Here is a 115,343-nt window from a genome sequence, read left to right on the forward strand (position 1 = left end):
TTCTTCATGCGGCTCAACTGCGTTTTACTCATCCTGGCAGTGAAGAGGTGATGATAGTGAAAGCCCCATTAGATCCTGTTTTGACCCAGACATTAGATAAGTTGATAAAAATATGAAGCAATATGAGCTAGTCATATTTGATTGGGATGGCACCTTAATGGACTCTGTAGGCAAAATTGTTGCCTGCATGCAGCAAACAGCCAAAGTGCTTGAATTTCCCACTCCATCAGAAGTTGCAGTACGCAATATTATCGGATTGTCGATGCAGGAGGCGTTAAATACCTTGTATCCTGATGGGAATGAAAGTGTTTATCGTCAGATGATTCAGGTGTATCGTCAGCAGTATCTTGAACTTGATACCACTCCAAGCCCACTTTTTGATGGGGCTGAATTACTTTTAAAGCAGCTAAATCAGATAGGTTATCAGCTAGCGGTTGCTACGGGTAAAGCCAGAGTTGGTTTAGATCGTGTGCTCAATGAAACAGGGTTAGGTCAGCAGTTTATCGCGAGCCGCTGCGCCGATGAAGCTGTGAGTAAACCCCATCCTGAGATGATTAACCAACTATTAAATCAACTCAATGTGAAGCCCGCAAAAGCGTTAATGATAGGGGATTCAGTGCACGATATTAATATGGCTAATAATGCTGGAATCGATGCTGTGGGAGTTAACTATGGCGCCCATGGAGAGAGTCAGTTGCTGACATCGAACCCAAAGAGCATTATCAGTTCGCCACTGGAACTACTCGGTTTTCTGGGGCACTAATTGAAGATGTGGCCCATCAAGATGAAAGGCTAGCACATGCTAGCCTTTTTTGTTTTCTATCTAGAGTTGGTGGCTTTATTGTGAAGGCGTTTGCCTGATAAAGCCTGTTGCCATTGAGACTAAACCTAGTCTTTCATTTCGTTTGTTTCTGTACATATCTTTATCGGCTTTACTGATGATGGCCGATAGTTCCATTGTTGCATCGTTAACTAAACAGTGGCCGATACTCGCTGATAACGGCAGACTTTGCCCTTCAATGTCGATATCGATAAAGAGTTGACTATTAAGTCTGTCACACAGATCTTCGAGTTGAAGCTGGTAGTGCTCATAAGTGTTACCGTGCGGGAAGCTTGCTAACACAATGAACTCATCACCACCGATCCGCGCAACTATTTCACTATCAATTGTAGTGTCTTGTATCTTTGAAGCGACATACCTCAGTACCTTGTCTCCTTGATGGTGACCATAGCGGTCGTTGATCTGTTGAAAGCCATCAAGATCAATATAAAGTACGGCGAGTTGTAATTTTGCTTGCTCCTGCTCTCTTAATTTGCCCTCCATCACTTCAAACAGAGCCCGGCGATTTAACATCCCTGTTAGCGGATCATGATTAGCTAATTGCTGTATTTTCTCATTTGCAGCATGCATATCGGTTATGTTGTGAGCAGAGACAATCACACCGACAATGTTTCCCTTCTCATTGAAGTAGGGGTTATGAAGTATGTTCATATATTGAGGCGCAGTATGGGGGGGATGGATCCAAATGCGTGTCTGTACGGTTTCCCCTTTCAAGGTTCGGTCTAGTAAAGGTTTTAATACATCGTTGAAAACCACTTTTCCATGGACCTGTTCGACGCTTTTACCGACAATCTCTTGGGAAGATTTGTTAAATAAACTTTCATAGCCTTTAGAAACTACATGGTAGGTATATGAGTCATCGACAAAAGACATCAAGTGTTCTGTGACTGCAATCATCTGCTTATGCAGAGCGAGCTCACGGGAGATAAGTAGACGTTTATATTCAACGCCGATCCTTTGAGCCAATAATCTGAAAAACTCTTTTGATTTCATGGTCTCAGTTTGTGGGAGGGGATCCATGACCAAAATATGGCCTATAGGGTGACCTCCATCATCCAAAATTAACTCTGCTTGGTAACTGTTGGCGCCCAGATCTTTAATCAACTGGAAGTTTGGAAATTTAGTTTGCAGATCTTTGGCAAACAGTAGGTGAGTGTCTGGGTATTTCTGTCGGTAAATGAGTTCACAAGGTGAGCCCTCTAAATCGAACTCAAATCCAGGCACAGTGTGTTTTAGATCGCAAAAAGCCACCACTTCAGCTTTGCCTGCCACTTCTGATGGCCTGCCAAAGGCAGCCCAACGGCATTGAGTTACAAGAGCAAGTGCTTTTAGCGCACGTTGAAAAAAACGTTCGTCAGTACAGGGGGCTGCGAGTAGTGCTAAAGCTTCTTCAATATCTGTCATCGACCATTCCCAAAATAGCAGTGTTCAGACATCCGTGTCCAAAGAGGTTTAATAGGTATTTTTGATTGGAAGTGGGGCGTTATAATGTCGAGTCTTTCGCCCCTTGTAATATATTGTAGTTACAAATTGAGGAAACGCAGTTTTTGTGACTGAATTTAGTGTTTTTATTTGCGAATAGTGAGTTTTTAGTCTACTAAATTCTGTGAAAGCACTTGGTAGCCCTGCTTTGAGAGCATATCGATAAGGGTGATTAGAGGTAAACCGACAAGGGTGTTGGGGTCTTTTCCCTCTAATTGCGTAAAGAGTGCAATGCCAAGACCTTCACATTTAAAGCTTCCTGCACAGAAGTACGGCTGCTCTGTTTGGAGGTAATACTCAATTTGTGCTTGGGTCAGCTCCCTAAAATGCACTTTAAAGGTTTCTATACGGGTGTCACTTAGCCCAGTATTGATATTGTGTAGTGACAGACCAGTATAAAAAGTGATGATCTGATTGGAGGCTTGTGTGAGTTGTTCCACCGCTTTTTCATGGGTTAAAGGCTTACCTACAATGCTCCCATTTATGACTGCAACTTGATCTGAACCGATCACTAATCCTTGAGAAAGGCCTGCAGCGCCTTTTAAGGCTTTGCTTTGAGCAAGACGCATAACCAGCGCATCGGGGGCTTCGCCCTCTTTAGGTGTTTCATCAATATCGGGCGAACAGGTATCGAAGGGGATGTTTAGCTTCGTTAGCAGTTGTTGCCTAAAAGGGGAGGTAGATGCAAGGATTAACCGAGATGACATAATAAAACTCCAAATAGATTATTGCAGCAAAAGAGCAAAACATAGTTAGTTATATCGTTTATCTTCAGCTGATTTATGGGGAAGTTTACTGTTTTTTGATGATGGAAATCCCACACTTTTTATTTATCTAAGAGAAAAAAGTTCGTTCGCTTCTATTTTAAGCGTGCGTGACTTGAGTAAATCTTCGAGCTTGGGTAAAATTTCTAATCCATTAATTTATGTTTTTAGAGTTCAAAAATGTGGTAAATGACTCTTCTTATAGCAAGAAGGCGAATTTTCCTTTGACTCTAAGGATTTCAAACTATAATATGCGCGCCTTATGCAAACAGTAAAGATACCGGTTTCAATTGATCCAATACGCGCTGCTGCGAGTCAGCTTTCTTATGAAGGTACGATTCCTGGTAAGCAGTTAAAGCGATTAAATGAGTTAAGTGCCGGCGACTGTTCCGATGTGGCAGTGTCGTTTGAATGTGGCGTAGATATACAGGGGATAGTCTACCTTAAAGGGAAGGCTGTGACGGAGCTCACTCTGAATTGTCAACGTTGCATGACACTATATACCACAAAGGTTACGGTCGACTTCAATTTCACTCCCTGTGGGAATGAAGCTGAAATCGATGAGCTCCCGGATGCGTATGACCCTATTGAGTGTAATGAAATAGGCGAAGTTCGTCTGCATCAATTGATTGAAGATGAATTGATAATCGCTATGCCCCTTATACCGATGCACGCTGACGAAAGTTGTGGCAAAGGCGATAAAGACATAGTTGTAGGCGAGATTGAACCTTCTCAAGAGGAGCGTCCAAATCCGTTTGCAGTGTTAGAAAAACTGAAGAGCAAGTAACCTAGGAGACAGGTAAAATGGCTGTACAACAGAATAAAAAATCTCGTTCAAAGCGTGGAATGCGCCGTTCACACGATTCATTGAGCACTGCTCAATTGTCTGTGGATGCAACGAGTGGTGAACTTCACCGTCGTCACAACGTGACTGCGGATGGTTTTTACCGCGGCGTAAAGGTTATTAACAAGTAATTGTTGATACTTTTATGACAGATCTGACGCTTGCGTTAGATGTGATGGGGGGCGATTACGGCCCCCGCGTCACAGTGCCTGCAACTTTGCAGGCACTTCATTTATATCCCTCTCTACATGTTGTCCTTGTTGGCAACCAGCCTGAAATAGAGCATTTTCTTACTAAGGCTGAATCCAGTATTCGTCAAAGAATTGAGATCCTTCATACGACTGAAGTCGTCAGTATGTCAGATCGTCCTGTCCATGCACTTAGAAATAGAAAGCAGAGCTCAATGCGCTTGGCTATTGAACTGGTGCGTGACGGTAAAGCTCAAGCTTGCTTAAGTGCAGGAAATACTGGTGCACTAATGGCAATAGCTAAAGTGCTACTTAAGACATTACCCGGTATTGATAGACCTGCTTTGGTAAGCTGTTTACCAGCGGTTAATCAAAAGCCTGTGTACTTACTTGATCTTGGGGCTAATGTCTCTTGTTGCAGCGAAACGCTATTCCAGTTTGCTGTGATGGGCTCTGTGCTTAGTGAAGCTGTCGATAAGAATGAGCAACCTAAAGTTGCACTTTTAAACGTTGGCATCGAAGAGATTAAAGGTAACGATCAAGTTCAACAGGCAGGGCAACTGTTACAACAAAGTCCGCAAATTAACTATGTGGGCTTTATTGAAGGTAATGATCTTTACTCTGGCAATGTTGATGTCATTGTCTGTGATGGTTTTGTTGGTAATATCACATTGAAAACCTCTGAAGGAATCGCAAAATTGTTGGTCAATCAGTTGGAAAAAGGACTGACCAAAGGTTTTTTTGTGCGATTAATGGCCAAACTAATCGCTCCCCGCATAAATTCTGTTCTTAAACAGATGAACCCCGACCACTACAATGGTGCAAGTTTGATAGGATTGCGCGGAATTGTAGTAAAAAGTCATGGCAGTGCCGATGAATCTGCGTATTTGCAAGCGATAACCCTTGCAGTGACAGAGGCGCAACGTAGACTCCCAAAGATGATTGAAGAACGTCTTGAGTCGATTCTTTTAGATATTAATAACTGATACCTCCTTAATATGCATACAAAAATTCTTGGAACTGGTAGTTATTTACCAGCACAAGTGCGTAGCAATCAGGATCTGGAACAGATGGTTGAAACCAGTGACCAGTGGATTGTTGAACGCACAGGTATCTCTGAGCGCCGTATTGCCGCTTCCGATGAGTCTGTATCGACCATGGGATTTGAAGCTGCGAAGAAAGCCCTTGAGATGGCAGGCATCGAGGCAAGTGAACTCGATATGATCGTGTGCGGAACGACGAGTGCAAGTAATGCATTTCCGGCCGCAGCGTGTGAGATTCAAGCTATGTTGGGTGTCCATACGATCCCAGCTTTTGATATCGCAGCAGCTTGCTCAGGTTTTGTTTATGCACTCTCGATTGCAGACCAGTATGTCAAATCTGGTATGGCTAAAAAGGTGCTAGTGATAGGCGCAGACGTGTTATCACGTCTTTGTGAGCCAGAAGATCGCGGCACTATTATATTATTTGGTGATGGTGCTGGTGCGGCTGTAATTGGCGCCTCAGATGAGCCAGGTATTCTGTCTACTCATATTTATGCCGACGGTAGACAAGGCGATCTGCTGAAATGTTCATTCCCTCCCAGAGCCGGTGAATCATCTGCTGCGGTTGGTTATATGACCATGAAAGGCAATGATGTATTTAAGGTTGCGGTAACACAACTCTCCCATGTTGTGACCGAGACTCTGCGGATTAATCAGATTGATAAGTCTGAGATTGATTGGTTAGTGCCACACCAAGCTAACTTCCGCATTATAAAAGCAACAGCTAAAAAGCTAGGCATGAGTTTAGATAAAGTGGTGCTAACCCTTGCTAAACATGGTAATACTTCTGCTGCTTCTGTTCCAATTGCCCTTGATGAAGCGGTTCGTGATGGCCGAATAAAGCGTGGTCAACTCTTAATGTTAGAGGCATTTGGAGCTGGTTTTGCGTGGGGCAGTGCATTAGTTCGTTTTTAATTACTGTTTAAAACGGTAATTAAATTTTCATCTTGAATGTGATAGGTAGAGTTTATGGATAATTCAGCTTTTATCTTCCCTGGCCAAGGCTCCCAAGCAATTGGAATGTTGGCTGAACTTGCAACTGAGCATGAGATTATTGCTCAGACTTTTTCTCAAGCAAGTGATGTTTTAGGTTACGATCTTTGGGAACTTGTACAACAAGGTCCGGTCGAAACCCTCAATGAGACAGATAAAACACAACCTGCATTATTGACTGCAAGTGTCGCAATTTGGCGTGCATTTGAGGCTAGCGGTAAAGCACTACCGAGTGTACTCGCGGGCCACAGTCTAGGCGAGTATTCAGCGTTAGTATGTGCAGGAGTCATCGACTTTACCGATGCAGTTAAATTAGTACAGCTTCGTGGACAGTTGATGCAGCAAGCGGTTCCTGCTGGCAGTGGTGCGATGTTTGCCATCATAGGTTTAGATAATGATGCCATTGCTAAAGCGTGTGAAGAGGCTTCACAAGGCGAAGTGGTAAGCCCTGTTAACTATAACAGTCCAGGTCAAGTGGTTATTGCAGGCAGTAAAGATGCCGTCGAACGTGCCGGTGCACTTTGTAAAGAGGCTGGCGCTAAAATGGCTGTAGCATTGCCAGTTAGTGTTCCTTCTCATTGTGAACTTATGCGCCCAGCTGCTGAAAAGCTTGCTGTTGCACTTGAGTCAATCGAGTTTAAAACGCCAAAAATCCAAGTGATTAATAACGTGGATGTTGCGTCACCCAGTTCAGCAGAAGAGATAAAAGATGCGCTTGTCAGACAGCTCTATTGTCCTGTGCTGTGGTCCGATACGGTAACAGCAATTTCAAAAGCGGGTGTGACTAACTTGTTTGAAATTGGTCCAGGGAAAGTACTGACAGGCCTTGCAAAACGTATTGATCGTTCGTTGACAGCAAAAGCGGTTAACGATACTGCATCACTCGCAGCATTGACCGAATAGGAGAGTTAGATGAGTGTAAGTATAGATTTAGCTGGAAAAGTGGCGTTAGTAACAGGGGCTAGCCGTGGTATTGGCCGTGCGGTTGCTGAAACACTGGTTGCAGCTGGTGCAAGAGTTGTTGGTACTGCGACAAGTGAGCGTGGTGCTGCGGCGATTCAAGAATACCTAGGTGATAGTGGTTTAGGTCTTGTTTTAAATGTAACAGATGGTCAATCTGTTACCGATCTTTTTGCCGCGATCAAAGAGAAAGAGGGCGATGTTAACATTTTAGTTAATAATGCCGGAATTACTCGAGATAATTTATTGATGAGAATGAAAGACGATGAATGGGGTGATATCATAGATACGAACCTGACATCGATATTTCGTACATCAAAAGCGGTTATGCGCCCTATGATGAAAAAACGTCATGGACGCATCATTAATATCGGTTCTGTTGTAGGCTCTATGGGGAATCCAGGCCAAACAAACTATTGTGCAGCTAAAGCTGGGTTGATAGGATTTACAAAATCTCTTGCAAAGGAGGTTGCATCTCGTCAAATAACAGTGAATGCTATTGCTCCTGGATTTATTCAGACGGACATGACCGATGAGCTGACTGAAGAGCAGCAACAAGGTATCATGTCTCAGGTGCCGATGGAGAGACTTGGGCAAGCACAAGAGATCGCTAATGCTGTGCTGTTTTTAGCTTCAGACTCTGCTGCGTACATCACTGGAGAGACTCTCCATGTGAATGGCGGCATGTATATGGTTTAAGGGTGATAGGCTGACAGCACTTTATTTTATTGATGTTCAGCGTCAATATGGGCCACTTTCGTGGTTAGACCACGAAAGTTAAGCTTGCATTGTGTGTCAAATTGAATAAACTACTCGCAATCTTACGCAAGTGCGTAATTTGAATAGGAAAGAAAACTAATGAGCAACATCGAAGAACGTGTAAAGAAAATCATTATTGAGCAACTAGGTGTTAAAGAAGAGGACGTTAAGTCTGCAGCATCTTTCGTTGACGACTTGGGTGCAGATTCTCTGGACACGGTTGAGTTGGTTATGGCTCTAGAAGAAGAGTTTGATACCGAGATCCCTGATGAAGAAGCTGAAAAGATCACTACTGTTCAAGCAGCGGTTGATTACGTTTCAAAGAATCAGTAATCCTGAATTCTTGAAAACAGGCAGCATTTATGCTGCCTGTTTTTGTTTCTGGCAATTGGAAATTGCGTGTTCCCTCTACTAGTAGTATTTTAATTTCTAACTGCTCAGAACCTATTTCAGTACCCTTAGGTACATTTAGAAACAAATTATATCCCTATCATGTTTAACTCAGTATAAAAGGTGAAAACGTGTCTAAACGTCGTGTAGTTGTTACAGGCCTTGGCCTGGTCACCCCTGTTGGTAATACCGTAGATTCAAGTTGGGAAGCGTTACTTGCTGGTCAAAGTGGTATCGCTCCAATCACCAAGTTTGATGCCAGTGAATTTACGACTCGTTTTAGCGGCTCTGTCAAAGATTTTGATGTTGAGCAGTACATGTCTAAAAAAGATGCACGTAAGATGGATCTCTTTATTCAGTACGGTATGGCTGCCGGCATACAAGCGATGACAGATTCAGGTCTGGATATGGCTAAGCTAGACCCTTCCAGAGTCGGAACTGCTGTTGGTGCGGGTATGGGGGGAATGCCTCTGATTGAACAGGGTCATTCAGCGCTGTTGAAAGGTGGTCCAAGAAAGATCTCTCCCTTTTTCGTGCCAAGCACCATAATCAACATGATCTCGGGCCACCTCTCTATAAAATATGGTATGACAGGTCCTAACTTTGCGGTGACGACGGCGTGTACTACTGGTGTGCATAATATAGGTTTTGCAGCCCGAACTATCGCCTATGGTGATGCGGATGTGATGATAGCTGGCGGTGCTGAAGATGTTACTTGTCCTCTGGCTGTTGGCGGTTTTGGCTCAGCAAAAGCGCTGTCGACCCGTAATGACGATCCACAAGCTGCGAGTCGTCCATGGGATAAAGATCGCGATGGCTTTGTCATCGGCGATGGTGCTGGTGTTATGGTGATGGAAGAGTATGAACATGCCAAAGCACGTGGGGCTACCATCTATGGTGAACTTGTCGGTTTTGGCATGAGTGGAGATGCATTCCACATGACGTCACCACCAGCTGATGGTGCAGGCGCTGCTGCTGCAATGGTTAATGCCATTAATGATGCAAAACTTGAGAAAGAGCAGGTGGGTTATATTAATGCCCATGGCACTTCAACTCCAGCTGGTGATAAAGCCGAAGTTGCTGCTGTTAAATCTGTGTTTGGCGACCATGCCTATAAGCTGCTTGTTAGCTCTACTAAGTCGATGACAGGTCATCTACTAGGTGCTGCAGGTTCTGTGGAAGCGATTATTACTCTGTTGGCTTTAAGGGATCAAGTGATCCCACCAACATTGAACTTAGATAATCCCGATGAAGGGTGTGATTTAGACTTCGTCCCTCATACAGCACGCAAACATGAGTTTGAATATGCACTGTGTAACTCATTTGGGTTTGGTGGGACTAACGGCTCTCTTCTGTTTAAGAAGCTCTAAAGCTAATTTTAATTAGTTTATTGTTGTATCGGAATAAAGCGCCTATATGGCGCTTTTTTTGTACCTATTTGGTATTAGATTAACGCCAAATGTCGTTTGGGTTAAGCTTAGTTAATATTGAAAATTATCGCTTGGAAGCTTTATGAGTTAGGAAGATACTGACGCTCTCAAAATGTAGCCTTAGGACAGAGCTCGCATGTTAAACCTAATCGTTGTTCCATTAATGCCACTGGTTGGCGCCTTGACTGCAAATCTTAATGAATTAATCCGCGGAGAGTCTGCAAAACTGCACCCAAACATGTCAATTGGGATGAAGACGTTTACTTTGGCGGCGGCAAGTTTTGCTGTTGTTTGGTTTGCTCTGTTGATCACAGCCATATATACAAGCAGTAATAACAGTACATTAGCCGGTATAGAAGTCTTGATACTCTTCTTAGCAGGTTTAGGTTTGACGGCTGTTGTAAAAGGCTCTCGTTTTATCAGTGATAATGCACAGTTGTGGATCTATCGTCTGGCTCTACCTTTTATTTTGCTGGCAAGTACTTTAGTTGTTTACTTTGGCTAATCAAAGCGAGTTAAATACTTAAGTTATACTCCACATTCGATTTATGACGTACAATTAAAGTTATTCTAAACGAATTTGAGATAGTTATGGCCGGGATAGAACGTCAGGTTACTTTAAGGTTTCTTGCAGAACCAGCTGATGTAAACTTTGGTGGCAAAGTTCACGGTGGCGCTGTGATGAAGTGGATCGATCTTGCGGCATACGCCTGTGCTGCCGCTTGGAGTGGCAAATATTGCATTACCGCTTATGCTGGCGGTATACGCTTTGTGAAACCAATCCATGTGGGAAATATCGTTGAAACGAGCGCTAAGGTGATCTATACAGGCCGTACTTCAATGCACCTTGGGATCGATGTTCGTGCTGGAGACCCTAAGCACCCTGAGCGGCACTTGACGACCCACTGTATTGTTATCATGGTTGCTGTCGATGATGATGGAAATCCATCTGAAGTGCCTGAATGGTGCCCTGTGGATGAGAAAGATATTGAACTTAGGGACTCAGCAATACGCCTAATGGAGATGCGTAAAAAGATAGGTGCTGAGATGGAAGCGCACGTTCAATAGTTTGTCTATGCTGTACCCTGTTAAAAGACGCATTTATGCGTCTTTTTTTGTGCCTGGAACTTTTTTATTTAAGGAACACTCTCTTCAGATAAACCAGATACTATTGTTTTAGTGATTTAGGTATGATGTTTAACCACTAGTTAAGGTGTTAAATAAAAAGGAAGTATGATGGCAAAAGTTGCATTTATTGGCCTAGGTGTGATGGGTTATCCCATGGCGGGGCATTTAGTTAGGCATGGTCATCAAGTGACGGTTTATAATCGAACACAGACACGAGCAGATGCTTGGAAAGCTGAGTTTGGCGGTAGCGTCGAGCTAACACCTTGTGACGCTGCGAAAGGAAAAGAGTTTGTTTTCGTTTGCGTGGGAAATGATGATGACCTACGTCAAGTAACACTAGGCGAAACAGGTGCACTTAACAACATGAGTGCTGGCAGCATTTTAGTTGATCACACAACTGCCTCTGCTGATGTGGCTAGAGAGATAGGTGTATTGGCCTCTGCAAAGGAGGTAGGCTTTCTCGATGCGCCTGTCTCTGGTGGACAAGCTGGTGCTGAAAATGGTCTGTTAACGGTAATGACAGGTGGTAATGAATCCCATTTTGTACAGGCTAAGCCGATTATTGAATCTTATGCGCGCTGTGTTGAATTACTTGGCGAAGTTGGCGCGGGTCAGTTAACAAAGATGGTTAATCAGATCTGTATTGCTGGTGTGGTGCAAGGTTTATCTGAAGGGCTTCATTTTGCTCGAAGTGCTGGTCTTGATGGTGAAAAAGTGGTTGAGGTGATAAGTAAGGGAGCTGCTCAATCTTGGCAGATGGAGAATCGTTATCAGACCATGTGGCAGGGGGAGTATAACTTAGGCTTTGCTGTGGATTGGATGAGAAAAGATCTCAACATAGCCCTTAATGAAGCCCGTAAAAATGGTTCACACTTGCCTTTGACTGCATTGGTTGATCAGTTTTACTCCGAAGTACAAGCGATTGGTGGTAATCGTTGGGATACCTCAAGTTTGCTGGCAAAGCTTGAGAAAAATAGAAAATAGAAAATAGAAAATAGAAAAAGGACTGCATCTGCAGTCCTTTTCAGTTTGAAACTCATTCGGTTTGAAAGTCAGTTAGGCTGGGTCAATCACAATATGTTCCAACTCAACGGCTGCAACAGCGTGGAGCGCATCCATAGTCGCACCGACCAAAGAGATCTTTCCTTTAGCGGATTCGATAAGCACTGCACGATTAATCTCAGTGAACTCTCGATTGTGTCTGGTCATCGTCGAGAGTGCCATCTGCATTGGCAGCATGGAGGGATTAAATGCAGCATTCTCTGCATAACGCCCACAGTAGGTCGAACCATCTTTAGTTTCAAGGACAACGGCTGCATAGCTGTTGGAATATGGCGCATAACTTAAACTTGCATGATCCAATGCTTCGATGATCATGGGATCTGAGCTATCAAGACTTAGTTCATGTTGCTGTTTGGATAATAGAGGCTCGGTAATATTAAGATCGCTTGGACCAAAAGCGTAGGGGAGGTAGTGAGCAAGAGGCTGTGCTTTCTGCTCTGGCAGATGAATCAACACCTTCTGTCCCTCTACCATCTCATTCATAAATTGGCGGCAGTGCCCACAAGGAGAGAAGTTGACCACCACATCTAAGATCTGAGTTTCACCACTGAGCCAAGCATGACTGATAGCGCTTTGCTCTGCGTGTACTGAATGAAACAGCGCTTCTCCAGAAAGCTCAAGGTTGGCACCCATATAGATATCACCACTCTTACCCTTGGCGATAGCACCGACATGGAACTCACTAATGGGAGGCTTAGCAAGGGCGGCTGCAATAGGAAGTAGGGCGAGTAGAAGTTCGCTCTCCTCTAGCTGACTTTTTGCTGTTAACATGCCTAGCTGTTGAGCATCAATATGTCCGGCAAAATCGGCATTGAGCAGGGGGATCAATGCATCTGATAACGGCTTTGGTAACTGAGCTATGCATTTTATAAATCTATCTTGCATATTCTAGATCCTGTCATTGTTAAGCTAATGAAGTACAGTTTAGTAATGGATTTACAAACTTAATGGGATCTTTCTCCCATTTAGTTTCATAAGTTACTAAGATAATGACATAAAGCAGTCAAAAGTTTTTGTTTATCTTCACTTTGTGACGTTTCGTTAACTAGGTTTTCCAGTTTGAACATATAGTCAGGGTCGTTGAGCCTACTTTGACAAAACTCTCGCCACTTCATGGATTCTGAATCATCGAAAAACTCAGGATAGTTGCGCCCACGATACCTGAATAACATCTCTTTAAGTCGACTATCATCGAAGTGTAGTTCAAGGGCGGCAAGATTTTGTGGCAAGGTATGGCGGATCATCTCCATCTTGGCTTTATCTGCTGAGCTAAAGAAGCCGCCACTGTATAATTGTAGATCAGGATCGTTCGAGTCAGACTCATATTCAACATCGAATACTGAGACCAGTTTCTCTCTCAATTCAGGGTGTTGTTTAAGTCGTTTATACTGTTCTCTTGCAAACGCTTTATCGATATCAAGGCGAGTCGCATTCTCATCGGTCAATATTTTGGTTGATGCAATAAAGGGGCATTTATTGATATGTACCTGTTTGACGCTGATAGGCAGCTCATCGGGCGCCAGATCGGCTCGTTTGGTGTACATTCGCTCTCTTATCTGCTCAACATCGAGCTCAATAAGTGGGGAGATATCCATGGCCAAATTGACACAGATAATGGCATTTTTATTGGTGGAGTGGTGCGCGACCGGTGCGATGATGCTAGCGCAACCATGTAGAGAGCTGATTTTCGAACTGACATGGATAAGGGGCTGCATATTAAGGACATCAATTAACTTAGATACCTCCTGCTTTTTCCTTAAGTTAAAGAAGTAATCAAACAGCTTAGGCTGTTTCTCTTTAATGAGCTTAGCCATATCGATAGTGGCGTAGACATCGGACATCGCATCATGGGCTTTTTCATGACTTAAACCATTAGCCTGGGTGAGATGTTCAAGCTTAAAGCTTGGCGAGCCATCCTCTTTCAGTGGCCACTCAATTCCTTCCGGTCTGAATGCATAACAAGCGCGAACAAGATCGATAATATCCCAGCGTGAATTTCCCTGTTGCCATTCACGGGCATAGGGATCATAAAAATTACGGTAAAACCCGTAACGGGACACCTCATCATCGAATCGAATGGAGTTATAACCCGCTACACAAGTATTTGGCTGGGAAAAAAGCTCATGAACTTTACCCATAAACTCAGCCTCTGGAACCCCTTTCAGATTGGCAAGTTGCGGGGTGATACCCGTGATCAAAATTGCTTCAGGAGAGGGGAGGTAATCATTGGCAACTTTACAGTAAAATGTCTCAGGCTCACCGATAATATTGAGATCAAAGTCGGTGCGGATCCCGGCAAATTGTGAAGGCCTGTCTTTAGCCGGATTAGCACCGAATGTTTCATAATCGTGCCAGAAGATAGTAGAAGTCGCGCTTGAAGACATAAGTAACAGCTTTTAGAGGTTATTTGTCAGCAATCATAGCATTGTATTTAGTTGTTTGTCCTTAGCGGTAAAGTCGAAAAAGGTTGTTGGCTCAATAGACCTAATTTAGTCGAAGAATATGTAAGCAATTTGGGGTTGTTGAGTATTAAGTCGAATCTTGCGTTTTAGGTGAAATTACAATTATTTTTAATAAGTTGGAAAACTGGTGCAGTGAAAAGAAGCAAGGTACAATTTCGTCTCGACAATAAGGTGGTGTACTATGTTTGAGCCTTTCTTAACTCAGCCTGAGATTATCAAAGTCGATAAACAGTGTAAGCTCTGTGTGAGCTTACATGAAACGACGGCTGATTTTAGCTTGCTCCAAGTGATGGACGGTCATATTGGCGAGTTTATTGTTGTCTCTGTAGCACCGACTGAGCTCTCTATTATGGTGCGTTTGCACCCGTTTCTCTGTGTTAATGTCGAGACCTCCTCATCTGAGTCAGAAGTGGCCCCATCGGTGTCTCGCTCTGTCGGACAAGGCTGGAGGTTGTTTTCAAGTTTAGGTGTATCACCGAGCATGTGTGCTCAAGAGTTGAAACGTGGAGTCAGTATTACACTCTCTTTCGATAAGCTTGCTCATTTCTCGCTTGAGGGGGGATCTCAATGGGAGATGGTATCTCTTGAAAAAGATAATCGTCTATTTCACGGGCCAAGGGAGTTATTAGAAGCGAGAGCTTTAGTGGCTAGAGGGGTTAATTATGAACTTTCAAGTGAACAGCTACTGCTTAGTATCAGTGAATTAGAGAAGGTAAGAGGTAAGCTTATCAAGTTTGGCGAAAGCGTATCTGTTCTCAGCCAAGCGAGATTGAGTGATGAAGTGCAAGATCTAAGTGCCCAGTTGACGAGGAAGAAGCAGTGGTTGTCTCGTCAATATCATCACTCTGTGGAGCGATTAAATTGGCAAATCTCAGCTAACCATGGCCAAAAACATGATCTGCAATCGAGACAGTTAGAGTATTATAGGCTGCTATCAACGACAGCAACGAATGAAATGGTTCAACAGCTCATTAAAGATGAAGAGTAGTTAACCCGATGGAAGAGAAAATGAATTACCTGTGTCCCATATGCAAACACCCCCTTTTATTACAAGAAAAAACTTGGTGTTGTCCAAGTAACCATAGGTTTGATTGCGCGAAAGAGGGCTATGTGAATTTGTTGCCGGTACAGAACAAAGGTTCTAAAGATCCTGGTGACAACAAAGAGATGATGTTTGCTCGAAGAGAGTTTCTCAATAAAGGGCACTACCAAGGCTTAAGCGATAGAATCAATGCGCTTGCTAAGACCTATGCTAAAGTTGCAAAAAATGGTTTAGATATAGGTTGTGGAGAGGGTTATTACAGCCATCGTTTACAGGAGTGTCTGTCAACCAGTAATGAGTTCAATCTTAAAGGGTTAGATATCTCTAAATCGGCGCTTAAGTATGCTTCTAAGCGTTACAAGGCGATCGATTTTTGCGTTGCCAGTGCATTCGATATGCCCTTTGCGGATAACAGTTTCGATCTTATGTTACGTGTGTATGCTCCTTCGTTGGATGAGGAGTTAAGGCGAGTGGTTAAAACTGATGGCATACTTATCACCGCATCGGCGGGAGAGCAGCATCACTTTGCGTTAAAGCAGTTGATATATGCTGAGCCTAAACCGCATATGAGTGAAAGCAGTCAGATCCAAGGGTTCGAGTTACTGCATAGGGAAAATTTAGCGTCCTTAATGGTTTTAGAGGATGAGAGCGATATCACTCACTTCCTCAATATGACGCCATACAGTTGGAAACTGACCGATGAGCAGAAATCTCAATTGGTGCAAGAGGGGCTTAAATGTGAATTAGACTTTAAAATAGAGGTCTTTAAGGCAATTTAAACTTTTTTGTTTATTTATTGAGCTGACGCTGTTGAGTTTTTACTCCATTATTTTATGACGGAAAATCCTAATACCAAGCGTCAGATAACTCTATAAAAAGATGATTTTACCTTGATTTGATTGTTGACATACCCCCAGAATGATTTATAGTGGATGCAGCTCGAAGGTTGCATTTATTTCATGTTCCAATACGATTTGTTCGTCCTGTTAACATAAGTAATGCCGGCATTTTCAAGCTCTACTGCCGTTTAGGCTATATTTTATTTAAGTTACAGGATTTATATCATGTCTCAAGTTACTGGCGTTGTTAAGTGGTTCAACTCTGACAAAGGTTTTGGATTTATCGAGCAAGAGTCTGGTCCAGATGTTTTTGTTCACTTCCGTGCAATCAACTCTGACGGTTTCAAAACTCTTGACGAAGGTCAGAAAGTTCAATTCACTGTGACTCAAGGTCAGAAAGGTCCACAAGCTGAGAACGTTACTGTCGTTTAAGCTTATGCCTTTGATTAGCTTCTAGCTAATCCAAAAGAATTTCTAAGAGCTGCGATTTATCGCAGCTCTTTTTTATTGCCTGAAAAATATCACCAATTAGCATTAGCACTCCAGCCTTATTGATCTCATCGAAGAGATACATCAATTGGGTGATGTCTTGCTAGCGTGTAACTAATCTATTGTTAAGCCATAAAAAAGCACCACATGAAGTGATGCTTACACAGCTTAAATGATGTGCTCTAGACGATTAAGAGAAGAGCTTATCTTCCAAGCTTCTACCCTTAAGTATCGCTCTATATCGCCAGTTGTTTTGCGAAAAGAGTTGGAAAAGTTGAACTTCAAGCTCAATAACATCACTAGCGGAGTAGTGAATTAAAAACTCATCCTCCTGTTTCTGTGTCACTGAGTTAACCCCATTAATGCTTGAAACCTCATTGACAAACTGAGCTTTATCACAAGATTGCATCGACACTGTGATGTACTCATCGGTTAAGTTTTCCTGTATTGAAACAGATTGACCCAACTGACCTTGGTCAAGGTAGAGTACTTGATCGCACAGCTTCTCTAACTCATCTAAGTTGTGTGAACTTATCACGAAGGTGATATCTGTTGAGAGGGCTTTGACCAGATCGCGAATCACCTTTGCGTTTGCAGGGTCTAATCCTGCTGTAGGTTCGTCAAGCAGAACTAATTGAGGAGAGCCTATTAAGGCTTGAGCTATGGATGCCCGTTTTCCCATACCATGACTTAAGGATTGCGGTTTTTGCTCACTGACATCGCTGAGTCCAACGAGAGAGAGTACTCTCAGTCCTTCCTCTTTTGCGGCCTTGGCTGTTAACCCCTGCAGTGTGCCAAAGAGCGTAAATTGGGTGATTAAATTGAGGTTAGGATCTAAGGTCGCATCTTGGGGCAGAGAGGATACTTTTCCAAGTAGGGCTCTACTACCTGGCTTCTCTCCTAGAATCGTGACGCTGCCTGAGCTGGGTAACAGATAACCACATAACAAACTAAATAAGGTCGTTTTACCTGCACCGTTAGGTCCAACAAGTGCGATGGGAGAGCCTGAATTTAGCTCAATAGAGACGCTATTAAGCGCGAGCTTACTGCCATAGGATTTACTGAGTTGTTCACATTTAATCAGGCTCATAGCGAACTCCTATTCATATAACTTCGTCCTAAAAATAGCAGTACTGCCGCTTGAATCAATGGAATTGGAGCATAAACAAAGCTGCCAAATCCTTGAGTGTTGATCATCATACTGAGCTGCGCTCCAGGCAATACCCACTGTATAAGTTCGGCAAGGGAGGGCAATTGGCTATTGATGATAGCGATAATAATCGCACTGATAGCCCAAAACAGAATGGCGTATATGGTTGCTTGCCTCGCTGTATTTGCATACAGAGAGAGAATGGCCATCATGGCGGTGTAGGGAAGCAAGATGATAAACAGATTAATGAAAACCAGTGCGCCAGAGCTAAGTGCCGGTAGCAACAGCGACATATCTCTGGAGGCTGCCAATATTACCGTGGCCAGTATTGTCAGGATGAGCAGAAGTGACTGGATCAGCATATGGCCAGTAAAGCGACCAAAGAAGATACTGTCACGTCCAGTTCTTAATGAGAGAAACCTAAAGGTGCCTCTGCTTTTGTCAGAAGCAAACTGATCTGCTGAGACAAAGATACTAAAAAGTGGAAAGAGATAGAGCGCTGCTATCCAAAATACCGCCATCTCAGCGACTTCCCATTTAAAGAGCTCATTGATTGAGTTCTCGCCAAATACGGCGCTAATAAGCTGTCTGAACTCTTCTGTTAGAAGAAAGCTTGATGCACTACGAATTGGATAGAGAAGGATCAATAACCACACTAGTGAAAACGCGAACAGTGAGATTAACCCTCTAGGGTTAAACAGGAGCTTCTTGAGCTCAAATTTTGCCAGTATGAGGCTGTTTTTCACCATACCGGGGCTTGTTTGTGATTCCAATGTGATCCCTTATTTTCATTATAATGAACGCCAGAGCGAGTCAAACTAGATGACCCTAACACCTAAACTAGCGGGTTAATAGCTGCATATCGTAACTTAATATGACGATAACTCACCATCCTACATAACGATTGTTAATCGAGAAGATCTTGTAGTGCTTCTTTGAGCGTCTTAACCTCTAACTCAAGCTGAGATACCCTAAGGGTTAATTCATCCATCTCATCTTGACGCTTACTTGGTGTCTCTCTTTGTGATCTGCTGTGCTCAGTTATAGGGACAGACTCCCCCTTAACTTGATCTGAAATTAACTCTTCGAAACGTGAGTCTCGTCTGCCAGGCTCTTTTGGTAATTGATGTACCAAAACTGGTTCTTTTTGCGCAAGGGCTAATAGTGCATTGTCAACTTCATTAAGGTCGGCAAACTGATGCAGGCGTCCACTGCGACTCTTCAGTTCACCGGGAGTTTGCGGACCTCGTAAGAGTAATAGGCAGATAAGTGCAAATTGTGCTGGTGAGAATTGAAGATCGCTAAACTCAGTATTACAAAACCTGTGTTTGTATTTAGTCACACGGGAGCCAAAACCAGTTTGGTCAGTGACAAGCCGCTTTTTCATTAAAGAGTCGATGGCCGATTGTGTTTCTGACTCTGTCATTGACATCACTGGCTCACGACTTGATTTTTGGTTGCAGGCAAGTGTGAGAGAGTTAAGTGACAAGGGGTATTGATCTGGTGTGGTGATCTCTTTCTCAAGAAGACAACCTATGATCCTAGCTTCGTGAAGCGATAAATTCATGTTTTGAAACCCATAAAAAAAGCATGACTTTGTTATAACAGAGTCATGCTTCTAATCAAAGGAGGGAGTGTGAAGATATCAGTTTACTGCTTGATAACTAGCCTGTTCCCTTTAAATAGAACTAAACTTGATCGACTAAGCGTATTCCATCAGGTGAGATAGTGATCTGTTTTGCCTTATATAAGCCGCCAATGCTCTTCTTGAATGCCTTTTTGCTCATTGATAGCTTGGCATAAATGGTGTCGGCATCGGTCTTATCATTTAATGGAAGATAGCCACCAGCTTGTTTAAGCTTAAACATAATGGTGGTTGAGTGCTTATCAAGCTCCTCTTTAACCCCTTTTTGCAAAATAAGATCTATCTTGTCATCACCACGAACTTGCTTGATGAAGCCCTTAACTCGTTGACCAAAGCTGAGAGAGCGAAACACCTCATTTTTGAAAATAACGCCCCAGTGACTGTGATTGATAATCGCTTTATAACCAAGATCCGTTGTACCACCGATAATCAAGTTAACCTCTTCACCCGCATCGTAGGGAGGCGGTGTTTTGTCGAGAAACTTATCAATTTTTGATGAGGCAACAATGCGCTCATCGGCGCTATTGGTATAGATGTAGACTAAGTAGGAGCGACCCTCTTCAATCTCTCTATGCTGCTCGCCAAAAGGTAGCAACAGATCTTTCTCTAAGCCCCAATCTAGGAAAGCACCATAAGGTCCCGTTGCAACGGCTTTTAAATAGGCAAACTCACCCACTTGAGCGATAGGCTTACGCGTGGTCGCAATAAGCTTATCTTCTGAGTCCAGATAGATAAATACCTCAACTAGATCGCCAAGGTTACACTCTTTTGGCATAAACTTAGTCGGCAATAAAATTTGGCCAAGTTCCTGCCCATCTAAATAAACACCAAACTCAACGGTTTTAACGACTTCAAGTCTGCTGGTTTTGCCTATTTGTATCATGTGATTCTCAATTGCTGACAATGTATCTTCGATTGCGGATTATAGTGGAAAAAGGAGTAATAATCTTGCGATGATTTACCTCTAATTTAGGTATTTGACTAAAAAGAGAGCATTAGCAGCCACTTTTAAAAAATTACATGTTAATGTTTATCTCCGATAATCGAAAACTTAACCTTGAAGATGTGATAATTAGTCTTGCATAATCATCGTTTGGGGTGTTTAATTGCGCCCCCATTTTTATTGGTTTAATGACTGTTGCCTCAACCTATTACTTAGGTTGAAATTGAGACGAAATGAGTTTAGAAAGACTCAAAGGCACCGTTTTTGTCTTGGTCTAAATCGATGTGATCATTGATAAGTTGGTCACACACTTATGGCTACTATAGGTTTAATGATATGAGTAATTGGTCTATTAATGATGCCCGCACAGGGTATAACGTTAATTATTGGAGTCAGGGACTCTACGGCATCAGTGATGAAGGTGAAGCAACTGTATCACCAGATCCAACTCGACCTGAGTGCAGTATAGGGCTCAACGAACTGGCAAAAGATATGGTTAAGTCAGGGGTTAACCTGCCTGTGCTGGTACGTTTCCCACAGATATTACACCACAGGGTGAATAGTCTGTGCCAAGCATTCAACCAAGCGATACAGAAGTATCAATATCAAGCCGACTACCTGTTAGTTTACCCGATTAAAGTCAATCAGCAGCAAACGGTTGTTGAGGAGATCTTGGCCAGTCAGGTCGAGAAAGAGGTGCCTCAATTAGGATTAGAGGCGGGCAGTAAGCCTGAGCTAATGGCTGTATTGGCCATGGCTCAAAAAGCCAGTTCAGTGATCATCTGCAACGGTTATAAAGATATCGAATATATCCGTTTGGCATTGATCGGTGAAAAACTGGGTCATAAAGTCTATATCGTGCTCGAGAAACTCTCTGAGTTAAAAACGGTATTAGAGGAATCAAAAAAGCTGGGCGTGACTCCACGTCTGGGTTTACGCGTACGCCTTGCGTTTCAAGGTAAAGGAAAGTGGCAAGCCAGTGGTGGTGAGAAGTCTAAATTTGGCTTGTCAGCCTCTCAGGTATTGACGGTAATTGAGTCGCTTAAGAGCGAAGAGATGCTTGATTCACTCCAGTTACTGCATTTTCACTTAGGCTCTCAAATTGCCAACATTCGTGATATTCGCCAGGGCGTGAGTGAAGCGGGTCGTTTTTACTGTGAGCTGCAAAAGCTAGGTGCGAACGTAAAGTGTTTTGATGTGGGTGGTGGCTTAGCTGTCGATTATGATGGCACCCGTAGCCAGAGCTCTAGTTCCATGAATTATGGCTTAACGGAATATGCGAACAATATCGTTAGTGTATTGACCGATATCTGTAATGAGTATGAGCAGCCGATGCCGAGAATTATCTCTGAATCAGGCCGCTATTTGACTGCGCATCACGCAGTGTTAATAACAGATGTGATTGGTACTGAAGCTTATAAGCCTGAAGATATTCAGCCGCCAGCTGAAGATGCCCCTCAGTTACTGCATAACATGTGGCACTCTTGGAATGAGATCAGTGGCAGAGCAGATCAACGAGCATTGATTGAGATCTACCATGACTGCCAGAGCGATCTGACCGAGGTACACTCTCTGTTCGCTTTAGGACAGCTATCACTGACTGACAGAGCATGGGCAGAGCAGGTGAACTTAAGGGTTTGTCATGAGCTGCAAGGCGTCATGAGCAGTAAGTACCGCTTCCATCGTCCGATCATCGATGAGTTGACAGAAAAGTTAGCCGACAAGTTCTTTGTTAACTTCTCACTGTTCCAATCTCTTCCAGATGCGTGGGGGATCGATCAGGTGTTCCCGATCATGCCACTTTCTGGTCTGGACAAAGCGCCAGAGCGCCGTGCTGTGATGTTAGACATCACCTGTGACTCAGACGGTACGATTGATCAATATGTTGATGGTCAAGGCATTGAAACAACACTGCCTGTTCCAGCTTGGAGCGCAGAGAGCCCCTATTTGATAGGTTTCTTCCTTGTGGGTGCATATCAAGAGATCTTAGGTGATATGCATAACCTATTTGGTGATACTAACTCTGCTGTGATCCGTCTCGATGATGATGGCCGAACCAATATTGAATCAGTATTGGCTGGTGATACCGTCGCGGATGTGCTTAGGTACGTTAACTTAGATGCCGTTTCATTTATGCGTACCTATGAGGAGCTAGTGAATAAGCATATTCAGGAAGATGAGAGAGCGAATATACTCGAAGAGCTGCAGTTGGGCTTAAAAGGGTATACCTATCTTGAAGATTTCTCATAAGCTGCCATGAACGCTTAGCTTATTTGTATCAAGTTAGATCAGGCCCCTAGGGGCCTGATATTGGGTAAGCCTACAGATGTTTTTTGAAGGGTCAGAAAAAAGAGTCGAGGTGCTAGTATCACCCGCAACTTGTTCATTACGTCTTCTCGATGAGCAGTTTTGGAGCGATGTGGTGGCCTGCGCTGACGCAGAAATACTCTCCAAGATGAGTAATGAGTGTTGTGATGCGTACCTGCTGAGTGAGTCTTGCCTGTTCGTGTGGGATGATAAGTTTTTGATGTTGACCTGCGGAACGACAACCTTAGTGGATGGCGTGATCTTTTTCGTCGATAAACTGGGTGAGTCTGCGATAGCCTCTGTGAGTTATCAGCGTAAGAGTGAATATCTCTCTCATCTGCAAACCAGCAATTTTGGGGAAGATCTGTCACGACTCAGAACAAAATTGTCCGGTTCAGCATACCGGGTGGGTCATCTAGATACTCATCATCACTATATTTTCACCTCAGCTCCTCAAACTCAGCCACTGAAGGTCAAATCCAACAGTGAACTTTTGATGTACCATATCAAGGGCGAGGTGGCTGACTATCTTAGGAGCGATGCACAGAGCTGTGAAGGGATCCGTGAGTTGCTTGAACTGGAGAACTTATTTCCAGACTTTCGCTTCGATGACCATCTTTTTACCCCTTTTGGTTACTCGATAAATGGCTTATGGGAGGATAAGTATATGACGATCCATATTACCCCCCAGGAGCAAAGCTCATACGTGAGCATAGAAACAAATTTGCACTTTGAACTCTATCCGTTCAATATATTCTCCGCATTGTTGAATAAATTAAACCCACAAAGCTGGGATGTGATTGGATTTAACCGCCAGGTTATAACGGATGGATTTCCCCCTTTTGTATCGGTAGCCAGTTGTGCTCTGCCGATCAATAACAATGAAACAGTACAGTTCAACCAGTATCAACAGCTAAATAGTGAGTTGTTGCAGCCTGAACTGTTGTAAGTTTAACTTTATAATATTACGGAGGTTTTATGACCACAATTGCTGACAAGCCCGATTACTCTCTTTATTCCAATGCATTTGGTTATTTAAGACAGCCATTAGATTTCAATCCTTTAAAGAGTGATGCCGACGTGGTGGTTTTAGGTTTGCCTTTTGATATGGCAACCACTGGACGCTCTGGTGGCCGTATGGGACCTGGCGCAATACGTCAGGCTTCGGTAAATCTTGCTTGGGAAGAGACGCGCTGGCCATGGAACTTCAAATTAAGTGATCATCTTAGTATTGTTGATGCGGGCGATCTGGTTTATGACTGTGGTGATTCAGCTGATTTTACCCAGAGAGTTGAAGATTTCGCGACCGCGATTTTGGCCTCAGGTAAGGCGATGCTCAGCTTCGGTGGCGACCACTTTGTTACGTTACCCCTGCTTCGTGCTCACTATAAGACTCACGGAAAGATGGCGTTACTGCACTTTGACGCCCACACAGACACATACAGCCAAGGAAGTAAATATGATCATGGCACCATGTTCTTCCATGCCCCTAATGAAGGTATTATCGATGCTGACCACTCTATTCAGATAGGAATACGTACTGAGTATAATCGAGATGATCATGCTTTTAAGGTCATTGATGCTGCGACTGCGAACGATCTTAGTGCTGATGAGATAGTGGCTCAAATTATTGAACGTATTGGCGATCTTCCTCTATATATCACGTTCGATATTGACTGTTTAGATCCCGCTTTTGCGCCAGGTACTGGCACCCCAGTTTGCGGCGGCATTACCAGCGATAAAGCGATGAAAATTATTCGTGGTTTAGCAGGTGTGAATGTTGTGGGTATGGATGTGGTTGAAGTTGCGCCTGCTTATGATAATGCTGAAATTACAGCGTTAGCCGGTGCAACACTAGGGCTTGAGATGCTGCACGTATGGGCTGAATCAAACAAACGTAATAAATAACCTGAGTTAAGCTGTTGCTCCCATGGATAGAGGATAAAGATAGATGTCAAAGCTGAGTGATATCAGACGAGAGTATTCATTAGGTGATCTCCACAGAGATGCTTTGCCTGATGAACCTATGAGTTTATTCTCTAAATGGATGGAGGAAGCGAGGGACTCTGAGTTATTGAGCGATCCCACCGCCATGTCCATTGCAACAGTGGATGAGAATGGGCAACCCTTTCAACGTATTGTGTTATTGAAGCGATTTAGTGAAGAGGGGTTTGTTTTTTTCACTAATCTTGAGAGCCGTAAGTCGCAGCAGATAGCCCATAACTCAAAAGTGAGCTTACTGTTCCCTTGGCACTCTTTGGAGCGCCAAGTGGCGATAACCGGTGAAGCAGAAGCTTTGTCGACGGCTGATGTGATGAAGTATTTTATCACTAGACCGAAAGAGAGTCAGATAGCCGCTTGGGTATCACAGCAATCGAGTAAAATTTCAGCAAGGCAAGTGCTTGAAACTAAGTATGCCGAGATGAAGGCGAAGTTTAATAAAGGTGAAGTACCCCTGCCTAAATTTTGGGGGGGTTATCTCGTCAAACCATCGAGTATGGAGTTTTGGCAAGGTGGGGAGCGCAGACTTCATGATCGCTTTCTCTATGATAAAGGGCTGTCGGGCTGGGATATCTCTCGCTTAGCGCCGTAAAGACTATTAAAAGGGACTGTGAATACAGTCCCTTTTTTATTGGGATGAAAACAAGCTCAATTAATTCATTCTCATTTACATTCTCCGTGTTTGATTCATATACTGTGTTGACTATTTCTGAATCTATTTAGGAACTGATATGAAACGAACATTGATAGCCCTAGTTTTTGGGACTGTAAGCTTTATGACGTCGGCAGCTCCATGGACCATCGATAATCAGAGCTCTGAGATCAATTTTATTACCACAAAAAAGGTGAATGTTTCTGAGGTACATGAGTTTAAACAGTTTGCAGGCAGTCTAAATGAGAAAGGGGAGTTTACACTCTCGGTCGAGTTGGCAAGCGTTTGGACCAACATAGAGATCCGTGATACGCGCATGAGAGAGATCTTGTTTGAGGTGGAGTCATTTCCTAAGTTGGAACTTAAGGCGAAAGTTTCACCTGGCATATTAACCAAGATGTCGGTTGGCTCTCGCAGTGAGATGCAGCTTAATGCCGAACTCTCTTTCCATGGTAAAGAGCAAATGGTGCCTATGAGAGTGAGTGTGGTTAAGCTGAGCGAAAAAGAGGTACTAGTGCTCAGTAGTCAGCCTGTGATTATTAATGCTGAGCAATTTGGCCTCTCTACTGGAGTTGAGAAGCTTCGTGAAATTGCTGGGCTGACCTCTATCGGTCATTCAGTGCCAGTATCTTTTATATTAAACTTAACCCGTTAGCGTTTTTCGGTTGTAATAACCATTAAATGGTATTAAAAGTTAAAAAAAGGACAATTAAACTGGCTAATGAGCATGGCATCAACCATGCTCTTAATGAGTAGTAGCATAGAGGTAAAGATGGTTACCGATAAAGATGGATATACGCACCTAATTCAATTTCTCACTGAGCATTTGTCACTCTTTGAAGGCAAGCATGATGAGTCATTGACTGATGATACCGTTTTAGAGCTGTTTGAAGAGCAGCTTGCTGCACAGATCATTATGGTGTGTGGACAAAATCCATCCTTAAACTTTGCACAGAGAAATAAAGTGATTAGGGAGGTAGATGCTATCGTTTATGATCTTGAAGAGATATTAGCAAGCGTCGCTCATCAAAAAGTCACACCTGAGCAGGTTTCATTTATCACAGAGTTTTCAGGTTTAATTAAAAACCTGTTTGATCAAGAGATTGCTAAACTACTGGTTTAGTAAGCAGTCATTTTTTTTGACTATTGCATTTAGGTCTACTCTATATGACATCTAAGCCTTTTAGCGAGCCAAGCGGCAATAGATCCACTCCTCGAGGTGAAAATGATGTCAGGCTAATCTACCCTTTTCACGATGACTATTTTTTTGAGCAAGGAGCGCGCTATGCTTGAACTGTTAAATGGTTTTGACCATGACACAGTTGCCATTAGAGCAACAGGTGTTGTGACAGGTAAAGATTATGATCAGCAACTAATGCCTGTTATTGAAGATAAGCTGAAAGATCATGCCAGCATCAAACTGTGGTATGAGTTTGACGATAAGTTTGAAGGAGTGACTGTAGGCACGCTTTGGGATGATGCAAAAATAGGTCTGTTTCACCTGAATGATTTTTACCGTGTAGCGATTATCACTGACAGTCAGTTGGTCGCAGGTATGGCAAATACCTTAGCTTATATGATCCCATGCCCTGTTAAAGTTTTTGCGCGAAGTGAGGCTTCTGAAGCCACACACTGGATGAAAGAGTCCTAATCTGTTATCCCCTTGTGAGTTCATTCAACACAGAACTCATTAATGACCTTGCTTTAAAAGTGCTAAATTCTTGCCTAGCAATTACAGCTTGGTAGTGATTGGTATTAATTTTATAAAGAAAATTTAATCTGCCGACTCTGTGTCGGCATTTTTATTTGTTTGTTAGTATGGTGGCACGTAATTCAAAGAAGGAACCGAAATGGTTAAAATTATTGGCTTTTGTATTTTATTTATGACGACAGCTGCGTGGGCTGGAGATAAAGCCATTATAGGTCCTACGGCCCATATGTTCGTGACTGAAACGGGCTTAAATTTCGAAGCAAGAATTGACACTGGCGCTGGAAATACCTCTCTGCATGCTTATGATCTTGAAGTGGAAGGTGGCAGTGCTAAGAAGATGAAAGATAACGTGGGCAAAATGCTCATGTTCACCACTGAAAATGCAGCGGGTGAAAAGAAACGTTTAAAGGGAAAGATTGTTAAAACATCAACGGTAAGTAACTCTCAAGGGCGTGAGACACGTTATATGGTTGAGCTCCATGTTGGTGATAAAGGTGCTGAGCGAAAGGTGAAAGTGAACCTAAGGGATCGCAGCCACATGGATTATAAGCTGTTGATAGGGCGTAACTGGTTAAAAGGTAAGTATATCGTCGATGTTTCAGATAAGAAGCTAATTGGTCCTGTGGCCCCAATTAGTATTGTTGAAACTGGACTTATGTTTAAAACACGTATCGATACTGGCGCGGTTGAAAACTCTCTTCATGCTGTGGATCTTCACGTCGAGGGTGGCGTTGATGATATGGAGAAAAATCTAGGTAAAACCTTAAGTTTCACCACAGAAAATGAGAAGGGAGAGGCAAAGCGCGTCCATGCCATGATTGTTGAAACATCCCTTATTCGTAACGCTCAGGGCAGTGAAGTACGATATATGGTGGAGTTAACCATAGGTGAGAAAGGTCAGGAATATAAAGTTAAGGTCAATCTCAGAGACAGAAGCAAGATGAGTAACAAGTTACTCATCGGACGTAACTGGCTTCAAGGTCATTACTTAGTGGATGTTTCAATTTAACTCATCAAGAGCTATTTCTCTTAAATAAAAAAGATGCTGCGGCATCTTTTTTATTGGGACTGCTAGGCTAGGGCTTTTTAGCGAAGTGACAGATAGTGCGCATATACTGATTACTTTTAGCTTCAAGGATGATCTGCCCACTAAATTGAGCTTTTAACCATCCATTGAGTCTCGACAGACTGCGTTGGCTGTTGCTTGAAAGGAGTTGCTCATTAAGTTGAGTCAGTTTTTCTGGGCTTACTCCTATGCCGTTATCTTCGACAGTAATGATGATCGTTTCGCTCTCCTGTGTCGCTCTTATGACGATGTTGCAACCAGAGCGCTTATCAATAAAGGCATGATTAAGGCTGTTATTAACAATAGAGTAGAGCAGGAGTAGCAGATCCCAAGAGGGAAGGTTGACGATAATATTTTCATCGCATTCTAGCTCAAGGTTAATATTCTCCTCTATTAATTTAGTCTCAAATACTGCCAGAAAATGGCTAAGAAACTGAGATAGATTAATCGCTTTGACGGCTTCGTTTTTGCTCAAAAGTATCTGCTGGAAATGCCTTAATGTGTCAGTATTGTGAGTCAGCAGCGCTAGCATAGTATCGAGTTTGGTTTCCGCTTCCTGTTGATTTTGGCACATCTGAGCCACGAGATGATCTTGCTCTATCATCTGTCTTTTAATAAGGGCTGAAAACATTGCCGGAAATAGTAGGTAAACATTGGAGTCCATGTGTCTTTGCTGCTGAGCGCCTAAATTTTCATGCTCTATTTGGTTAATGACCTCTTTTTGTTGAGTAATTCTTTGTTGAGCCTGTTTAATCTGCAAACTTAATTCTGAGAGCTCATTGGTCAGTTGCAGATTATTGTCGTGCAGCTCCTGGGTGATAACTTTTTGAGAGCTGATGTCGAATGCCATATTACCCATTGAGATGGTCTCACCTTCATCGTTAACAATGGGGAATTTCGTTATCTGATAAAGGGTTTCTCCATGGGAGGAGGGGAAGGCTTGTTCAAAGCTCTGGGGTTCTTGGGCGTCTAAAGTAACCCTATCGTGTTTCAGTATTAACTCTGCAATGTGAGGAGGAAAAAGCTGCAGATCTTTCTTGCCTAAAATCGCATGTCTTTCAATGCCAATAACTTCACAAAACCTGTCATTGACTAAGGTGTATGAACCTTGAAGATCTTTAATAAAGATGAGGTTATGAGAGGCGTTGAGTAATGAGTTAAGTTGAGTTTTGCGTAACTTTAACTCATTTTGTGCCAGTTGCTGGACGGCAAGTTGCTCCTCTAAGGCTAAATTACTGGCATCTAAACTGGCAAATGCGACTTCAAGCTGATGGTTGCGAAATACAAATGCTTGCGCTAGTTGTCCTACTTCATCTTTGCGCTTGGCAGCTTCAAGTTCGAGTTTAGCCACTTGATTCTCTTTTAAGGCAAAAACCATGCTTGATATTGGTCGAATAAAGAGTCTGTGTTGCAAGATAAAGAGCAGCAGCAGGCCGAAAAACTGCATCACAACTAGATAGAAGCCGATCCGTGCAGCAATATTATTGGCTTCCTCATTAATCGAATCCAGTGGAGTGACTAAAATGATTTTCCAGTAGGTACTGGGCATCAAGAAGATGGATACCAATGATGCTTGATTATTTTGCTCGTTTGGGCTGAGTTTGAATGAAGCGATAAGCTCTGCAGTATTGAGGGTTTTACTGGCGTTGAGGTTTATCAAGGCTGCAAGTTTATCCCTTTGATCTACTGGAGTGCTCTGCAATAGAGAGCTCAGCTGCTTCTGACTAAAAACTGGGTGTTGTTGGGCGCGCTGAATTAACTCCTCATCTACCTCAAGTAGTTTTTGGTTGATGATTGCCAGGTTTTGCTTGTGTTTAGCCAATTGGGAGAGTGGTTTAAATAGTGAGTTTGGCTCAATAAGTTGTGGGGATAGATGTTCATCGGGGAAGGCGATCACCTTATTGAGATGATCTAGAGCAAAAATATAGCCTTTATTTTCAGTTTTCTCATTGACAGCTTCATTAAAGAAGTGAGCTAAGCCTGAAAGGGTGATATCTATCGTGGCTACACCAAGAAATTGATGCTCTGACCACATAGGAACCGAGGCGGTTAACATGGTCTCTTTGGTGTAGGTGTCAATATAGGCTTGGGACCACAGTGCGGTATTTTGGGGGTAAAAGCGTATCGGTTTGTACCAGCTCTCTTCATGATAATCTGGGCCAATTTGACTATTGTACCCCTCTATCTGTTGCAGTTCTAAATCTTTGTTTCTGGACCAAAAAAAACTATCTCTTTGTTTATCATGGCTGAATGCTACGGGTTCTGGCCAGAGTCCACCGCCAGAGATAAGCTGATGTTTACCGTCAGTATTAAGTAAAGCCGGTATTGAGTCCTGTAACACTTGAGTATTGTTACTGTAGATCTGACCCAGTGAGGCGATAGAGCTGGCTAAACTCTCTATTTTCGTGGTGGTCTGCTCTAAGGTTGCGACAAAGGCTAAACCTTGATTTTGGCTAAGTACTATCTGAGTCTCCAGATGATGACTTTTTTCGATAGTAAATATTAGCCAAACACTGGAGATGATGATGAGCGATGCGATGATAAATTGAATAAAAGAGAATTTGATCGGTAAACTGTCACGCCAGCGTAGGACCTTTATGGGGGAATGAGTTGGACTAGAGTTACCCATAGCTAGCGTTAATCCTTAAATAGCTTATTAATTATTTTGAAACAATGCGATTAAACTGTTCTTTAAGCGCTTGTTTTAGCTCTTTTACATTTGATATTACGCTGCAGACCGTGATATCGCGAGCGATTTTTACCTTTTTGCCACCTCTTATTAACAAGTGGCTTGGTAATTATGAGAGTTGAATAATTGAACATCTTGATAAAATAACAGTTTAGCAAATAAAACAGTAAATTCCCGCTGGTCAAAAGCTTCCATGTCACGTAAAATTTGAGTCTTTTTCTATTTTCACAAAGAAATTAGCTAGCACTAAAAGCAATGGCCTGAGGGCCGCGCATTGGAAGAGATGATGTCACAGTTAACAGAGATCGTAGAACAGGCTTTAGCCGCCATTGAAGGGACGGATGATCTAAAAGCCCTTGATGAAATTCGTGTCGATTACCTAGGTAAGAAAGGTAAAATCACTGACATGATGAAGATGATGGGCAAGCTTAGTCCTGCCGAAAAACCAGCGTTTGGACAAGCGGTTAATCAGGCGAAACAGGCGGTTCAAAAGCACCTGTCTGAGCGTGTAGAGGGGCTAAAAGCTGCCGAACTGCAAGCGACTCTTGCCGCTGAAAGCATAGATGTCACGCTGCCGGGTCGTCGTATCGACAATGGTGGTTTGCACCCTGTGACACGTACCATTGAACGAATTGAAACTTTTTTCGGTGAACTTGGCTTTAGTGTCAAAGAGGGACCGGAGATCGAAGATGACTTCCATAACTTCGATGCGCTTAATATTTCAGAGCACCATCCAGCTCGTGCCGATCATGACACCTTTTATTTTAACCCTAAGGTGATGCTACGTACCCAAACTTCTGGTGTACAGATCCGCACGATGGAAAATGAAAAGCCGCCATTGCGTATTATCTCTCCAGGCCGTGTGTATCGTAACGATTACGATCAAACACACACACCTATGTTCCACCAGGTTGAAGGTCTGTTGGTTGCTGAAAACGTGAACTTTGCAGAGTTGAAAGGTATTTTGCACGATTTCCTACGCAACTTTTTTGAAGAAGATCTGCAGGTGCGTTTCCGTCCATCATATTTCCCGTTTACAGAGCCATCAGCTGAAGTGGATGTGATGGGGAAAAATGGTAAATGGTTAGAAGTACTAGGTTGTGGCATGGTTCACCCGAATGTACTTCGTAGTGTTGGTATTGATCCTGAGAAATATTCTGGATTTGCTTTTGGTATGGGCGTTGAACGTCTCTCTATGTTGCGCTATGGCGTTAACGATCTACGTTCATTCTTTGAAAATGACCTACGTTTTCTCAAGCAATTTAAATAACGGAGCTGTATTAGCATGAAATTTAGTGAATCTTGGCTTCGTGAGTGGGTCAATCCAAACATTAGCCGTGACGAGTTGTCACATCAAATTACGATGGCTGGCCTAGAGGTCGATGGCGTAGATGGCGTTGCCGGTGAGTTTTCTGGCGTTATCGTTGGTGAAGTTGTTGAGTGCGGTCAACATCCTGATGCGGATAAATTACGCGTGACTAAGATCAATGTCGGTCAAGATGAATTAATCGACATTGTCTGTGGTGCATCTAACTGTCGCCTTGGCATCAAAGTGGCTGTTGCCATGGTTGGTGCTGTACTGCCGGGTAATTTTAAGATTAAGAAAGCCAAGCTGCGCGGTGAGCCATCTTTTGGCATGCTTTGCTCTTATGGTGAGTTAGGTATCGATATTGAAAGTGATGGTATTTTAGAGCTGCCATCAGATGCTCCTCTTGGTACCGATCTTCGTGAGTACTTAAGTCTTGATGATGCCGTTATCGACGTTGATCTTACGGCTAACCGTGCCGATTGTCTTGGTATGGCTGGACTTGCCCGTGAAGTGGGTGTACTTAATCGCCAAGCAGTAACAGAGCCGACATGGGAAGCTGTTGTCCCCTCTATTGATGACAGTGTTCAGGTTGATCTTCAGGCGCCAGCATCATGTGCTCGCTATTTAGGCCGAGTTGTAAAGAGCGTCAATGTGAAGGCGGAAACTCCACTTTGGATGCAGGAAAAACTGCGTCGTAGTGGCATTCGCTCTATCGATCCTATTGTTGATATTACCAATTACGTATTGATTGAGTTTGGTCAGCCGATGCATGCCTTTGATCTTGCAAAACTTGAGGGTGACATTCAAGTACGTATGGGAAATGGTGCTGAGAAGCTCACACTGCTCGATGGTAACGAGATCACGGTTCCTGCTGACAGTTTAGTCATTAGTGACGCAAAGAAGCCTCTAGCGCTCGCTGGCGTGTTTGGCGGTGAATTCTCTGGTGTTGGTGCTGAAACTCAAGATATTATGCTGGAATGTGCCTATTTTGCGCCACTTGCTATTTTGGGAAAAACTCGCCGTTTAGGTCTGCATACTGATTCATCGCATCGTTTTGAGCGTGGTGTTGATCCTGAGCTGCAACATAAAGTGATGGATCGTGCGACGCGTCTAGTGCTTGATATATGTGGTGGTGAAGCGGGTCCTGTCTGTGAAGCTAAATCAGAAGAGAATCTGCCTAAGCCTGTTGAGATCACACTGCGCCGCAGTAAATTAGACCGTATTTTAGGCCATCATATCAGCGATGACGAAGTGACTGAAATTCTTCAGCGCCTAGGTTTCAATGTCGTGGTTGGCGAAGGTCAGTGGGAAGTAGTAACAGCAACTTACCGTTTTGATATGGCTATCGAAGAGGATCTGATTGAAGAGGTGGCTCGTATCTATGGATATAACAATATCCCTAACACGGCGCCCATCGCTTCTTTGAGCATGCCTGATCATAAAGAATCAGATATCAGCTTAAAGCGAGTTCGTAGCATGTTAGTGTCTCGTGGTTTCCAAGAAGCGATCACCTACAGCTTCGTCGATCCTAAGATGCAGGCACTGGTTCATCCTGAGCAAGAAGCGATGATTTTGCCAAATCCTATCTCAGTTGAGATGTCGGCAATGCGCCTATCAACATTAACTGGTCTGTTGAGTGCGGTAGGCTATAACCAGAGTCGTCAGCAGAATCGTGTTCGACTTTTTGAATCTGGATTACGCTTTGTTCCAGACGAAAATGCTGATTCTGGCGTGCGTCAGCAGGCGATGCTAGGTGCGGTTATTTCCGGTGCTCAAAACGACGAACATTGGTCAATGGAGTCAAAAACTGTCGACTTTTTCGACCTTAAGGGTGATCTTGAGGCAATTCTCGGCTTGACAGTATCCGACGAAGAATTTACTTTTAGATCAGCAGCGCACCCAGCGTTACATCCGGGGCAATGTGCTGAAATATTAAGGAATGATAGAGTAATCGGTGTTATTGGTGCAGTACATCCTAGTTTAGAGAAGCCTTTCGGACTCAATGGTAAAACAATTGTTTTTGAACTTGAATTAGATGCTTTGTTGCATGCACGTCTTCCGCTAGCCCAGACTGTATCTAAGTTTCCTGCCAATCGTCGAGACATAGCCATCTTAGTTGATGAGGAAGTTTTCGCCGGTGATGTTGTAAAAATGATAAGAAAAGTTGGCCAAAATCAGTTGGTTGGCATAAACTTATTTGACGTATACCAGGGTAAAGGTGTTGAGCCGGGCCAAAAAAGCCTAGCGATTGCACTTACATTACAAGACAACACTCGTACACTTGAAGAGAAGGAGATAGCTGAGATGGTTGATTCAGTTGTTGACGCTCTTAAGACCGAGTTCAACGCATTGTTGAGGGATTAAAAGTATGGCACTTACCAAAGCCGAAATGGCAGAGCATCTTTTTGAAACACTTGGAATTAACAAGCGTGTGGCTAAGGAGATGGTAGAGGCATTTTTCGAAGAAATTCGTCAAGCACTCGAAAGTGGTGAGCAGGTCAAGTTATCTGGCTTTGGCAACTTTGACCTTAGAGATAAGAATCAAAGACCGGGAAGGAACCCGAAAACAGGCGAAGATATTCCAATCTCTGCGCGCCGAGTAGTAACGTTCCGACCTGGACAGAAGCTGAAGAGCCGAGTCGAAGAGGCTAACGCTAAGTAAGAACGACTAACGTTAGTTAAATGTTAAGGCCACTCTAGGAGTGGCTTTTTCAGTTTGTTTATATCGTCAGAGGTTAGTTTTTTGTCGAGAAAACCTAAGTATTTTAATCGAAGTTTTCATGCTTCCTTGCTGCACCCTAAATATTGGCTAACCTGGGTAGGGATCCTAATCTTAGTGATTTTTGGTCTTATGCCTGCTTGGTTTCGCGACCCTTTAGCCAGACTTTTAGCTAAGTTGGTGATGAAAATAGCAAAAAAACCACTATCCGTTGCCCGTGTTAATTTAACGACCTGTTTTCCAGATAAGTCTAGCGATGAAATTGAGGCATTAATTAAAGATAATGTCGAAAATTTTGTGATGATCTTACTTGCCCAATCTGAGCTGTTAGTGCGCTCTAAAGCGAATATTATTCGTCGAGTAAACCTGCATGGTTTCGAACATGTCACCCGTGCTCGTGAAGCTGGACAGCCTGTTATTTTTATCATGCCCCATGTTTGGGGAATTGAGTATGCAGGCTTAAGGTTGAATCTGGAACTGTCCATGGTGTCTATGGCGAAAGCCCATCGTAATGGCTTATTTAACTGGTTTAATAACCGGATGCGAAGTAGCCAAGGTGGTAATATCTATATGCGTGAGGCGGGAATAAGAGCGTTACTCTCAGAGCTGAAAAATGATAATAGTTTCTTCTACTTGCCCGATGAAGATCTTGGTCCCGATAAGAGTGTATTTGCACCATTTTTGGGAACGGTGAAAGCAACCTTGCCCGTTGTTGGACGTTTAGCACAAGCTGGAAATGCGCAAGTTTTACCGGTAAAGATAGGCTATGACCAAACATCTCGCCGTTATGAGCTAACTGTCATGCCTGCTATCTCTCCCGATGAGATGCAGGGAAAAGAGAATGAGGCAATAGCGCTGAATAGGGCGGTAGAGCAGGTGATTCAAGCCTACCCTGAGCAGTACATGTGGTTCCTCAAGGTGTTGAAGACTCGACCCGAAGGTGAGTCACCTCTTTACTAGGTTTTCATTGAAAAGGTGAGTTTAGCTAACGCTGACTCACCTTTTTTATATCCGTGAAAGTGTTCTAATCTCAAGTATGTAACCCTTAAGTATTAATTCTTTTGTTTTAATTTTATCTAAACCTGCAGTTTAACTAGATTTTTTATCAATCTGTGACACTTCCGTGATAACTCCCCCCTATTTTGATGGTGCTCCTCTGTGTTTGAGTTGGAGCCAAAGCACAAATAACATAAATGGAATGGGGAAATGATATGAAGGTTAAATCTCTTTTACTCTCAGTAATATTATTCAGTGGAGTGGGTGTTGTAGCTAGTACAGGGGCGTCATACACAGAGATGGAGCAGGGAAAAGTCGCTGTTGCTAATCGCGCTTCGGGTTCAGTTTCAATCATTAATGCTCAGACTGACACCGTCGTTAGCACATTGCAGTTGCCTGCCTCTAACGCAACGCCAGAGCCTATGTATGTCGTTTATAAAGAGAATCGTCTTTATGTAGGGGATAGAGCCAATAATCGCATTGTTGTTTATGACAGTTTTGGCTTCAATCTACTCACTACAATCCAGGCGGGACAGGGTGTATTTCATATGTGGGCAGCAAAAAATGCTCAAATGCTGCTTGTAAACAATGATATAGATAAAACTGTTACTGTTATTGATACCAATTCATTAAGTGTATTAAATACGCTTTCTTTACCGGCAGATCTAATAGAGCAAGGCTTTAAACCCCATGATGTGTTTGTTTCTGACAATGGCAGATCAGCTTTTGTGAGTTTAGTTGGTGGAGGGAGCAGTGATGACTATGTGGTCAAACTATCGATTAAGCATAACCGTGAGCTTGCCCGCAAGAAAGTGGGGGGAGATCCGCATCTATTTATCTCTCCACTGAAGCGTAAAACCCTCTATGTGCCTTCTCAAGAGAGTGGTACTGTATTGGCGTTAAATACCAAAAACCTTGCAACCCGTTACCAATTTGATGTGCCCAATGCTCATGGGATATTCGCTCAAGATCGCCGTCTCTACGTCACCAACATTGCAGATGGTGGTTCACAAGGACTCTATACCATAGATGCAAAAAGAGGGCATATTATCGACACGGATAACGCGCCTTATGGTGCACCGCATAATATCACTGTGACCGCGAGTGGGAAAAAAATCTATGTGACTCACTCTGGCGCAACTCAAAATAAGGTGAGCGTGTTTGAAACCGTTCCTGGGATAGCATTACCTAGCTTCTCTACTGAAGTGACCGTTGAGGGCAATCCATTTGGCTTGGCTTATATTCCTCATTAAGTTAGCGTCAGCTTTTTTCTAGTCGAAAACTGATGGCGCTTAGCTTGAGTTGCTTTGCGCCATCTATTGAGTTATCGGCTCAACTGCTACTGCTTAGCGGCTCTTGGGTACTGTTCAATTAACTTCTGTATATTGGTCTTCAATACACTCTCCATACTGCCACCGAAGGCACCGACTGAGAGATCGCTCTCCGCTATAGCGTGAAATTTTACCTCTTGTGTCTTGGGATCGGTTACTTTTAGCACTGAGTCTACAGAGCCTTTACCTGCGCCAAAACCACCAAAGTAGCGTGCAGCCCTGTTACCGTAAACTAGGTCAATATCAAGGTCGACGGCTAAAGTTGTGTCTTTATTGTCTAAGGTGTCGACTAAAGTGTACTCGCTTTTTTCAACGTAGTTTTTTAGCTCTGTACGGGCAAAACCTTCCCATTCAACCATCTTTAGTTGCAGCTCTTCATTAGTTTTTGCCGCTTCCTCCTGTGAGTGGATATCAACCTTACCTAAATAGATATTCTTATATTGATGTAGATCACTTGAGCTTTTTTCTGTTCTAACATGTGCTGCGCCACAGGCTGTTAAAAAAGTGAGCATCAAAGAGAGAGACAAGAGACGTGTGATTATTTTTTTCATTTTAGCTTCCTAGCTTAATTTTATTGAAACAGTAGAAAAACCTTCTACATTGCTCAGTTTCTGCCGCTGTGGAGTTTCAGGCAAAAGACTGACGGGTGAAGATAAACCTATTGGGGCTTGATAACAAGAGTGAGTGTTATTAAAAGGTTGCAACGGGGTTGGTTTGATGCTCTTTTGAGCTGTAAGACCAATCATTATAAGAAATTAATGCCAACACACTCCTTACAGAACAACCCACTTATAAAAGTGGGTTGTAATAAAAAATGTTAAAGAATATGCTGATTATTAAGCTCTCTGGTGCTTATTTCACCAGCATCGATCTTCTTAAACTGTTTATATAGATACTCACGTGCTAGATCTGCGCGTTGTTTAAATTCAGCTTGGTTTATGACATCGTTATCCAGTTTCATTAACCTTGCTTCAGCCTTCCACCTCTTGATGATTTTAACCTCTTTTACCGGATCGATAGGTAAAATTTGTACATGTGCCTGATTCCAGCCCATATCGACATCAAACTCTGCCAGGTACTCTTTACCCGCTTCTACATTAGCTTCAAGTACAGAGTAACGTTCAGAGAGCGCAACAAAAGTATGCTTTCCTGGCTTTACTCGAACTTGAAAGTAGGTGCCGCTTCGAGTGCTGCCAACATAGCCCTCTTCAGACCAGATATCGAAGGGGACTTCACCAATTAAGGTTTCCATACGGTAGAAATTAATGACAGCGGTTTCATCATCAGGGCTAATGGGCTCAATTGCAGGTTTCATGACAGGGAAGCCCAATAATGCAGGGTTTGCTAACAAGTTATCGTAGGCATCATTCTTTCTTACTTCTCCAATATCTTTGGCTTTTTTCGTTTGCATCACCATAGAAGCGCCTAGATCATATTCAAGCTCCTTCATCTCTCCAGTTGTGTAATCAACTGACATAAAAAGGGTTTGGGCAGGTTTGTTATCGACTTTAGCATAAGCAAAGCCAGCTAAGCCTTGAACAAGATGAATGGAGTTTATCCCTGACTTTAATTTTAATAGTGTATGGGTGCCGTTGCCGAGATCTGCGACAACTTTATCATTGGCTGCAAGCCAGGCGCCACGGGCTCCACCTTGAAATTTAGAGCCCCTGACAACATAGACAAAGGTTTCATCTTGAGTTGGGGTCGCTTCTGGTTTGAACTGGCTAACAAGATCTGGGTCGACCTTGTAAGTTGTTGAACATGCAGTGCTGAGCAGTACAGTGGCAAGCGCGACAAAACGAGCTGCATTGAGCTTTATTTTCATGATTTTTATTCCCTTAAAAAGTTCAAACAAAAGTACGACACGGGCGCCAAACTGTCAACAAAGTTGTAACATAGGTTTTGGCTGTTTTGTAGGCTAATTATCTTAAGGTGGAGCTAGGGGCGGGATATATCGCTACTGGACTAAGGGTGAGCAAAATGTTGACTAACAGTTGCGAACTTGTCATTCTCAACTTCACTTAATTCATTCTTTACATATTTCTGCTTTATCAAAAGCTTTATCAGTTTCCCGCAGTTATCTTAATTAGGTTTATTTAATTTTATGATAATTAAGAACATAGAATCAGATGTTTCGGGTGAAAAGGAAGTTTGCCATGAGTGTGACCTTAATGTTGTTATTCCTAGTTTAAGGGTAAATCAAAAAGCAGTTTGCCCCCGTTGTGGCTATCTGTTATCGGCTAAACGCGCAAACTCCCTAGAGCGCATTTTAGCGCTCTCGATCACCGCATTAATATTTTTAATAGCATCAACACTATTTGATTTTATCTCTTTTAAATCAAGTGGTTTGGAAAATAATATTAAGATGTTGGACAGTGTCGGTATTTTGATCGACAGCGGTTATACCGCACTTGCCATTATTGAGCTTGTTACCGTATTTTTTATTCCTGCTTTTGTATTACTTAGTTTGATCTATCTGCTCTCTTTTCTCATTAATGGACGCTATCCGTGGAAAGGGCATCGGCTTATGGGGATCATATTCAAACTGATCCCCTGGAATATGGTTGAGATATTTTTGGTGGGCACCTTGGTGAGCCTAATTAAGATAATCTCACTTGCGGATATTATTTTAGGCCCCTCATTTTTCGCTTTTATTCTGTTTTCGGTTTCCATGACTGCTGCTCTGCTGCATATCGATAGGCGCTATCTATTTCAGGTTTTAGGTTCGAGATATGCAGAGAATACTAAAGTATCAACATCAACATCAGTGAAGCAGGAGGAGCCTGCAATTAACGAGAGTCTTGTTCATCATGTGGACCCTAGCTTATCTATCCAGAAAACTTGGGCCTTAATTATCACCTCTATCTTGCTCTATATCCCAGCGAATACACTGCCAATTATGAATACTCGATTGTTGGGGCAAGACGATCCTAGCACCATCATTGGAGGGGTGATTTTATTGTGGCATCACGGCTCTTATCCTATTGCTATGGTGATCTTTGTTGCCAGCATCATGGTGCCAATAGCCAAGATATTGGTGCTTATCTGGTTAAATTACAGTGTGCAAACCAACTCGATGAAACTCGAACATCAAAGGATCATACTTTATCGCATCGCTGAGTTTGTTGGCCGCTGGTCCATGATTGATATCTTTGTGGTGATTATCTTGGCAAGCCTAGTCCAGTTAGGAAACACCATGAGTATTGTTCCTGGGGCTGCGACTTTCGCTTTTTCTGGTGTTGTGGTTGTCACCATGTTGGCAGCAATGAGTTTTGAACCGAAATTAATTTATAACTATAAGAGTGCTTATGAAAACAGATCAACAAGTTGATGCAGACGTTAAGCAAGTAAGAGGCATTTCTGCTATCTGGTTTGTGCCCATCGTTGCCTTGCTAATTGGTGGTTGGATGGTCTATTACCATTGGAGCAATCAAGGTCCAGTGGTGACGCTCTTTTTTGAGTCTGCTGAGGGGATGGAGGCGGGTAAAACCAAGATTAAGTCTCGACATGTGAATATCGGTGAAGTGGAAAGCATTACCCTTAATGATGCTGGCGATGGGGTGACGGTGACGGCAAGGCTTGCTAAAAACAGCGAGAAGATGCTGGTAGAGGACAGCAACTTCTGGATTGTGACACCCAAAATATCCCTTTCAGGGGTTTCAGGTTTAGATACATTGATCTCGGGTGTTTATATTGAGATTGCACCGGGAAAATCTGATGAGCCTATGGATGAGTTTACCGCACTAGATTCTGCCCCTATCACGCCAATAGGAACGCCAGGGTTACATATTACCCTTAATAGTGATGAGGAGTTTGCCTACTCAAAGGGAGATCCGATCATCTATAAAGGGCTAACGGTAGGTCAGATTGAGGATGTTTACTTTAATATCGATGAGCGGGTTGTTTATTACAACGCCTTTATTAAATCTCCTTACCATGAGTTAGTGACAAGCAATACTCGCTTTTGGGATGTGAGTGGACTGACAGTGGATCTCAACGCTGAGGGGATATCGGTTAAAACGGGTAATGTGGAAACCATGTTAACCAATGGCGTCACCTTCGATGTTCCAGATGGTATGCCGCTAGGTGACAAGATCACCGAGCGGGATTATTTCGATATTTTCAATGACTATCAAAGTGCCAGTAATGCACGGTATAAACATTCACTCCAGTATGTGGTGTTTGTCAGCGACAGTATCAGAGGGCTAAATGTGGGAGCCCCAGTCGAATATCGTGGTGTACTGATAGGCCAAGTTGCCTCGGTGAATTTAGCCACGGCAGATCCTAATGTGATGTATAACGAAGCGATCCGCATTCCTGTGCTAATAAGCTTACATCCAGGGCGAGTCGGGCTACCAGATAATGAGCAGGGCATTAACTTGATGAATGAGCAGAATATGCACTGGGTGAAGAGCGGTCTGCGAGCCAGTTTAAAAACTGGAAACTTACTGACTGGTAGTTTGTTCGTTGAATTACAACACTATGATATGCCCGCCATTGACCATATTGAAACCTATGAAGGTTACGCTGTTATTCCTACGGTGAAAGATGAGTTCTCTCAAATTGCGGGTAAGTTAGGGCAGTTTGTCGATAAGTTGAACCAGCTGCCGCTGGACGAGATAGCTGGAAATGCGAACGGTACTTTGGTTAATGCCTCTGTGTTACTCAAAGATCTGCAAGGCACCAATCAGAGCCTAGATAAGCTGCTTATCAGTGCAGATCAGCAGGAGCTCATTAGAGAGTTAAGGCTCACGTTGGAAAATATCTCCTTATTGACTCAAGATTTTTCAGAAGGTTCAGAAGGTTACGAGGAGTTGGAGGAAGCGATGAAGAGTATCTCCGATGTAATGTATGAGCTTAAACCTCTGCTTGAGCAGTTAAAACACCAGCCAAATGGGCTTATCTTTGATTCTGGTACAAAGAATTATGAACCGAAAAAACATTCAGGGGCTAATCAATGATAATTAAAAACATTATCCCAATCACGCTTCTCGCCTTGAGTCCCTTTTTAGGGGGATGCAGTGCAAGTTCTGAGTCAGATATGACCAGTTATTATATGTTGAATAATCCAGCCTCCTCTGGTGTAGCCCAAGTGGATCACAGTAAGGATAAAGTTAAACAGAGGGTGTTACTGTCATTGGAAGTAGCTGATTATCTGAGTTCTCCCTATCTGGTGATGCAGATGGATGCGCATAAAATTCACTATGCTACGTTTCATATGTGGGCTGAGCCATTAACGGATAGTATTTTTAATTTGCTGTTGCATGATCTTAATGCCATGAGTGAAACAGAGGTATTTGTGCCTGCATTAAGAGGAGATCAAGAGTCACAGCAAGCTCATATGAGTGTGTCGATAGATTATTTTCATGTGACCAGCCAATCTAAAGTGATTCTGTCTGGTAGCTATGAGCATCAGGGTAGCTACAGGGACTTCTCTTTTGAAATGACCATGCAAGAGGATGGTTATTCACACTCCGTGGCCTTGATGAGAGCGCTGATACAAAAACTGGCCAAGCAGATAAGTTCAACTTGATTGGACAATATGAGCTGCGGCGTGACACCAAAGGTTTACCGCCTGGCTAATTCACTTTTATCTGCTCAAAATCAGGTCGAGGTAAGCGCTCTAAAATACTGTAGAGGTAGATGACGAACACAGAGAGAGCCGCACCAGTCATAAATAACCAATAGCCCCCGAAGTGGTCGAGTATGATACCGCCGCCAAGGGGGGCAAAAGCAAAGCCAAATTCATAAAAAGAAGCGGCCCCGAAATAAGCGCCTCGAAGATGGTCTGGCGCTAAACGGTCGATATGTACATTCATGGTTGGAAACAGAATTGTCTCGGCTAAGCTCATCACGATCACAGCACCAATCCAGCCCCAAAAGAGATCGATAGGGTTAATCGCTAACCAGACTTGCGAGACAATCAGCAATAGTAAGCCAAACTGGATCCGTTTGATTAAGCTATGGCGAGCCATCATTTTTAATAGTAAAAACTGGGTGGAGATGATCACTAAGGCATTGGTGAATATCATCGCAGAGATGAGTTCAAGTAGGTTTGGTGCCTCAGAGCGGGTTAAGTATTGGATTAATGAACTGTCCATCTGAGCATAGATAAACATGCAGAGTACATTAGCCAAGATCAGGCATTGCAGTAGTTTATCTTCCAGTAAGATGGTCATCATGATCTTGCGGGTAACCACAGGTGCTTTGGTTTTTTTGATATTAGTTCGTTGCGTCTTTTGGCTATCGCTACTTTCTGTTTTGCTCTTATCTCTGGTTTGATCCTTAAATCCCCAATAGAGCAGCACGAGCAGTAAGGCAAAGGCTACTGCGGTAATGTAAAAGCTCGATTGCTCGCCTGTAAGGCCTAGCCAGACTCCCAGTAGAGGGCCAACAGCGCAGCCTACATTTACGATGAAGTAGAGCGACTGCATCGCCAATTCGCGGGTTTTGGGATCTGTGATGATGTCACCAATTGCTGCTGAGGTGAGTGGGCGCCACAAAGAGGTGGCAATTGAGCACAGTGTCATCACCACCACATAGCCGCTGACTGTATCAACCTCCGCCAGCAACGAAAATGAGATGATGTAGAGAACACCAGTTAAGTACATCAGCTGGTGGCGACCAATTCGGTCAGATAAAGAGCTACCGATAAAGCTGGTAAAAACCGATATAATGGCAGCGCTGGATAAAATAAGTCCAACCTGTGTGGCTGATAAGGCAAACCTCTCATATAAGATCACCGCTAAAAATGGCCAGACCATATAATAGCTACCGCGGGTGATAAAGGAGCCAAACAGAAAGATCCACATTAAGCGTGGGAACTGCTTAAACCTGCTAAGAGAAACGTCACTGTTCACAAAGGAGCCTTAAAAATATCGGGAAATGAGTAAAAGGCGGGAGTTATTCATCATACTGAAATTAGAAAGTGAAGTTAACTAGTTATTTCTAATCGATTTATTCGCAGTAATACCACAGCCATCAATCAAGCTACTCTATCGCACTGCGGCGCTTTAAACAATTACATAAATGTAACAAGTGTTCTTGCTAGCACTAAAAAGGTTATAATAGCTAGGGTTTGTTTTATGTGTAACGGGTTGCACTCCATTGCAATGACAGAGTAGATTTATACCGGTTGGTATTTATATCCATACTCTTAATCCTTTATTTTAAAAATATGAATATTTAAGGTGTAATATCATTAATTAAACTTGGTAGTGAGTTTATAGCGTAAAAAGTAAGGAAGAAACTGATATCAATATCATCTGGTGTTAAATCAATATATAAGTTGAATGGATTAATATCATTATTTTCTCCATTAAGGTTAAATGGGTTATATCTATTTAATGGGTTAGATAGAAAACTAAGTTCCTCTTTTAATGGAGGGGTAAGGTGTCTAGCTAGAGAGTTATTAAAAATGATGGGATTAAACCTATTGTCCGAAAGGTAGAATATATCCCCATATTGCAGTGTGCCAGACTCTAAGTTACCCACAACATCAGCATCTTGTTGATGATCTGTATCGGAAACAAACTCTCCCTCTAAATTAAAGTTGATAATTAATTTAGCATTTAATTTAACCTGACTTTCACCTTTTTCGCTGATTAGGCTTTGATATATATTATTGTTGATCCCTGTGGCATCAAATACAATTGAGCTTAGCCCTGATTGTAAAGCTGCTGCAGTGGCGAGGCCGCCGCCTAAGCTATGGCCTGTCAGTTTAATCTCATTACTTGGGTAGCGACTTTTGACACTTTTGGCAAGCGCCATTGCTTGAGCGTATTGAGCGGGAAACTCTCCGGCCGTCAGGCCACCATCGGTAACCCAATCAGAGGTGCCAAGTTCACTGCCTCGGTAGGCGATAATAATTTGTGCTCCTGATTTGAACACCACAGCATTAAAGCCAGAGTCTTTAGCATGAGTCTCTACTCTTGACCATCCATTAGGGCTTTGGTGACTGGTATAGGCCGCTTCAGCAAATTCAAGCATTGCCAGTGCATCGCGTGCTTTATTGACAGATGGTGGATTATTACTAGGGTAGATGGTGCCAGTGTCACTGTCGGTAAAATTATAATTTGGATTGCCAATACTATTGAAAAAACCTATAAAGTTTTCTGTATCGTTAGCCTGAACTTGCGGACTAATATATAAAATTGAAGCAATAGCATGAATAAAACTAAATCTTATTAACTTACTCAACATCTTTTATTCTCCATTTTTGTTAAATATTAAAATAATATGAATGCTGAATATTCAGTGTTTATTATATCTACAGACTTATAGGGTAATATTCAAACTAAAGTCGCTATACTTTGGTCTAAGTAAAATGTGACATCTATTTAAGATCTTTGAAATATATAGGAAATGTTAAGTGAAATAATTTTAAAATAAAGTGGATTCACCCTACCTTGGAATGTTTTTTAGCATAATAAAGTGTGGGTGTATGCTGATTGTTATTTCAGCTTTCATATAAGCTTTATTTTATATGCATCTTGTTTCCAGTGCTTTTACTCTTAGAGACGGTGGGTGTATTTTTTGAGTATTTCAAACCCTCCAAGTTCGTAATAACTCCTATAGTATGGATTTTTAGGAGTTTTCTATGAAAAAGTTAACAATGACCATTCAACAGGGATTATCTGTATTCATTTTGCTACCAGTTTCAATGCAAACAATAGCGGAAAAGAGAGTATCTAACTCGGGTCGCTCTGAACTGTGCATTGCTTGCCATGCTCCTTTGAATGGCACTGACAGGGAGGTACTTAACGGCCGTGCTGAATAATATGTCTGTGGCTAAGTGTTTGTTATGCAATAATCTGGGCCGAATACTGCACTGGTGCCTAGTCTTTAGTGTGTTTATGACTTACACCACAGCCTATTATCGCTATTGGTATACATCTCAGAGTGAAGTGGCAAACTGGTACCTTCTGCTTATCCATATCAACTTTGGCATTCTGGTGCTAGTTCTGACTGTCATTATGTTGGCTTACCGGATATTAAGACGGTCAGCGCATTTTACTAAGCCTAGTGTTCTAGCTGCTAGACTTGTTCATTATTGCTTGTATTTCATCTTACTCATGATGCCTATTACGGCTTATATTGGCACGGCTGTTGATATACCTCTGTTGGGCGCTGTCTATTTATCAGGATTTTTTAGATTTGAAGTGGTTGAGCACTGGGTTAGAGAGGAAGTAGGGATGCAGATGATCGCCTTTATTGAGCCATTTGCTATCTTTCATAAAGATGTCGGCGCCGATATCATTTTACCGTTTTTACTCTTGGGCCACATAGGTGCTGCAGTTGTTCATCTATGTTGGCAAGATGGAAAAGATCTGTAGCAGCAGAAACAGGTAATAAAAAAGCCGTAACTTTAAGATGTTACGGCTCTCAATTATCTAGCTAGATTGAATTAATCAGTTATTAGCTGATATTCATTGCGTAAAATATCGATGATCTCTTGCTTAGGGTCCTCACTGATAGTCAGCTTTTTCCCTATGACCTTCTCTGCAATGCCGACATAGGTGTTTGAGATATCCATCATTACGGATTGAGGTAACTTGTTATCGGCAGCGAGTGCGAAACGTTCAGGCATGCGCTCCTTGTTTAGTAAGATATCTGGATCTGGGAAGTGATTAAGTAACCACTGTCTGAATCCCTCTTTTGATTTTTCGATTATCTTGCCATCACGGTGTGCCGGGCCATCCCAGATCCGTGAGCTGTCAGGTGTGCCCACTTCATCCATATAGATAAGCTTCTCCTGCCCGTCAGCATTTTTAACGTAACCAAACTCAAATTTGGTGTCGATAAAGATCTGATCTTGTGCGTCAAGAGCCTCACTGATCACTGCAAAGCCTTCCTTGAGGAGTTTTTCGTAGAGGTCAACATCAGAGAGTTTGCGGAAGTTAAACCCTTCAAGGTGACGCTCTAGATCGGCACGAGAGACGTTTACATCATCGGCTTCAGGTACGCCTTCAAGGCCTGTTAACACACCTTTAGTCGATGGTGTGATCAAAATTTCGGGAAGTTTCTGATCTTTCTCTAAGCCTTCCGGTAGCCTAATGCCACAAAACTCACGCTCACCTGAGCTGTATGCACGCCACATAGAGCCTGTGATGTATTGTCTTGCAATCGCTTCAACCATCACAGGTTGCGCTTTTTGAACTATCCAAACAAAAGGGTGGGGGACATCTAGAATATGGCTATCGGCTAACCCTTTCTCTTTAAAGAGTTTAAACCAGTGGTTTGAGATAGCGTTTAGTGCTGCTCCTTTTCCTGGGACACCATTGAGACCGCCTTCGCCTTGCCAGATACAGTCAAACGCAGAGATACGGTCGCTGATCACCATAATTGCAAGGGGAGTATCAGCAGGAACATCGTAACCTTTTTCTTGAATTAAGCGGGCATTATCTTGCTCTGTAAGCCAGTAAACACTGCGAACTTTACCGGAATGAACGGCCTTATCTGTACGAATAGGAAGATCATCATTAACTGCGAGAACTTTATTAGAGAGATTCATAGGGTCTTTTATTATATTGGATGATTTCGGCGGGAATTGTAGCAGAACTTCTCATTCGCAACAGCTTTTTAGCGGGGGAATAACAGTTGCGAACAGTGTTTTTCATTTTACAGCCAAACACGGTTAACTGGGTTAGATATCAGGGAGATTTTACCCATATTGAACCTCTGAATTATAAATGTATCTGTTAAGGACATCGAGTGCCACAATCTCAGTTGATTGGCTCATGGCACTCTACTCAATGAAGGGCTAGTTTGGGTAGAACGGGTTTCGGTGAGAGAATGGGCTAGGACAAATTGACAGTTTCTGGCTTGGGGTTAACACTTGATTAGGGATTGAGGTTAACTTTAGGTTGGAGTGAGCTAGATGAAATATCTCTACCACTTTTTAAAACAGATATGGGGTTGAAAATCTTGGGGCTATTTAGAGCTGTTAACCGGATTGCTGCCATTATTTTTCTCCTTGTTCATATGAGTTTACTCGCACAAGAGAGGCCTGCACGTATTGTATTTGCAACCAGCAACTATGAGCCTTATGTGATCAATATCAAAGGGGTTGCAAGTGGAGTGATCCCAGACATTGTTGAGGAGGCGTTAAAAGGGAGCGCTTTTTCACCTGATATTATTTTCGAGCCATGGCTTCGTGGTGAGCATGAATTAAAAGCTGGAAAGGTATTTGCCTGCTTCCCCTACCTTAAAACAGCAGAGAGGCAGAGTGAGTTTATTTTTTCTGATCCACTTATCTATTTTTTTCCTAAATTCTTTTACCTGAAATCTCGCTTTCCCAATGGGTTTGAATGGCAGAAATTGTCTGACTTTAAAGGTTACACTTTAGGAGGTGTGAGAGGGTACTGGTATGAAAAACCGTTTAAACAAGCGGGGTTAACGATTCACTATGTGACTTCAGATAAACAGAATGTTGAGATGTTAAAACTAAAAAGGATAGATTTTACCCTAATAGATGAGTTAGTGGGGTGGGAGTTAGTGAGTCAATCATTCCCCAACGAACTCGCCAGTTATGGGGTGGCTTCGAAGCCTGAAAGCAGTACTGCTTTTCATTTGATGATCTCGCCAAACTACCCTAACTCAAAGGCGATCACTCGGACGTTTAATCTAGGATTAAGGAGGATTATTGAAAATGGAACTTATCAGAAGATATTGGAGCGGTATCAGGTGCCACAAGGGTACTCTGTGATTGATTGAGTTTTTATGGTTTACATTTGATACCGCCTAATTATGTCAGTTATTTTTCCACTACTTTTTAGCTCAACTATCTTAGTTTCAATCTGCTTAATCAATGGCTCTGATAACCCTTCGCTGTAGGAAAGGTGTATTGGATAGGAGCTGATCACAGATGAGAAGTCGATAAAAGCATACTCATCTATCTCTAGGCCTAAGGTTTTGAGTGTATAAAGAGCCCGGTTTTTCATGGCAACAAAGGCGATACCTCTACCAGTTTTCAGTGCTTTTAGCGCATGTTCATGGCTACCGACTTGAATATGTTTGATTTGGCCCTTGATAAGGTAACTGTCTAAACCTGGGTAGGAGAACCCTTTTAAGGTAATGAGGGTTTGACCAAACAGATCTTCTATTTTTGAAAAGTGAAGTTCAGTATCTTTGTCGGTAATGAGTTGGTGGGACACATAAAATAGTGGATGCTCAGAGAGGCGGTTATTTTGTATTTTGACACCACTACTGTGCTTCCAAGCGGGGGAGCCATAACTTATCCAATGACCTTGATTCTCTTTCTCCATCATAAAAAGCATGCGTTTAAAGGGGTAAGTCTTGTGGATGATATTGGTACGTGAACCTCTAAGGATAGAGGTGATGATGTCACTGATAATTCCTTGATGTTGTCCGGTATCATCCACTATCTGAAAAGGTTCGGCCTGATGTGCGATAACAAAATAGGTCAAAGGTTTTGCATTTAGTAGAGCGGAGTGAGTAGCATTGCTAATCAAGAGGCCGCATAAGACTAACCAATGCATTAGTTTGATAATTTTACCTCACACTTTATACATTATGTTTACATTTAAAGCGATTATACTGCTGATTTATTAGGATTTAAATAAATAAAGCCTCATCAATGAGGCTTTATTATTTTATTCTGTAAGGTGCTGCTTTAATTTGCTTTTAAATGGCGTTTACGCAAATTATTAGTGATATCGGCTAGAGTGAGATCTTGATCTTCAAGTAGCACCAATAGGTGATAGATAAGATCCGATGCTTCATCGATTAACTCTGGTTTGTCGTGAGTTGCTGCGGCTAGCGCTGCTTCTAATCCCTCTTCACCGACCTTCTGTGCAATACGCTTAGTGCCACTTTCAAACAGATGTGCGGTATAACTGGATTTTGGATCATCGCCTTTGCGAGCCGCAATCAAGTTGGCCAAATTATCGAGGAAAGTGTGGGCATCTCCATCTGGCCAGCAGCTCTCAGTTTGCAGGTGACAGGTAGGGCCGTTAGGAAGTACTTGCACCAATAAACTGTCGTTGTCGCAATCTTTGTCGATAGCGACTAGATCTAATGTATGGCCCGATGTTTCTCCTTTTGTCCATAATGCTTGCTTACTTCTGCTGAAAAAGGTTACTGAGCCTGTTTCTAAGGTTTTATCCAGTGCGGCCTTATCCATGTAGCCCAACATGAGCACTTTTCCGGTTAAGTGGTTCTGCACGATAGCAGGGATCAGTCCATCTTGCTTATCCCAATCTAGTGAGTTTGAGAGTGTTGATTTGTCTTTTACTGAATCGGTCATTTTCTGTTCCTATCGCTTAAGCATTGAGCCTGAGCTTTATCGTTTAGCGGCGTGTGGGGATCTTGTGCTGAGCTAAGTAGCTTTTCAGCTCATTGATGTCGATGATCCCTTTATGGAATACACTTGCTGCAAGTGCAGCATCAACCTTGGCTATCTCAAAGACATCTTTAAAATGCTCCATGGTTCCTGCACCGCCTGAAGCGATAAGTGGTACATCGCAGATCTCTCGAATGATAGAGAGCTGCTTTAGATCGTAACCTTGACGTACGCCATCTTGGTTCATCACGTTTAAAACAATCTCACCGCAACCTCGCTTTTGCACCTCTTCAACCCAGCTTTGAGTAAACCATTGGGTATCTTTGGTTGCGGATTCATCGCCGGTAAACTGCTTCACCCTGTAGCTGTCGCTTGCTTCGTCATAATAGGAGTCGATACCTATTACAATACATTGACGGCCGAATTCATCCTGCAAGCGTTGAATTAAACTTGGATCGGAAAGGGCGGGTGAATTGACTGAGATCTTATCTGCGCCAAAAGCAAGCTTCTCTCTGGCTTGCTCTATGGTGCTAATACCACCGGCAACACAGAAGGGGATATCGATACGCTCGGCAACTCTGCTCACCCAGCTTTTATCGATAACTCTGTCATGGGCACTGGCGGTGATGTCATAAAAGACTAACTCATCCGCCCCCTCTTCGGCATACCTTGCTGCTAAAGGGACGATATCACCGACAATTTCGTGGTTGCGGAACTGCACGCCTTTAACGACTTTTCCCTCTCTGACATCAAGGCAGGGTACGATACGTTTAGCTAACATAATATCACCTTGGGGCTAATGCTTTGTTTTGTTAAAACGACAGTGGTGTTTTTTAGATTTTCTAGGGTACACATAGGTGATAACACTTACATTGAACTAATTAAAAATGAATAGACCTTCACACGAATGAATAGTGGTGCATAACAATGCAGTTATTCTTGAAATCGAATATACAGGTTTTTTACATCGCAGTTAACATAAAAAGCAGAACACCTAGTTATTAAATAGACTTTTCTATCCTTGATGTTAATTGATGAAAAATTAGCGAGAAAAACCCTTAATATCTCAGTTTTCGTTGCATAAACTTGTTGATTCTCTTTTGACTAGTCTAGGGACATATTTGTTTGTCTTGCTTTCGACCTTGTACTCATCTTTAGCCGTTCTCCTCTCTTTGGTTAATTCTATGGCCAAATTTGCCGCTTGTTGTGCCATCTCTTCAATGGGGTAGTTAAGCGTGGATAGCTTTGGCCTCGAATAGCGAGAGAGCAGAACATCATCAAAGCCAATCACCGAAATATCTCGGGGAACTCGATAACCGTTGTCCTCCAGCGTCGATATTGCCCCTATTGCCATAGCATCGTTATAAACAAAGAGTGCAGAAAATGTTTTTCCTGAAGAGAGTAAGTGTTGAGTTGCTATCTCCCCGCCTTGCAGGTTGGGCTCGCCGTACTCTATTAACTGCTCGTCGATAGCAAATCCGGCACCAGTCAACTCTCGCGTGAATCCCTCGAGCCTGAGCCCTGGATCTTCAATTTGATATTTACTGGAGATAGAGGCAAATTTTTGGTGGTTTAAGGCGAGTAGGTGACGGGCTGCTATTTTCCCTCCCTCTAGGTTATCTAGCCAGACACAACGATGTGAGATCTGTTCAATGTGTCGATCGATTAACACAAGCCCTGGAATTTGCTCAGATAAAACGATTAACTCATCATCGGTGAGCTTTTTACTGTGAACAACCATCACATCACATCGCCTCTCTCTGAGTAGATTTATCGCTTGTCTCTCAGATTCTGCACTCACCAAGCCGGTACTTAACAGTAGCTGCATACTCTGTTGTCGGGCGACTTGCTCAACTCCGTTAGCTAATGAAGCAAAGAAGGGGTCGGTCAATGAGGGGATTATCACCCCAATAGTGGTGCTTCTTTGTGTGACTAAGGCTCGTGCATTTGCATTGGGGGTGTAGTTGAGCTCAAGCATCACTTTAGTGACTTTTTGCTTGGTTTTCTCCTTCACTTTCGGATCGTTATTAACAACACGGGAGACGGTTGCGACCGAGACTCCCGCGACACGAGCAATGTCTTTGATTGTTGACATAAGATAACGTTTACATTATTTGAAAATCGTATTTGTTGATTAATATACACATAGGAATGAATCTAAACAAGAGTCTAGCTCTTTGCTCATCTATAGCTTGGTTAATAGGTTAGTAACTCTTTTTATTTTTCGATTTAATTGGCTGTATTTAAATGAATTTAACCTTACCCCTTGTTGTGTGTAGTACTTATTTAGAATATCAGTGAACACAAGTCGATGCCTCAAGGTTTAAACTGAAACCCCCTTTATTCATAAAGCTAACAAGGTTTGAATTCATTCTGCCTATTGCAATTAAAAATGGAAACGTTTACATTTTGTCTATTCGCTAGCTATTAATACTATAAATATGACTGTTGATTTTGATCCTACTGAACACCCACATCGCCGATATAACCCATTAATTGATGAATGGGTCTTGGTATCGCCACATAGGGCGAAGCGTCCATGGCAAGGCCAAGTTGAAGCTTTGGATGAGGAGGATAAGCCCAGCTATGATGAAAATTGTTTCTTGTGCTCCGGCAATACGCGTATCAATGGTGAAGTTAACGAAAAGTATACTGACACTTTTGTTTTTAAAAATGATTTTGCAGCACTAAAGCAAGATACTCCTGAGCTCCATAGTGATGACCCTCTGTTTACTATGGCAACGGAGAGGGGAGAGAGTCGTGTGATCTGCTTCTCGCCAGATCACAGTAAAACTTTGCCTCAACTCTCGGTTGCTGAGATCACCGCTGTGGTTAAAACCTGGAAGGCACAAACCTCAGATTTAGCAAAAAGCTACCAATGGGTACAAGTTTTTGAAAATAAAGGCGCAGTGATGGGCTGCTCCAATCCCCATCCCCATGGTCAAATATGGGCTCAAAATCATCTACCCACTTTAGTTCAGAAGAAGCAAAAAGCGTTTGATACATACACCCATAACTATGGAACAAATCTACTGCAAGATTATGCTAAACGTGAAATTTCTGATGAGCATATTCAAGGTGAGCGTGTGGTTGTGAGCAATGCTGATTGGCTGGTAGTGGTGCCTTATTGGGCCGCTTGGCCATTTGAAACTCTATTATTGCCCCGTTTTCCTGTTCAACGTATGACAGATTTGAATGGCCAACAAGAGAGCTCTCTTGCAGATATATTGCAGCAGATCACCATTCGTTACGATAACCTGTTTACTACCTCTTTCCCTTACTCTATGGGCTGGCATGGGGCTCCTTTTGATGGTGAGAAGCATCCTGAATGGACATTGCATGCTTCATTTTTCCCTCCCTTGTTACGCTCGGCACAGGTACGAAAATTTATGGTCGGTTATGAGATGTTAGCGGAGGCGCAGCGTGACTTAACCCCAGAACAAGCAGCCCAAAGATTACGTTTAGCCTCGAATGAGCATTATAAAACTGCAGGTCAGTTCAAAGCGACGACTTGATATTTGGTATCGGTGATTTTAGTTAGGGTGTGATTGAGAATTTTTATGTCAGATTTAGTCAGTAAAGTAAGAGCTGTTTTTGAAGTGGGTTTTCGTTACCAAGCACAATATGTGCTCCAAGCTCCTGGGCGCGTCAACTTAATTGGGGAACACACAGATTACAACGACGGTTATGTTTTACCTTGTGCGATTAATTACTGTGCGGTTGTTTGTGCCAGCCCTCGTGAGGATAGCTTAGTACGAGTTATCTCGGTTGACTATGATGGAGCGACAGATGAGTTCTCCCTCGATGAGGATATTGTTTCTATCAAGAATAGTTGGGCGAACTACATACGCGGCGTGATCAAACATTTGAAATTGAGGGGTTATCAATTTGGCGGCGCCGATATTGCTATCGGTGGAGATGTACCTCAAGGGGCTGGTTTAAGCTCCTCTGCTGCACTGGAAGTGGTAATTGGCCAGACGTTTAAGGCTTTATACAGTCTAGATATCAGTCAACAAGAGATAGCGTTAAACGGTCAAGAAGCTGAAAACCAATTTGTGGGTTGTAACTGTGGAATTATGGATCAACTCATTTCTGCAGAAGCCAAAAAAGATCATGCCTTGTTGATAGATTGCCGGAGTTTAGCAACAAGGCTAGTGGCACTGCCTAAAGGGAACAGTATTGTTATTGTTAACTCCAACAAAAAACGTGGCTTAGTTGACAGTGAATACAATACCCGTCGTAAGCAATGTGAAGTCGCAGCGACATTTTTTGGGGTGAAGGCACTGCGTGATGTCGATATCGACACCTTTTATGCCCGAGAGTCTGAACTTGATAGCGTGATAGCAAAACGTGCAAAACATATTATCACTGAAAATGCCCGAACCTATGCAGCCGCTCAAGCGATGGCCAGTAATGATATGCAGACGCTGCAGAGGTTAATGGCGGAATCTCATGCTTCTATGCGAGATGACTTTGAAATTACCGTACCTGAAGTGGATACATTAGTCGCCATTATCAAGTCTGAAGTCGGCGCGCTCGGCGGTGTACGTATGACAGGTGGAGGTTTTGGTGGTTGTGTTGTTTCTATTGTCCCCGATGCATTAGTTAATCAGGTTATCAATGCTGTTGAAACGCAATATTATGAGCAAAGTGGCTTATGGGCTTCCATCTATGTTTGTACCGCGCAAATTGGCGCTGGCTCAGTTTTTACAAGTTAGCCTAAAGCGGGTTTACTGTTTTTATACAAACAGCGCTCAATTTGAATGAAGAAGATGATAATAAATTAAAAAATAATAAAGATAGGAAGGAAGAAAATGACACTCGATACCCTCGATATTAATGTTTTTATTGCCTACGTGGTGGGCTTGATCATCATAGCGATCTGGATATCGCGAGGTGAAAAATCCCATGAAACCAATACGGAAGATTACTTCTTAGCCAGTAAGGCATTACCATGGTGGGCTATTGGTGCCTCTTTGATAGCCTCAAATATTTCAGCAGAGCAGATCATTGGTATGTCTGGCTCTGGGTATGCAATGGGGCTCGCTATTGCATCCTATGAGTGGATGGCGGCAATTACCTTGATCTTGGTTGGTAAGTACCTGTTACCGATCTTTTTGAAGAATGAAATATTCACTATGCCTCAATATCTTGAGCAGCGTTTTGATAGTCGAGTGAAAACAATCTTAGCGATCTTCTGGATAGCTGTGTATATCTTTGTCAACTTAACCGCAGTGTTATGGTTAGGTGGGTTAGCGATTGAAGCTGTCGCCGGTATCGATGCCATGACGGGTATGCTTTTCTTATCTATTTTTTCTATTGTTTACTCACTCTATGGTGGTTTAAAAGCGGTCGCGTATACCGATATTGTGCAAGTTGTGTTGTTAGTCTTTGGTGGCTTGCTACTAAGTTATTTGGCATTGACTCAAGTCGCTGATGGTGAAGGCTTGTTTGCAGGTTTTGCTATCTTAAGTGAGGAGCTTCCCGGCCACTTTGATATGATTTTAAGCCCTGATAATGCTAACTATATGAGTTTACCCGGTATCTCAGTGCTTATTGGAGGCATGTGGGTGATGAATATTAGTTATTGGGGTTTCAACCAATATATTATTCAGCGTGCACTTGCTGCTAAAAACTTGGGTGAAGCGCAAAAGGGTATCGCTTTTGCTGCCTACTTAAAGCTTCTTATGCCCGTGATTGTGGTTTTGCCGGGGATCGCAGCCGTGGTTCTATTTCCTAACTTGACCTCACCTGACTTAGCATATCCCTCTATGATGAGCCTGATGCCTGTTGGGATTAAAGGGCTAGTGTTTGCCGCTTTGGTTGCTGCAATTGTTTCATCCCTTGCTTCAATGACCAACTCTATCTCTACTATTTTTACCATGGATATCTACGCAAAGTTAAAACCTGCTAAGAGCCAAACTCATTACGTTAATGTTGGTCGCATTGCGACATTAACCGCTTTAGCGATTGCATTATTAACGGCTAGACCACTACTTGGACAGTTTGAGCAAGCGTTTCAATATATTCAGGAATTCACTGGTTTGTTCACACCAGGAATTGTGGTGATATTCATTACTGGTATGTTTTGGAAGCGTGCGACGTCAAGGGGCGCTTTGGCTGCGGCAATAGGCTCAGCGGTTTTCTCTGTTGCATTGAAATTTGGGATCCCATCACTGCCATTTATGGATCGGATTGGCTTAGTTTTTCTGCTCTGCTTAGCCGTAACGATAGTTGTTTCCTTAATGGACAAACCTTCAGATCATGATAGTAGCGTGAGTTTAGATGATGTGAGTTTTATTACCGACAGAGGCTTTAATCTTGCTGCAATTGGTTGCGTGATTATTCTTACTTTCTTCTATGTGACTTGGTGGTAACCTGACTATATTAATACCAATTAATATCAAGATTTGACTCACTCCAGCTTTACTTAGCTGGAGTGATTTTTTTTAGCTATTTGGCCAGCAGGTAATGGCCTGCTCTACATTGAAGTTTTCAATCAATAACGCTTTACCTATGATGATACCACTCGCGCCGCTATCTCTGACCGCGGCAACATCATCGAGGCTGGCAATGCCTCCAGAAGCTTGCCACTCAATCTGAGGGTAGCTGCTTGCTATTTCGCGATAGAGTTGCGTGTTTGCACCTTGCAAAGTGCCATCTCGGCTAATATCGGTCACCAAAGCGTGTTTTAGTCCATAGGGCTTAAAAACTTCAACCAGAGATTCAAGTGTTTTACCGCCGCCTGATTGCCAGCCCGATACCGCGACAATTTTTTCGCCTTGCTCATCGATATTGACATCCAATGCTAAGCAGATAGCCTCGGCGCCATACTTTTCAAACCAGCTCTGTACTAGTGATGTTTCTTTAACTGCCAGTGAGCCGATAACCACGCGCTTTACGCCAATCTCGAGCAGCTCAATCACTTGTGTTTCGCTACGTATGCCGCCACCGACCTGAATATTGGCGTCGAGTCTATCGACTAAGTCAGCAATTAATGCTGTTTGACGTTTATCAGGGTCTTTTGCCCCAGTCAGATCGACAATATGTAGCCAACTAGCACCTTGATCTTGGTAGGATTTAAGCTGAGAAAGCGGGCTTAAATCGAAAGTAGTTTTTTGTTTATAGTCACCTTGGTAGAGGCGTACAACTTGACCTTCAATAAGATCGATTGCCGGAATGATCATCAGCTTGCCTCCTGCAGTTTCATGTTAAGCGAGTCTCTGTCTAGTGCTAAAAAGTTTTTTAAGATGGCTGAGCCTACCGCTGCACTTTTTTCGGGGTGAAACTGCACGCCCATAAAGTTATCTTTAGCGATAGCGGCGCTGAAGGCTTCACCATATTGACTATTGGCAATGGTGTACTCGCTCAGAGGTGCACGGTAGCTGTGAACAAAATAGAGATAACTGCCAGATGCAATGCCATCAAAGAGCGGATGATCAGAAACCTCTATCTGATTCCAGCCCATATGGGGCAGGGGCTGACCTTGGCTATCGAGCTCTGTCACCTCTGTTGGAATAAGCCCTAAACATTCGCAATCTACCTGTTTTCCCCCTTGCTCTTTAGAGAGACTCCCCATCATCTGCATACCTAAGCACACCCCAAGGACAGGTTGTGTCAGGCTTTGAATCAGTCCGACAAGCTGTTTATCTTTTAACGATGCCATTGCGGCGCCGGCAGTGCCGACACCGGGTAGTACGACTCTATCTGCGGCTTTAATCGCTTCATGATTGTCGGTGACTAACACATCATCAGTTAATCGCTCGAATGCATAGCGCACCGAGTTTAAGTTGGCGCAGCCCGTGTCGATAATCACAGTCGTATTTGTCTGGCTCATGATATCTCCCATTGAGTCAGGCTGACTGTTTGTTGCTGGTTAACCATGACTAAAGTACCCCTTTACTCGATGGTAAGTTGTCACCTTCGACTTTTACCGCCTGACGTAGCGTACGGCCTAGCACCTTAAATAGGCTTTCAACCTTGTGATGGTCGTTGTCACCCTCAGTGGATAAGTGCAAGGTACAACGCAGACCATCGGCAAATGAGCGGAAAAAGTGTGGCACCATCTCTGTGGCCATTGAACCGACGAGTTCACGCTCAAACTCCCCTTTAAATTTAATAAAGGGGCGTCCTGATAGGTCGAGTAAGCAGGAGGCACTGGCTTCATCCATGGGAATGGCTTGCTCAAACGCATCACCAAAACGGGCGATGCCGCGTTTATCTCCCAGCGCTTGTCTAAGTGCATCACCAATGGCCAGGGCTGTATCTTCAACGCTGTGATGGTCATCAATTTCAAGATCGCCGTCAACGAATACGTCCATCTTAAAGCTGCCGTGGGTCGCTATCTGATCTAACATGTGGTCAAAAAATCCGATGCCGGTTTCAATAGTGCCTTTATCTTGAGAGTCTAGATCTATGGTGACACGTATATCAGTCTCTTTGGTGGTGCGGGTCACGCTGGCAACACGTTCACGAGTTAACAACTGCTCGGTAATCGCGTTCCAGTTTAGGGTCTCACGATTATATTGCAGGCCTTTAACGCCCATGGCATCGGCCAACCCCATGTCTGTGTGGCGATCGCCAATGACTGCCGAGCGGGTAAAATCGACTTTACCTGAGGTGAGGTACTCTTTGACGAGCCCAAGTTTTGGCTTGCGGCAGCTACAGTTTTCATCATCAAAGTGAGGGCAGAGCAGCACTTCGTCAAAAATCACTCCCTGACTCTCTAAAATCTGCATCATCATATTTTGTGGTGCATCAAAGTCATCTTTTGGAAAAGAGGGGGTGCCCAGTCCATCTTGATTGCTAACCATGACGAGACGATAACCCGCATCCTGTAGTTTTAAAAGTGAAGGAATAAGTTGTGGCTCGAAAACCAATTTCGCTAGGCTATCGACCTGTTTATCCGTGATTGGCTCCTCAATCATAGTGCCATCGCGGTCGATAAATAAGATGTTTTGCTTCATGATGTGTTAACCCTTAAATCTGTTTAATACTTATCATTATTGTTAGCGTATCTAGTCAATAACTTATTGGTTTAATATGTTAATTATTGCATCCGTATCGCTTTGATTACTGAAGCTAAAGCGGATGCAGTTAGTCAGTTTGGGATCGTTATAAGCTCTTGCCACTATCCCTGCGGTGTGTAGTCTCTCGCTCACCGTCGATGTTTGAAACTTGGCTAAGACAAAGTTACCGTTAGCGGGAAGTACCTTGGCGCCAATGCTTTGCAGTGCATCGCTTAATCGTGCGCCGCAGCTTTTTAGACTCTTGACCTGCTGTCTCATCAGCTCAATACCTGAATCACTTAAGGCCGATGTTGCTAACTGTGATACGGGAAGGGGCACCGGATAGGGCGCAATAACCCGCATCACCATGTCGCAAATATTAGGGTTAGCCATCAAAAATCCACAGCGTGCACCAGCGAGTGAAAATGCCTTGGAGAGGGTTCTTAATACAACTAAGTTATCATATTTTTCAATAAGATGAGCAACGCTATACTCAGGGCAGAACTCGATATATGCTTCATCAACAACCACCATACTCTCGGGCAGTTTTGTGAGTACTTGCTCGATACTCTCTACATCAATAACTGTGCCTGTGGGGTTGTTGGGGTTACAGATAAATACCAGCTTTGCACCTTGCGTTTGGTTAACGATATCCTTTGGCAGTTGATAATCAGCGGTCAAGCTCAAGCTTTTAACACTAACATTGAACGTCTTGGCGCTAATGGCATACATACCGTAGGTTGGCCCAAAACTGGCAATTGAGTCTATGCCGGGAATACAGAAGGTACGAATGAGCAGTTCAATGGCTTCATCTGCGCCGCGTCCGGTGATGATGCTCTGTTCACTCACTCCTGAGTAACGGCTATAGGCCGAGATAAGCTCAGGTGGTTGACACTCTGGGTAGCGGTTTAGGTTTGCCAGCTCTGAGTTATTAAAAGGGGACTCGTTAGCATTGATCCAGATATCACCACGCCCACCGATCCGCCTTGCCGATTGATAGACTTCAAGCTCCAACAGCTCAGATCTGGCAAGGCGTTGAGCAAGAGGGCGCTGTTTGATATTTCTCATAAGCTCTCTCCGGCTAGTGATGCTAAGCGAATGGCAATGGCATTTTTGTGGGCATCGAGTTGCTCGGCTGCTGCGAGAGCCATGACTGTTTGACCTAAGCCTTGCAGCCCATCGGCGCTTAGCTCCTGAACAGTGAAGCGGCGAGAGAAGTCTGCAAGTGAGAGGCTAGAGACAGCTCGGCTATAACCATAGGTCGGTAAGACATGGTTGGTGCCACTGGCGTAATCTCCTACAGACTCTGGCGTGTAAGCGCCTAGAAAGACTGAGCCAGCAGCGCGAACCTTATTCAGTAGTTCACGTGGAGCCTGAGTCTGAATAATTAAGTGCTCAGGACCATAACGGTTAGAAACCTGAACCGCTTCATCCATATCGTTAACCAGTAAGATACGACTGGCACTCAATGCGGTGACGGCTATCTCCCAACGGCTCAGTTGTGCTAATTGCTGTTTAAGTGAAGCGTTGACCTGCTCTGCTAAAGGTGAAGAGTCAGTAACTAACATCACTTGCGAGTCTGGACCGTGCTCGGCTTGTGACAGTAGATCCGCGGCAATAAAGTCTGGGTTTGCATCGCTATCGGCAATCACAAGCACTTCAGAGGGGCCAGCTGGCATATCGATACTCACCACGCAGCGACTGTCTTGGGAAACAAGACGTTTGGCTTCGGTAACATAGCGATTGCCTGGGCCAAAAATTTTATCAACGGCGGGGATAGTTTCAGTGCCAAAAGCCATTGCTGCAATGGCTTGTGCACCGCCAACCTGAAAGATATCAGTGATCCCACACTCTTGAGCTGCATAGATGATGGCATCATCTATGGGGGGCGGTGACACTAGTACTCGCTGCTGACATCCAGCGATCTGGGCTGGAAGTGCGAGCATAAGTACGGTAGAGATTAACGGTGCGCTGCCGCCAGGGATATAGAGGCCGACTTTTTCAATCGCTTCTGAGCGCAATTCGCAGCGAACCCCTGCTTGAGTTTCAACTTCAACTGGCGTGAATGCTTGTGCCTTGTGAAATGCATTAATGTTGGTTATGGCCTGGGAGATTGCCTGCTTAATTTCACTGCTGACACGAGATGATGCAGCTTCTATCTCATCCACGCAGAGCTTTAAGTTCTGAGTCTTTATCCCATCAAACTTGAGGTTAAAGTCAGCCAATGCAGTGTCTTTATCCGCTTGTACACGATTGATGATATCCAGTACATTTTGTTCCATATCGGCATCGCCAACTAATGGGGAGCGAGCGAGTGCGGTTTGTTGTTCACTCTGCGTGAGCTGTGACCAGTTGAAGATCTCCATCTGCTACCCCATCATCTTTTCAATTGGCATCACTAGGATTGAGCTGGCACCGAGCTGTGTTAGCTCCTCCATGGTATCCCAGAAGAGATCTTCAGTGCTGACAGCGTGGATAGCGACACGATTGGTATCATCGTTTAGAGGTAGCACTGTTGGATTTTCAGCGCCAGGGAGTAGGGCTACGATCTGCTCTAGTGTCTCTGTCGGTGCGTGTAGCAAGATATATTTGCTCTCTTTAGCGCGAACAACACCATTAATACGAGACAAGATTTTTTCGATAAGGGCTTGCTTTGCGGGTAGCTGAACTTCAGAGGATTGAATGATGCAGGCATTAGAGCGGTAGATGACTTCAGTTTCATAAAGGCCATTGGCCTCTAACGTGGCGCCTGTAGAGACCAGATCACAAATGCCATCAGCCAGTCCTGCACGTGGGGCTACCTCTACTGAGCCTTTGAGCATACAGTCATTGTAGGTGATCCCTTTTCTCTGCATATAGCGACGCAACAGGTTTGGGTAGGAGGTGGCGATGCGAAGGCCTTCGAGGGAGCTGGCATCTTCATAGTTAAACTCGTTGGGTACCGCTAGCGATAGACGACATGCGCCGAAGTCCAGCTCACGTAACTTAATGCAACTTGCTGGTTTATCAAGGCGTTCGCGTTCAATCTGCTCCTCTTCGAGCACATTTTCACCTATGATCCCAAGATCGACCACACCGTCCATGACTAGACCTGGAATATCATCGTCACGTACACGCAAAAGATCGATTGGCAAGTTATCAGAGTGGGCGATAAGTCGTTGCTCATTGATGTTGAATTTAACGCCACAACTTCTTAGTAGTTTCATCGACTCTTTCGAGAGGCGACCTGATTTCTGGATGGCGATGCGTAATCTGTTTGACTCTGACATGATGTGATCCCTATAAGTTGATTCAAATATCTGTTTAAATTTGTTGCTGGCTAATATTAAATCTTTATTTATCAGCCAGATAAGCTAAAACGAAAAACCCCCGGAATTCCTTCCAGGGGTTTTGATATGCTTGAATCAACCGCCAGAAGGATAGTCTCCTTCGGCAGTGAGCTTCCGAAGGCTACCGCATATGGTGGTGATGATGCACAGTGTTCAGAAGCTTTATCATAATCTTGTCTCTATCTTATCAAGTATATTGGGAGTCTGGTGACTCTTTTGTAAAATGGATATCCAATTAATATGAATATCTAATCAATTGCGACAGCATCTTTGCCAGTCGATATATTTAAACTAAACACTTTCAGAAATGATTGCAACAGCTAATTGATAATGATGAATACTCTTCAAGTATAAGTTAGATGATTAAGTCTGTTTCACAATTGTTCTGCTGTCGAAACAATCCTGTAGGCCTTGTAACTAAAAATAGGAACTTCGCAGGTTTTTACCACTTGGCACTTTGTGTTGCTTGAAGCTATGTCAGAGTTGGCTTTTCTGAAATGCTCTGGGTGTGATCCCAAACTGTTTTTTGAAGTACCTTCCCATATGGCTCTGATTTGCAAAGCCGCAGTCAAGGGCGATATCTGACAAGCTCTGTGCGCTTGTTTTAAGTAGATGTTTAACCTGTTCTATTCGGATATAGGTTAAGTATTCTTGTGGCGTGCGTGCAAAACTCTCTTTAAACATGCGGCAGAAATGATACTCACTAAGCTGAGCTAAGTCGGCCAGCTCGCAAAGATAGATCTGACGGTGGTAGTGTTGTTGAATATAATCACTGATTAGCCTTGCAACATGGGGAGAAAGTCCGCCCTTTATGCGATTTAAGGACTTTGTCAGCCCACTGCTTTGTAACATGGACACCAGTACTGTGTTAGTTATCTGCTCCAGAGCAAGGTGACTTTGTGTGTGCCAGTCTATATTGGCTACCTGATATCTAAACAGGGACTCAAGGCCTTGATTTTCAAAGAAGGTAAGCTCAGGTACCTCTATCGTTCTAGGGTCCATATCGAAGACTTTCAAAGCGAGCTGTTTAAGGTAGTTATCATCAAAGTAGAGGTGCATAAATTGCTGCGGTATGCCAAGTTGCCAGCGGCTTTCACTGTCTTTAGGCATTAAGCTGAATCGACCTGGCCCACCAAAATCTGCTTGAATATCAGTTCTGTGAGTTTCATAACCCCCACTTAGATACATGCTTAAGGTGTGCTGTTTATCATTGATGTAGAACAAACGTTCCTCGCTGTTTTGATAATGAGCCCAGCTGAGGTTCTCCGTTAACGCATGTTGGCGGAAACAGATTTTGTGTGAATCATTAAAACTGATGTGCTTGTTATGATTTTCGCTCATGGTTAAATAGTAACGTTTGGAATTGTAACTCTCAATCAAGGGGCAATATTAAACCGCAATATCGTGTTATTTCTCCCGCTATCGTGACAGAAAGTGGCGTCAGTGTGCGAGACACTGAGTCTATTACCTGATAGATGGGAGTGAATGGTGACGGCAGTTCTGTATGGAGTGATGATTTTTGTTTGGGGATTTTCATGGATTGCGATTAAGTGGCAGCAGGGGGAGGTACCCACTGAGGTCTCCATATTTTACCGCTTTGCTATCGCTGCAGCCTTGATGTTTGCGTTAGGTATTGTGTTTAAGAAATTGCAAGCAACGAATAGAAGGCAACATCTATTTTTTGCCCTTCAAGGACTCTGTTTATTCAGTATTAACTTTATGGCGTTTTACAGTGCGACCCACTATATTGCCAGCGGTTTGACCGCAGTGGTGATGTCGACAGCACCACTGTTTAATGCACTACACGGTAAGTTGATCTTCAACACGCCTATTAAACGCAATTTTGGTTTAGGTGTCTTTGTCGGCTTGAGTGGTATCTTGTTACTGTTTGGCGGTGATTTAATAGATGCCCAGTGGTCACCAGAGCTGCTCTATGGTTTACTTTTTTCCCTACTTGGCACCTGGTGTTTCTCTATAGGAAATATGATCAGTATCTATAACAGTCAAAGTCAGATCCAGCCCTATACCGCAACCAGTTATGCCATGGCGTATGGCTGTGTTGTGCTGCTGATTATCATCACTCTTAAAGGATTTAGCTTGGAGCTAGAGATGAGCACTAGATATCTTGTTAGCTTGGCCTATCTTGCCATTCCAGCATCTGTGATTGGTTTTACGGTTTATCTGATGTTGGTGGATAGATTAGGTGCGAATCAGGCGGCTTACCTGCTGCTTATCACACCCATCGTCGCCTTAATCACCTCAAGTTTTTTTGAAGGTTACCGCTGGACACTTTATTCGAGTTTGGGGCTTGTTTGCGTTATATCGGGAAATTTGATCACACAAATAAAGCCCTCAATATTGGCTTCTCTTTATGGTTTTGTCCGCAGAGAAAGGAGGGTAGACAAAATCTCCAGTTAATAGGTTTTGGTTGTTTTTTGCACTATACTGCCAATGCAGGACACTGCGATAAATCAACATTTTAAACTAAAGAGCACAGTATGAGTAAAGGTACAGTTAAGTGGTTCAATGCGGATAAGGGTTATGGGTTTATTACACCAGAAGATGGTGGAAAGGATCTGTTTGTTCATCACTCAGAGATCAGAAGTGGCGGCGGATACGCAACCTTGAATGATGGTCAATCGGTTGAGTTTGATGTCGGGGAAGGACAGAAGGGACCATGCGCAACCAATGTGATCCCTGGCTAATCTATTTAGTCAGTACAATAGTCAGTACAATAATAAGCCAGTGAATTTCACTGGCTTTGTTATATCTTTCTCCTGATTTTGGGGGATTTCGTTCTTGATATGGTTTTATAATTCTGGTTTAATCGAAATGTTAGTTTTACTAAAAAGAGATACCGCTATGTCGAGTACAGATAAACCGCTTATTGATAAACAGGTCATTGAAGAGGCCTGTGAATGGTCAATTATGCATGGCGTAGCGTTTAAAAATAGTGATGGAACCGCAAGGCATTGTCCTTTTAGCATTGCGCCGATGGCAATGAAGCATCATGTTTTTCAACATATAATGAAAGTAACGCCTCTGCTTACCAAGTTGATCTCTAGAGTCTCAGAGGATCATCAATTTCTCCAATCTTCATTAACTGAAATGGCCAAGGCTGATCAATTTTTTGAACGCCTGATGGCTATTCATCAAGAGATCCATGGGATTGATGGCGAGCAAATCTTCCCCGCAAGACAGCCTCTGTTATTGATGCGAACAGATTACATGGACGATCGCCAGCAGGGCGCCAAAGTGATTGAGTTTAATGGTATCGCAGCAGGAATGGGGCCATTTGGTCAGCGCATTACTCAGCTGCATCAGTTTATGAAAAACCAGTGGCCCGAGGTTTACACTGACTGGGTTGAAGATCCCGCAAGCCATGTCGCCGATAACTTTTGCCTTGAGCAGTTGGCCGAGGCTATTGCTCATGCGGCACGTAAGGTTAAGGCTGAGTTTGATGTAAGCGGCCAGCCGACTTTCTTGATGGTAGTGCAAAGAGGAGAGGATAATGTTTACGATCAACACCTGCTTGAAGTGGCGCTGCAAGGTTTAGGAGTGAGAACATTAAGACGAACCTTTGATCAATTAGCCTCTGAGTTGTACACCGGGGAAAACAAAAGGTTAATGCTTAAAGGTATAGGCGCTATTGATCTGGTTTATCTACGTGCAGGCTACCAACATATCGATTACTTTGCCCCAGCGCTGGGTGAAGATATCTGCTGCCAAACCTTGAGCCAGACACGTGCTTTTATCGAGCAACATAATGTTGCACTTAACGCGACGATAAGTCAGCAACTTGCAACCAGCAAAACCATGCAGATGATCTTGACCATGATGCCAGAACAGGCATTTTCTCGTTGGGGTTTTTCTCTTGATGAGGTGCGTCTAATGAAAAGTGTATTAGCTGAGATGTTACCTGTGAACAAAGAGACCATCGACTGGTTCTCAAGCCGTGCAGATAAAACGGCTTGGGTGCTGAAAAATCAGGGGGAGGGTGGTGGTCACTGCGTTTTTGGTGAAGAGATAACTGAACGATTAAATCAACTAACGCCCGCAGAGTATGAAGCCTGGGCGTTGATGCAGAGGTTATTTCCCCATGAGCGAGAGCGTCCAACGCTTGCTGTGCGTAATGGAGAGATCACACAAATAGACGACTTAATCAGTGAGATAGGGCTATTTACAGCCTACTTTAATGGTAGGCCTGTAGGTGGTTCCGATGAGGTCGCAGGCTATTTAGTACGAAGTAAACCTGCAAAAGAGAATGAAGGTGGGATTCATAGTGGTCAAGGGATCTTAGACTCGATCACGTTAACTGGTTAAGTTCTAAATAGAATCCACATTCAGGATCTGATATTGTGCTCAATTTTATTGATTCAATTAACTCCTGAAATGACAAATGAATTTCCCACCTGAGATCTCCCTGTGAAGGCCCTAACGCAAAAATTAACCAAAGCGACTCTGAATGCATTTAGTGCCGATGGAGCTCTAGCGAGTCATGTTCAAGGCTATAGTGCTCGTGAGGTGCAGATTTCGATGGCGTCTGCTGTGTGTGAAGCGATAGCTGAGCAGCACAATTTAGTGGTGGAAGCGGGCACTGGTGTGGGCAAAACTTTCGCTTACCTAATTCCTGCACTGCTTAGTGGTCAGCAGATCATCGTCAGTACCGGCAGTAAAAACCTTCAAGAGCAGCTATTTTATAAAGATCTTCCCACGCTTCTTTCATTGCTGAAATTGACCCCTAAGGTGGCGTTGCTCAAAGGGCGCAACAACTATTTGTGCCAAGAGCTATTAGAGAAACAGCTGCAGGCCTGTGATTCTTTAGACACGAAAGTACTTGATGATCTGCTTAGAATTAATCAGTGGGCGGGGCAAACCAGTGATGGTGATTTAGGTGGATTGACATCTGTGTCAGAAACGTCTGATGCATTGCCTTTAATTGCCAGTCGGCGCGAGGTTTGCTCTGGTAAGAAGTGTGTTCACTATGAGGTGTGTTATACCCGAAAAGCGCGCAGTAAAGCGATGGATGCCAAGGTGATTGTGGTCAATCACCACCTTTTCTTTGCAGACAGGGTATTAAAAGAGACAGGGTTTGCCGAGTTACTTCCAGAATCGGATGTGGTGATTTTCGATGAAGCACATCTGCTACCAGATATCGCTGTGACCTATTTCGGTCAGCAGCTCTCCACTCGCACCTTCAGTGAGCTGCTCAATGAGATCATCAATATCTATCGCTGTGAGCTTAGGGATTCCGCCCAGATAGAGACACTGAGCTCTCGCTGCATCCGGTTTTTTAATGATTGGCATCAACAGCTGTTTGAATATGATGAAACAGACTGGCGACGCTTGATGGGAGAGCAGAACTTTGCTGCTTCCTCATGGGAGTTAATCGCTGAATTTAAGGCTTTGGAAAACCTGCTTATCGGACATCTTGGGCGCAGTGATGATCTAGACACTGCGGTTGAAAAGCTCAACGGTTATATTCATAAGCTGAATCAGTTTTTTCTTTGTGACAATGAACAAGCGGCATACAACATAGATTATGGCCATCGCTACCTGACATTAAGAATCGCGCCAATTCATGTTTCCCGTGAGTGTGAGCAGTTATTCGACCCTAAAACGGCGTGGATTTTTACCTCTGCAACCTTACAGATCAATCGTGACTTAAGTTTATTTACTAAAGATTTAGGGGTCGACAGTGCGAAAAAGATGATCTTAGATAGCCCCTTTGACTATTTTAACAATGCGCTTTTATGTGTGCCCCGGCACCTTTCTCGGGTCAGTTATCATGATGCTGCGGTCAGGGATCTAGTCGCGGTAGCAACCAAAGCGATTAATGCGGCTCAAGGGCGAACATTTATTCTTTTTACCAGTCATAGAATGATGAACGCGGTCGCGACAGTACTGAGCAGTAGGGTGCAATATCCCTTATTGGTACAGGGGCAGGCTGGTAAGCAGAGTCTGCTGAAGAAGTTTCGTCAATTAGGTAACGCGGTACTGCTTGGCACTGGTGCATTTTGGGAAGGCGTTGATATGCGTGGCAGATTGTTAAGCTGCGTGATTATCGACAAACTGCCATTTGTGTCACCGGATGATAGCTTATATCGTGCACGCGCCGACAGTATCTCTCGGGATGGCAAAGATCCCTTCGCCACACTCTCCTTGCCACAAGCGGTGATCTCACTTAATCAAGGGGTTGGCCGTTTAATTCGAGATGAAAAGGATAAGGGGGTACTGATTTTGTGCGATAACCGCATTGTTAATTGCCCCTACGGACAGGCATTTCTTAACTCACTTCCACCGATGAAACGTACTCGGGATATGGATAAAGTGGTGTCCTTTTTGGAAAAAATAAAGTAAAAATAAAAGCGGGCGAGATTAATAATCCCGCCCGCTTTTATTTCATTGAGCTAGCTATTGAGCTCAACTACTGAGCTTGGCATTAGTGCAGCTTCATTCTCGGTCTGACGACGCGCATCACTTTCTCGGCAAACCAGAGTCCGAGGGTTTTAACGCTGCCGTGAATGGCTCTTTGGTGCATGCGGTACAAAGAGATATAAACTAGACGAGCAATTCTACCCTCAATGAACATACTATTCTTTGTCAAGTTACCCATCAAGCTGCCCACAGTACTGAAACGTGAGAGATTAACCAGTGAGCCGTGATCCACATAGGTGTAAGCCTCTCTTGGCTCACCGTTGAGCTCGTGAATAATGTTTTTCTCAACACATTCAGCCATTTGGTGTGCCGACTGTGCTCTTGGCGGAACAAAGCTGCCATCGGCTTGTTGGCAAGCACAACAATCCCCAATCACATAGATTGCCTCATCGACTGTGCTAAGCAGGCTTGGTTTGACCATGATCTGATTGGCGCGGTTTAGCTCAAATAGTTCAATTGATTTGATAAAGTCTGGCGCTTTCACCCCAGCGGCCCATAGCATCAAGTTAGCTTCAATCACTTCTCCTTCGGAGGTGACAAATCCTTGAGCAGTGGCTTCACTGATGCGGGTGTTTTCCATCACATTGACGCCCAGCTTGGTCAGCTCACGTCTGGCTGAGCCAGCAATACGCTCAGGCAGAGCTGGAAGAATACGAGGGCCAGCTTCAATAAGATGAATATTGAGTTTTTCAGCTGTCATCTTGCTTAAGCCGTAGATCTTCAACATCTCGGTGACATGGTAAAGCTCTGCCGAAAGCTCAACCCCTGTCGCACCACCACCGACGATGGCGATGTTAAGCTGATTAATAGATTCAGACTGATGGACGCGGGTAAAACTGTCCAGTAGGGCATCGTGGAAACGATTTGCCTGCTGGTGGGAGTCGAGGAAGAAGCAGTTCTCTTTCACGCCAGGTGTGTTGAAATCATTGCTGACACTGCCGATTGCGATCACCAGTTTGTCGTATGATATCTGACGCTCAGGCAAGATAGTATGGCCAGCATCATCGGCAATAGGAGCCATGGTGATCTGCTTAGTTTCAGCATTGAGTCCACAAAAGGTCCCTAGCTGAAATTGGTAGCCATGTTTGGCTGCATGAGCTGAGTAGACGACGCCATCGAGATCGGAATCCAGTGAGCCTGTGGCGACCTCATGAAGCAGGGGTTTCCAGATGTGGGTACGATTTTTATCGACAAGGATAATCTGAGCACGGTTTTTTCTCCCCAGCTTATGTCCTAGCTGAGTCGCTAGCTCTAATCCTCCGGCGCCACCGCCAATGATAACAATTCTTGGCCCTGCTGCGTTCATCTGTTGCTCCGTAAAATGCTTATGTTGGTAAAGTTAAATAAATCACACGGATCTACTGATTGTGATCGGTGCTAAGGCGCTACCTAGAATTAACCAACATGACATCTGGTTAACAGGGAGTAAGCCAATAATTCAAGTTTTTAGTGAGGAAAGGACTACATAACGAGATACTTATACTGGCTGATATTATTGATTATGTCACCAGTATATTTACCTGAATTTGACCTGTTCGCTGGAGAATTAGTCTAGTGTAGCGAGAAGATAATCTCTGTGTAGACTTACTGTTAATGTGAGTTTGTTGTTTAAGTAGGGTGGTCATATCTTCACCAATCTGTTTAAAACTGAAGTGATGAATAACTTATGAAGTAACTTGTTGGGGATGAGTGTTATTCATGCTATGTTTTTGTTTTGCTCATGTTTTTAAGAAGGTAAAAGGGGGGCTAGTGCGGGCATTCGATTTTGATTTAAAAAGTTTGCAGGTGTTTGTCATCGCGGCTCAAACTGGCAGCATGACAGAAACTGCTAGACGTTTAGGCTTGACCCAATCTTCGGTATCCCAGACCTTGTCTATGTTAGAAAAAAATCTCAAGGTGGAGTTGCTCGATCGCAGCGTTCGACCTCTTGGGCTGACGATTGCGGGGCGCTATTTTTTTGATCAATCCAGTCATCTTCTCTCCCAAGCTGAGCAGACTCAAAAGGTGTTTACCCAAGGGGCTTTTGAGCAACTTCATTTAGTGCGTATCGCTATGGTTGACTCCTTGGCAACCTCGTTAGGCAAGCCTTTGATTGAAGCTGTGAAAAAGCGAACAGAGAACTGGACATTGTCCACTGGCCGCTCTCATATGCATGCCGATGCGTTAATGTCTCGCCAAGTCGATATTATTATCTCTGATGATGCACTCGAGGATAGTGATGATCTCAGTCGCTACCCCATACTGAGTGAGCCCTTTGTGTTAGTCAGCCCTTTGAATGTTGATAGGGAGCATAAAGGGGGAGATCCAGTAAGTGATATTCATGGTTTACATCAAGAGTTGGATTTTGTTCGCTATACCCACGACTCCTTAATCGGTACCAGCATCGAGCGATATCTAAGGCGCCTTGGCATTAAACCAGCTATGAGATTGCAGCTGGATAATACCTTTGCTGTACTGTCGATGGTGGCATCAGGTCTGGGCTGGACCATCACGACCCCTTTGTGTTTGTACCAAAGTGGTATCCCCTTAGCGCAAGTCAAGTGCCAGCCACTTCCTGCTAATTATGGTTTTAAGCGACGTCTAACCTTAGTCACTCGTCGCCATGAACTGAGCGATCTGGCTGAGCAGATGGCCAGAGACAGTTGTGAGATCATGTCTGAGTGTTTTCTACCTGAACTTGAAAAAGATCTTCCATGGTTAGTGGCAGATATCGATATAGGTTAACCGTTTCACCATTGAGTTTATAGGAGTCGTTTTTCTAGTATTAAAAAAATTAATACTACAGCGTTAGGACAAATGATTGTTGTTGTCGTTTAGCAAGGAGGCTATTAGGTTCGATGAGGTGTTAATTCAAAGCGAGCATCGGGCCATTTCGCAAACCAAGATAAAGGGAAATGTCATGTCACAAGAATCAAAGCAACAAAGTGCACCAAGAACAAAAAATAAAAGCATCGAGTATGAAGCCGTTTCCGATGAGTATATGAGTCAACGTCAGCTTAAAAAGGGAGTCGCTGGCTGGGTATTACTGGCGAGTTTGGGGATATCTTATGTGATCTCCGGCGATTTTGCGGGGTGGAATTTCGGCCTTGAACTTGGCGGTTTTGGCGGAATGTTAATCGCAACACTGGTGATGGGATTAATGTATATCTGCTTGGTATTAAGCTTGGCAGAGATGTCATCCTCACTGCCAACAGCGGGTGGCGGCTACAGCTTTGCTCGTCGTGCTATGGGGCCCTGGGGAGGCTTTTTAACGGGAACGGCTATTTTACTTGAATACGCCATTGCCCCAGCTGCCATCGCCATCTTTATTGGCGGATATGTGAATGAACTTGTTGGGATAGATGGTCCCATCGTGTATGCCGCTTTTTATTTAGTTTTTGTTGGTTTGCACCTTTGGGGCGCGGGGGAAGCATTAAGAATTATGATGGGGATAACCTTATTAGCGGTTATCGCCATCGGTGTTTTTATGGTGGGGATGGTGCCTCATTTTGATCCCGCGAACCTGTTCGATATCGCAGCGAATCCAGACGTGGCAGGCTCAAGTAGTTTTCTACCCGAAGGTTACATGGGGATCTGGGCCGCATTGCCCTTTGCGATGTGGCTGTTTCTTGCAGTAGAGGGCGTGCCATTGGCAGCTGAGGAAGCGACAGATCCAGCGAAAGATATGCCAAAAGGAATTATCGCCTCCATGTTGGTGTTGATTGTATTTGCTGCCGCTGTGTTGTTATTGGTTCCTGGTGGGGCCGGTGCTGAGGCGATGAAAACTCACGGCGCACCATTAGTTGGCGCTCTGCAGTCTGTTTATGGCTTAGACTCTTTGGCAGCTAAGTTTGTTAATTTAGTCGGCTTGTTTGGTTTAATTGCCAGCTTCTTCTCCATTATCTATGCCTACTCTCGTCAAGTCTTTGCGCTGTCACGAGCAGGGTACCTACCACGTTTTCTCTCCTTGTCTGGTAAGCGAAAAGTGCCTGTTTGGGCGTTAATCGTACCGGGAGTATTAGGCTTTCTCTTGTCGCTAACGGGTGAAGGGGACTTGATGATCACCATGGCGGTGTTTGGGGCGACGATCTCCTATGCCATGATGAGTCTGTCGCATATTTTACTTCGCAAGAAAGAGCCACAGCTTGAACGCCCCTATAAAACACCTGGTGGTGTGCTGACATCCTCTATCGCCTTGATCCTTTCACTGGTTGCTCTGGCCTCGACCTTTGTGGTGAGCCTTCAGGCGGCCATGTGGTCTGCACTTTTCTATCTGATTATGGTGACCTACTTTGTGCTCTATAGCCGCCATAGATTAGTTGCTTCAGCGCCAGAGGAGGAGTTTGACATGATAGCGTCTGCGGAGTCAGAGCTTAGCTAGAATCCATTAGCTTAGGAAATAGGTTGCTGGATACGCGGGTTTCTCTAGCCTTCAGCAGCCAAAGATCGCGACCAGTTACTAAAATGATAATTAAATAAGCAGATTGTCCGTGCAGTCACACTTGGCGGGTAACAATAAGGAAGTGGGAATATGGAAGCGAGAGAAGTAAAGAGTATTGCCGATGCCATCGCCATCATTGAGGAGCGAGGGTTAACCCATGTGAAGGTGGGTGTGTTTGATAATGATGGTGTTATGCGCGGCAAGTATATGTCTAAAGCTAAGTTTATCGCCTCCTTGGAGAAGGGGTTTGCTTTTTGCGATGTGGTACTTGGCTGGGATGTTAAAGATCAGCTTTATGACAATGCTAAATATACAGGCTGGCATACGGGGTACCCAGATGCACCGGTACGAATACTGCCTCATACCTGTCGTGATGTAATTGGCGAAGAGGGGATGCTGCTATTTATTGCTGAGTTTGCCGAGGAGGCGGAAGCGGTTTGCCCTCGTGGCACTCTTAGACGCGTGATTGAGAAAGCAGACAGCATGGGCTTTAACGCGTTTGCGGCGCTCGAATATGAGTTCTTTCTGTTTAACGAAACACCGCACTCTATTCGAAAGAAAAACTTTCGCGATCTCGAAACCATCACTCCCGATTGGTTTGGCTACTCTATGATCCGCAACTCGGCTCACTCAGATCTCTATCAAGATATCCTGTCGATGGCTGAAATCATGGACTTTCCTATCGAGGGGATCCACTCAGAAACAGGGCCTGGTGTGATTGAAGCGGCCATTGCCGTCGACAATGCGGAAGCGGCTGCCGATAAAGGGGCACTATTTAAAACCTTTATGAAGGTACTGGCGCAGAAGCGAGACCTGATGGCGACCTTTATGGCGAAATGGTCAGGGGATTATCCTGGGCAAAGTGGCCATATACACCTCTCGCTGCAGAACAAAGATGGTACATCGGCATTTTATGATCCTTCTCAGACCCACTCTATGAGTAAAGTACAGCGGCATTTCTTAGCGGGTCAACAAAAGTTAATGCCAGAGTTTCTCTGCATGATAGCCCCAACAATTAATAGTTACTCACGCATGATCCCTGGTTTTTGGGCGCCCACTGATGCCACATGGGGCGTTGAAAATCGCACTACAGCGTTGAGAGTGATCCCGGGCTCTGCAAAATCGCAACGAGTGGAATACCGTTTAGGTGCTGCCGATGCAAACCCTTATCTCGCACTCGCTGCTGCGCTCGCCAGTGGGCTTTATGGCATAGAGCATGAGTTAGAGCCAGAAGCTCAAGTCAAAGGTAATGCCTATGAGCAGACTCATGATGCTCAACTAGCACTGCCTGCAACTTTATGGGATGCAGCGCAGAAATTTAAGCGATCAACTGCTGCGGTCAGCTGCTTTGGTGAAGCGTTCGTTGAACACTACGCGATTAGCCGTGAGTGGGAGGAGCGTGAGTTTAGAAAGCATGTTACTGACTGGGAGATGGAGCGGTATTTTGAAATTATCTAATGCCCATAGGGAATGGCTACAAGATTCTCGCTGAAAATTGTCGTACTGGAGTTAAGTGATTTATGGAATTATCTTCACAAAAACTGATGCAGGAAACCATCTCGCCAATAGATGGTCGTGTTTATGTAAGTCGGCCGCTTGCCGATGAGCAACAGGTATTAGCCTGTGTTGAGCAGGGGGCTTTAGCTTATAAGGGGCCTGAAAGTAGTTGGAAAGAGACCAAGCTATCTGAGCGTAAGGCGCTGTGTAAAAAAGCCATTGAACAACTTCTGAGTCATAAAGATGAGATAGCTAGTGAGTTAAGTTGGATGATGGGACGGCCGATACGCTATAGCGCTGGCGAGCTTGCTGGCGTTGCTGAGCGTAGCGATTATATGATTGAGGTGTGTGAGAAAGCGTTAGCGGATATCACCCTTGAAGAGCGCTCAGGATTTACTCGCTATATTAAACGAGAATCTCTGGGCCTGGTATTGGTCATCGCGCCGTGGAACTACCCTTTTTTAACAGCCATCAATGCCATCATTCCGGCTCTACTGGCAGGGAACTGCGTTATTCTTAAACATTCTGCTCAGACACCTCTGTGTGCGGAGCGTCTGTATCAAGCATTTACAGATGCCGGCTTACCTCAAGGGGTTTTTCAATATCTGCATATGGATCACGACAATACCGCCAAGCTTATCGCCAATGAGCAGATAAATTATGTAGCGTTTACTGGTTCTGTTTTTGGCGGTGAGATGGTTGAGAAAGCGGCTGTCGGACGTTTTATCGGTGTTGGGTTAGAGTTAGGAGGAAAAGATCCTGCCTATGTTCGCGAAGATGCAGATATTGATAGCGCGGTTGAAACCTTAGTCGATGGTGCTTTTTTCAATTCAGGCCAATCCTGTTGTGGCATTGAGCGGATCTACCTTCATCACAGCATTTATGACGAATTTGTCGCAAAAGCGGTGGCGTTAACTAAGCAATATAAGCTTGGACGTTCAGATGAGCCAAATACCACCTTAGGCCCGTTGGTGAGAACCTCGGCGGCAGATTTTGTGCGCCAGCAGATCAATGATGCTGTGGCGCAGGGCGCCATCACGCATATCGATGAGTCGCTATTTCCCATGAGCCAACCGGGCACTCCCTATCTTGCTCCCCAAATTCTGACTCAGGTGGATCACACCATGAAGGTGATGACTCAGGAGTCCTTTGGGCCAGTGGTGGGGATCATGAAAGTGATGGATGATAATGAAGCGGTTGCACTTATGAATGACAGTGATTTTGGTTTAACCGCGAGTATCTTTACCCAAGATATTGATCTTGGTATTAGATTAGGCGAACAGTTGCAGACAGGGACTTTTTTCCTTAATCGTTGCGATTATCTCGATCCAGCACTGGCCTGGACTGGGGTGAAACAATCAGGGCGAGGCTGCACGCTTTCTCAATTAGGATTTGATCAGCTTACTCGACCTAAATCATTTCATATTAAACATGGTTAACCTCAATAATAGTTAGATCCAAAAGGAGTCGTTAATGGATTTACACGCAAATTGGAATTTCCCCACGAATATTACGGTGGGTGAGGGCTGTTTAAGTCAGCTCGGGGAGCGCTGCAAAGCACTTAAGATGACCAAGGTTTTGTTGATCACTGATCCGGGTTTGGCAGATCTGCCTATGGTGAAAGAGGCGATGGGTTATTGCACTCAGGCCGGATTAACGGTTGAGCTGTTTTGTGAGATCCAGGGAAATCCCACTGGAGACAATGTCCGTGCTGGCGCAATATGTTTAAAATCAGGTGGTTTTAATGGGGTGATAGCTTTCGGTGGTGGCTCAAGTTTAGATGCCGCTAAAGCGATCGCCATGATTGCAAAACAATCGCTCTCTTTGTGGAGCACTGAAGATATCGGTGATAACTGGACCCGCATCGATGAAAGGTTGATGATCCCTGTGATTGCCGTGCCGACCACGGCAGGTACAGGCTCAGAGGTTGGGCGAGCGTCAGTAATAACCGATACCGACGGGGCTCACCATGTTAAAAGGATAATATTTCATCCTAAGATGCTTCCAGCCACTGTGTTACTCGACCCAAAGCTCACTTTGGGTTTGCCGCCTCCTATTACAGCAGCGACAGGTTTAGATGCCTTGTCTCATAGTCTAGAGGCCTATTGTGCGCCGTCTTATCATCCCATGGCTGAGGGGATTGCTATCGAGGGAATAAGATTGGTGAAGCATTTTCTTCCAAGAGCAGTGGCCAATGGAGAGGATATTGAGGCGAGAACCCAGATGCTGGTGGCATCGAGTATGGGAGCAACCAGTTTTCAGCGTGGCTTAGGGGCGATGCACGCTATTGCACACAGTCTTGGTGCCCTGTATGACAAGCATCATGGATTGCTCAATGCGATTTTGATGCCCTATGTGCTCAAGCGAAATAGGGACCAAATAGAGCAAAAGATCATCCGTTTATCTCAATACCTCGAGCTTGATAACCCCAATTTTGATGGTTTTATGGATTGGATTTTAGCATTAAGAGCTGAGTTGAGTATTCCCCATACGCTCGCTGATATTGGGATAACTTTAGAGGATGTGGTGTTAGTGGGAAAGATGGCAGTAAAAGATGCAGCAGCCGGCGGTAACCCTATAACATTAACCGATGCGGAGTATTCGTTACTCTTTCGTGACGCGGTTAAAGGGGCGCTTTAGCGAGTTGATATTTGAGAGTTAGTTTATGGACAGTTTGACTCTCAATTTTATCTTGAATAATCGACTGTTTTTTCACATAGGAGAGGTGAGATGAAAATAGGTATTTTACAATGTGATGATGTCACTGAAGCACTGCAAGCTAAACATGGGAATTACCCTAAAATGTTTACTCGCTTGTTTGAGGATATCGATGCTCAGCTGGAGTTTTCAGTATTTCGTGTTATGGATGGACACTACCCCAGCTCAGTGGATGATTGTGATGCCTATATCACGACAGGCAGTCGCTTTGGGGTAAATGATGATGCCCCTTGGGTGATACAGTTTCAACACTATATTGCCAAGCTCTTTGCCTGTAAGAAGAAGTTGATTGGGATCTGTTTTGGCCATCAGATGATGGTTAAAGCCTTAGGAGGAGAGGTGGTCAAGTCGCCGAAAGGCTGGGGGGTTGGAGTCGCGACATCCATGGTCACTCAACAAAAACCATGGATGAATGGACTTTCCTCTGAGATATCTTTGGTGGTGAGCCATCAAGACCAGGTGGTTGAATTACCAGAGGGGACAGAGATCATCGCTGCCAGCGATTTTTGTCCCTTTTATATGATACAGGTAAACGATCATTTTCTTGGCGTGCAGGGCCACCCTGAGTTTAGTAAGCAATACTCACAAGATCTGATGTATGCACGCAGAGATAGGATCCCAAAAGAACGGATCGAATCGGGTGTAGAGTCACTCTCACTTCCTGTCGATGATAAGTTGGTGACGCGTTGGATGTTGAACTTCCTGCATTGAGCTGATTACGCCAAGCTTTTTGGTTAGGCTTTCGTCGTTAATATCGTCTATTTTTCACCCAAGCCTCAGGTTTTTGATCATTTAAGGCTCAGATACGTTTTGCGTCCATAACAGTTAGGATATAATCTTGCCTGCTATTTAAAGCGATAACGCTAAAATGGCTTTGATTTGTTTCATTACTCTATAGAGTGATGAAGCGTGAAATTAGCCCTACTGTTTGTGGTATTAGATGACTGAAATCCAGAAAAATCCTGATGAGCTCACCATACTCTCATTGGACACTTGTACAGAATCCTGCTCGGCTGCCTTAAGTGTTAAAGGCAAGGTTTTTTCAGAGCTAGCTATAGTCCCTCGTGAACATAGTCAGCGGATCTTACCTATGGTAGATAGCGTGTTATCACAAGCTAATGTCCAGTTAGCCGAGGTGGATCTTATCGCCTATGGACGAGGTCCAGGTAGTTTTACTGGTATTCGGATCTGTACCAGCATGACCCAAGGGCTTGCACTGGGACAAGATATTCCTGTCATCGGATTGTCAGCGTTGCAAATCATGGCTCAGGCAGTCTTTGATTCACAAGGTGCTGATTCTCAAAGTGCCATGCAGGTGATCACCGCTATTGATGCCAGAATGGGCGAAATATATTGGGGTCAGTTTGTTTTTGACAATGGCTTGGCTAAGCTCGTGGGAGCTGAAACTGTCATCGCACCAGATTTAGTCACATTAGAGCTCAATACCGAGCTGCCGATTGTTGCTTGCGGCACCGGATTTGAAACTTATCCTCAACTGCTTGAATTAACAGGTTCGATTACCTTAGCTCAAGAGGTGACATTCCCGGATGCTAAATCTATGTTGAGTTTGGCAAAACAGGGTTATACTCAAGGTTTGGCAACCTCAGTTGATGATTTGGCGCCTGTGTATGTTCGTGATACGGTGACTTGGAAAAAATTACCAGGTCGGGAATAATAGCCAAAGCACATAAGCCAAGCTCATAATAAGCTAAGTTTGAGCTGAGATTAAGTTGAGCAGAGATAAGTAATGATAAGGGAGGAGGTGTAATGCAAGTTCAGGCAAACTATTTTGGCTCCTCTCAGGCTCAAGTCTCAGGTGTCTCTGGCGCTAATGGCTCCAGTCAGATTAAACCCAATTCAGGTATTGATGCAACTGAGCACCTTGAACGTGTAAAACAGGGTCAAGGTCTGGAAAAGGCTCTGCTTGATGTTAACCCTACCAGCAAAGATATACATGATGCTCAGGGCGGTGTTCAACTCTTTGAACAGACAACGCCAGAGCAGTTATCAAATCGTTTAGGGGCCAAGCTCGAATATGAGCGGGCAATACAGGGCAGCGAAGGCGCAGTTGCTCACTACCTTGCTAATGAGCATGCAGCGGCTCGTGAAGAGATCCAGCAGATGGTCGGCATAGATACCTATGCATAACTCTTCAGTTAACCCCCTTGAGCAAGAAAAACTAGAACGCAGCGGTGCCCCCTCAAGAGGTCGTTTTTTCTTTGAACTCATGTTTGCTTTCCTTATTACTCGCCTACCTTACATTAGTGTTCCTTTTAAGTGGCTTGAGAGTTATTTCCATGAGATTTCACATGGTCTTGCAAGCCTATTAACCGGTGGAAGCGTGAGTCATATTCAGCTTTTCCCCAATGGTGCTGGTTTGTGTTTTACTCAAGGTGGTTGGCCTATTGCGATAGGGTTTAGTGGATACTTTGGCGCTGCACTTTGGGGATATTTGATCTTTATCTTGGCTACTTGGCCAAAAGGGATCCGTGTTAGCTTTGCATTCTTAGGCTCTGCGGTAGTGCTAACGGCTCTATTGTGGGGGCGAGATCTGTTAACTATCTCTATTTTGGCTTGCCTAGCAGTGCTGTTTCTTCTGCCACTTAAATTGAACAATAACCGATTTATGGACAGTGGCTTGAGGATTATGGCGTTAATGATCATGCTTAATGCTTTGGCCAGCCCTACTGTGTTACTGGGGCTTAGCGGTAAAGGTGATGCGTCTATGTTGGCATCGCAAACTTGGATCCCCGCTTGGGTCTGGGTGTTTGTTTGGTTAGTTATTAGTGCGTTAATGATCTTTCTTTGTTGGCGGCGGGTGGATCAGGCCGCGTTAAAGCGTTGACCTTAAGTTGCTTCATTTTATATTAGTTATTTACGTTTTCTTACATAATTTCATTCAGTTCTATGGCCTTATCTGGGCATAGGTTTTGTATATCTCCCTCGCTTTTCTGTTACCTTGTTGCTTCCTACATAAATTTTATACAGGGAAGCGATAATGAAAAACAGTACTCTTTTAGCCAGTATTTTGCTGAGCACCACATGCAGTGTGAGTGTTCTTGCCCACGATACAAGCCATAAAACGACAACACTGGATCAAGTGGTTAAGAGCGATTTTAGGCAAGATAAGAATGTTAGTCGTGATAAGTATCGTCATCCTTTAGAGACACTCACCTTTTTCGATATTAAGGCAAGCGACACTGTGATTGAACTGTGGCCAGGCGGAGGGTGGTACGCTGAGGTGTTGGCACCTTATCTTGCTGGAGAGGGACAATATGTTGCGGGTAATTTTGATACCAACCCAGCAGATGAGAAGAAGCGTAAAGGCTATCGTGCTACCTCTGGGAAAAAGTTTGAGGCTTGGCTAAAGAAGAATAAAGCGCATGTTGGCCAAGCGACCACAGTCACCTTCGATCCGCCAACTCACTATGTATTAGGTCGTGATGAAAGTGTTGATACCGTACTGACCTTCAGAAACCTTCATAACTGGGCGATGAAAGGGTATTTGGAGCCTGTATTTGAGTCGACCTATAAGGTACTTAAACCCGGCGGAACCTTTGGTATCGTAGAGCACAGAGGTAAGGCGGGGATGGATGCAAAAACCGGTTACATGGACGAAGCACAAGTGATCGCATTAGCTGAGAAGGTAGGCTTTACCTTAGTGGCGAAGTCAGATGTGAATGCCAATGCTAAAGATACCAAAGATTATCCAAAAGGAGTTTGGACTCTACCACCACGTCTGGCTCTAGAAGATGTCGATAAGGCCAAGTACTTAGCCATTGGTGAGAGCGATCGTATGACGCTCAAGTTTATTAAAAATGTTCAATAATCAATATTCATCAGTATAAGAGGCGATATGAGTCAATCTTGTGCCCCCGACAATGAGGTTGAGTTCCAGCTGCCTCATATTCGCCTATCCGGTCGGCTGTGGGGGGCGCCGGATAAACCTCTGTTACTTGCACTGCATGGCTGGTTAGATAATGCCAATAGTTTTGCCCCTTTGGCGGAGCAGCTTAGTGACTATCAACTATTAGCCATCGATTGGCCGGGGCATGGAGGCTCTGAGCACAGGCCCGGTCTATATCCTCTGCATTGGATTGACTACCTGTACGATCTTGAGCTTTTGATGGACCACCTCAGTGAGGAGCAACAACCAGTTGCCATCATTGGCCACTCTCTAGGGGGTATTGTTGCCTCAGCCTATGTGGCAGCCTTTCCTGAAAAAGTCGGTAAATTGGTGCTTATCGAAGCGATAAGTCCCCTTTATGAGTCTGCCTCTAAGAATAATCAGCGATTGCGTAATAGTTTCAGAGATCATGCGCTGTATCTAAACAAAAAACATAAAGCCCCAGCAATATATGAGTCTATTGAACCTGCGGTTAAAGCGAGAGTGAGGCTAACAGGACTCGATGCTAAGTGGTGTCGTTTGCTCGTTGGGCGAAATATGCACCGTAGTGAAGCGGGCCCAGCTGTTGGTTTTAGTTGGCGAAGCGATCCTAGGCTAAAGCTAGATTCTCCACTTAGACTTACCTTTGAGCAGGTGGATGCTCTGATGACTGAGCATAGCGGCAACACCCTATTGATAACGGGAACCCGTGGCTTTTCACAGATAAATAAGATGCTGGCGAAGGCGGAAGCTTGGTTTGATCAACTTATCTGCGTAGAACTTGATGGCGATCACCATTTACATATGGAAAACGCACAAGGGGTAGGCAGTCAAATCACACAATTTTTGTCATAATACCCACCTTATTAGCTAGGCGATCTTTCTGCATGAGTCAAAGCATGGTTTACAAAAAGGGACTAGGCTTTTTACTCTATTTATGTGATGATGTTCAAAATTAAAACGCCTGTATGAATTCGGTGTGAATAAAATAAAAAATTAAGTCAGTGATTTTGCTTGTTGTTTTAACAAGCTTTTTACAGAGAGTATGTTTCTGTATCCGCTGAATGTGGGGATTTTAGGAGAGATTTGTGGAACAGATTTGGATAGATAATTTACCGGATGATGTATCTAACGAGATTGATGTTAATCGATATAACTCGCTGGTGGAGATGTTTGAGACCTCAGTGTCTAAATATGCCGATCAACCAGCCTTCGTCAATATGGGTGCGACATTAACCTATCGCAAACTTGAAGAGCGTAGTCGCGCTTTTGCCGCGTATCTGCAAAATGATCTTAAGCTGGAAAAGGGTGACAGAGTCGCCATCATGATGCCGAACTTGCTGCAATACCCCATTGCACTCTTTGGGATCTTGCGTGCGGGCATGGTGGTCGTTAACGTAAATCCTCTTTATACGCCACGAGAGCTGAAACATCAGCTAAATGATTCCGGTGCTAAAGCGATTGTTGTGGTATCTAATTTTGCTCATACCCTTGAGAAGGTTGTCGATCAAACTTGTGTCGAGAGCGTTATCTTAACGGGACTTGGGGATCTTCTTAGTGCCCCTAAACGTACCTTAGTTAACTTCGTGGTTAAATACATTAAGAAGATGGTGCCTAAGTACAATCTTCCTCATGCAATTTCGATGCGTAAAGCCTTAAGTAAAGGCAGACGCATGCAGTACGTGAAACCTAAGTTAGTCAACGACGATCTTGCCTTTTTGCAGTATACAGGCGGGACAACAGGAGTCTCTAAAGGTGCCATGTTGACCCACGCAAATGTGGTGAGCAATCTGTTACAAGCGGATGCGGCATACTCTCCTATGCTGATTGATGGCAAGGAGTTTGTTGTCACAGCGCTGCCGCTTTATCACATCTTTGCTTTGACGGTGAACTGCTTGCTGTTTATGCACAAAGGTGCAAATAACCTGTTGATCACTAACCCTAGGGATCTCCCTGCATTTGTTGGTGAGCTGAAAAAGCATCCATATACTGCACTGACTGGGGTTAATACGCTTTTTAACGCTTTAGTTAACTCTGACGAGTTTAAAGATTTAGATTTTTCTCAGCTTAAACTGTCGATTGGTGGCGGTATGGCGGTGCAACGTGCTGTGGCGGATAAGTGGCAGGCTATCACTAAGACTAAGCTGCTTGAGGGCTATGGTTTAACCGAAGCTGCGCCTTTGGTGACGTGTTGTCCCTATAACCTTGAAGGCTATAACGGCTCTATCGGTTTTCCTGTGGCGATGACCGATATCCAGGTACGTGATGATGAAGGCAAAGTCTTGCCCCAAGGTGAGATTGGAGAGCTGTTTGCTAAAGGGCCTCAGATCATGAAAGGTTATTGGCAGAGACCAGAAGAGACTGCTAATGTTATCGATGCTCAGGGTTATCTAGCAACCGGTGATATCGGTTATATGGATGAACAGGGATTCTTCTTCATTGTCGATCGTAAGAAAGATATGATTCTAGTCTCTGGCTTTAATGTATTCCCTAATGAGGTGGAGGAGGTTGTTGCTCTACATCCAAAAGTGATTGAAGTCGCTGCGGTTGGAGTGCCTAATGAGCTTTGTGGTGAGTTAGTTAAGGTATTTGTCGTTAAAAATGATAAATCTTTAAGCGAACAAGATCTCATCACACATTGTCGTAAGCATTTAACGGGATATAAAGTGCCTAAGCTGGTAGAATTTAGGGAAGAGCTACCGAAATCGAACGTGGGTAAGATCCTACGTAGAGAGTTAAGGGATGAAGTTAAGTCATCTTAATGACATTTCCTGTTTGGCGTAAAATAAGTATCGCGCCATTTAAACCTCTAAGCCGGCCTTGATGCCGGCTTTTCTATTTTTTACAGCATGCCATTATCCGGGAGAACAATTTGTTAGCGTTTCAATATATAGATGATGATGCAAGTTTAGCTAAGCTTGTTTCTCAGTACAGAGAGAGTCAGTTACTGGTATTGGACACTGAATTTGTTCGTACCCGCACTTTTTATGCTCGACTGGGTTTAATACAAGCTTATGATGGTAAAACCTTAGCCTTGATAGACCCTGTGGCAGTCAGTGATCTTTCAGGTTTTTGGAGCTTGTTGACAGAGCCTAACATTACCACGATTTTACACTCATGCAGTGAAGATCTAGAGGTCTTTGCTCGCAACGGTCAGTGTCAGCCGCTCAAGTTGTTCGATAGCCAAATTGCTGCTGCATTGTGTGGTTTCGGCCACGGCTTGGGTTATGCAAAGTTGGTTGAGCAAACCTTGAACATTCCACTCGATAAAGGTGAATCTCGTACCGACTGGATGAAACGTCCCTTAAGTGAAGCTCAGCTGAACTATGCGGCTAACGATGTTTATTACCTTTATCAGCTCTATCCACAACTTGTAGAGAAGCTTGAGGAGCAAAATAGACTGGGTTGGGTATTAGAAGAGGGTGAGCGAATGACCCAAGGTCGTTTGTCTCCACCGGATCTTGAGCTGGCTTATTTAAGGGTTAAAAACGCATTTCAACTGAGTCCTAAGCAGTTAGCTTATTTAAAAGTATTAGCAAAATGGCGCTTATCAAAAGCCCTGTCACGGGATCTTGCTGTAGGCTTTGTTGTTAAAGATCACGGCTTAATTGGCTTAGCGAAAAAACAGCCTAAAAATAGCAGTGAGCTCTATAAGATGATTGAGCTGACAGAGCAGGAAAAACGTGTTCATGGCAAAGATCTTATTAGGTTATTAGCCACTGCGGATCTGGATAATCTGCCTGATGCTATCGATGTATTGGCACTGAAAACAGGCTATAAGAGTTCGTTTAAGACCATTAAGCAGTGTTTAAGTGCGATCAGTGAACGCCATGAAGTACCCATTGAACTCTTGGGTTCTAAGCGGCACATTCATGAGTACCTTGAGTGGTTGTGGGCTGGCAAGGTTGGAGACAAGCCTCTGCTGTTATCTGGCTGGCGTGAAACCTTGGTTTCAGCACAGCTGTCGGCACTGTCTCTCTAATTTAGTCCAACTTGGGCCATATTATTAAACAAACAACTAAACCCCGACTTCATGTCGGGGTTTTGCATATTACACTCTTATGACTTTTCAGGCAGAGTGACGTTAAGCTCAAGTACCGAGAGTTTATTATCATTTTTATCGAGTTGAACAGAAACCTGTTCAGGGTCGATATGCACATACTTTTTTATCACCTCAATGATCTCTTGCTTCATTTGAGGAAAATAATCCGGTGCATCTCGCTCACCACGCTGGTGGGCAACGATGATCTGCAAACGCTCTTTGGCTGTGACCGCTGTAGCCGGTTTTTTACTGCTTTTGAAATAATCAAGTAAAGACATAATTAACTACCAAATATCCGTTTTAAGAAACCTTTCTTCTGCTCAGTGACAAAACGTAAAGGTAGCTCTTCTCCCAATAAGCGATCGACGCTATCGCTGTATGCTTTACCCGCATCACTCTCTTGATCCATGATAACAGGTACACCTGAATTAGAGGCTTTTAAAACAGCTTGAGACTCAGGAATGACCCCAATAAGTGGTATTGCTAAGATCTCTTCTACATCTTCAACACTTAACATCTCACCTGTGGTGACGCGTGCAGGGGAGTAGCGTGTCAGTAATAGATACTCTTTAACTGGCTCTAATCCCTCTTCGGCGCGTTTCGACTTACTCTGCAACATACCAAGAATTCGGTCCGAGTCTCTGACTGAGCTCACCTCAGGGTTCGTGGTCACAATAGCGACATCTGCAAAGTATAGTGCCATCATAGCGCCAGTTTCGATGCCAGCAGGTGAATCACAGATAATAAACTCAAAATCTTTTGCTAAATCATCCAATACCTTGCCAACGCCCTCTTTGGTGAGTGCATCTTTATCCCGGGTTTGTGAAGCTGGTAGAACAAATAGATTCGGACAACGCTTATCTTTGATCAATGCTTGATTCAAGTTTGCCTCGCCATTGATCACATTGACAAAGTCGTAGACGACCCTGCGCTCACACCCCATGATAAGGTCTAAGTTACGCAGTCCGATATCAAAATCAACAACGACAGTTTTATGTCCCTTTAATGCCAAACCTGTAGCAATAGCCGCACTGGATGTGGTTTTACCCACGCCGCCTTTACCTGAGGTGACAACAATTATTTGTGTCATTTCTAATTCTTTCCTTTTTGCTGTCTTTAAAGTGGCAGCGCTTCGATGGTAAGAGATTCACCTTCGAGGCGAACACAGCCACTTTTCGTTGTACTATTATGTTGAATGTTTTCCGCTAGCCAGTATTGACCTGCAATAGAGACCAGTTCGGCTTCCAAAGAGCGAGCGATGATGATGGCGTGCTTATCGCCAGATGCGCCAGCCATCGCTTTGCCGCGCAAATTGCCATAAATATGTATGCTGCCATCGGCAATCACTTCAGCGCCATTACCCACAGTACCAAAAATCACTAAATCGGCATTCTTGGCATAAATCTGCTGCCCAGAACGCACATTTTGTTTCACTATTTTACTGGTTTTAGGGAGTTGAGGCTGAGCATTTGATTGCTTGCCGGACTTGATGTTCGCAAGACCCAGTGCTTTTGCTTGGGTGGCTATCTCATCAATCGCTTCGGTGATCCCAACAATGACTAGCTGCCTTGATATGAGCAGGTCTTTTAGTGCCGCTAAGTTATAATCGGCTGCCTTAATGCGACTTAAATTAACCACCAGTGGCGCACCGAGAAAAAATTGTGGAGCGATGGCTAATTTGCCGTCTAACTCAATTGTCACTTTTTCCAGATCAAGCTGGTTAATGTGGAGTACAGATAGTGTAAATGATGAGCCTTTTAACTCTAGGCTGGGTGTCTGCATTGTGACCTTAGCTCTTTATAAAATAATCAGACTTGGCGCTGATTTGCATTATATTAATAGCTGTCCATGTTATAGTGTGACTCAGTCAGTGGCAAGTTGAATAGTAGGAAAGTAGACAGTATATGATCTGTGCGGTATATAAGAGTCGGCGTAAAGCCGATAGTTATCTTTTCGTTGAAAAACGTAATGAATTTGAACGTGTCCCCGAAGCACTGCTCGAGATGTTTGGCCCACCAGAACTTGTGATGATGCTACCCTTAATGAAGCGAGATCATTTAGGTTTTGCCGATATTAACAAAGTGAAGAGTGAATTGGCCGATAAAGGCTATTATCTTCAATTACCTCCGCCTGTGGTTAACCTGCTTGAAGAGCATAAGCGTGAAATAGGCTACAGTAGAGATTAATTGAGATTAACGATTAGCTTAATTAGGGATACAAAATGACAGGGATAAATCTCGGAGCCATTAGTGCTACTTTTGTGATCGCAATAGGGTTACAGCATAACGTTTTTGCCCAAGACGTTAAACCCACATCCAGTTTTCAGCAGTTCCTTTCCAGCCTTAAACAGGAAGCAAGAGAGAAGGGGATAGCTGAGCAGACGTTAGAATCGAGCTTTTCCAATATCAAGTTGTTTAGAACTGCGCAAGACAGCAGTAAAACAGCTGAAAAATCGATGACCAACTTAGAGAGTTATATTCCCCAGCGAGTTCCTGAGTGGAAAGTTGATAAGGCCAGAGCTCTATTCCTTCAATACCAAGCAGAGCTTAAGGCTATTGGCGATAAGTACGGTGTTCAGCCTAGATTTCTTGTTGCACTTTGGGCGATGGAGTCAGATTTTGGTGAAGCAGTAAGCCAGTACCCACTGCTGTCAGTTACCGCCTCAAAAGCTTTTGATCAACCAGAGCGTGTCGACTATCAAGAGGAGGTTTTTGCGACTTTGCAGATCCTTGAGCAGGAGTCCTTGCAAGTCAGTGAACTTAAAAGCTCATCGAAAGGATTAGTGGGTCAGCCTCTATTTTTGCCCAGCCAATACCTTCTTTATGCACAAGATTGGGATGGTGACGGGAAGATTGATCTGTGGGGGAATCCTCAAGATATCTTTGCATCTCTTGCTAATTATTTAAAGCAAGTTGGTTGGAAAGGGGAGCAGACTTGGGGACGGCAAGTGTTGTTACCGGACAACTTTGATATCAACCACTCATCTAATGGGATCTCCAAAACGTTTTCTCAATGGGGGGAGCTGGGGATAAGCCGTTATAACGGTAAGTCGCTTCCAAATCGAGATGACATGTCGGTTTCACTCATTATGCCTGACGGTGCAAAGGGGCGAGCTTATCTGGTTTACGATAACTATCGTACTTTAATTAAACGAATGGACTCCGACTATCAAGCTTTGTCGGTGACCTACCTTTCAGAGCGGATCAAGTAGCCTGAAATTAATTAACGCCTTTTGTCGTTTGTGACCCATGACTTCATTGTTATTAATGACTAGTGTAAAATAGCCCGTGAAAACGGGCTTTTTTGTAGATTAAAAATCATGTCATTTTGGAAAGAAAAATCCTTAGCACAGCTTGATACCCAAGAGTGGGAATCATTGTGTGACGGGTGCGGTAAGTGCTGTTTAAATAAGTTAATCGATGATGAAACCGAAGAGCTCTATTACACCAATGCAGCCTGTAAACTATTAGATCATCAAGATGGTCATTGTGTTCATTATCAGGAACGCTTTACTTTTGTGCCCTCTTGCACTCAAGTGACGGCTGATAATGTTGCCGAGCTGACTTGGCTCCCCGATAGTTGTGCATATCGGCGCTTGTTTCTTGGGCGAGAGTTACCCTCTTGGCATCCTTTGATCACAGGCTCGAAAGCTTTGATGCATGAGGCTGGAATGTCGACTCAAAATAAAGTGAAGTGTGAGACAAAGGTTAGATATATCGAAGACCATATCGTGTTGTGGCCGATGAGAGATCTGGACTAATACAGAGATTGTGATTAGTCCAGATAGATTTTGAGCGCTATTTTGCCGTTTTAGTTTTACTGGCTAAGCGCTTCTCTTGTGTTATCACCTTACTCCAAAACTCTGATCCTAGCTCTGCAATAACCCGAGATTCGCCGTTTAGTAACATGGCCATACCTATTTTCAGGCGAGGGGAGTAAGCAATTTCTGCTACATAGCCTGCCACCCACCCCGCGTGATACACCAGCTCTTCACCTTCAAAATCGTAGACTCTCCATCCTTTACCATAATGGGCATCATTGAGATGAGTTCGCCATTCACGGCGTCTAAGTTCCTTACGGGTGCGCACTCCAGGCTCCTTGATATCTTGGAGCAGTTGCGGGCTCAGTACCTTAGGGTTATTGCCTAAATTGGCAATCAACCATTTAGAGATATCTGTGATACTGGCATTGACGCCAGCTGCAGGCTCTACTTGGTAGTAGTTAGGCTTTACCTTGACTTTTTTAAAGCCCGAACGGGTTTTTATATGGGGACTTGCGCGGTTCTTGCTTGCTAGGAAGGCGTCCATTCCTATGGAAGCGGTATTCATTTTAAGGGGGGAGAAGATCCGTTTTTCAACTAAATTTGCGTAACTGCTGCCGGTTTGCTGCTCAATTACAGGTTGGATAAATGAGAAGGCGATATTTTGGTAGCTGTAGCAGACACCGGGTGAGCACATGGGAGTGAGCTTAGAAAACTGAGGGATAATTTTTTTTAGTTTACCGTTGGCATTGAGGATATTGTCGTAGCTGTTAGGCATTAACCCTGTGCTTTGACCAATCACATGGCCCAAGTTGATCTCTTTTGTTGCCGAGGAGTCTGCAAGTTTAAATTCAGGCATGTAGCGGATAAGTGAATCTTCCCAACTGAATTTTTTCTCATGAACCAGCATGGTTGCTAAGGTGCCTGCAAATGTTTTTGATACCGATGCCAATCTGAATACCGTGTTGCTGTTTATATTGAGTGTACCGCCTTTTTTGCGTTTCCCGTATGAGCTCATCTTTAAGATTTTATCATCTTCAATAATGACAAAAGCGCCGCCTGGTACGCCATTTTTCTTTAGCTGCTTATGAAACTCTTGTTTAAAGCTATCACTTAGCGCTTGGTAATCAGATTTCGCCATTGCTTGGGTTGAAAGCAATAAACAGGCAAGAGCGAAAGGGAGAAGTTGTTGCGACTTAAAAAGCATAAAAATTATAGCTCCAAATGAACATCAAAAATGTGCAGCTTAAGAGGGCTTGTAAGTACAAGCGCTGCAACTGTTATAAAGCCACTTCAAAATTCAGGGCTGAATATACCCAGTAAGCTAGGCTAACAAATAAATTTGAATAAAACAGTAGATGTCTGGTGATTTAATCGCCTTACAGTCTCTTTTTTGTTAAAAAACTTGTCACTATTCTCACCTCTGGGTAATCTGGTTTCATCTTGTATTCAATCACTTGAGAAATATGAAACTGGCATTACTTAGTTCTCCTACCTCTTCAAATGGTATCGATGCGATAAAGCTACTGCTCGCAGCTCAGAAAAAGGACGTGTGTAAGCTTGCTTATATCGCCTCAGGTCCTGAGCCTGACAGAGCTTATTTTCGTCAGACCCAAGCGCTTTATGAAGAGTTAGGCGCCCAGATGCCACTTTTTGTCGAGCTTGAGTCGGAGTTTGATGAAGATATTTTGCCAGAGCTGTTTGGCTGCGACGCTATCCACCTAGCGGGTGGAGATACCTTCCGGTTTTTAAAAGGGTTAAAACTAAGAGGGCTGTTGCCTAAATTGAGGCAATATGTTGAAGCGGGCGGGGCGTTAGTTGGCGTGAGCGCTGGTGCTATGCTCATGACACCATCAATTGAGAGTGCTTTTTTATGTGGTGATAGTAATGATGTTGAGCTCAAGGATTTATCGGCTCTAGGGCTAGTTCCATTTCACTTTATGCCGCATCTGCGTAGCGAATTGACCACTCCAGTGGATTTTATCGCAGAGTTGCAGCGAAGGGGGGTTGAGTTTGATGAGGCGTTATTTGAGTCTCTCTATCTGTGCCAAGATAATAGTGCACTGGTAATTATCGATGGAGAGCTAGAGGAGCTGGGTGAGCCGCTGCTTTGGACAAGCTGTGTTGAGTGCTAATTTGTAGGAATCGTCGGATTAAACCTAGGGGTTTTACATAACCTAGGTTTAATCCAGAGTTTTTATTTATTTCAATGCTTGGTTAAATCGCTCGAAACCTGCTTGGAGATCGGCAATCAGATCATCTGGATCTTCAAGGCCAACATGAAGACGGATAAGTGGTTTACTGCTATCCCAATGGGTTGCGGTGCGAAGCCTGTCGATGCCAAATACGCCCAGAATTAGGCTCTCAAATCCTCCCCAAGAGAACCCCATCTTAAAGTGAGCCATATTCTCAACCAGTGCGGTGACTGAATTTAGCGAACCCTCTTTTAATACGAAAGAGAACAGACCATTAGAGCCGCTAAAATCACGCTTAAAGAACTCATGACCAGGGCAAGTGTCGAAAGCTGGATGCCTGATATGGTCAACCTCAGGGCGAGATTGCAGCCAATTTGCCACTTTAAGCGCATTGCGCTCATGTTGCTGCATACGCACGCCTAATGTTCTTAAACCTCGGCTGGCAAGGTAGACATCATCAGGTGAGGTGCATTGTCCCATTAAGTAGCTATTTTCTCTTAATTGATCCCAATGGGCCTCGTTAGAGGTTGCTGTACCCATCATCACATCTGAGTGGCCAACAATGTATTTAGTGGCTGCTTGAATTGAGATATCGACCCCCATCTCGAATGGGCGAGAGTTGATGGGAGACGCCCAAGTGTTGTCTAAGATGACTGTTAATCCATGTTGGTGCGCGACCTTTGCTAAGCTCGGTACATCTTGGATCTCCATGGTGATGGAGCCGGGGGATTCAAGAAACAGCACCTTAGTATTGGGCTTAATCAGGGCTTCAATTCCCGCACCTATCATAGGATCATAGTAAGTGGTTTCAATGCCAAAACCTGCTAGCAGTTTATTACAGAGATCCCGCGTCGGTTCATAGGCGGTATCGACCATCAAAAGGTGATCGCCAGCCTTTAGAAATGAGAGCAGGGCGCCGCTAATCGCCGCAGAGCCTGATGGATAGAGGGCGGTGCCCACTCCGCCTTCAAGCCCAGCAATGGCCGCTTGAAAAGCAAAATGAGTTGGGCCGCCACGTCTGCCGTAAAACATCTCTCCTTTGGCTCTATTTTTAGTCGCGAAGCGCATCTCCTCCATGGTATCGAATACCATGGTTGATGCTCTAAAAACAGGTGGGTTTATCACCCCTTTAGTCCATTTTTTATCACGTCCGACACTGACTATCTGGGTATCTTTTTTCATAGGGCAGCTCTTTTTTACAACTAAAGAATGTGGTTTTAGCCATCTTAACATCTAAACGGCTAAATGAAAGTGAAGATTGATAGGTAAAATGCTACCCACTAATCAAGCGGCAAGCTCACCCGTATCTCCACACCTGTGACTGATCTATCATTTTCATCTACAGGGAGGTTTTTGGCGATGATCTTTCCATGGTGAAAGTCGGTGACTAGCCGCGCAATGTAGAGACCTAAGCCAAGGTGTGGCTTCTCCTGTGCTTTCTGTTGCCTGACAGAGACCATAGATTCAAATATCTGCTCTGCCATATTTTCCGGTAACTCTGGACCTAGATTACGGATAGAGAGCTGCGCTAAGCGATTTTTGGCCGAGAGTGAAACCGAGATTTGGGTATTCTCTAAACTGAACTCTAGGGCATTGGCGATGAGTTTATCCATCAACTGGGCTATATATTCAGGTACCCCTGTCATCATCAAATCCTCATCTGAGATATCTGTGATGAACTCTTTATTGGGGTAGGTAAGCTGATAACCCTGAACGCAACCACTGATCACTTTTGAGAGGGGGAAAGTATCAAGTTCCGCTTTAGATAAGCTCTCCTCTAGTCGGGTAGCTTCACTCATATTATTTAAGATCATATTGAGCCTACTTACCCCTTCTTGTGCCCGATCAACATATTTACGGCTGTCTGGATCGAGCGATTGCAGGCCAAGGTGTTCCAGTGAAGAGCGAACCACGGCGACCGGGGTTCTTAACTCATGTGAAAGCCTTGAACTCATGTTTTCAAGGTAGTGGGTGTACTGGCCTAAACGGCCGACAATATTGGCAAAGCTTCTGGAGAGATCACCTATCTCATCACGGACTTTAGATCCCTTGATGTGCTGTTTAATTCGCCCTTGGCTGTCGATGGCCTCTTCGGCTTCATCTCTGAGTTTTCGGATCCGGCTTGAGATACTTGATGCGAAGAAAAACAGCGCTAATGTACCCATGCTCATGATAGTAATAATGACATTAAAGAGTTTCTCTAACGCCTTATTTCGCAACGTTCTGATCCCGTGTGTGGTCTCTTCTGAGATCACGGCTCCCATCACCTTATCGTCTATCCAGATAGGACTGGCAGCAGCTAAAATCACTGCTTTATTATCGGGGGTTAATCGCCAAGTTGATCCCTGTTTTCCCGATAAGGCTTGTTTAATATGACTGCCGCCTAGAACGGTGGAGTCCTGTAAAGAGTCGATAAAATCTTTAGGCGGTGTGGTTAAGATCCGGTAGTAGAGCGGATGCAGGTATTTTTGTTTAAACCTTCCCCAGAATCCAGGGTTTTTCGGCTCTTTAACTGTGCGAGTCCAGACACTGTTACTGGTGCGAATGTCCCCAGATTTTGCAAGTACGCGGCCATGTTTGTCGACCACCCATATCCGTGAGCTGTTATGACTCATCCCTTTGATGATGCTCTCTATCTCTGGTGAGGGGACAAGCACTGTGCCCAGCTTATCAACATCATCAATGGCAGAGGTGCCCACAATCGCTTCTAGTTCACCGGTTTTGCTGTCGTTAACATCATAGATGGCAAAGCCCAGTTTGCTGCCCACCATCTCCAGTGGGATCCGCAGCTCAACATTATATCCCTGTTCTGTTTTTCTCCATTTACCCTGGATTTTAATTTCAGGAGTGACAGGGGTAGAAAGCGCAGGATCCTCAGGCAGTTCAAATGCGCTGATCCAACCATCTTTTGTTGTGGCAACGATATAACGTCTGAATTTTCCATCGGGTGCCAAGGTGGCGATAGCTAGATGGTCATTTCGATCGATATTAAGGGTATTTTTGCCACGGTACACCACATTGGGATCCGTGACTTCAAAGAAGCCGTAGAGGTAACCTGCGTATTTACCGACCATATGAGTAAAGTTGATGCTTAGAGGTGCATCGGGATCGGCTTTGAATATCTGATGATTGTCGCCGTAGTTTATACTCTTATGTCTATAAGATGCCCAATCAGCTAGCTTCCCATCTAACTGAATAGGCCCTGAGAGTGGGTAGGCGTAGAGATCTCTGCCTTGCTGTACTTGAGTCAGAAAGCTTGCTTGACTATCAAATAGTTTAGGCCTTTCATGCAGGGCGGTAGCGAGGGCTTGAGTCGTGCCCTCTAAGGTTTTCTCCTGACCATGGCGTAGATACTTCTCCATCTCCCAGACATATTGATAGCCAAGCCAGGGGAGACAGAGCAGAAACAGAGAGAGTATGGCAACTTTTGTTCTTAGGCCAATGGGGAGGTTAAACATGCCAGTTTCTCTGTTGATGGATAGATAAAGCTACCGATATTGAGGGGGGACAGAAATGATAATATCTCATTAATTGACTTGAGGCTCCCATCGATATCCCATGCCATAAACCGTATCTATGCAATCAAATTCAGCATCTTGGGCGATGAATTTCTTTCTTATTCTTTTTACATGGGAGGTGATGGTGCTGTCGTCGACAAATATCTTAGCCTCCTGCATCAAGTCTTGGCGGTTTTTAACATGTCCTGGTCGCTTCGCCAGTGAATGCACCATCCAAAATTCAGTGACGGTGAGCTCTATCGGCGCTTGATTCCAAAAAACTTGCATGCGATTAGCGTCAATGGTTAACGCGCCTCTTTCGAGCAGGTTCTCGACTTCGAGTGATTTTCCCTGCAGTTCAGCGCGCCTGAACAGTGCGGCTAATCGGGCGATTAAGTGAGGAAAACTCACATCTTTACTCAGGTAGTCATCGGCCCCTAAACGCAGGCCACAGACGGTATCAAAGTCGCTGTCTCTGGCGGTTAAAAAGATAATGGGTAGGTTGCTAGACATAGCTCTAAGGGACTGGCAAAGCGTAAAGCCGCCATCAATCTCATCCTCTAAGCCGATATCGATAATGGCCAAGTCGGGTAAACGGGTGGCAAATGCTTGCATGGCACTGGGACGATTTGCGTATGCCTGAACGCTATAGCCTTGCTGCTGTAGTACCTCTTTATAATTTTCCCGTATGGCTGCTTCATCTTCCACAATGGCGATACGTTTCATCAATCTCTACCTTCTACTGTTGTCTATGTTGATCAGGCGTGAACAGTTATGAATGAACACTGAGCCTATTGCACTTTAATCTGCGTCTAAAAGACCTTTGTCAGTGACTATACAGGAAATTTTTACGGATTAAAGATGCTGATAACGATTGCCATTTTGTTGCCACAATTGATACCTGTAATGTCATTTTTCCTCCCTGTATCGGCCATTTATCTCCTGTTTAATTGACCTATCGAAACAGATGTTGAGCGGTGATAGTTCACTCGTTCAATCTTTAATCTCCCATGATAGGAATAGAAAAATGAATAAGAAGATAATTGCCCTTTTAGTGATGAGCAGCCTAACTCTCTCAAATGCGACATATGCACAGGAGCAGCTTGATGAGAGAGAGCATAACGAGGAGTTAGTGGGATTGACTTCAGGCATAGTGCTTGGCGCGGTTGTTGGCGGACCTGTAGGCGCCATTATTGGTGCATTTACTGGAGCATTATTGGGTAAGTCGGTTGGGGATGATTCTGAGATTGACGCCCAGCATGCCAAAATTGCCGAGAAACAATCACAAATTGCCGCGTTGAGTAGCGATAAACAATCTTTGCTTGTTATTGCGGGTCAATATGACGAAGCCCAGCAGCAGTTAGCAGAGTTAAAGTTGGCTCAAGACCAGAAGTTAACTGAGCTTGCCATGGGGCTCAATATCCAGTTTAAAACGGGATCCTCTGAACTTGCACCTCACATTAAGCGTCAACTCGATGATCTGGCCTATGCTGTCTCTATCTCACCAGAGCTGAGATTAGACATGACAGGCTACGCGGACAGAAGAGGTGACTCAACCTATAACCAAGCGTTATCAGAGCAGCGGGTAGCGGAAGTCAAATCCTACCTTGTCTCCCAAGGCGTCGATGAGAGCCGTTTATCCTATAAGGCATTCGGGGCCAGCGCGCCCTTGACTGAAGATCAGAGTTTCGAAAATGACTTTTTTGACCGAAGGGTGAATATAAAGCTCATCTCAAATGGATCTGCACTCGCTGCAAACCAATAATCAGCTCAGATAATAAAGGATTATTGTGATGAAAATGGATAATAGCGGGTTCTTGGCATTAAGTTTGGCGCCTTATTTACTCACCATGCTTGCCCCCTTTAGGGGGGCGGCAGTCATTAGAATACTCACTATTGGAGTGTTATCTTGCTTGAGTCTGTTCAGTTATGCTCAGCAGAGGTCGGAGGGTGGCCAAGCAAGCTTGATCTATCACTCCGGCGATGGTGAAGAGCATGTGAGCTTACCACTAACGACACAAGTTGAAATGAAGGTGTCGGGCTGGACAAATCGGGTCAATGTTAGGCAGGTATTTCGTAATGACACTCAACACTGGCTAAATGGCCGTTATCAATTCCCACTGCCTGATGAAGCTGCGGTGGATCATATGCGCTTAGAAGTTGGCAGTAAGATCATAGAGGGGCAGATTAAGGAAAAGATCAAAGCAAAAAAACAGTTTGAAATGGCGAAAAAAGCAGGTAAACGTGCCAGCTTAGTCTCTCAATCTACTCCTAATATCTTCACCACCTCAGTAGCCAACTTAGGACCTGGTGAGGCTTTGGTGGTGGAGATCAGTTACCAAGAGTTGGTGTCCTATCAAAAAGGGGAGTTTAGCCTTAGGTTTCCTATGGTGGTGAATCCGCGATACCTCTCACCAGTCTCAATGCAGGATAAAAAGAGTGGCAGTGTTAGCTTCTCAAACACCTTAGATGCGATTGAAAACTACGCAGCCCATAGCGATAGCATTGGAATAGATTCTGCTGCCAAAGTGAGCATTGAGGTTGAGCTAGATGCTGGAGTGGGATTAAGTTTGATATCGAGTCCCTATCATAAGGTAAGTCGCACTCAGCTAAGTGATTCTCGCTATCGAGTGTCACTTACCGGCGTAAAGGCTGATCGAGATTTTGTATTGAACTGGCGACCAGAGATTGAAACTAAACCTACAGCAGCTGTTTTCTCTCAGCAGGGTAAAACACACTCGTTATCTTCTAAGATACAGGTCGCTCCTACTGATGCTAAAGCGAGTTTAAAAGCTAGCAGGACGAAAGCTGTGGAGGATGATTACGCCTTGCTGATGCTGTTGCCACCTTTAGCGCAGAAGCTAGATGTATCTATTTCAAGAGAGCTTATCTTAGTGATAGACACCTCTGGCTCTATGTCAGGAGCGTCGATTGCGCAAGCAAAACGTGCCCTTAATTATGCCCTTGCTGGGTTAAAAGCCAAGGATACTTTTAATGTGATTGAGTTTAACTCGAACGTTGGCGCGCTATCGCCTTATTCTCTGCCTGCTACAGCGAAAAATATAGGCTTGGCTAATCAGTATGTGCGCTCACTTAAGGCTAATGGCGGTACTGAGATGCGATTGGCACTCAATGCTGCGTTAGACAAAGATACTGAGGCTGAAGAGCTTGGCAGTGAAAGGCTACGTCAGGTGCTATTTATGACTGATGGCTCCGTTGGAGATGAGCAAGTCCTGTTCCAGCTTATTAAGCAGAAGATAGGTGAAAGCCGATTGTTCACCTTAGGCATAGGCTCAGCGCCAAATTCACACTTTATGCGCAGAGCGGCAGAGTTTGGGCGAGGCACGTTCACTTACATAGGTAAGCTGGATGAGGTGCAGAGTAAAATTGAATCACTGCTTTATCAGATAGAGCGCCCCCAGTTGACCGATATTAAACTGAGGTATGCCGATAATAGAGTTCCTGATTATTGGCCTGCCGTGATCCCAGATCTCTATGCTGAAGAGCCTTTGTTGGTCGCAATAAAGATGAACTCGACGCAGCATGTATCATCTCCGACTGAACTTATCGTATCTGGCACCATAGGGGGACAGTACTGGCAGGAAAGTGTGTCACTGAAGGAGAGAAAGCCAGAGTTAGGCTTAGATCTTATCTGGGCAAGGAAGCAGATCGCAGCTCTTGATTTGAGTAAGAACGGGGTGAATGAGCAGAGAGTGAAACAGCAGATCACCGCGTTGGCTCTGGATTATCACTTGGTCAGTGCTCATACAAGTTTAGTGGCCGTTGAGATGACTCCAGCTAGAGCTAGTGGCATCAAGAGCAAGAGTGTTGAGCTGTTATCTGCTATCCCATATGGTTGGGTGCCGCCAGCAACGCTACCTCAAACAGGAACTGCGAGTCGACTGTTTATCTTAATTGGTGGTCTATTATTGAGTTTGTTGGGGATCTATCTTCTGAGTTACTACCGTGCATTTGGCTTAGTGTTGAGCTCTCAGGAGAGGAGAGATGCCTAAGTCAGTGTTTTTTCACCGAGCAATCATATTCATATTACTTGTTTTTGTGGGAATATTTCTTGGTCAGGGAGTCTATATGCAAGCTAAAGCACATTTTGCCCAATACCTTATTGAACAGGCATGGAAGCGAACACTGGTGGATCAACAACCACATAAACCGTGGAGCTGGGCTGATACTTACCCGGTTGCCCAGATGACATTTATCGATGAGCAAGGCAGTAAATCGGGGCTGTTTACTGGACATTCCATGTATGTACTTGAAGGGGCATCGGGTAGAAATTTGGCTTTCGGTCCAGCTCAGCTTCAAGATGGTAGAGAGAGCTGGCGCGGCGAGAGTCGAATTATTGCTGGTCACAATGATACCCATTTCTCCATTTTGGAGGGGGTGAAACAGGGCAAACGGATTAAGCTGCAGGAGAGCGACGGAACAGAAGTGCTCTACCAAGTGGTGGGAACCCAAGTTGTGCATGAGTCTGATACCCAAGTACTTAATTCTGACTCAGATAAACGACTCACTTTAATCACTTGTTATCCGTTCCACTCCCTAACAACTGGCGGCCCGCTCCGCTTTATTGTCTATGCTGAAGTTATCGGTTAGCTGGCAATTGGCATTACTCGGTTTCTGCCCAATCGCTTGGCTTCGTAGAGCAGTTTATCCGATTGCTCTATTAACTGGGTGGCAGATAGTGAAGGATCCCATTGTGCGACACCGAAAGAGGCGGTGATATTGTTGATCATGGCATCTTTTCGTCTGTCTTTTAGTGAGACCTTTTCAAGGGCTCTGCGCATCGCTTCTGCCAAGTGTCTGGCTTTTCTTAGCTGGCTATTGGCTGTGATAACGGCAAACTCTTCTCCTCCGTAACGGTACAACTTGGTTCCCTCTCTGCATGACTCCCCCAGACGTTTAGCGACCGCTTTTAATACTTGATCCCCTAATTGGTGGCCATAGTTGTCGTTAAAGGCTTTGAAATGATCGATATCGATAAGAATCAAACAGAGCCCATCTGGGGATTGGCTTAGGGAGCCTTTTAGATCTGAGTCGAAAGCTCTTCGATTTAACACGCCAGTTAAAGCATCGAATAGGACATCTTTTTCTGATTTTTTCAGTTGCGCCTTTAATGCCTCAATCTCTTGTTGGGCTCGTTTAAGGTGACCTGTAAAATACTCGGTGCTCGAACGTATCTCATCGGACTCCTTTACTAGATTCCGTACCACACCCAATACTTTCTCGAGACTGACTCCCTCCTCCTCAATGCGGTTGAGTTTGTCAAAGTTACTGTCAATCCGTTTTTGAAAGTGAGTGGCGTCTGTGTTGGTATCCTTAAGAGACTGAGAGAGCTCGGTGGCCATCGCTTCAAGGTTTTGCCTCATATCAATGACATCGAGTTCAACTGGATCGGCAACAAATTCACGGTAAAGCAGTGTTGAATTTGAGGGAGGGCAGGTGTTGTGCTCATTGATAATCGTGTCGAGCTGTTCATTAAGCTCAGGTTGCTGTTCACCTACATAGGCGTACCAGAGTGCGTAGTTAGTCGGTGTTGTGGGAATTTGATGTTTGAGCATCAAGGGGACCGCTTTTTTTAAATTGAGTGCAGCGACTTGCATAAGTTCTTTGGACATTGATAAGGCACCTAAATATGAGGGAACTCCCTAAGGCACTTCACATGAATTAATTTTTGTGTTTGAAGTGAATTGGGTAAAAAGCTTGCTGTATATGAAATAATAGTTAAACAGCATTGATGAAGCTAGCAGGTATAAAGAATAAAACCAGAACTTTTGTTCTGGTTTTATTAAATTATTTGTTTTCATTAAGCTTATGGGGCTTTTTGTTCCGGGGCCCAATTTAACCATTCAGGATCAAGCTGCTTTTGCAGTGTAAACTGACTATCAGCCGCTAACTGGTTTGAATTTGAGGTCTTAGATTGTGTGACAACGCCAATGCCACCCGCCAGAATGGTCTCTAATGTACCGGTTTCTATTTTTGCGCCTGAAAACAGACCAATGTCGACTTTGACGCCGGATAGGTCCCAAAATTGACTGCTTTGATTGACCAAGTGGCTAAACTGGCTGTCTATATGAGCATGCATCAGCACTGAGTTGCCTGTTGCAGATAAATTATAATTGTCTACTTGGCCTATTTTCATGCCTCGGAAGAAGATAGGGGTGCCAGACTTGATAGAGCCAAGGTTGTTGTCCTCGAGTGTGAAATAGAGCTCTCCAGCTTTACGTTGTTTAGCTGGCGTGTCTTTAGCAACGAAGTTTACACTCGTGATCTCACTCTTTCCCGGAATGACACCGATATAGGGCCCCGTTACCAAGGTTTCTGGAGCAGTGATGCCTGATAGTGAGATCTGCGCATCAACAATAAAGTAGCTGGCGTCTGTTTGTGTAAAGTGTTTAGCGTAGTTGCCATATAAGTAGGCTTTAGCGGTAACGTTTTCAAGAGTTTTGTCCAGTTTCACAGACTCAACTTCTCCGACTTGATGGCCATGATAACGAATAGGCGCTTTTGCACTCAGTTTAACATCTGCAGGAAAGCTTAGGCTGATTGGCTTAGCTTGAGCTAAGGCTAAAGATTTAGAGGCGTAGAGATGCTCTTGATCTCCATGTTCAGCTTCATCGAGTAAGCCCAAAGTGATACTGCCTTTTAATGCGCCTTGAAGAGGGGCTACATCTATCTCAATACCTGTGAGTGCGGCGTTAACTGACAGGGCACCATTTCGCCAAAATACCGTATTTGACTTAAGTAACCCTGAGAACTGCTCTTGAATACTCAAGTTAACAGTGAAGCTCTGCTCGCCAGTTTGCCAGTTAACATTTTCGACCTCACCTATCTGCATCTTTTGATAATAGACAGGTGCGCCAGAGGAGAGGTCTGCACCATCTGGGCTGCTTAATGTGAGCTTGATTAGGTTCTGGTTTTTAAAATGCTCTTCGGCTGTTTGGCGTGAGGCAAACAGGGATAAGGTAGCCCCTTTTTCCACCTGTGACTTGCTGCTACTTTGAATTAGGCTGATAGCTCCTTGGGTGAGTGTGGCAAAATCACGAGTTTTAACCGAAACTCCCTCAAGGGATGCGTCAATAGAGAGGGCGCTTTCAGGTACAAAGTAACTGTCTTGGGTTACAAGTTGAGTAAATTCAGGCCAGATCTCAATCTGGTACTCTATGCCTGACAAACTGCTGTTTAGTTTTACAGAGTTAACTTTGCCGATTGCGATCTGTTTATATCTGACCTCTGCACCTTCTGCGATACCTTGGTTACTCTCTGAAGTTAAGGTAAGTGTGAGTTTTGATGTCGCCAGCTTATCAGGTTGTTCTGTTAGAAGAGGGTATTGTGATGCTGGTTCACCAGAACCTAGCGAAAAGTTAATCACGCTACCTGTGAGTAATCGCTCTGCATGTTTAACGCCAGAAAGTGATAGGTCTGCCCCCTCTAACCAAAATTGGGAACTCGCTGAAAGCAGCTCTGCATGCTCAGTATTGAGCTTAGCGGTAAACTCAACCCCAGAGTCAGTGAGATTAGAGTCGGTAATGCGGCCAATTTTGATGCCTCTAAATACAATTGCAGTGCCTATGGAGGCTGACTCAGCCTTATCGGCGGTTAAGGTAAACTCTATCCCGCCTAGGGCTAGCTCTTCATTGTCATAAATCTTATATTGTTGGCCTTTCTCTGCTATTTCTGAGTTTTCAGAGGAGCTGAAACTTAATCCGCCAGCCAAAATGGTCGATAAGCTTTCGGTTTTTATCTTTATACCGGAGAGTGAGGCATCTATCTTAAGGCCCGATACATTCCAAAATTGTGAGTCTTTTTTAACCAGATGAGCATATTGCTTCTTAATAAAGGCGGTGAGTGAGATCTCACTTGCTCCTTTGAGTTTATAACTTATCACCTGTCCAACGGGGATCTGGCGATAAAAGAGCTGAGAACCAACATCTAAAGAGCCCAAGGTTTCACTCGTCAGCTCTATCACTAATCCATCTTCATTAGGCAAAATAGCAGGTGCATTTTCTTCTGCTTCAAAGAAAGACTGGGACTCTCCATTTCCGGGTTGAATCGCAATATAGTTGCCAGAGAATAGGGTATCTAACCCCTCAACACCTGTAATTGAAGCTTTTGGAGCTACCAGCCAGAATTTAGTGCCTTTATTAAGAAAAGGATCGGCTCGGTAATCCATTTTCAGATCGACATTAACGCCTTTTAGCTCGTCATCAATACTGATATCGACCACTTTACCGACCGTTAAACCTTGGTAGCGGACTAATGTTTTCCCTACATCAATACCGGTAGCACTGGGGAAATGGATCCGCACTTCGATACCTGCTTCTTTAATACTCTTTACGCCTAACCAAGCGCCTAATGCTAGCGCTACCAGCGGCAGAAGCCAGATTGGAGAGAAGAGTTTCTTTTTAACGACTTTTGGTGCTTCTATTTTTGTCATCTTTCGATTCCAGTCGATCCCAGAGTAAACGAGTGTCCAGTACTTTCGCTGCCATCTGTGTCAGCAAAATCACTAATGCAAATGCAGTGGCGGCTGGGGCAGGCTTGGCATCCAAGAGTTGCCCCATATTAACCAGTGCGACGGTGATGGAAATGACAAATAGGTCCAACATGGACCAGCGTCCTATCCATTCAATGATATGGAAACCTACCATTAGCATCTTCTTGGAGATGGGCAAACGAAAACTGATGGCGGTTAGGTAGATCGTTAAGCCGACTATTTTAAGTAGAGGAACTAATATACTGGCGGTAAAGAGTATAATAGCGATGGGAAACATGTCGGATTGTACTAGATGTGTGATCCCGGTAAAGATGGTGTCATGGCGTATACGGCCACGATCGGTCAACATGGTGATTGGGTAGATATTTGCCGGAATTAACAAGATGGCTGCGGTGATAAGTAACGCCCAGCTTTTTTGTAAGCTAGTGGTATCTCTCACCATTAATGGACTATCGCAGCGGGTACAGTGGGTCTGTTTCTGCTCATTTAGTTTATTACAGGAGGGACAAGTGGTTAACCCCATCTCCTTGCCTTGAGCATTTTCATCGATGTTACTCATCAAGCATGCTCCACATATGCTCTAAATTATATTCACGCTGTAGAAATAGAGTGACGATAAAAAGCATAGAGAAGCAAAACGTTCCCATGCCTAAGAAGATATCGGCAAAATCAGATAAATTGAACACAGACACTAAGATACTGATGAGGTAGATCTCAAGCATGGTTAACTGAGACAGAATATCTTGATACTTCAATAGGCGTTTAAGCAGGTCTCTAAAAAAAGGCGAGTGCAGACGGTATTTAATGATAAGGATCTGCGACAAGATAGATAAGATCAGGATCCCTGGTGCGATCACTGCTGTGAGCATGACCGATATTCCCACGATCCAGTAACCTTGATGGGCGACGGCTATGGCTCCCTCAGCAATTGTAGCTGTTCTAACACTGCCTAAAAAATGTAACTCTAAAATGGGAAGAAAATTAGCGGGCGTGAAAAAGATCAGTGCAGTGATGCAAAGCGCTAACATACCGTTAATAGAGCAGTATGGCGTATCGTAAAGGGCGGTATGACAACGCGGACACAAGGCCCGAACTCCCGAAGGAAGTGCTCGCTTGGTTACCACTAAATCACAGGAGCGGCATAAGGTCACACAATCATCAATACAATCTCGTTCCATCTCTGGCTTCAAATCCCTTATTGGTATCCTGTTTTACATGGACATTTGAGCGGGTAAGCTATCCCACCAGACTAAAACGCGGCTTTAGTATAGTGATGAACCTTAAACCATTCTTAAATATACAGCATCAGTAACTGTTGATAATCAGCTGGATTATATCAGATTTCTCAGAATACTTGCATAAGAAGTTATTTTTGTGAGACTCTGTAACTGTATATAAAAACAGTATGAGGGCAGGTATGGCGGTAATTACTAAATTTGTCGTGGTCAGAGAAGGGGTTGAGAAGATGACATTCACATCTAAGAAGGAAGCTGATGCTTACGACAAGATGCTTGATATCGCTGATCAATTGACGCCTTTTGTGGCGAATTCTGAACTTGAGCTGGATGATAATGTCTGCGAAAAGTTAGCTTTCTATATGGCACAAAATAAAGATGAGTTATTAAGTTTACTTAAAGGTGTGGCACCTTCTGCAGCAAAAACCGTTAAAAAATCGCCTAAAAAGGCAGAAACTAAAAAATAAAGTGTTAGGAAATTTGTATGGATCTGGAATGTTATGACTCCTTAAATCGTCAGGCTCAGGCACTGCTCTCGGGAGAAGATGATCTGGTTGCAGCGATGGCAAACTTTTCAGCCTTGATTAATGATGCTGTAGAGCAACTTAATTGGGTTGGTTTTTATCTTCTAAAAGATGAGCAACTTGTTTTAGGTCCTTTTCAAGGAAAAGTGGCATGCAGTCGTATCCCGCTTGGCAAAGGTGTATGTGGGACTTCAGCAGCAGAAAAACAAACGATGAGAGTTGACGATGTCCATCAATTTGATGGACATATTGCTTGCGATTCAGCCAGTAACTCAGAGATAGTCATTCCTGTTTTCGATAATAATAAGCTTATCGGTGTACTCGATATAGACAGCCCAATTTTGAATCGATTCACCAAAACAGATCAAATTGGCCTGGAAAACTTAGTTAAGAGCTTCGAAAGTGCGTTATTTGGTTAAACTACAACCAATTTCGCGCAATTGATGGTCGCAATCGCGGCCGTCACGCTTATAATAGGCGATTCGAATGATAAGGGCGTTAAGCGTTTCTCATTCTTAGAATGAATGCTTGGCGTTTGTTAATTGTAATTGCTAAGGTATGTCTGCTGCGTTTGTACTCTTGCCCAATGTTTAGTCATAGACTGGAGCTCGAATACAGCTGAGCCTGACGAATATAAACGACCCTTGATGACATATTATGCTGATATGTTTGGATAGAGTCCCTTTTTTTAACTGTGGAAGTAATGATGGAATCAACAGAGAAGTTGACCGACACCAACGCAATACTTGCGTATTTATATGAAACATTTCCTTTGTGCTTTATCGCCGAAGGTGAAACTAAGCCATTAAAGATTGGATTGTTTCAGGATTTGGCTGAAAGGTTGGCTGATGATTCTAAAGTAAGTAAAACCCAATTGAGAATTGCTTTAAGACGCTATACTAGTAGCTGGCGTTACCTAAAAGGCGTAAAAGCGGGTGCACAACGTATCGATCTAGATGGTCAAGCGTGTGGCGAATTAGAGCAGGAGCATATTGAACATGCTCAGTTGACTCTTAAAGAGAGCCAAGAAAAGGCTAAAGCGAAGCGTATTGCTAAAGCTACTGCCGCTAAGGCTAGCGAAAAGGCAAGTAAGAAGCCTGCTAAGAAAGTCGCACCTAAGCGTACAAAACCTGCACCTAAGCCAGTTAAAGAAGCGGCACCGGCTGTTAATTTAACGCCTGCGGTATTAAATGAGTTGAAACAAAACCAGCGTGTTAATGTCAAACTAGGTAAGTCACCTGTTGCCGGTGTGATTGTTGACATTAAGAAAGAAGATGTTCAAGTACAGTTAGACTCAGGTTTAACAGTTAAAGTACGTGTTGAGCACATAATGCTGTAATAATCTTAAAGTAAAAGGAGTAACTTGTTGATGCGAAAAATACCCTTGGTTGTTTCAATCGCCAGTATTTTTGTAGGATTCTCGGCGTGGGCGTTAACCCCATCAATTCCATTCAGCGAGTTACCCGCTTTAACACAGGAGCCGCAACATAAAGTTGCTAGCAAACGTGTTACAGGTCTCTTCACTCGTTCTCATTACCATAGATTCGATCTTGACGACACTTTCTCTGAGCAGGTGTTTAAACGTTATCTCAAGCAGCTTGATTACCGTCGTAACGTGATGCTGCAGAGTGATCTCGATAGCTTTGGCTTATATTCAAAGCAGTTTGATGACATGTTAAAGAGTGGAGATCTGACTCCTGCCTATAAGATGTTTGATCTGGTGCAGAAGCGTCGCTATGAGCGTTTTGCTTACGCCTTGTCTCTTCTTGATAAAGAGATCGATTTTACCGTCCCTAATGATAAATATCAGTATGATCGCGAAGATGCCGCATGGCCGAAAGATGAAGCTGAAATTAATGAGTTATGGCGCCAGCGCGTTAAATATGATGCGTTGAACCTGAAACTGACTGGTAAAACATGGGAAGAGATCGTTCCTGTCCTTGAGAAGCGCTATAACAACGCAATCAAGCGACTGAGCCAGACAAAAAGTGAAGATGTTTTCCAAGGTGTGATGAATGCTTTTTCTCGCACGGTAGAGCCTCACACAAGTTACCTTTCTCCACGTAATGCTGAACGTTTCCAGATGGAGATGAATCTAAGCCTTGAGGGCATAGGTGCTGTGTTACAGATGGATGATGACTATACAGTGATCAAAAGTCTTGTTGCTGGTGGACCAGCTGCAACCAGTGCAAAACTTTCCCCTGAAGATAAAATTGTTGGTGTTGGACAAGATGGCAAAGAGATTGTCGATGTCATTGGCTGGCGTCTTGATGATGTAGTTGAACTGATTAAAGGGCCTAAAGGCAGCAAGGTTGTGCTGCAAATTTTACCTAAGAAGGGCGGCTCTTCGGCTAAGCCGTTTGAAGTTGTTATCATTAGAGACAAAATTAGATTAGAAGATCGCGCCGCAACATCTGAGGTGATTGAACCTGAAGAGGGCATGTACGCTAACCGTAAGGTTGGTGTTATTCAGATCCCTGGTTTCTACATGGACCTCTCAAAAGATGTCTCTAAAGAGTTGGTTAAGCTGAAAGAAGCGCAAGTTGAAGGCATTATCATTGATCTGAGAGGGAACGGTGGTGGTGCGTTAACTGAAGCAACCTTGTTAACTGGTCTGTTTATTGAGCAGGGACCTGTGGTTCAAATCAGAGACGCTAACGGCAAAGTGTCTCAGAATCGGGATAATGATGGCAAAGTCACCTACTCAGGTCCACTGAGCGTGATGGTTGACCGCTATAGCGCATCAGCATCAGAAATTTTTGCTGCAGCGCTTCAAGATTATGATAGAGCCTTGATTGTCGGTGAGTCTACATTTGGTAAAGGCACGGTGCAACAGCACAAGAGCCTTGGTCGAATTTATGATATGTATGAAAAACCGATCGGCCATGTTCAGTACACTATCGCGAAATTTTACCGAATCAATGGCGGCAGTACTCAGCTTAAAGGTGTGACTCCTGATATCTCTTTCCCTAGTGCATTAGAGCCTGGTGAATATGGAGAAGCGGAAGAGGAGAATGCACTGCCTTGGGATAAGGTGCCTGTTGCTCAATACGGTACTTTGGGTGATATCAACCCAAATTTAATCACTAACCTAGATGTTAAGCATCAGGCTCGTATCGGCAAAGATGTTGAGTTTGGTTATATCTATCAAGATATTGCTGAGTTTAAAAAGCATCACGATGAGAAAACCGTTTCTTTGGTAGAAAGTGAGCGGATCAGTGAGCGTGAAGCTAACGATAAAAAGCAATTAGATCGTTTAAATGAGCGCCGTGTTAGCCAAGGTTTGGCCATGGTTAAGAGTTTAGACGGTGATGATGAGACTGAAACTGACTCAGAGAGTGAGGAAGAGGTTGAAACACCAGATGCATTCCTTGATGAGACTGTATACATCACTTTAGACTTAGTTGATATCGAGCGAGTAGCGAAAAACCAAGTTAAATAGAGTTAAACGTTCAGATAAAAACGCGCTATAAGCGCGTTTTTTTATACTAAATCCGCTTTAGCGGATAATAGATGATTGAAGGCTGGCATATGACACAGATGAAAGCAAAATACCTTAAAGATTACCTACCACCGGCATATACGATCACCCATATTGATCTTGATTTTAATTTAGCGGGTGAACAGACCCGCGTGATCGCTAAGAGTCAACTTGTTAGAAAAGATTCAGCGCAGACAAGGCTCGTGCTCGATGGCGATCAGATGAAGGTTTTGTCGGTTAAGCTCAACGGTGAAGCGATCGACTATGTTCAAGATGAGACCAGTTTAAGCATTGAAGCCGATTTTTCTGAATTTGAGTTAGAGATAGTCACGCAGCTCGATCCCGAGGCAAACTCAAGCCTAGAAGGCCTCTATATGTCAGATGGGGCATATTGTACTCAATGTGAAGCAGAAGGCTTCAGGCGCATCACTTACTTCCTTGATAGACCAGATGTATTGGCTATCTATACTGTGCGAGTTGAAGCTGATAAAAATGCATTCCCTTATCTGCTGAGTAACGGAAACTTAATTGAACAAGGGACGCTTGAGAACGGCCGACATTTTGTTCAATGGCAAGACCCATTCCCTAAACCTGCCTACCTATTTGCGCTTGTTGCAGGGGATTTTGATCTGTTAGAAGATGAGTTTATTACCCGCAGTCAGCGTCCTGTTAAGCTGCAGGTATTCGTTGATAAAGGCAATTTACATAAGTCGCATCACGCGATGGCGTCACTGAAAAAGTCCATGGCTTGGGACGAGTCCAGATTTGATCTCGAGTATGATCTGGATATCTACATGATTGTTGCTGTCGACTTTTTCAATATGGGAGCGATGGAAAACAAAGGGTTAAATGTTTTCAATACTAAGTATGTATTGGCAGACACTAGCTCAGCGACCGATGATGATTACCATGGTATCGAGTCTGTTGTGGGTCATGAGTATTTCCACAACTGGACTGGAAATAGGGTGACATGCCGCGATTGGTTCCAGTTAAGCCTTAAAGAGGGGTTAACTGTCTTTAGAGATCAAGAGTTCAGCTCAGATCTGGGTTCTCGTGCCGTTAACCGTATTCATGCTATTAAGGTGATTAAGAATCAACAGTTCGCAGAAGATTCCGGCCCGATGGCACATCCTATTCGACCTGAATCTGTGATTGAGATGAATAATTTTTATACAGTAACGGTTTATAACAAGGGTGCGGAAGTGATACGTATGATGCATACCTTGCTGGGTGAAGCCCGGTTCCAAGCTGGCATGAAGCTCTATTTTGAGCGTCATGACGGACAAGCTGTGACTTGTGATGATTTCACTACAGCCATGCAAGATGCAAGTGGGGTTGATTTAAGTCAGTTCACCTTGTGGTATAGCCAGTCTGGTACCCCTGTTGTAAGTGTGGCGGAGAGTTTCGATGAGGTGAAAGGGGAATACAAGCTAGTGATTGAGCAGCAAACTCCTGTCACTGTCGATCAAACAACAAAAGCTGCGATGCATATTCCCTTCGATCTTGAGCTTATCTCAGCAGATGGCGACTCCATGTTAAGTGAAGTCTTGGATGTTAAGTCATCTCATCAAGAGTTTGTGTTTAGCGATTTAGCTCATAAGCCTACTCCGTCACTGTTACAGAACTTCTCTGCACCAGTTAAACTTCATTTTGATTACTCGGTTGAGCAATTGGTTCATTTGATGCGTTTCGCATCGAGTGAAGTCGCTCGTTGGGAAGCATCCGTGGCCCTTATCAGTCAGTCAATCTGGGATAATGTTGCGAATCTTGCGGCTAAAAAGGCGATGCATCTAGATCTAAGGGTGAGTGATGCCTATCGAGGCGTAATATTGTCAGATTCTTTAGATGCTTCATTGGTGGCAGAAGTATTGACTCTACCTAGTGTTTCAGCCCTCATTGAGCAGGTCAATAGTGTTGATCTTGATGCTTTAGTGCTTGCTCGCGACTTTGTTATTGGTGAGTTGGCGTCCACCTGTGAAGATGAGTTATTAACTCGTTATTGCGAACAGGCTGAGGTTGATGAAGCAGGTGCTCGGGCGCTTAAGAACGCTTGCCTATTACTTTTGCAAAAAGTGTCAGATCAGCATCAACAACATGCTCAATCACAATATGAAAATGCATTGAACATGACCGATAGCTTAGGGGCTTTACAAGCGCTTAACGGTGAAGAGTCTTCTCTGAGAGAGAGCTTGATGACTGACTATGAGAAGCGCTGGTTAGAGACACCACTTGTGATGGATAAGTGGTTAACTCTGCAGGCAACCTCTGGCTCTGAAACCTGTTTAGAGAGATTAGAGAAGCTTACTGAGCACAGCTCATTCTCTTTCTCAAACCCAAATAGAGTTCGCTCTTTAGTGGGGGCTTTCGCCGCTGCTAACTTAGTGCAATTTCATCGACTTGATGGTAAAGGTTATGGTTTTTTGACTGAAACAATTATTAAATTAAACAAATTAAACCCACAAGTTGCGGCAAGGCTTATCACACCATTGATTCAGTTTAAAAAGTTTGATCTTGATAGACAAAAACTAATGAAAGCATCATTGGAGCAGATTTTAGCACTGCCAGAGCTTTCTAAAGATCTCTATGAAAAAGTATCAAAAGCACTTGATTGATAAGCTGCTCTTTAGCTAAATTTTTTACTGTAATTAACGCCGATGATACCGAAATCATTGGCGTTATTTTTCTGATAAGAATGTATATAATGATTTTTTACTTCTCGATTAACGTGAATTATCAAGAGTTTGAACGGTATTATCAAGGCCATGCTGATAAAGTTGAGGTACGTGATAATGAAGGTAGGATCCTATGGATCCATGGCAGACATTTTCGCCCATTTTTAACAAGAGCCGGTGTTCAGGGTCAATTTAAAATGGAGTTAAGTCAAAGTGGTGAGCTCCTGTCACTTTTAAAAATTTAGAAAATATTTATTAGAGTAATTACTTCAAACGACTGATTATATTGTTAATCTACAATTACTCAGTCGTACTCATTGTATCTCATTGTTATTTATTACCTTTCCCCGTCTTATTTACTTCTTTTTTCTTTGGTGTGCCAACTTTTTAAATCAAGCGTTTAAATTATTGTTTTATTATTGATGAAACTCTTTAAAACTTCAGAAGATTTTCTCCTATTCAACCTTGCTCATCAGATGTAAATGCTGTAACAATGGTGTTACCTGTCGGCTAACGAAATGTTGGTTGTCATTCCTATAACAAAAGAATCCAGCAGGTTACGGAGAAGAGCTAAAATGAAAAAGGTTATTAACGGCTTTAATAAGTCGACGCTTGCTTTAGGGATCGTAGCGGCATTGAGTATGGGAGTAACATCCAGTGTCAATGCTATATCTTTCAATTGGGGAGAAGTTGAAGGTACGTTCGATACGACTTTGTCAGCAGGGGCAAGCTGGCGCGTTGAAGGTCGGGATTGGGAGAGCCATATCGGTAAGGTGAATCACCCAAGGTTCGATTGGTCTAATTATTCCGCATTTAACAATACTAAATACACCTCAACAGAGATCTGGGCCCAACCAGGCTCCTATTCAAGTAATGGTGACTTGAGTAACCTACTTTATTCTCAAGGAGACACCACCGCAGTTGTATTTAAAGGTCTGCATGAACTCTCTTTGAAATATAAAAACTTCGGTATGTTTGCACGAGGCATGTATTTCTTCGATCAAAAAGCCAATAACGGTAGCTATGGATATACAGATCCAATTACTGGGCAAGAGTATGATCCCTGTGCAGATTCAAAAGCATCGGAAGTTCAATGTAAAGACATTCGACTGTTAGATGCATTTGTTTATGGTGATTTTGATTTTAATGATGGCGCTAACCCATTAACTGTTCGTATCGGTAATCAAGTAGTCTCTTGGGGGGAGAGCACGTTAATTCCTCACGGTATTGGTGTGATTAACCCAGTTGATCTTAATATCTTGAATGCACCAGGTGCTGAGCTTAAAGAAGCTTTTAGACCTCAAGGTATGATCTGGGCATCATTGGGCTTGACCGATGAGATGTCTGTTGAAGCTTTCTATCAATATGATTGGGAACCTGTTTGGGTACCAACTCCTGGTTCATATTTTTCAACCAATGATTTTGCTGGATATGGCGGTTATGGCCAAAATGCACAGTTAGGCTTTAATGCTAATCCAGATATCAACCTTGCTTTTTTAGAGCAAGAATACAACAACCTAGTGGCTATGATGTCCTCAGGTCAACTCTCTTCTGCTGAACTAGGCGCACTTGCATTAGCTTATCCAACCAAGGTGACTTTGGTTGAAGATCAGGCCAGTGCCAGTGATTCGGGTCAGTTTGGTTTGAAGATTGGTTACTATGCGCCTGAACTCGGTGAAACTGAATTCGGCCTCTACTACATGAATTACCACAGCCGTCGTCCGCTTATCAGTGGTACCGTGGCTAACTTTACTCAAGAAGCTGTTGGTCGCGATCTTGCTAGGCTTGGCGGCGTGGCAGCCAGTGGTGGAACTGTAGATCGTGAAACCTTGTTAGGTTTAGAGACCTTCTCTAAAGCACAGATTGTTTACCCAGAAGATATTCGACTGTATGGCTTTAGCTTCAATACCTTAGTTGGAGATACGTCTGTTGCGGGTGAAATCGCTCACCGTAAAGATGAGCCGCTGCAGATTGATGATGTTGAGCTGCTATTTGCCGCTATGCCACAACAGCTAGCTAATGCTGGTTTGCGTCCAGATTTGGATGGCATCTCACAGATGGATGTGATTGCTCCTGGTGAAACCGCAGAGGGTTATATCTTAAGTGATACTACACAGGCGCAGTTTACCTTAACGCACCTGTTTGGCCCAACTTGGGGCATGAGCAATTTAGTGATGCTTGCTGAAGTGGGTGGTGTTTGGATCCACGATATGCCAGATCAAGATGTATTGCGTCTAAATGGTCCTGGTACTGGCCGCTCAGGTGGTAACCCTGACATGCCTGGTATTATTCAAGCATTGCAAGATGGTGTAGAAACTAATCCCTTCCCGACAGATTTTGCTTGGGGATACCGTTTAGTGGCTAAAGCGGATTACAACAACCTGTTTGCTGGTGTAAACATGTCTCCGCGTATTATCTTCTCTCATGATGTTGATGGTATCACTCCAGATCCTATGTTCCTGTTTACTGAAGGTAAGAAGTCAGTATCTGTTGGTGTTAACTTTGATTATCAGAGTCGCTGGGGAGCAGATTTTTCTTACAACAGCTTCTTCGGTGGTGTAGGAACAACGAACCAGATGTCTGACCGTGATTACGTGTCATTTAACATCAAGTATTCAATCTAAATCACAAGGACAATAATAATGAAGAAACTTGGGATATTGTCAGCTGCTGTGATGGTTGCACTGAGTGCGCCAAGTGCCATAGCAAAAGTTACCGACGCTGAAGCTGCAAAGCTGGGCACAGAGTTAACCCCTATGGGTGGAGTTAAAGCGGCAAATGCCGATGGCTCAATCCCAGCTTGGGATGGCGGCATAACATCTGCAATCGCGGGATATGAGAAGGGGATGCATCATCCAGACCCTTTCCCGCAGGATAAGATTGAATTTACCATCACCAATGGGAATAAAGATAAGTACAAGGCGAATCTTACTGAAGGTCAGATGAAGTTGTTTGAGCTTTATCCTGATACGTTTAAGATGAACGTATATCAAACACGACGCACGGCCTCGGTTCCTCAGTTTGTCTATGATGCAACGAAAGCCAATGCAACTCGTGCAGAGCTCGTTTCTGATGGCAATGGTATTAAGGGGGCATCGATTGGTGTGCCTTTCCCAATTCCTCAAAATGGTCTTGAGGTTATCTGGAACCACGTGCTGCGTTTTCGTGGTGTCGATGTTGAAACAGCCCGTAGCCAAGTCGCACCGACAGCAGGTGGCGGTTATACCTTAGTTGAAACCGCAGAAGAGATCCGTTTTCAATACTCTCGTCCTGAGATGACGTTAGACAAACTAAATGCTTCTAATACTCTGTTTTACTTTAAGCAAGTCGTGACTCAACCTGCGCGTTTAGCGGGTACTGCACTGCTAGTTAAAGAGACAATGGATCAAGAAGCTTTACCTCGTCAGGCTTGGACCTACAACACAGGTCAGCGCCGCGTTCGTAAGGCTCCCAATGTTGCTTTTGATACACCAGGTTCAGTTTCTGATGGCTTAAGAACAACCGATGACTTTGATATGTTTAACGGCTCTCCTGTGCGTTACAACTGGGAGCTGGTTGGTAAGCAAGAGGTATACATTCCTTATAACGATT

At 43.8% G+C, this 115,343-nt stretch carries 107 protein-coding genes (2 of these 107 running past the window's edge); 70 read left to right on the plus strand and 37 right to left on the minus strand.

The genetic code is table 11. The features are described from left to right. Positions 1 to 116 carry the end of a 23S rRNA pseudouridine(955/2504/2580) synthase RluC gene (gene rluC / locus K0625_RS09330; protein ID WP_220109444.1) on the plus strand. Its footprint begins 844 nt before the window's first position, so 116 of the gene's 960 nt are visible here — the last part of the coding sequence; the start codon falls outside the window, past its left edge; its stop codon occupies positions 114 to 116. Continuing rightward, the gene (locus K0625_RS09335) at positions 113 to 763 is read left to right on the plus strand and encodes an HAD-IIIA family hydrolase (RefSeq protein WP_220109445.1); all 651 of its coding nucleotides are present in this window, start codon (positions 113 to 115) and stop codon (positions 761 to 763) included. Before rluC ends, K0625_RS09335 begins: the two co-directional genes overlap by 4 nt. A 75-nt stretch (positions 764 to 838) precedes the next feature. On the opposite strand, the gene K0625_RS09340 is transcribed toward K0625_RS09335, so the two are convergent. Both K0625_RS09340 and K0625_RS09345 read right to left on the minus strand, forming a co-directional pair. Then, the gene (locus tag K0625_RS09340; protein ID WP_220109446.1) at positions 839 to 2,245 is read right to left on the minus strand and encodes a sensor domain-containing diguanylate cyclase; all 1,407 of its coding nucleotides are present in this window, start codon (positions 2,243 to 2,245) and stop codon (positions 839 to 841) included. A gap of 185 nt (positions 2,246 to 2,430) precedes the next feature. Next, positions 2,431 to 3,030 (minus strand): Maf family protein, encoded by a 600-nt coding sequence (locus K0625_RS09345; protein ID WP_220109447.1) that lies wholly within the window; start codon positions 3,028 to 3,030, stop codon positions 2,431 to 2,433. A 319-nt stretch (positions 3,031 to 3,349) separates the two neighbouring features. Between K0625_RS09345 and yceD the strand changes: the two genes are divergently transcribed. The 11 genes from yceD (at position 3,350) to K0625_RS09400 (ending at position 11,806) form a co-directional block, all read left to right on the plus strand. Next, positions 3,350 to 3,874: a 23S rRNA accumulation protein YceD gene (gene yceD, locus K0625_RS09350; protein ID WP_220109448.1), complete on the plus strand. Its 525-nt coding sequence runs from the start codon at positions 3,350 to 3,352 to the stop codon at positions 3,872 to 3,874. A gap of 17 nt (positions 3,875 to 3,891) precedes the next feature. Next, positions 3,892 to 4,062: a 50S ribosomal protein L32 gene (gene rpmF / locus K0625_RS09355; RefSeq protein WP_012324668.1), complete on the plus strand. Its 171-nt coding sequence runs from the start codon at positions 3,892 to 3,894 to the stop codon at positions 4,060 to 4,062. 14 nt (positions 4,063 to 4,076) lie between these two features. Continuing rightward, the gene (gene plsX, locus K0625_RS09360; protein ID WP_064791551.1) at positions 4,077 to 5,105 is read left to right on the plus strand and encodes a phosphate acyltransferase PlsX; all 1,029 of its coding nucleotides are present in this window, start codon (positions 4,077 to 4,079) and stop codon (positions 5,103 to 5,105) included. A 12-nt stretch (positions 5,106 to 5,117) separates the two neighbouring features. Continuing rightward, positions 5,118 to 6,077, plus strand: coding sequence for a beta-ketoacyl-ACP synthase III (locus tag K0625_RS09365; protein ID WP_012324670.1), 960 nt, complete (start codon positions 5,118 to 5,120; stop codon positions 6,075 to 6,077). A gap of 54 nt (positions 6,078 to 6,131) precedes the next feature. Beyond that, positions 6,132 to 7,058 carry an ACP S-malonyltransferase gene (fabD, locus tag K0625_RS09370; RefSeq protein ID WP_220109449.1) on the plus strand — a complete coding sequence of 309 codons (927 nt, stop codon included), beginning with the start codon at positions 6,132 to 6,134 and terminating at the stop codon, positions 7,056 to 7,058. 9 nt (positions 7,059 to 7,067) lie between these two features. Further along, on the plus strand, positions 7,068 to 7,814 hold the full coding sequence (fabG, locus tag K0625_RS09375; protein ID WP_220109450.1) for a 3-oxoacyl-ACP reductase FabG: 747 nt from the start codon (positions 7,068 to 7,070) through the stop codon (positions 7,812 to 7,814). A 159-nt stretch (positions 7,815 to 7,973) separates the two neighbouring features. After that, a complete protein-coding gene (gene acpP, locus K0625_RS09380) occupies positions 7,974 to 8,207 on the plus strand; it encodes an acyl carrier protein (protein ID WP_012324673.1) in 234 nt (77 codons plus the stop codon). Positions 8,208 to 8,395: 188 nt separating this feature from the next. After that, on the plus strand, positions 8,396 to 9,634 hold the full coding sequence (gene fabF, locus K0625_RS09385) for a beta-ketoacyl-ACP synthase II (protein ID WP_220109451.1): 1,239 nt from the start codon (positions 8,396 to 8,398) through the stop codon (positions 9,632 to 9,634). A 196-nt stretch (positions 9,635 to 9,830) separates the two neighbouring features. Continuing rightward, complete coding sequence (locus K0625_RS09390; protein ID WP_220109452.1) at positions 9,831 to 10,199, plus strand: hypothetical protein; 369 nt, start codon at positions 9,831 to 9,833, stop codon at positions 10,197 to 10,199. An 86-nt stretch (positions 10,200 to 10,285) separates the two neighbouring features. After that, complete coding sequence (locus K0625_RS09395) at positions 10,286 to 10,762, plus strand: acyl-CoA thioesterase (protein ID WP_012324676.1); 477 nt, start codon at positions 10,286 to 10,288, stop codon at positions 10,760 to 10,762. A gap of 168 nt (positions 10,763 to 10,930) precedes the next feature. Further along, positions 10,931 to 11,806, plus strand: a complete 876-nt coding sequence (locus K0625_RS09400; protein WP_220109540.1) for an NAD(P)-dependent oxidoreductase — start codon at positions 10,931 to 10,933, stop codon at positions 11,804 to 11,806. A gap of 72 nt (positions 11,807 to 11,878) precedes the next feature. On the opposite strand, the gene cdd is transcribed toward K0625_RS09400, so the two are convergent. Then, positions 11,879 to 12,769, minus strand: a complete 891-nt coding sequence (cdd, locus tag K0625_RS09405; RefSeq protein ID WP_220109453.1) for a cytidine deaminase — start codon at positions 12,767 to 12,769, stop codon at positions 11,879 to 11,881. A gap of 86 nt (positions 12,770 to 12,855) precedes the next feature. Next, the gene (gene sbcB / locus K0625_RS09410; RefSeq protein ID WP_220109454.1) at positions 12,856 to 14,268 is read right to left on the minus strand and encodes an exodeoxyribonuclease I; all 1,413 of its coding nucleotides are present in this window, start codon (positions 14,266 to 14,268) and stop codon (positions 12,856 to 12,858) included. 259 nt (positions 14,269 to 14,527) lie between these two features. On the opposite strand from sbcB, the gene K0625_RS09415 reads away from it, so the two are divergent. From K0625_RS09415 to K0625_RS09425, 3 genes are all read left to right on the plus strand, one after another. Next, complete coding sequence (locus K0625_RS09415; RefSeq protein ID WP_220109455.1) at positions 14,528 to 15,334, plus strand: hypothetical protein; 807 nt, start codon at positions 14,528 to 14,530, stop codon at positions 15,332 to 15,334. Between the two features lie 20 nt (positions 15,335 to 15,354). After that, positions 15,355 to 16,167 carry a 23S rRNA (guanine(745)-N(1))-methyltransferase gene (gene rlmA / locus K0625_RS09420; protein ID WP_220109456.1) on the plus strand — a complete coding sequence of 271 codons (813 nt, stop codon included), beginning with the start codon at positions 15,355 to 15,357 and terminating at the stop codon, positions 16,165 to 16,167. 285 nt (positions 16,168 to 16,452) lie between these two features. Then, the gene (locus tag K0625_RS09425; protein ID WP_012155714.1) at positions 16,453 to 16,659 is read left to right on the plus strand and encodes a cold-shock protein; all 207 of its coding nucleotides are present in this window, start codon (positions 16,453 to 16,455) and stop codon (positions 16,657 to 16,659) included. Between the two features lie 247 nt (positions 16,660 to 16,906). Here the strand turns inward: K0625_RS09425 and K0625_RS09430 are convergent, their stop codons facing one another. The 4 genes from K0625_RS09430 to K0625_RS09445 form a co-directional block, all read right to left on the minus strand. Next, positions 16,907 to 17,806: an ABC transporter ATP-binding protein gene (locus K0625_RS09430; RefSeq protein ID WP_220109457.1), complete on the minus strand. Its 900-nt coding sequence runs from the start codon at positions 17,804 to 17,806 to the stop codon at positions 16,907 to 16,909. Further along, on the minus strand, positions 17,803 to 18,615 hold the full coding sequence (locus tag K0625_RS09435) for an ABC transporter permease subunit (protein WP_012324683.1): 813 nt from the start codon (positions 18,613 to 18,615) through the stop codon (positions 17,803 to 17,805). The genes K0625_RS09430 and K0625_RS09435 overlap by 4 nt, the downstream gene beginning before the upstream one ends. Positions 18,616 to 18,773: 158 nt before the next feature. Further along, on the minus strand, positions 18,774 to 19,433 hold the full coding sequence (locus K0625_RS09440) for a YceH family protein (protein ID WP_220109458.1): 660 nt from the start codon (positions 19,431 to 19,433) through the stop codon (positions 18,774 to 18,776). A 121-nt stretch (positions 19,434 to 19,554) separates the two neighbouring features. Next, positions 19,555 to 20,394, minus strand: a complete 840-nt coding sequence (locus tag K0625_RS09445) for a CvfB family protein (RefSeq protein WP_220109459.1) — start codon at positions 20,392 to 20,394, stop codon at positions 19,555 to 19,557. A gap of 396 nt (positions 20,395 to 20,790) precedes the next feature. Here K0625_RS09445 and speA point away from each other — a divergent pair, with 396 nt between their 5' ends. The 8 genes from speA (at position 20,791) to K0625_RS09485 (ending at position 28,134) form a co-directional block, all read left to right on the plus strand. Further along, positions 20,791 to 22,704: a biosynthetic arginine decarboxylase gene (speA, locus tag K0625_RS09450; protein ID WP_064791542.1), complete on the plus strand. Its 1,914-nt coding sequence runs from the start codon at positions 20,791 to 20,793 to the stop codon at positions 22,702 to 22,704. A gap of 76 nt (positions 22,705 to 22,780) precedes the next feature. After that, positions 22,781 to 23,710, plus strand: coding sequence for an adenosylmethionine decarboxylase (locus K0625_RS09455; RefSeq protein WP_220109460.1), 930 nt, complete (start codon positions 22,781 to 22,783; stop codon positions 23,708 to 23,710). 29 nt (positions 23,711 to 23,739) lie between these two features. Continuing rightward, positions 23,740 to 24,669 carry an agmatinase gene (gene speB / locus K0625_RS09460; RefSeq protein WP_012324688.1) on the plus strand — a complete coding sequence of 310 codons (930 nt, stop codon included), beginning with the start codon at positions 23,740 to 23,742 and terminating at the stop codon, positions 24,667 to 24,669. Positions 24,670 to 24,712: 43 nt separating this feature from the next. Beyond that, positions 24,713 to 25,354 carry a pyridoxamine 5'-phosphate oxidase gene (gene pdxH, locus K0625_RS09465; protein ID WP_220109461.1) on the plus strand — a complete coding sequence of 214 codons (642 nt, stop codon included), beginning with the start codon at positions 24,713 to 24,715 and terminating at the stop codon, positions 25,352 to 25,354. A gap of 139 nt (positions 25,355 to 25,493) precedes the next feature. Further along, on the plus strand, positions 25,494 to 26,069 hold the full coding sequence (locus K0625_RS09470; RefSeq protein ID WP_220109462.1) for a YceI family protein: 576 nt from the start codon (positions 25,494 to 25,496) through the stop codon (positions 26,067 to 26,069). Between the two features lie 117 nt (positions 26,070 to 26,186). After that, positions 26,187 to 26,537 carry a DUF3802 family protein gene (locus K0625_RS09475; protein WP_220109541.1) on the plus strand — a complete coding sequence of 117 codons (351 nt, stop codon included), beginning with the start codon at positions 26,187 to 26,189 and terminating at the stop codon, positions 26,535 to 26,537. Positions 26,538 to 26,699: 162 nt separating this feature from the next. Further along, entirely contained in the window at positions 26,700 to 27,065 is a 366-nt protein-coding gene (locus K0625_RS09480; protein ID WP_220109463.1) for a SpoIIAA family protein, read from the plus strand. Between the two features lie 199 nt (positions 27,066 to 27,264). Then, positions 27,265 to 28,134, plus strand: coding sequence for a putative ATP-dependent zinc protease (locus K0625_RS09485; RefSeq protein ID WP_220109464.1), 870 nt, complete (start codon positions 27,265 to 27,267; stop codon positions 28,132 to 28,134). Between the two features lie 67 nt (positions 28,135 to 28,201). Here the strand turns inward: K0625_RS09485 and K0625_RS09490 are convergent, their stop codons facing one another. Continuing rightward, complete coding sequence (locus K0625_RS09490) at positions 28,202 to 30,820, minus strand: PDC sensor domain-containing protein (protein ID WP_220109465.1); 2,619 nt, start codon at positions 30,818 to 30,820, stop codon at positions 28,202 to 28,204. A 346-nt stretch (positions 30,821 to 31,166) separates the two neighbouring features. Between K0625_RS09490 and pheS the strand changes: the two genes are divergently transcribed. The 5 genes from pheS to K0625_RS09515 all read left to right on the plus strand — a co-directional run bounded on the left by pheS (position 31,167) and on the right by K0625_RS09515 (position 37,157). Further along, positions 31,167 to 32,150: a phenylalanine--tRNA ligase subunit alpha gene (pheS, locus tag K0625_RS09495; RefSeq protein WP_012324695.1), complete on the plus strand. Its 984-nt coding sequence runs from the start codon at positions 31,167 to 31,169 to the stop codon at positions 32,148 to 32,150. Positions 32,151 to 32,165: 15 nt separating this feature from the next. After that, positions 32,166 to 34,553 carry a phenylalanine--tRNA ligase subunit beta gene (gene pheT / locus K0625_RS09500; RefSeq protein WP_220109466.1) on the plus strand — a complete coding sequence of 796 codons (2,388 nt, stop codon included), beginning with the start codon at positions 32,166 to 32,168 and terminating at the stop codon, positions 34,551 to 34,553. 4 nt (positions 34,554 to 34,557) lie between these two features. Continuing rightward, positions 34,558 to 34,851: an integration host factor subunit alpha gene (ihfA, locus tag K0625_RS09505; RefSeq protein WP_012324697.1), complete on the plus strand. Its 294-nt coding sequence runs from the start codon at positions 34,558 to 34,560 to the stop codon at positions 34,849 to 34,851. An 81-nt stretch (positions 34,852 to 34,932) separates the two neighbouring features. Continuing rightward, positions 34,933 to 35,868, plus strand: coding sequence for a lauroyl-Kdo(2)-lipid IV(A) myristoyltransferase (gene lpxM, locus K0625_RS09510; RefSeq protein WP_220109467.1), 936 nt, complete (start codon positions 34,933 to 34,935; stop codon positions 35,866 to 35,868). Positions 35,869 to 36,119: 251 nt separating this feature from the next. Then, positions 36,120 to 37,157 (plus strand): YncE family protein, encoded by a 1,038-nt coding sequence (locus K0625_RS09515; RefSeq protein ID WP_220109468.1) that lies wholly within the window; start codon positions 36,120 to 36,122, stop codon positions 37,155 to 37,157. 86 nt (positions 37,158 to 37,243) lie between these two features. Here K0625_RS09515 and K0625_RS09520 read toward each other — a convergent pair whose 3' ends face one another. Beyond that, positions 37,244 to 37,786 carry a hypothetical protein gene (locus K0625_RS09520; protein WP_220109469.1) on the minus strand — a complete coding sequence of 181 codons (543 nt, stop codon included), beginning with the start codon at positions 37,784 to 37,786 and terminating at the stop codon, positions 37,244 to 37,246. 266 nt (positions 37,787 to 38,052) lie between these two features. Beyond that, positions 38,053 to 39,060, minus strand: coding sequence for a DUF2846 domain-containing protein (locus tag K0625_RS09525; RefSeq protein ID WP_232846997.1), 1,008 nt, complete (start codon positions 39,058 to 39,060; stop codon positions 38,053 to 38,055). Positions 39,061 to 39,339: 279 nt separating this feature from the next. Between K0625_RS09525 and K0625_RS09530 the strand changes: the two genes are divergently transcribed. From K0625_RS09530 to K0625_RS09540, 3 genes are read left to right on the plus strand one after another with little or no spacing between them, the layout of a single operon-like run. Continuing rightward, positions 39,340 to 40,566, plus strand: coding sequence for a paraquat-inducible protein A (locus tag K0625_RS09530; protein WP_220109470.1), 1,227 nt, complete (start codon positions 39,340 to 39,342; stop codon positions 40,564 to 40,566). Further along, complete coding sequence (pqiB, locus tag K0625_RS09535; RefSeq protein WP_220109471.1) at positions 40,544 to 42,196, plus strand: intermembrane transport protein PqiB; 1,653 nt, start codon at positions 40,544 to 40,546, stop codon at positions 42,194 to 42,196. The genes K0625_RS09530 and pqiB overlap by 23 nt, the downstream gene beginning before the upstream one ends. Continuing rightward, on the plus strand, positions 42,193 to 42,768 hold the full coding sequence (locus tag K0625_RS09540) for a PqiC family protein (protein WP_220109472.1): 576 nt from the start codon (positions 42,193 to 42,195) through the stop codon (positions 42,766 to 42,768). Before pqiB ends, K0625_RS09540 begins: the two co-directional genes overlap by 4 nt. Positions 42,769 to 42,814: 46 nt before the next feature. Here the strand turns inward: K0625_RS09540 and K0625_RS09545 are convergent, their stop codons facing one another. Continuing rightward, positions 42,815 to 44,095, minus strand: a complete 1,281-nt coding sequence (locus K0625_RS09545) for an MFS transporter (RefSeq protein WP_220109473.1) — start codon at positions 44,093 to 44,095, stop codon at positions 42,815 to 42,817. 325 nt (positions 44,096 to 44,420) lie between these two features. Beyond that, positions 44,421 to 45,437, minus strand: a complete 1,017-nt coding sequence (locus tag K0625_RS09550) for a Tle-like phospholipase domain-containing protein (protein ID WP_220109474.1) — start codon at positions 45,435 to 45,437, stop codon at positions 44,421 to 44,423. Positions 45,438 to 45,834: 397 nt separating this feature from the next. Between K0625_RS09550 and K0625_RS09555 the strand changes: the two genes are divergently transcribed. Together K0625_RS09555 and K0625_RS09560 are read left to right on the plus strand one after the other, a co-directional pair. After that, positions 45,835 to 46,014: a hypothetical protein gene (locus K0625_RS09555; protein ID WP_220109475.1), complete on the plus strand. Its 180-nt coding sequence runs from the start codon at positions 45,835 to 45,837 to the stop codon at positions 46,012 to 46,014. 1 nt (position 46,015) lies between these two features. Then, positions 46,016 to 46,570: a cytochrome b gene (locus K0625_RS09560; RefSeq protein ID WP_269902797.1), complete on the plus strand. Its 555-nt coding sequence runs from the start codon at positions 46,016 to 46,018 to the stop codon at positions 46,568 to 46,570. A gap of 71 nt (positions 46,571 to 46,641) precedes the next feature. On the opposite strand, the gene K0625_RS09565 is transcribed toward K0625_RS09560, so the two are convergent. Beyond that, on the minus strand, positions 46,642 to 47,748 hold the full coding sequence (locus K0625_RS09565) for a phosphoribosylaminoimidazolesuccinocarboxamide synthase (RefSeq protein ID WP_220109477.1): 1,107 nt from the start codon (positions 47,746 to 47,748) through the stop codon (positions 46,642 to 46,644). A gap of 335 nt (positions 47,749 to 48,083) precedes the next feature. Here K0625_RS09565 and K0625_RS09570 point away from each other — a divergent pair, with 335 nt between their 5' ends. Beyond that, positions 48,084 to 48,950: a substrate-binding periplasmic protein gene (locus K0625_RS09570; RefSeq protein WP_232846999.1), complete on the plus strand. Its 867-nt coding sequence runs from the start codon at positions 48,084 to 48,086 to the stop codon at positions 48,948 to 48,950. A gap of 11 nt (positions 48,951 to 48,961) precedes the next feature. On the opposite strand, the gene K0625_RS09575 is transcribed toward K0625_RS09570, so the two are convergent. From K0625_RS09575 to K0625_RS09590, 4 genes are all read right to left on the minus strand, one after another. After that, positions 48,962 to 49,708 carry a substrate-binding periplasmic protein gene (locus tag K0625_RS09575; protein ID WP_220109478.1) on the minus strand — a complete coding sequence of 249 codons (747 nt, stop codon included), beginning with the start codon at positions 49,706 to 49,708 and terminating at the stop codon, positions 48,962 to 48,964. 161 nt (positions 49,709 to 49,869) lie between these two features. Next, complete coding sequence (gene hisIE / locus K0625_RS09580; RefSeq protein ID WP_220109479.1) at positions 49,870 to 50,502, minus strand: bifunctional phosphoribosyl-AMP cyclohydrolase/phosphoribosyl-ATP diphosphatase HisIE; 633 nt, start codon at positions 50,500 to 50,502, stop codon at positions 49,870 to 49,872. A gap of 43 nt (positions 50,503 to 50,545) precedes the next feature. After that, on the minus strand, positions 50,546 to 51,319 hold the full coding sequence (gene hisF, locus K0625_RS09585) for an imidazole glycerol phosphate synthase subunit HisF (protein WP_220109480.1): 774 nt from the start codon (positions 51,317 to 51,319) through the stop codon (positions 50,546 to 50,548). A 285-nt stretch (positions 51,320 to 51,604) separates the two neighbouring features. Beyond that, on the minus strand, positions 51,605 to 52,633 hold the full coding sequence (locus K0625_RS09590; protein WP_220109481.1) for a LacI family DNA-binding transcriptional regulator: 1,029 nt from the start codon (positions 52,631 to 52,633) through the stop codon (positions 51,605 to 51,607). A gap of 346 nt (positions 52,634 to 52,979) precedes the next feature. Here K0625_RS09590 and K0625_RS09595 point away from each other — a divergent pair, with 346 nt between their 5' ends. From K0625_RS09595 to K0625_RS09605, 3 genes are all read left to right on the plus strand, one after another. Further along, positions 52,980 to 54,053: a UDP-glucose--hexose-1-phosphate uridylyltransferase gene (locus K0625_RS09595; protein ID WP_220109482.1), complete on the plus strand. Its 1,074-nt coding sequence runs from the start codon at positions 52,980 to 52,982 to the stop codon at positions 54,051 to 54,053. A 45-nt stretch (positions 54,054 to 54,098) separates the two neighbouring features. Beyond that, a complete protein-coding gene (galK, locus tag K0625_RS09600; protein WP_220109483.1) occupies positions 54,099 to 55,256 on the plus strand; it encodes a galactokinase in 1,158 nt (385 codons plus the stop codon). 96 nt (positions 55,257 to 55,352) lie between these two features. After that, positions 55,353 to 56,915 (plus strand): sodium/sugar symporter, encoded by a 1,563-nt coding sequence (locus K0625_RS09605; RefSeq protein ID WP_220109484.1) that lies wholly within the window; start codon positions 55,353 to 55,355, stop codon positions 56,913 to 56,915. A gap of 72 nt (positions 56,916 to 56,987) precedes the next feature. On the opposite strand, the gene hisA is transcribed toward K0625_RS09605, so the two are convergent. The 7 genes from hisA to K0625_RS09640 all read right to left on the minus strand — a co-directional run bounded on the left by hisA (position 56,988) and on the right by K0625_RS09640 (position 64,216). Continuing rightward, positions 56,988 to 57,725 (minus strand): 1-(5-phosphoribosyl)-5-[(5-phosphoribosylamino)methylideneamino]imidazole-4-carboxamide isomerase, encoded by a 738-nt coding sequence (gene hisA, locus K0625_RS09610; protein ID WP_220109485.1) that lies wholly within the window; start codon positions 57,723 to 57,725, stop codon positions 56,988 to 56,990. Continuing rightward, the gene (gene hisH / locus K0625_RS09615) at positions 57,725 to 58,375 is read right to left on the minus strand and encodes an imidazole glycerol phosphate synthase subunit HisH (RefSeq protein WP_220109486.1); all 651 of its coding nucleotides are present in this window, start codon (positions 58,373 to 58,375) and stop codon (positions 57,725 to 57,727) included. Before hisH ends, hisA begins: the two co-directional genes overlap by 1 nt. A gap of 49 nt (positions 58,376 to 58,424) precedes the next feature. Beyond that, positions 58,425 to 59,504: a bifunctional histidinol-phosphatase/imidazoleglycerol-phosphate dehydratase HisB gene (hisB, locus tag K0625_RS09620; RefSeq protein ID WP_220109487.1), complete on the minus strand. Its 1,080-nt coding sequence runs from the start codon at positions 59,502 to 59,504 to the stop codon at positions 58,425 to 58,427. Between the two features lie 63 nt (positions 59,505 to 59,567). Continuing rightward, positions 59,568 to 60,614, minus strand: a complete 1,047-nt coding sequence (hisC, locus tag K0625_RS09625; protein WP_220109488.1) for a histidinol-phosphate transaminase — start codon at positions 60,612 to 60,614, stop codon at positions 59,568 to 59,570. Further along, positions 60,611 to 61,912: a histidinol dehydrogenase gene (gene hisD / locus K0625_RS09630; protein ID WP_220109489.1), complete on the minus strand. Its 1,302-nt coding sequence runs from the start codon at positions 61,910 to 61,912 to the stop codon at positions 60,611 to 60,613. Before hisD ends, hisC begins: the two co-directional genes overlap by 4 nt. 3 nt (positions 61,913 to 61,915) lie before the next feature. After that, positions 61,916 to 62,815, minus strand: a complete 900-nt coding sequence (hisG, locus tag K0625_RS09635) for an ATP phosphoribosyltransferase (RefSeq protein WP_220109490.1) — start codon at positions 62,813 to 62,815, stop codon at positions 61,916 to 61,918. A gap of 537 nt (positions 62,816 to 63,352) precedes the next feature. After that, complete coding sequence (locus K0625_RS09640; protein ID WP_220109491.1) at positions 63,353 to 64,216, minus strand: helix-turn-helix domain-containing protein; 864 nt, start codon at positions 64,214 to 64,216, stop codon at positions 63,353 to 63,355. A 147-nt stretch (positions 64,217 to 64,363) separates the two neighbouring features. On the opposite strand from K0625_RS09640, the gene K0625_RS09645 reads away from it, so the two are divergent. The 4 genes from K0625_RS09645 to yoaA all read left to right on the plus strand — a co-directional run bounded on the left by K0625_RS09645 (position 64,364) and on the right by yoaA (position 69,235). Beyond that, complete coding sequence (locus K0625_RS09645) at positions 64,364 to 65,293, plus strand: DMT family transporter (protein WP_220109544.1); 930 nt, start codon at positions 64,364 to 64,366, stop codon at positions 65,291 to 65,293. An 80-nt stretch (positions 65,294 to 65,373) separates the two neighbouring features. After that, positions 65,374 to 65,580, plus strand: a complete 207-nt coding sequence (locus K0625_RS09650; RefSeq protein ID WP_012324724.1) for a cold-shock protein — start codon at positions 65,374 to 65,376, stop codon at positions 65,578 to 65,580. Between the two features lie 157 nt (positions 65,581 to 65,737). Next, positions 65,738 to 67,198: a glutathione synthase gene (locus tag K0625_RS09655; RefSeq protein WP_220109492.1), complete on the plus strand. Its 1,461-nt coding sequence runs from the start codon at positions 65,738 to 65,740 to the stop codon at positions 67,196 to 67,198. Between the two features lie 102 nt (positions 67,199 to 67,300). Further along, entirely contained in the window at positions 67,301 to 69,235 is a 1,935-nt protein-coding gene (yoaA, locus tag K0625_RS09660) for a DNA repair helicase YoaA (protein WP_220109493.1), read from the plus strand. An 82-nt stretch (positions 69,236 to 69,317) separates the two neighbouring features. On the opposite strand, the gene K0625_RS09665 is transcribed toward yoaA, so the two are convergent. Continuing rightward, on the minus strand, positions 69,318 to 70,619 hold the full coding sequence (locus K0625_RS09665; RefSeq protein WP_220109494.1) for an NAD(P)/FAD-dependent oxidoreductase: 1,302 nt from the start codon (positions 70,617 to 70,619) through the stop codon (positions 69,318 to 69,320). Positions 70,620 to 71,062: 443 nt separating this feature from the next. Between K0625_RS09665 and K0625_RS09670 the strand changes: the two genes are divergently transcribed. From K0625_RS09670 to rnd, 13 genes are all read left to right on the plus strand, one after another. After that, positions 71,063 to 72,037 (plus strand): LysR family transcriptional regulator, encoded by a 975-nt coding sequence (locus K0625_RS09670; protein WP_220109495.1) that lies wholly within the window; start codon positions 71,063 to 71,065, stop codon positions 72,035 to 72,037. A gap of 175 nt (positions 72,038 to 72,212) precedes the next feature. Further along, a complete protein-coding gene (gene eat / locus K0625_RS09675) occupies positions 72,213 to 73,673 on the plus strand; it encodes an ethanolamine permease (protein WP_232847002.1) in 1,461 nt (486 codons plus the stop codon). A 150-nt stretch (positions 73,674 to 73,823) separates the two neighbouring features. Further along, complete coding sequence (locus tag K0625_RS09680) at positions 73,824 to 75,191, plus strand: glutamine synthetase family protein (protein ID WP_220109496.1); 1,368 nt, start codon at positions 73,824 to 73,826, stop codon at positions 75,189 to 75,191. 62 nt (positions 75,192 to 75,253) lie between these two features. Continuing rightward, the gene (locus tag K0625_RS09685) at positions 75,254 to 76,669 is read left to right on the plus strand and encodes an aldehyde dehydrogenase family protein (protein WP_220109497.1); all 1,416 of its coding nucleotides are present in this window, start codon (positions 75,254 to 75,256) and stop codon (positions 76,667 to 76,669) included. 34 nt (positions 76,670 to 76,703) lie between these two features. Beyond that, positions 76,704 to 77,870 carry an iron-containing alcohol dehydrogenase gene (locus tag K0625_RS09690; RefSeq protein ID WP_220109498.1) on the plus strand — a complete coding sequence of 389 codons (1,167 nt, stop codon included), beginning with the start codon at positions 76,704 to 76,706 and terminating at the stop codon, positions 77,868 to 77,870. A 90-nt stretch (positions 77,871 to 77,960) separates the two neighbouring features. After that, positions 77,961 to 78,659: a glutamine amidotransferase-related protein gene (locus K0625_RS09695; RefSeq protein WP_220109499.1), complete on the plus strand. Its 699-nt coding sequence runs from the start codon at positions 77,961 to 77,963 to the stop codon at positions 78,657 to 78,659. Between the two features lie 229 nt (positions 78,660 to 78,888). Further along, entirely contained in the window at positions 78,889 to 79,623 is a 735-nt protein-coding gene (gene tsaB / locus K0625_RS09700; protein ID WP_220109500.1) for a tRNA (adenosine(37)-N6)-threonylcarbamoyltransferase complex dimerization subunit type 1 TsaB, read from the plus strand. Between the two features lie 92 nt (positions 79,624 to 79,715). Continuing rightward, positions 79,716 to 80,096, plus strand: coding sequence for a hypothetical protein (locus tag K0625_RS09705; protein ID WP_232847003.1), 381 nt, complete (start codon positions 79,716 to 79,718; stop codon positions 80,094 to 80,096). Beyond that, a complete protein-coding gene (locus tag K0625_RS09710; protein ID WP_220109501.1) occupies positions 80,089 to 80,793 on the plus strand; it encodes a M50 family metallopeptidase in 705 nt (234 codons plus the stop codon). The genes K0625_RS09705 and K0625_RS09710 overlap by 8 nt, the downstream gene beginning before the upstream one ends. 153 nt (positions 80,794 to 80,946) lie before the next feature. Then, positions 80,947 to 81,777 (plus strand): class I SAM-dependent methyltransferase, encoded by an 831-nt coding sequence (locus K0625_RS09715; protein WP_220109502.1) that lies wholly within the window; start codon positions 80,947 to 80,949, stop codon positions 81,775 to 81,777. Positions 81,778 to 81,804: 27 nt separating this feature from the next. Further along, entirely contained in the window at positions 81,805 to 82,689 is an 885-nt protein-coding gene (locus K0625_RS09720) for an alpha/beta hydrolase (RefSeq protein ID WP_220109503.1), read from the plus strand. Between the two features lie 233 nt (positions 82,690 to 82,922). Continuing rightward, positions 82,923 to 84,596, plus strand: coding sequence for a long-chain-fatty-acid--CoA ligase FadD (fadD, locus tag K0625_RS09725; protein WP_220109504.1), 1,674 nt, complete (start codon positions 82,923 to 82,925; stop codon positions 84,594 to 84,596). Between the two features lie 110 nt (positions 84,597 to 84,706). Beyond that, a complete protein-coding gene (rnd, locus tag K0625_RS09730) occupies positions 84,707 to 85,816 on the plus strand; it encodes a ribonuclease D (RefSeq protein ID WP_220109505.1) in 1,110 nt (369 codons plus the stop codon). A 77-nt stretch (positions 85,817 to 85,893) separates the two neighbouring features. Here the strand turns inward: rnd and minE are convergent, their stop codons facing one another. Genes minE through minC form a run of 3 tightly spaced genes read right to left on the minus strand, consistent with a single transcriptional unit; the run spans position 85,894 to position 87,658 of the window. Further along, a complete protein-coding gene (minE, locus tag K0625_RS09735) occupies positions 85,894 to 86,154 on the minus strand; it encodes a cell division topological specificity factor MinE (protein WP_012324741.1) in 261 nt (86 codons plus the stop codon). A gap of 2 nt (positions 86,155 to 86,156) precedes the next feature. Further along, on the minus strand, positions 86,157 to 86,966 hold the full coding sequence (gene minD, locus K0625_RS09740; protein WP_064791501.1) for a septum site-determining protein MinD: 810 nt from the start codon (positions 86,964 to 86,966) through the stop codon (positions 86,157 to 86,159). 26 nt (positions 86,967 to 86,992) lie between these two features. Continuing rightward, the gene (minC, locus tag K0625_RS09745) at positions 86,993 to 87,658 is read right to left on the minus strand and encodes a septum site-determining protein MinC (RefSeq protein ID WP_220109506.1); all 666 of its coding nucleotides are present in this window, start codon (positions 87,656 to 87,658) and stop codon (positions 86,993 to 86,995) included. Positions 87,659 to 87,780: 122 nt separating this feature from the next. Here minC and K0625_RS09750 point away from each other — a divergent pair, with 122 nt between their 5' ends. The 3 genes from K0625_RS09750 to K0625_RS09760 all read left to right on the plus strand — a co-directional run bounded on the left by K0625_RS09750 (position 87,781) and on the right by K0625_RS09760 (position 89,636). Further along, the gene (locus K0625_RS09750; protein WP_220109507.1) at positions 87,781 to 88,062 is read left to right on the plus strand and encodes a YcgL domain-containing protein; all 282 of its coding nucleotides are present in this window, start codon (positions 87,781 to 87,783) and stop codon (positions 88,060 to 88,062) included. A gap of 35 nt (positions 88,063 to 88,097) precedes the next feature. Further along, positions 88,098 to 89,087, plus strand: a complete 990-nt coding sequence (locus tag K0625_RS09755) for a lytic murein transglycosylase (protein WP_220109508.1) — start codon at positions 88,098 to 88,100, stop codon at positions 89,085 to 89,087. 108 nt (positions 89,088 to 89,195) lie between these two features. After that, positions 89,196 to 89,636 carry a YcgN family cysteine cluster protein gene (locus K0625_RS09760; RefSeq protein ID WP_220109509.1) on the plus strand — a complete coding sequence of 147 codons (441 nt, stop codon included), beginning with the start codon at positions 89,196 to 89,198 and terminating at the stop codon, positions 89,634 to 89,636. Between the two features lie 37 nt (positions 89,637 to 89,673). On the opposite strand, the gene K0625_RS09765 is transcribed toward K0625_RS09760, so the two are convergent. Then, positions 89,674 to 90,843: a serine hydrolase domain-containing protein gene (locus tag K0625_RS09765; RefSeq protein ID WP_220109510.1), complete on the minus strand. Its 1,170-nt coding sequence runs from the start codon at positions 90,841 to 90,843 to the stop codon at positions 89,674 to 89,676. A gap of 259 nt (positions 90,844 to 91,102) precedes the next feature. Here K0625_RS09765 and K0625_RS09770 point away from each other — a divergent pair, with 259 nt between their 5' ends. Continuing rightward, positions 91,103 to 91,771, plus strand: a complete 669-nt coding sequence (locus K0625_RS09770) for a Type 1 glutamine amidotransferase-like domain-containing protein (protein WP_220109511.1) — start codon at positions 91,103 to 91,105, stop codon at positions 91,769 to 91,771. Between the two features lie 66 nt (positions 91,772 to 91,837). Here the strand turns inward: K0625_RS09770 and K0625_RS09775 are convergent, their stop codons facing one another. The 3 genes from K0625_RS09775 to pdsR all read right to left on the minus strand — a co-directional run bounded on the left by K0625_RS09775 (position 91,838) and on the right by pdsR (position 96,054). Continuing rightward, complete coding sequence (locus K0625_RS09775) at positions 91,838 to 93,013, minus strand: cystathionine beta-lyase (protein WP_220109512.1); 1,176 nt, start codon at positions 93,011 to 93,013, stop codon at positions 91,838 to 91,840. 98 nt (positions 93,014 to 93,111) lie between these two features. After that, positions 93,112 to 95,289: a proteobacterial dedicated sortase system histidine kinase gene (gene pdsS, locus K0625_RS09780; protein WP_220109513.1), complete on the minus strand. Its 2,178-nt coding sequence runs from the start codon at positions 95,287 to 95,289 to the stop codon at positions 93,112 to 93,114. 69 nt (positions 95,290 to 95,358) lie between these two features. Then, the gene (pdsR, locus tag K0625_RS09785; protein WP_220109514.1) at positions 95,359 to 96,054 is read right to left on the minus strand and encodes a proteobacterial dedicated sortase system response regulator; all 696 of its coding nucleotides are present in this window, start codon (positions 96,052 to 96,054) and stop codon (positions 95,359 to 95,361) included. A gap of 301 nt (positions 96,055 to 96,355) precedes the next feature. On the opposite strand from pdsR, the gene pdsO reads away from it, so the two are divergent. Genes pdsO through K0625_RS09800 form a run of 3 tightly spaced genes read left to right on the plus strand, consistent with a single transcriptional unit; the run spans position 96,356 to position 99,939 of the window. After that, complete coding sequence (gene pdsO, locus K0625_RS09790) at positions 96,356 to 97,093, plus strand: sortase-associated OmpA-like protein PdsO (RefSeq protein ID WP_220109515.1); 738 nt, start codon at positions 96,356 to 96,358, stop codon at positions 97,091 to 97,093. Between the two features lie 28 nt (positions 97,094 to 97,121). After that, on the plus strand, positions 97,122 to 99,341 hold the full coding sequence (locus K0625_RS09795) for a marine proteobacterial sortase target protein (RefSeq protein ID WP_220109516.1): 2,220 nt from the start codon (positions 97,122 to 97,124) through the stop codon (positions 99,339 to 99,341). Continuing rightward, positions 99,334 to 99,939 (plus strand): class GN sortase, encoded by a 606-nt coding sequence (locus tag K0625_RS09800; protein ID WP_220109517.1) that lies wholly within the window; start codon positions 99,334 to 99,336, stop codon positions 99,937 to 99,939. The genes K0625_RS09795 and K0625_RS09800 overlap by 8 nt, the downstream gene beginning before the upstream one ends. Here the strand turns inward: K0625_RS09800 and K0625_RS09805 are convergent. The 4 genes from K0625_RS09805 to K0625_RS09820 all read right to left on the minus strand — a co-directional run bounded on the left by K0625_RS09805 (position 99,936) and on the right by K0625_RS09820 (position 105,018). Then, a complete protein-coding gene (locus K0625_RS09805; RefSeq protein ID WP_220109518.1) occupies positions 99,936 to 100,961 on the minus strand; it encodes a GGDEF domain-containing protein in 1,026 nt (341 codons plus the stop codon). The genes K0625_RS09800 and K0625_RS09805 overlap by 4 nt on opposite strands. A 194-nt stretch (positions 100,962 to 101,155) precedes the next feature. Next, positions 101,156 to 103,780, minus strand: a complete 2,625-nt coding sequence (locus K0625_RS09810; RefSeq protein ID WP_220109519.1) for an MlaD family protein — start codon at positions 103,778 to 103,780, stop codon at positions 101,156 to 101,158. Continuing rightward, a complete protein-coding gene (locus tag K0625_RS09815; protein WP_012324757.1) occupies positions 103,749 to 104,399 on the minus strand; it encodes a paraquat-inducible protein A in 651 nt (216 codons plus the stop codon). Before K0625_RS09815 ends, K0625_RS09810 begins: the two co-directional genes overlap by 32 nt. After that, complete coding sequence (locus K0625_RS09820) at positions 104,392 to 105,018, minus strand: paraquat-inducible protein A (protein WP_220109520.1); 627 nt, start codon at positions 105,016 to 105,018, stop codon at positions 104,392 to 104,394. Before K0625_RS09820 ends, K0625_RS09815 begins: the two co-directional genes overlap by 8 nt. Before the next feature lie 239 nt (positions 105,019 to 105,257). On the opposite strand from K0625_RS09820, the gene K0625_RS09825 reads away from it, so the two are divergent. From K0625_RS09825 to K0625_RS09860, 8 genes are all read left to right on the plus strand, one after another. Beyond that, positions 105,258 to 105,542 carry a YebG family protein gene (locus K0625_RS09825; RefSeq protein ID WP_220109521.1) on the plus strand — a complete coding sequence of 95 codons (285 nt, stop codon included), beginning with the start codon at positions 105,258 to 105,260 and terminating at the stop codon, positions 105,540 to 105,542. Positions 105,543 to 105,559: 17 nt separating this feature from the next. Further along, complete coding sequence (locus K0625_RS09830) at positions 105,560 to 106,018, plus strand: free L-methionine (R)-S-oxide reductase MsrC (protein ID WP_220109522.1); 459 nt, start codon at positions 105,560 to 105,562, stop codon at positions 106,016 to 106,018. 287 nt (positions 106,019 to 106,305) lie between these two features. Continuing rightward, the gene (proQ, locus tag K0625_RS09835; protein ID WP_041417597.1) at positions 106,306 to 106,938 is read left to right on the plus strand and encodes an RNA chaperone ProQ; all 633 of its coding nucleotides are present in this window, start codon (positions 106,306 to 106,308) and stop codon (positions 106,936 to 106,938) included. A gap of 30 nt (positions 106,939 to 106,968) precedes the next feature. Next, a complete protein-coding gene (prc, locus tag K0625_RS09840; RefSeq protein ID WP_220109523.1) occupies positions 106,969 to 109,041 on the plus strand; it encodes a carboxy terminal-processing peptidase in 2,073 nt (690 codons plus the stop codon). 89 nt (positions 109,042 to 109,130) lie between these two features. After that, positions 109,131 to 111,692, plus strand: a complete 2,562-nt coding sequence (gene pepN, locus K0625_RS09845; RefSeq protein WP_220109547.1) for an aminopeptidase N — start codon at positions 109,131 to 109,133, stop codon at positions 111,690 to 111,692. An 89-nt stretch (positions 111,693 to 111,781) separates the two neighbouring features. Then, the gene (locus K0625_RS09850; RefSeq protein WP_220109524.1) at positions 111,782 to 111,997 is read left to right on the plus strand and encodes a DUF2835 domain-containing protein; all 216 of its coding nucleotides are present in this window, start codon (positions 111,782 to 111,784) and stop codon (positions 111,995 to 111,997) included. 330 nt (positions 111,998 to 112,327) lie between these two features. Further along, complete coding sequence (locus K0625_RS09855) at positions 112,328 to 114,376, plus strand: DUF1302 domain-containing protein (protein WP_220109525.1); 2,049 nt, start codon at positions 112,328 to 112,330, stop codon at positions 114,374 to 114,376. Between the two features lie 18 nt (positions 114,377 to 114,394). Then, positions 114,395 to 115,343, plus strand: partial view of a DUF1329 domain-containing protein gene (locus tag K0625_RS09860; protein WP_012324766.1) — the 5' portion only. The gene runs 416 nt beyond the window's last position; only the first 949 of its 1,365 coding nucleotides appear in the window; the start codon lies at positions 114,395 to 114,397; its stop codon lies beyond the right edge, outside the window.

It is taken from the genome of Shewanella nanhaiensis (assembly GCF_019457885.1).
Lineage (GTDB): Bacteria > Pseudomonadota > Gammaproteobacteria > Enterobacterales > Shewanellaceae > Shewanella > Shewanella nanhaiensis.

What these genes read in the sequence shown, in the direction of transcription:
- K0625_RS09715 (WP_220109502.1), top strand. Translation starts at nt 80,947, where the DNA reads ATGAAAAACAGTACTCTTTTAGCCAGTATTTTGCTGAGCACCACATGC.
- K0625_RS09710 (WP_220109501.1), top strand. Translation starts at nt 80,089, where the DNA reads ATGCATAACTCTTCAGTTAACCCCCTTGAGCAAGAAAAACTAGAACGC.
- proQ (WP_041417597.1), top strand. Translation starts at nt 106,306, where the DNA reads ATGGAATCAACAGAGAAGTTGACCGACACCAACGCAATACTTGCGTAT.
- speB (WP_012324688.1), top strand. Translation starts at nt 23,740, where the DNA reads ATGACCACAATTGCTGACAAGCCCGATTACTCTCTTTATTCCAATGCA.
- K0625_RS09435 (WP_012324683.1), bottom strand. Translation starts at nt 18,615, where the DNA reads ATGGTGAAAAACAGCCTCATACTGGCAAAATTTGAGCTCAAGAAGCTC.
- K0625_RS09775 (WP_220109512.1), bottom strand. Translation starts at nt 93,013, where the DNA reads ATGAAAAAAGATACCCAGATAGTCAGTGTCGGACGTGATAAAAAATGG.
- K0625_RS09825 (WP_220109521.1), top strand. Translation starts at nt 105,258, where the DNA reads ATGGCGGTAATTACTAAATTTGTCGTGGTCAGAGAAGGGGTTGAGAAG.
- K0625_RS09365 (WP_012324670.1), top strand. Translation starts at nt 5,118, where the DNA reads ATGCATACAAAAATTCTTGGAACTGGTAGTTATTTACCAGCACAAGTG.
- plsX (WP_064791551.1), top strand. Translation starts at nt 4,077, where the DNA reads ATGACAGATCTGACGCTTGCGTTAGATGTGATGGGGGGCGATTACGGC.
- K0625_RS09440 (WP_220109458.1), bottom strand. Translation starts at nt 19,433, where the DNA reads ATGAATTTATCGCTTCACGAAGCTAGGATCATAGGTTGTCTTCTTGAG.
- K0625_RS09480 (WP_220109463.1), top strand. Translation starts at nt 26,700, where the DNA reads ATGCTTGAACTGTTAAATGGTTTTGACCATGACACAGTTGCCATTAGA.
- pdxH (WP_220109461.1), top strand. Translation starts at nt 24,713, where the DNA reads ATGTCAAAGCTGAGTGATATCAGACGAGAGTATTCATTAGGTGATCTC.
- K0625_RS09345 (WP_220109447.1), bottom strand. Translation starts at nt 3,030, where the DNA reads ATGTCATCTCGGTTAATCCTTGCATCTACCTCCCCTTTTAGGCAACAA.
- K0625_RS09830 (WP_220109522.1), top strand. Translation starts at nt 105,560, where the DNA reads ATGGATCTGGAATGTTATGACTCCTTAAATCGTCAGGCTCAGGCACTG.
- K0625_RS09770 (WP_220109511.1), top strand. Translation starts at nt 91,103, where the DNA reads ATGAAACTGGCATTACTTAGTTCTCCTACCTCTTCAAATGGTATCGAT.
- minD (WP_064791501.1), bottom strand. Translation starts at nt 86,966, where the DNA reads ATGACACAAATAATTGTTGTCACCTCAGGTAAAGGCGGCGTGGGTAAA.
- pdsO (WP_220109515.1), top strand. Translation starts at nt 96,356, where the DNA reads ATGAATAAGAAGATAATTGCCCTTTTAGTGATGAGCAGCCTAACTCTC.
- K0625_RS09595 (WP_220109482.1), top strand. Translation starts at nt 52,980, where the DNA reads ATGACTGTTGATTTTGATCCTACTGAACACCCACATCGCCGATATAAC.
- K0625_RS09720 (WP_220109503.1), top strand. Translation starts at nt 81,805, where the DNA reads ATGAGTCAATCTTGTGCCCCCGACAATGAGGTTGAGTTCCAGCTGCCT.
- K0625_RS09390 (WP_220109452.1), top strand. Translation starts at nt 9,831, where the DNA reads ATGTTAAACCTAATCGTTGTTCCATTAATGCCACTGGTTGGCGCCTTG.
- K0625_RS09415 (WP_220109455.1), top strand. Translation starts at nt 14,528, where the DNA reads ATGTTTGAGCCTTTCTTAACTCAGCCTGAGATTATCAAAGTCGATAAA.
- K0625_RS09530 (WP_220109470.1), top strand. Translation starts at nt 39,340, where the DNA reads ATGATAATTAAGAACATAGAATCAGATGTTTCGGGTGAAAAGGAAGTT.
- rpmF (WP_012324668.1), top strand. Translation starts at nt 3,892, where the DNA reads ATGGCTGTACAACAGAATAAAAAATCTCGTTCAAAGCGTGGAATGCGC.
- K0625_RS09470 (WP_220109462.1), top strand. Translation starts at nt 25,494, where the DNA reads ATGAAACGAACATTGATAGCCCTAGTTTTTGGGACTGTAAGCTTTATG.
- K0625_RS09750 (WP_220109507.1), top strand. Translation starts at nt 87,781, where the DNA reads ATGATCTGTGCGGTATATAAGAGTCGGCGTAAAGCCGATAGTTATCTT.
- fabG (WP_220109450.1), top strand. Translation starts at nt 7,068, where the DNA reads ATGAGTGTAAGTATAGATTTAGCTGGAAAAGTGGCGTTAGTAACAGGG.
- K0625_RS09640 (WP_220109491.1), bottom strand. Translation starts at nt 64,216, where the DNA reads ATGAGCGAAAATCATAACAAGCACATCAGTTTTAATGATTCACACAAA.
- K0625_RS09695 (WP_220109499.1), top strand. Translation starts at nt 77,961, where the DNA reads ATGAAAATAGGTATTTTACAATGTGATGATGTCACTGAAGCACTGCAA.
- K0625_RS09820 (WP_220109520.1), bottom strand. Translation starts at nt 105,018, where the DNA reads ATGGAACGAGATTGTATTGATGATTGTGTGACCTTATGCCGCTCCTGT.
- K0625_RS09335 (WP_220109445.1), top strand. Translation starts at nt 113, where the DNA reads ATGAAGCAATATGAGCTAGTCATATTTGATTGGGATGGCACCTTAATG.
- K0625_RS09810 (WP_220109519.1), bottom strand. Translation starts at nt 103,780, where the DNA reads ATGACAAAAATAGAAGCACCAAAAGTCGTTAAAAAGAAACTCTTCTCT.
- K0625_RS09520 (WP_220109469.1), bottom strand. Translation starts at nt 37,786, where the DNA reads ATGAAAAAAATAATCACACGTCTCTTGTCTCTCTCTTTGATGCTCACT.
- K0625_RS09590 (WP_220109481.1), bottom strand. Translation starts at nt 52,633, where the DNA reads ATGTCAACAATCAAAGACATTGCTCGTGTCGCGGGAGTCTCGGTCGCA.
- K0625_RS09805 (WP_220109518.1), bottom strand. Translation starts at nt 100,961, where the DNA reads ATGTCCAAAGAACTTATGCAAGTCGCTGCACTCAATTTAAAAAAAGCG.
- K0625_RS09555 (WP_220109475.1), top strand. Translation starts at nt 45,835, where the DNA reads ATGAAAAAGTTAACAATGACCATTCAACAGGGATTATCTGTATTCATT.
- K0625_RS09815 (WP_012324757.1), bottom strand. Translation starts at nt 104,399, where the DNA reads ATGAGTAACATCGATGAAAATGCTCAAGGCAAGGAGATGGGGTTAACC.
- hisB (WP_220109487.1), bottom strand. Translation starts at nt 59,504, where the DNA reads ATGAAGCAAAACATCTTATTTATCGACCGCGATGGCACTATGATTGAG.
- K0625_RS09490 (WP_220109465.1), bottom strand. Translation starts at nt 30,820, where the DNA reads ATGGGTAACTCTAGTCCAACTCATTCCCCCATAAAGGTCCTACGCTGG.
- pqiB (WP_220109471.1), top strand. Translation starts at nt 40,544, where the DNA reads ATGAAAACAGATCAACAAGTTGATGCAGACGTTAAGCAAGTAAGAGGC.
- K0625_RS09800 (WP_220109517.1), top strand. Translation starts at nt 99,334, where the DNA reads ATGCCTAAGTCAGTGTTTTTTCACCGAGCAATCATATTCATATTACTT.
- K0625_RS09650 (WP_012324724.1), top strand. Translation starts at nt 65,374, where the DNA reads ATGAGTAAAGGTACAGTTAAGTGGTTCAATGCGGATAAGGGTTATGGG.
- K0625_RS09685 (WP_220109497.1), top strand. Translation starts at nt 75,254, where the DNA reads ATGGAATTATCTTCACAAAAACTGATGCAGGAAACCATCTCGCCAATA.
- fabD (WP_220109449.1), top strand. Translation starts at nt 6,132, where the DNA reads ATGGATAATTCAGCTTTTATCTTCCCTGGCCAAGGCTCCCAAGCAATT.
- hisD (WP_220109489.1), bottom strand. Translation starts at nt 61,912, where the DNA reads ATGGAGATCTTCAACTGGTCACAGCTCACGCAGAGTGAACAACAAACC.
- K0625_RS09540 (WP_220109472.1), top strand. Translation starts at nt 42,193, where the DNA reads ATGATAATTAAAAACATTATCCCAATCACGCTTCTCGCCTTGAGTCCC.
- K0625_RS09340 (WP_220109446.1), bottom strand. Translation starts at nt 2,245, where the DNA reads ATGACAGATATTGAAGAAGCTTTAGCACTACTCGCAGCCCCCTGTACT.
- hisG (WP_220109490.1), bottom strand. Translation starts at nt 62,815, where the DNA reads ATGTCAGAGTCAAACAGATTACGCATCGCCATCCAGAAATCAGGTCGC.
- K0625_RS09475 (WP_220109541.1), top strand. Translation starts at nt 26,187, where the DNA reads ATGGTTACCGATAAAGATGGATATACGCACCTAATTCAATTTCTCACT.
- speA (WP_064791542.1), top strand. Translation starts at nt 20,791, where the DNA reads ATGAGTAATTGGTCTATTAATGATGCCCGCACAGGGTATAACGTTAAT.
- K0625_RS09430 (WP_220109457.1), bottom strand. Translation starts at nt 17,806, where the DNA reads ATGAGCCTGATTAAATGTGAACAACTCAGTAAATCCTATGGCAGTAAG.
- tsaB (WP_220109500.1), top strand. Translation starts at nt 78,889, where the DNA reads ATGACTGAAATCCAGAAAAATCCTGATGAGCTCACCATACTCTCATTG.
- minE (WP_012324741.1), bottom strand. Translation starts at nt 86,154, where the DNA reads ATGTCTTTACTTGATTATTTCAAAAGCAGTAAAAAACCGGCTACAGCG.
- minC (WP_220109506.1), bottom strand. Translation starts at nt 87,658, where the DNA reads ATGCAGACACCCAGCCTAGAGTTAAAAGGCTCATCATTTACACTATCT.
- K0625_RS09850 (WP_220109524.1), top strand. Translation starts at nt 111,782, where the DNA reads ATGATTTTTTACTTCTCGATTAACGTGAATTATCAAGAGTTTGAACGG.
- rlmA (WP_220109456.1), top strand. Translation starts at nt 15,355, where the DNA reads ATGAATTACCTGTGTCCCATATGCAAACACCCCCTTTTATTACAAGAA.
- K0625_RS09400 (WP_220109540.1), top strand. Translation starts at nt 10,931, where the DNA reads ATGGCAAAAGTTGCATTTATTGGCCTAGGTGTGATGGGTTATCCCATG.
- sbcB (WP_220109454.1), bottom strand. Translation starts at nt 14,268, where the DNA reads ATGTCTTCAAGCGCGACTTCTACTATCTTCTGGCACGATTATGAAACA.
- K0625_RS09565 (WP_220109477.1), bottom strand. Translation starts at nt 47,748, where the DNA reads ATGAATCTCTCTAATAAAGTTCTCGCAGTTAATGATGATCTTCCTATT.
- hisA (WP_220109485.1), bottom strand. Translation starts at nt 57,725, where the DNA reads ATGATCATTCCGGCAATCGATCTTATTGAAGGTCAAGTTGTACGCCTC.
- K0625_RS09680 (WP_220109496.1), top strand. Translation starts at nt 73,824, where the DNA reads ATGGAAGCGAGAGAAGTAAAGAGTATTGCCGATGCCATCGCCATCATT.
- hisH (WP_220109486.1), bottom strand. Translation starts at nt 58,375, where the DNA reads ATGAGCCAGACAAATACGACTGTGATTATCGACACGGGCTGCGCCAAC.
- hisIE (WP_220109479.1), bottom strand. Translation starts at nt 50,502, where the DNA reads ATGACCGATTCAGTAAAAGACAAATCAACACTCTCAAACTCACTAGAT.
- prc (WP_220109523.1), top strand. Translation starts at nt 106,969, where the DNA reads ATGCGAAAAATACCCTTGGTTGTTTCAATCGCCAGTATTTTTGTAGGA.
- pheT (WP_220109466.1), top strand. Translation starts at nt 32,166, where the DNA reads ATGAAATTTAGTGAATCTTGGCTTCGTGAGTGGGTCAATCCAAACATT.
- K0625_RS09605 (WP_220109484.1), top strand. Translation starts at nt 55,353, where the DNA reads ATGACACTCGATACCCTCGATATTAATGTTTTTATTGCCTACGTGGTG.
- K0625_RS09760 (WP_220109509.1), top strand. Translation starts at nt 89,196, where the DNA reads ATGTCATTTTGGAAAGAAAAATCCTTAGCACAGCTTGATACCCAAGAG.
- galK (WP_220109483.1), top strand. Translation starts at nt 54,099, where the DNA reads ATGTCAGATTTAGTCAGTAAAGTAAGAGCTGTTTTTGAAGTGGGTTTT.
- K0625_RS09455 (WP_220109460.1), top strand. Translation starts at nt 22,781, where the DNA reads ATGTTTTTTGAAGGGTCAGAAAAAAGAGTCGAGGTGCTAGTATCACCC.
- K0625_RS09665 (WP_220109494.1), bottom strand. Translation starts at nt 70,619, where the DNA reads ATGAACGCAGCAGGGCCAAGAATTGTTATCATTGGCGGTGGCGCCGGA.
- K0625_RS09425 (WP_012155714.1), top strand. Translation starts at nt 16,453, where the DNA reads ATGTCTCAAGTTACTGGCGTTGTTAAGTGGTTCAACTCTGACAAAGGT.
- pdsR (WP_220109514.1), bottom strand. Translation starts at nt 96,054, where the DNA reads ATGAAACGTATCGCCATTGTGGAAGATGAAGCAGCCATACGGGAAAAT.
- pheS (WP_012324695.1), top strand. Translation starts at nt 31,167, where the DNA reads ATGTCACAGTTAACAGAGATCGTAGAACAGGCTTTAGCCGCCATTGAA.
- pepN (WP_220109547.1), top strand. Translation starts at nt 109,131, where the DNA reads ATGACACAGATGAAAGCAAAATACCTTAAAGATTACCTACCACCGGCA.
- yceD (WP_220109448.1), top strand. Translation starts at nt 3,350, where the DNA reads ATGCAAACAGTAAAGATACCGGTTTCAATTGATCCAATACGCGCTGCT.
- acpP (WP_012324673.1), top strand. Translation starts at nt 7,974, where the DNA reads ATGAGCAACATCGAAGAACGTGTAAAGAAAATCATTATTGAGCAACTA.
- eat (WP_232847002.1), top strand. Translation starts at nt 72,213, where the DNA reads ATGTCACAAGAATCAAAGCAACAAAGTGCACCAAGAACAAAAAATAAA.
- cdd (WP_220109453.1), bottom strand. Translation starts at nt 12,769, where the DNA reads ATGCAAGATAGATTTATAAAATGCATAGCTCAGTTACCAAAGCCGTTA.
- K0625_RS09655 (WP_220109492.1), top strand. Translation starts at nt 65,738, where the DNA reads ATGTCGAGTACAGATAAACCGCTTATTGATAAACAGGTCATTGAAGAG.
- K0625_RS09550 (WP_220109474.1), bottom strand. Translation starts at nt 45,437, where the DNA reads ATGTTGAGTAAGTTAATAAGATTTAGTTTTATTCATGCTATTGCTTCA.
- K0625_RS09855 (WP_220109525.1), top strand. Translation starts at nt 112,328, where the DNA reads ATGAAAAAGGTTATTAACGGCTTTAATAAGTCGACGCTTGCTTTAGGG.
- K0625_RS09560 (WP_269902797.1), top strand. Translation starts at nt 46,016, where the DNA reads ATGTCTGTGGCTAAGTGTTTGTTATGCAATAATCTGGGCCGAATACTG.
- pdsS (WP_220109513.1), bottom strand. Translation starts at nt 95,289, where the DNA reads ATGTTTAACCTCCCCATTGGCCTAAGAACAAAAGTTGCCATACTCTCT.
- K0625_RS09445 (WP_220109459.1), bottom strand. Translation starts at nt 20,394, where the DNA reads ATGATACAAATAGGCAAAACCAGCAGACTTGAAGTCGTTAAAACCGTT.
- K0625_RS09755 (WP_220109508.1), top strand. Translation starts at nt 88,098, where the DNA reads ATGACAGGGATAAATCTCGGAGCCATTAGTGCTACTTTTGTGATCGCA.
- K0625_RS09485 (WP_220109464.1), top strand. Translation starts at nt 27,265, where the DNA reads ATGGTTAAAATTATTGGCTTTTGTATTTTATTTATGACGACAGCTGCG.
- K0625_RS09690 (WP_220109498.1), top strand. Translation starts at nt 76,704, where the DNA reads ATGGATTTACACGCAAATTGGAATTTCCCCACGAATATTACGGTGGGT.
- K0625_RS09765 (WP_220109510.1), bottom strand. Translation starts at nt 90,843, where the DNA reads ATGCTTTTTAAGTCGCAACAACTTCTCCCTTTCGCTCTTGCCTGTTTA.
- hisC (WP_220109488.1), bottom strand. Translation starts at nt 60,614, where the DNA reads ATGAGAAATATCAAACAGCGCCCTCTTGCTCAACGCCTTGCCAGATCT.
- K0625_RS09705 (WP_232847003.1), top strand. Translation starts at nt 79,716, where the DNA reads ATGCAAGTTCAGGCAAACTATTTTGGCTCCTCTCAGGCTCAAGTCTCA.
- hisF (WP_220109480.1), bottom strand. Translation starts at nt 51,319, where the DNA reads ATGTTAGCTAAACGTATCGTACCCTGCCTTGATGTCAGAGAGGGAAAA.
- K0625_RS09525 (WP_232846997.1), bottom strand. Translation starts at nt 39,060, where the DNA reads ATGAAAATAAAGCTCAATGCAGCTCGTTTTGTCGCGCTTGCCACTGTA.
- ihfA (WP_012324697.1), top strand. Translation starts at nt 34,558, where the DNA reads ATGGCACTTACCAAAGCCGAAATGGCAGAGCATCTTTTTGAAACACTT.
- K0625_RS09795 (WP_220109516.1), top strand. Translation starts at nt 97,122, where the DNA reads ATGAAAATGGATAATAGCGGGTTCTTGGCATTAAGTTTGGCGCCTTAT.
- K0625_RS09395 (WP_012324676.1), top strand. Translation starts at nt 10,286, where the DNA reads ATGGCCGGGATAGAACGTCAGGTTACTTTAAGGTTTCTTGCAGAACCA.
- K0625_RS09515 (WP_220109468.1), top strand. Translation starts at nt 36,120, where the DNA reads ATGAAGGTTAAATCTCTTTTACTCTCAGTAATATTATTCAGTGGAGTG.